Annotated in this window: 110 protein-coding genes, 5 tRNA genes and 2 pseudogenes (2 of these 117 running past the window's edge); 56 read left to right on the forward strand and 61 right to left on the reverse strand. The window is 55.0% G+C overall.

What is annotated here, in order from left to right; genetic code table 11:
• From PDR5_RS09670 to PDR5_RS09705, 8 genes are all read left to right on the forward strand, one after another.
• Positions 1 to 753 carry the 3' portion of an SDR family oxidoreductase gene (locus PDR5_RS09670; protein WP_041475192.1) on the forward strand. 24 nt of this gene lie to the left of the window's left edge, so 753 of the gene's 777 nt are visible here — the last part of the coding sequence; its start codon lies off the left edge, out of view; the stop codon is at positions 751 to 753.
• A 90-nt stretch (positions 754 to 843) separates the two neighbouring features.
• Positions 844 to 919: transfer RNA gene (locus PDR5_RS09675), tRNA-Val, on the forward strand.
• Positions 920 to 974: 55 nt separating this feature from the next.
• A tRNA-Asp gene (locus PDR5_RS09680) sits at positions 975 to 1051 on the forward strand.
• Positions 1052 to 1144: 93 nt separating this feature from the next.
• A tRNA-Asp gene (locus PDR5_RS09685) sits at positions 1145 to 1221 on the forward strand.
• A 421-nt stretch (positions 1222 to 1642) separates the two neighbouring features.
• Complete coding sequence (locus PDR5_RS09690) at positions 1643 to 4474, forward strand: xanthine dehydrogenase family protein molybdopterin-binding subunit (RefSeq protein WP_064594844.1); 2832 nt, start codon at positions 1643 to 1645, stop codon at positions 4472 to 4474.
• A complete protein-coding gene (locus PDR5_RS09695; protein ID WP_007956473.1) occupies positions 4467 to 5006 on the forward strand; it encodes a (2Fe-2S)-binding protein in 540 nt (179 codons plus the stop codon). The genes PDR5_RS09690 and PDR5_RS09695 overlap by 8 nt, the downstream gene beginning before the upstream one ends.
• A gap of 2 nt (positions 5007 to 5008) precedes the next feature.
• Positions 5009 to 6244 (forward strand): cytochrome c, encoded by a 1236-nt coding sequence (locus tag PDR5_RS09700; RefSeq protein WP_064594847.1) that lies wholly within the window; start codon positions 5009 to 5011, stop codon positions 6242 to 6244.
• Positions 6244 to 7215 carry an XdhC family protein gene (locus PDR5_RS09705; protein WP_064594849.1) on the forward strand — a complete coding sequence of 324 codons (972 nt, stop codon included), beginning with the start codon at positions 6244 to 6246 and terminating at the stop codon, positions 7213 to 7215. Before PDR5_RS09700 ends, PDR5_RS09705 begins: the two co-directional genes overlap by 1 nt.
• Before the next feature lie 52 nt (positions 7216 to 7267).
• On the opposite strand, the gene PDR5_RS09710 is transcribed toward PDR5_RS09705, so the two are convergent.
• Positions 7268 to 8551, reverse strand: coding sequence for an NAD(P)/FAD-dependent oxidoreductase (locus tag PDR5_RS09710; RefSeq protein ID WP_064594852.1), 1284 nt, complete (start codon positions 8549 to 8551; stop codon positions 7268 to 7270).
• A gap of 184 nt (positions 8552 to 8735) precedes the next feature.
• Between PDR5_RS09710 and PDR5_RS09715 the strand changes: the two genes are divergently transcribed.
• The 3 genes from PDR5_RS09715 to PDR5_RS09725 all read left to right on the forward strand — a co-directional run bounded on the left by PDR5_RS09715 (position 8736) and on the right by PDR5_RS09725 (position 10268).
• Positions 8736 to 8812, forward strand: a tRNA-Val gene (locus PDR5_RS09715).
• 202 nt (positions 8813 to 9014) lie between these two features.
• Positions 9015 to 9437, forward strand: coding sequence for an RDD family protein (locus tag PDR5_RS09720; protein ID WP_064594854.1), 423 nt, complete (start codon positions 9015 to 9017; stop codon positions 9435 to 9437).
• Between the two features lie 375 nt (positions 9438 to 9812).
• On the forward strand, positions 9813 to 10268 hold the full coding sequence (locus PDR5_RS09725) for a DUF2214 family protein (RefSeq protein WP_064594856.1): 456 nt from the start codon (positions 9813 to 9815) through the stop codon (positions 10266 to 10268).
• 206 nt (positions 10269 to 10474) lie between these two features.
• Here the strand turns inward: PDR5_RS09725 and csrA are convergent, their stop codons facing one another.
• Positions 10475 to 10669: a carbon storage regulator CsrA gene (gene csrA / locus PDR5_RS09730; RefSeq protein WP_003179932.1), complete on the reverse strand. Its 195-nt coding sequence runs from the start codon at positions 10667 to 10669 to the stop codon at positions 10475 to 10477.
• 250 nt (positions 10670 to 10919) lie between these two features.
• On the opposite strand from csrA, the gene PDR5_RS09735 reads away from it, so the two are divergent.
• Together PDR5_RS09735 and PDR5_RS09740 are read left to right on the forward strand one after the other, a co-directional pair.
• On the forward strand, positions 10920 to 11285 hold the full coding sequence (locus PDR5_RS09735) for an SPOR domain-containing protein (RefSeq protein WP_064594858.1): 366 nt from the start codon (positions 10920 to 10922) through the stop codon (positions 11283 to 11285).
• Positions 11286 to 11372: 87 nt separating this feature from the next.
• Entirely contained in the window at positions 11373 to 12275 is a 903-nt protein-coding gene (locus PDR5_RS09740) for a siderophore-interacting protein (protein ID WP_064594861.1), read from the forward strand.
• Between the two features lie 54 nt (positions 12276 to 12329).
• On the opposite strand, the gene PDR5_RS09745 is transcribed toward PDR5_RS09740, so the two are convergent.
• The 3 genes from PDR5_RS09745 to PDR5_RS09755 form a co-directional block, all read right to left on the reverse strand.
• Positions 12330 to 13019, reverse strand: a complete 690-nt coding sequence (locus PDR5_RS09745; RefSeq protein ID WP_064594862.1) for an endonuclease — start codon at positions 13017 to 13019, stop codon at positions 12330 to 12332.
• A gap of 4 nt (positions 13020 to 13023) precedes the next feature.
• Positions 13024 to 13293: a DUF1654 domain-containing protein gene (locus PDR5_RS09750; RefSeq protein ID WP_442963860.1), complete on the reverse strand. Its 270-nt coding sequence runs from the start codon at positions 13291 to 13293 to the stop codon at positions 13024 to 13026.
• A 185-nt stretch (positions 13294 to 13478) separates the two neighbouring features.
• Positions 13479 to 14567, reverse strand: a complete 1089-nt coding sequence (locus tag PDR5_RS09755) for an asparaginase (protein WP_064594866.1) — start codon at positions 14565 to 14567, stop codon at positions 13479 to 13481.
• A gap of 349 nt (positions 14568 to 14916) precedes the next feature.
• Here PDR5_RS09755 and PDR5_RS09760 point away from each other — a divergent pair, with 349 nt between their 5' ends.
• From PDR5_RS09760 to PDR5_RS09795, 8 genes are all read left to right on the forward strand, one after another.
• Entirely contained in the window at positions 14917 to 15366 is a 450-nt protein-coding gene (locus tag PDR5_RS09760; RefSeq protein WP_064594868.1) for a hypothetical protein, read from the forward strand.
• Positions 15367 to 15565: 199 nt separating this feature from the next.
• Positions 15566 to 16522 (forward strand): sugar ABC transporter substrate-binding protein, encoded by a 957-nt coding sequence (locus PDR5_RS09765; protein WP_007956008.1) that lies wholly within the window; start codon positions 15566 to 15568, stop codon positions 16520 to 16522.
• A gap of 55 nt (positions 16523 to 16577) precedes the next feature.
• Complete coding sequence (locus PDR5_RS09770) at positions 16578 to 18131, forward strand: sugar ABC transporter ATP-binding protein (protein WP_064594869.1); 1554 nt, start codon at positions 16578 to 16580, stop codon at positions 18129 to 18131.
• The gene (locus tag PDR5_RS09775; protein ID WP_064594871.1) at positions 18128 to 19105 is read left to right on the forward strand and encodes an ABC transporter permease; all 978 of its coding nucleotides are present in this window, start codon (positions 18128 to 18130) and stop codon (positions 19103 to 19105) included. Before PDR5_RS09770 ends, PDR5_RS09775 begins: the two co-directional genes overlap by 4 nt.
• Before the next feature lie 3 nt (positions 19106 to 19108).
• Positions 19109 to 20128 (forward strand): LacI family DNA-binding transcriptional regulator, encoded by a 1020-nt coding sequence (locus PDR5_RS09780; RefSeq protein ID WP_064594873.1) that lies wholly within the window; start codon positions 19109 to 19111, stop codon positions 20126 to 20128.
• A gap of 23 nt (positions 20129 to 20151) precedes the next feature.
• A complete protein-coding gene (gene rbsK / locus PDR5_RS09785) occupies positions 20152 to 21069 on the forward strand; it encodes a ribokinase (protein ID WP_064594875.1) in 918 nt (305 codons plus the stop codon).
• Positions 21066 to 21470 (forward strand): D-ribose pyranase, encoded by a 405-nt coding sequence (gene rbsD / locus PDR5_RS09790; protein ID WP_064594877.1) that lies wholly within the window; start codon positions 21066 to 21068, stop codon positions 21468 to 21470. Before rbsK ends, rbsD begins: the two co-directional genes overlap by 4 nt.
• A gap of 43 nt (positions 21471 to 21513) precedes the next feature.
• The gene (locus PDR5_RS09795; protein WP_064594879.1) at positions 21514 to 22542 is read left to right on the forward strand and encodes a nucleoside hydrolase; all 1029 of its coding nucleotides are present in this window, start codon (positions 21514 to 21516) and stop codon (positions 22540 to 22542) included.
• Positions 22543 to 22575: 33 nt separating this feature from the next.
• Here PDR5_RS09795 and PDR5_RS09800 read toward each other — a convergent pair whose 3' ends face one another.
• Complete coding sequence (locus tag PDR5_RS09800; protein ID WP_064594881.1) at positions 22576 to 22788, reverse strand: hypothetical protein; 213 nt, start codon at positions 22786 to 22788, stop codon at positions 22576 to 22578.
• Between the two features lie 127 nt (positions 22789 to 22915).
• Here PDR5_RS09800 and PDR5_RS09805 point away from each other — a divergent pair, with 127 nt between their 5' ends.
• Both PDR5_RS09805 and PDR5_RS09810 read left to right on the forward strand, forming a co-directional pair.
• Positions 22916 to 23221 carry a hypothetical protein gene (locus PDR5_RS09805; protein WP_064594883.1) on the forward strand — a complete coding sequence of 102 codons (306 nt, stop codon included), beginning with the start codon at positions 22916 to 22918 and terminating at the stop codon, positions 23219 to 23221.
• A 165-nt stretch (positions 23222 to 23386) separates the two neighbouring features.
• Positions 23387 to 23704, forward strand: a complete 318-nt coding sequence (locus PDR5_RS09810) for an I78 family peptidase inhibitor (RefSeq protein ID WP_064594885.1) — start codon at positions 23387 to 23389, stop codon at positions 23702 to 23704.
• Positions 23705 to 23775: 71 nt separating this feature from the next.
• Here PDR5_RS09810 and PDR5_RS09815 read toward each other — a convergent pair whose 3' ends face one another.
• Together PDR5_RS09815 and PDR5_RS09820 are read right to left on the reverse strand one after the other, a co-directional pair.
• Positions 23776 to 23988, reverse strand: coding sequence for a cold-shock protein (locus PDR5_RS09815; RefSeq protein ID WP_007956027.1), 213 nt, complete (start codon positions 23986 to 23988; stop codon positions 23776 to 23778).
• Positions 23989 to 24278: 290 nt separating this feature from the next.
• Positions 24279 to 24581 (reverse strand): hypothetical protein, encoded by a 303-nt coding sequence (locus PDR5_RS09820; protein WP_064594887.1) that lies wholly within the window; start codon positions 24579 to 24581, stop codon positions 24279 to 24281.
• Between the two features lie 372 nt (positions 24582 to 24953).
• Here PDR5_RS09820 and thrS point away from each other — a divergent pair, with 372 nt between their 5' ends.
• From thrS to PDR5_RS09885, 13 genes are all read left to right on the forward strand, one after another.
• Positions 24954 to 26876, forward strand: coding sequence for a threonine--tRNA ligase (gene thrS / locus PDR5_RS09825; protein ID WP_039771550.1), 1923 nt, complete (start codon positions 24954 to 24956; stop codon positions 26874 to 26876).
• Positions 26876 to 27427, forward strand: a complete 552-nt coding sequence (gene infC / locus PDR5_RS09830; RefSeq protein ID WP_169432615.1) for a translation initiation factor IF-3 — start codon at positions 26876 to 26878, stop codon at positions 27425 to 27427. The genes thrS and infC overlap by 1 nt, the downstream gene beginning before the upstream one ends.
• 60 nt (positions 27428 to 27487) lie before the next feature.
• Positions 27488 to 27682 (forward strand): 50S ribosomal protein L35, encoded by a 195-nt coding sequence (gene rpmI / locus PDR5_RS09835; protein ID WP_002553160.1) that lies wholly within the window; start codon positions 27488 to 27490, stop codon positions 27680 to 27682.
• 30 nt (positions 27683 to 27712) lie between these two features.
• The gene (gene rplT / locus PDR5_RS09840; protein WP_002553161.1) at positions 27713 to 28069 is read left to right on the forward strand and encodes a 50S ribosomal protein L20; all 357 of its coding nucleotides are present in this window, start codon (positions 27713 to 27715) and stop codon (positions 28067 to 28069) included.
• A gap of 109 nt (positions 28070 to 28178) precedes the next feature.
• A complete protein-coding gene (gene pheS / locus PDR5_RS09845) occupies positions 28179 to 29195 on the forward strand; it encodes a phenylalanine--tRNA ligase subunit alpha (protein WP_011333387.1) in 1017 nt (338 codons plus the stop codon).
• Positions 29196 to 29221: 26 nt separating this feature from the next.
• Positions 29222 to 31600, forward strand: a complete 2379-nt coding sequence (gene pheT / locus PDR5_RS09850; RefSeq protein ID WP_064594890.1) for a phenylalanine--tRNA ligase subunit beta — start codon at positions 29222 to 29224, stop codon at positions 31598 to 31600.
• Between the two features lie 3 nt (positions 31601 to 31603).
• Positions 31604 to 31906, forward strand: a complete 303-nt coding sequence (ihfA, locus tag PDR5_RS09855; RefSeq protein WP_002553164.1) for an integration host factor subunit alpha — start codon at positions 31604 to 31606, stop codon at positions 31904 to 31906.
• Complete coding sequence (locus PDR5_RS09860) at positions 31887 to 32243, forward strand: MerR family transcriptional regulator (RefSeq protein ID WP_003179985.1); 357 nt, start codon at positions 31887 to 31889, stop codon at positions 32241 to 32243. The genes ihfA and PDR5_RS09860 overlap by 20 nt, the downstream gene beginning before the upstream one ends.
• Positions 32244 to 32332: 89 nt before the next feature.
• Positions 32333 to 32409, forward strand: a tRNA-Pro gene (locus tag PDR5_RS09865).
• A 790-nt stretch (positions 32410 to 33199) separates the two neighbouring features.
• A complete protein-coding gene (locus PDR5_RS09870; RefSeq protein WP_064594893.1) occupies positions 33200 to 37492 on the forward strand; it encodes a DUF3883 domain-containing protein in 4293 nt (1430 codons plus the stop codon).
• Between the two features lie 577 nt (positions 37493 to 38069).
• Positions 38070 to 38882, forward strand: coding sequence for a putative phage abortive infection protein (locus PDR5_RS09875; RefSeq protein ID WP_064594895.1), 813 nt, complete (start codon positions 38070 to 38072; stop codon positions 38880 to 38882).
• 13 nt (positions 38883 to 38895) lie between these two features.
• On the forward strand, positions 38896 to 40686 hold the full coding sequence (locus tag PDR5_RS09880; protein WP_064594897.1) for a DUF262 domain-containing protein: 1791 nt from the start codon (positions 38896 to 38898) through the stop codon (positions 40684 to 40686).
• 465 nt (positions 40687 to 41151) lie between these two features.
• Positions 41152 to 42960 (forward strand): DUF262 domain-containing protein, encoded by a 1809-nt coding sequence (locus PDR5_RS09885; protein ID WP_082934375.1) that lies wholly within the window; start codon positions 41152 to 41154, stop codon positions 42958 to 42960.
• 207 nt (positions 42961 to 43167) lie between these two features.
• Here PDR5_RS09885 and PDR5_RS09890 read toward each other — a convergent pair whose 3' ends face one another.
• From PDR5_RS09890 to mobH, 5 genes are all read right to left on the reverse strand, one after another.
• On the reverse strand, positions 43168 to 43530 hold the full coding sequence (locus tag PDR5_RS09890) for a DndE family protein (protein ID WP_064594899.1): 363 nt from the start codon (positions 43528 to 43530) through the stop codon (positions 43168 to 43170).
• Positions 43527 to 45539 (reverse strand): DNA sulfur modification protein DndD, encoded by a 2013-nt coding sequence (gene dndD, locus PDR5_RS09895; protein WP_064594901.1) that lies wholly within the window; start codon positions 45537 to 45539, stop codon positions 43527 to 43529. Before dndD ends, PDR5_RS09890 begins: the two co-directional genes overlap by 4 nt.
• Complete coding sequence (gene dndC, locus PDR5_RS09900; protein ID WP_064594903.1) at positions 45536 to 47062, reverse strand: DNA phosphorothioation system sulfurtransferase DndC; 1527 nt, start codon at positions 47060 to 47062, stop codon at positions 45536 to 45538. The genes dndD and dndC overlap by 4 nt, the downstream gene beginning before the upstream one ends.
• Positions 47062 to 48141: a DNA sulfur modification protein DndB gene (gene dndB, locus PDR5_RS09905; protein WP_064594905.1), complete on the reverse strand. Its 1080-nt coding sequence runs from the start codon at positions 48139 to 48141 to the stop codon at positions 47062 to 47064. Before dndB ends, dndC begins: the two co-directional genes overlap by 1 nt.
• A gap of 403 nt (positions 48142 to 48544) precedes the next feature.
• Complete coding sequence (mobH, locus tag PDR5_RS09910; RefSeq protein WP_064594907.1) at positions 48545 to 50269, reverse strand: MobH family relaxase; 1725 nt, start codon at positions 50267 to 50269, stop codon at positions 48545 to 48547.
• 232 nt (positions 50270 to 50501) lie between these two features.
• On the opposite strand from mobH, the gene PDR5_RS09915 reads away from it, so the two are divergent.
• Positions 50502 to 50699, forward strand: coding sequence for a DUF7740 domain-containing protein (locus PDR5_RS09915; protein ID WP_064600738.1), 198 nt, complete (start codon positions 50502 to 50504; stop codon positions 50697 to 50699).
• A gap of 128 nt (positions 50700 to 50827) precedes the next feature.
• Here the strand turns inward: PDR5_RS09915 and PDR5_RS09920 are convergent, their stop codons facing one another.
• Positions 50828 to 51790, reverse strand: coding sequence for an ArdC family protein (locus PDR5_RS09920; RefSeq protein WP_064594909.1), 963 nt, complete (start codon positions 51788 to 51790; stop codon positions 50828 to 50830).
• Between the two features lie 114 nt (positions 51791 to 51904).
• Entirely contained in the window at positions 51905 to 52234 is a 330-nt protein-coding gene (locus PDR5_RS09925) for a hypothetical protein (protein ID WP_064594911.1), read from the reverse strand.
• A gap of 446 nt (positions 52235 to 52680) precedes the next feature.
• Here PDR5_RS09925 and PDR5_RS09930 point away from each other — a divergent pair, with 446 nt between their 5' ends.
• Positions 52681 to 53091, forward strand: a complete 411-nt coding sequence (locus PDR5_RS09930; protein WP_064594914.1) for a DUF3742 family protein — start codon at positions 52681 to 52683, stop codon at positions 53089 to 53091.
• On the opposite strand, the gene PDR5_RS09935 is transcribed toward PDR5_RS09930, so the two are convergent.
• The 5 genes and pseudogenes from PDR5_RS09935 to PDR5_RS30340 all read right to left on the reverse strand — a co-directional run bounded on the left by PDR5_RS09935 (position 53084) and on the right by PDR5_RS30340 (position 57641).
• Complete coding sequence (locus tag PDR5_RS09935) at positions 53084 to 54622, reverse strand: conjugal transfer protein TraG N-terminal domain-containing protein (protein WP_064594916.1); 1539 nt, start codon at positions 54620 to 54622, stop codon at positions 53084 to 53086. The genes PDR5_RS09930 and PDR5_RS09935 overlap by 8 nt on opposite strands.
• A gap of 10 nt (positions 54623 to 54632) precedes the next feature.
• Positions 54633 to 54941, reverse strand: coding sequence for a hypothetical protein (locus tag PDR5_RS09940; protein WP_064594918.1), 309 nt, complete (start codon positions 54939 to 54941; stop codon positions 54633 to 54635).
• Between the two features lie 3 nt (positions 54942 to 54944).
• Positions 54945 to 56327: an integrating conjugative element protein gene (locus PDR5_RS09945; protein WP_064594921.1), complete on the reverse strand. Its 1383-nt coding sequence runs from the start codon at positions 56325 to 56327 to the stop codon at positions 54945 to 54947.
• The gene (locus PDR5_RS09950) at positions 56324 to 57280 is read right to left on the reverse strand and encodes a TIGR03756 family integrating conjugative element protein (protein WP_064594924.1); all 957 of its coding nucleotides are present in this window, start codon (positions 57278 to 57280) and stop codon (positions 56324 to 56326) included. The genes PDR5_RS09945 and PDR5_RS09950 overlap by 4 nt, the downstream gene beginning before the upstream one ends.
• 105 nt (positions 57281 to 57385) lie before the next feature.
• Positions 57386 to 57641 (reverse strand): annotated as a pseudogene (locus PDR5_RS30340) (helix-turn-helix domain-containing protein).
• Positions 57642 to 57810: 169 nt separating this feature from the next.
• Here PDR5_RS30340 and PDR5_RS29835 point away from each other — a divergent pair.
• Positions 57811 to 58068, forward strand: coding sequence for a LasR-specific antiactivator QslA (locus PDR5_RS29835; RefSeq protein ID WP_082934376.1), 258 nt, complete (start codon positions 57811 to 57813; stop codon positions 58066 to 58068).
• A gap of 39 nt (positions 58069 to 58107) precedes the next feature.
• Here the strand turns inward: PDR5_RS29835 and PDR5_RS09960 are convergent, their stop codons facing one another.
• Genes PDR5_RS09960 through PDR5_RS10000 form a run of 9 tightly spaced genes read right to left on the reverse strand, consistent with a single transcriptional unit; the run spans position 58108 to position 65572 of the window.
• Complete coding sequence (locus PDR5_RS09960) at positions 58108 to 60864, reverse strand: conjugative transfer ATPase (RefSeq protein WP_064594926.1); 2757 nt, start codon at positions 60862 to 60864, stop codon at positions 58108 to 58110.
• On the reverse strand, positions 60864 to 61280 hold the full coding sequence (locus PDR5_RS09965; protein WP_064594928.1) for a TIGR03751 family conjugal transfer lipoprotein: 417 nt from the start codon (positions 61278 to 61280) through the stop codon (positions 60864 to 60866). Before PDR5_RS09965 ends, PDR5_RS09960 begins: the two co-directional genes overlap by 1 nt.
• Positions 61243 to 62760 (reverse strand): TIGR03752 family integrating conjugative element protein, encoded by a 1518-nt coding sequence (locus PDR5_RS09970; RefSeq protein ID WP_064594929.1) that lies wholly within the window; start codon positions 62758 to 62760, stop codon positions 61243 to 61245. The genes PDR5_RS09965 and PDR5_RS09970 overlap by 38 nt, the downstream gene beginning before the upstream one ends.
• On the reverse strand, positions 62750 to 63562 hold the full coding sequence (locus PDR5_RS09975; protein ID WP_064594931.1) for a TIGR03749 family integrating conjugative element protein: 813 nt from the start codon (positions 63560 to 63562) through the stop codon (positions 62750 to 62752). The genes PDR5_RS09970 and PDR5_RS09975 overlap by 11 nt, the downstream gene beginning before the upstream one ends.
• Positions 63559 to 64200, reverse strand: coding sequence for a PFL_4703 family integrating conjugative element protein (locus PDR5_RS09980; RefSeq protein ID WP_064594933.1), 642 nt, complete (start codon positions 64198 to 64200; stop codon positions 63559 to 63561). The genes PDR5_RS09975 and PDR5_RS09980 overlap by 4 nt, the downstream gene beginning before the upstream one ends.
• Before the next feature lie 2 nt (positions 64201 to 64202).
• A complete protein-coding gene (locus PDR5_RS09985) occupies positions 64203 to 64610 on the reverse strand; it encodes a TIGR03750 family conjugal transfer protein (protein ID WP_064594935.1) in 408 nt (135 codons plus the stop codon).
• A 7-nt stretch (positions 64611 to 64617) separates the two neighbouring features.
• Positions 64618 to 64989: a TIGR03745 family integrating conjugative element membrane protein gene (locus tag PDR5_RS09990; RefSeq protein WP_064594937.1), complete on the reverse strand. Its 372-nt coding sequence runs from the start codon at positions 64987 to 64989 to the stop codon at positions 64618 to 64620.
• 17 nt (positions 64990 to 65006) lie between these two features.
• On the reverse strand, positions 65007 to 65246 hold the full coding sequence (locus tag PDR5_RS09995) for a TIGR03758 family integrating conjugative element protein (RefSeq protein WP_064594939.1): 240 nt from the start codon (positions 65244 to 65246) through the stop codon (positions 65007 to 65009).
• Positions 65243 to 65572 (reverse strand): integrative conjugative element protein, RAQPRD family, encoded by a 330-nt coding sequence (locus tag PDR5_RS10000; RefSeq protein ID WP_064594941.1) that lies wholly within the window; start codon positions 65570 to 65572, stop codon positions 65243 to 65245. The genes PDR5_RS09995 and PDR5_RS10000 overlap by 4 nt, the downstream gene beginning before the upstream one ends.
• 115 nt (positions 65573 to 65687) lie before the next feature.
• Here PDR5_RS10000 and PDR5_RS10005 point away from each other — a divergent pair, with 115 nt between their 5' ends.
• The gene (locus PDR5_RS10005; RefSeq protein WP_064594943.1) at positions 65688 to 66770 is read left to right on the forward strand and encodes a hypothetical protein; all 1083 of its coding nucleotides are present in this window, start codon (positions 65688 to 65690) and stop codon (positions 66768 to 66770) included.
• Positions 66771 to 66797: 27 nt separating this feature from the next.
• Here PDR5_RS10005 and PDR5_RS10010 read toward each other — a convergent pair whose 3' ends face one another.
• From PDR5_RS10010 to PDR5_RS10065, 12 genes are all read right to left on the reverse strand, one after another.
• Positions 66798 to 67529, reverse strand: a complete 732-nt coding sequence (locus tag PDR5_RS10010; protein ID WP_064594944.1) for a TIGR03747 family integrating conjugative element membrane protein — start codon at positions 67527 to 67529, stop codon at positions 66798 to 66800.
• An 89-nt stretch (positions 67530 to 67618) separates the two neighbouring features.
• The gene (traD, locus tag PDR5_RS10015; RefSeq protein ID WP_064594947.1) at positions 67619 to 69724 is read right to left on the reverse strand and encodes a type IV conjugative transfer system coupling protein TraD; all 2106 of its coding nucleotides are present in this window, start codon (positions 69722 to 69724) and stop codon (positions 67619 to 67621) included.
• A gap of 8 nt (positions 69725 to 69732) precedes the next feature.
• Positions 69733 to 70248: an integrating conjugative element protein gene (locus tag PDR5_RS10020; protein WP_064594949.1), complete on the reverse strand. Its 516-nt coding sequence runs from the start codon at positions 70246 to 70248 to the stop codon at positions 69733 to 69735.
• The gene (locus PDR5_RS10025) at positions 70245 to 70793 is read right to left on the reverse strand and encodes a hypothetical protein (RefSeq protein ID WP_064594951.1); all 549 of its coding nucleotides are present in this window, start codon (positions 70791 to 70793) and stop codon (positions 70245 to 70247) included. The genes PDR5_RS10020 and PDR5_RS10025 overlap by 4 nt, the downstream gene beginning before the upstream one ends.
• Positions 70775 to 71494 (reverse strand): TIGR03759 family integrating conjugative element protein, encoded by a 720-nt coding sequence (locus tag PDR5_RS10030; RefSeq protein WP_064594953.1) that lies wholly within the window; start codon positions 71492 to 71494, stop codon positions 70775 to 70777. Before PDR5_RS10030 ends, PDR5_RS10025 begins: the two co-directional genes overlap by 19 nt.
• 9 nt (positions 71495 to 71503) lie before the next feature.
• Positions 71504 to 72175, reverse strand: coding sequence for a hypothetical protein (locus tag PDR5_RS10035; protein WP_064594955.1), 672 nt, complete (start codon positions 72173 to 72175; stop codon positions 71504 to 71506).
• Complete coding sequence (gene pilL2 / locus PDR5_RS10040; protein ID WP_064594957.1) at positions 72172 to 72714, reverse strand: PFGI-1 class ICE element type IV pilus protein PilL2; 543 nt, start codon at positions 72712 to 72714, stop codon at positions 72172 to 72174. Before pilL2 ends, PDR5_RS10035 begins: the two co-directional genes overlap by 4 nt.
• A gap of 94 nt (positions 72715 to 72808) precedes the next feature.
• Positions 72809 to 73558, reverse strand: coding sequence for a DUF5983 family protein (locus tag PDR5_RS10045; RefSeq protein WP_064594959.1), 750 nt, complete (start codon positions 73556 to 73558; stop codon positions 72809 to 72811).
• 52 nt (positions 73559 to 73610) lie between these two features.
• On the reverse strand, positions 73611 to 74105 hold the full coding sequence (radC, locus tag PDR5_RS10050) for a RadC family protein (protein ID WP_064594961.1): 495 nt from the start codon (positions 74103 to 74105) through the stop codon (positions 73611 to 73613).
• Between the two features lie 101 nt (positions 74106 to 74206).
• A complete protein-coding gene (locus PDR5_RS30060; RefSeq protein ID WP_064594963.1) occupies positions 74207 to 74464 on the reverse strand; it encodes a hypothetical protein in 258 nt (85 codons plus the stop codon).
• A gap of 71 nt (positions 74465 to 74535) precedes the next feature.
• On the reverse strand, positions 74536 to 75117 hold the full coding sequence (locus PDR5_RS10060; RefSeq protein WP_064594965.1) for an STY4534 family ICE replication protein: 582 nt from the start codon (positions 75115 to 75117) through the stop codon (positions 74536 to 74538).
• 906 nt (positions 75118 to 76023) lie between these two features.
• Complete coding sequence (locus PDR5_RS10065) at positions 76024 to 76365, reverse strand: helix-turn-helix domain-containing protein (RefSeq protein WP_058425999.1); 342 nt, start codon at positions 76363 to 76365, stop codon at positions 76024 to 76026.
• A gap of 208 nt (positions 76366 to 76573) precedes the next feature.
• Here PDR5_RS10065 and PDR5_RS10070 point away from each other — a divergent pair, with 208 nt between their 5' ends.
• Positions 76574 to 76831 (forward strand): hypothetical protein, encoded by a 258-nt coding sequence (locus tag PDR5_RS10070; RefSeq protein ID WP_064594967.1) that lies wholly within the window; start codon positions 76574 to 76576, stop codon positions 76829 to 76831.
• Positions 76832 to 76891: 60 nt separating this feature from the next.
• On the opposite strand, the gene PDR5_RS10075 is transcribed toward PDR5_RS10070, so the two are convergent.
• The 11 genes from PDR5_RS10075 to PDR5_RS29195 all read right to left on the reverse strand — a co-directional run bounded on the left by PDR5_RS10075 (position 76892) and on the right by PDR5_RS29195 (position 86580).
• On the reverse strand, positions 76892 to 78841 hold the full coding sequence (locus PDR5_RS10075) for a DNA topoisomerase III (RefSeq protein WP_064594969.1): 1950 nt from the start codon (positions 78839 to 78841) through the stop codon (positions 76892 to 76894).
• Positions 78842 to 79068: 227 nt separating this feature from the next.
• Positions 79069 to 79524, reverse strand: a complete 456-nt coding sequence (locus tag PDR5_RS10080) for a single-stranded DNA-binding protein (protein ID WP_064594971.1) — start codon at positions 79522 to 79524, stop codon at positions 79069 to 79071.
• Positions 79521 to 80039 (reverse strand): DUF3158 family protein, encoded by a 519-nt coding sequence (locus PDR5_RS10085; protein ID WP_064594973.1) that lies wholly within the window; start codon positions 80037 to 80039, stop codon positions 79521 to 79523. Before PDR5_RS10085 ends, PDR5_RS10080 begins: the two co-directional genes overlap by 4 nt.
• On the reverse strand, positions 80036 to 80791 hold the full coding sequence (locus tag PDR5_RS10090; RefSeq protein ID WP_064594976.1) for a PFL_4669 family integrating conjugative element protein: 756 nt from the start codon (positions 80789 to 80791) through the stop codon (positions 80036 to 80038). The genes PDR5_RS10085 and PDR5_RS10090 overlap by 4 nt, the downstream gene beginning before the upstream one ends.
• A 221-nt stretch (positions 80792 to 81012) precedes the next feature.
• On the reverse strand, positions 81013 to 82200 hold the full coding sequence (locus PDR5_RS10095; RefSeq protein WP_064594978.1) for an STY4528 family pathogenicity island replication protein: 1188 nt from the start codon (positions 82198 to 82200) through the stop codon (positions 81013 to 81015).
• Positions 82197 to 82745: a DUF2857 domain-containing protein gene (locus tag PDR5_RS10100; protein WP_064594980.1), complete on the reverse strand. Its 549-nt coding sequence runs from the start codon at positions 82743 to 82745 to the stop codon at positions 82197 to 82199. The genes PDR5_RS10095 and PDR5_RS10100 overlap by 4 nt, the downstream gene beginning before the upstream one ends.
• Positions 82742 to 84331: a ParB family protein gene (locus tag PDR5_RS10105; RefSeq protein WP_064594982.1), complete on the reverse strand. Its 1590-nt coding sequence runs from the start codon at positions 84329 to 84331 to the stop codon at positions 82742 to 82744. The genes PDR5_RS10100 and PDR5_RS10105 overlap by 4 nt, the downstream gene beginning before the upstream one ends.
• Positions 84332 to 84345: 14 nt before the next feature.
• Entirely contained in the window at positions 84346 to 84555 is a 210-nt protein-coding gene (locus PDR5_RS10110; protein WP_064594984.1) for a hypothetical protein, read from the reverse strand.
• 84 nt (positions 84556 to 84639) lie between these two features.
• Complete coding sequence (locus PDR5_RS10115; RefSeq protein ID WP_064594986.1) at positions 84640 to 85485, reverse strand: ParA family protein; 846 nt, start codon at positions 85483 to 85485, stop codon at positions 84640 to 84642.
• On the reverse strand, positions 85485 to 85715 hold the full coding sequence (locus PDR5_RS10120) for an AlpA family transcriptional regulator (protein WP_064594988.1): 231 nt from the start codon (positions 85713 to 85715) through the stop codon (positions 85485 to 85487). The genes PDR5_RS10115 and PDR5_RS10120 overlap by 1 nt, the downstream gene beginning before the upstream one ends.
• A gap of 115 nt (positions 85716 to 85830) precedes the next feature.
• Positions 85831 to 86580 (reverse strand): hypothetical protein, encoded by a 750-nt coding sequence (locus tag PDR5_RS29195; protein WP_082934377.1) that lies wholly within the window; start codon positions 86578 to 86580, stop codon positions 85831 to 85833.
• Positions 86581 to 87232: 652 nt separating this feature from the next.
• Between PDR5_RS29195 and PDR5_RS29200 the strand changes: the two are divergent.
• The 3 genes and pseudogenes from PDR5_RS29200 to PDR5_RS10140 form a co-directional block, all read left to right on the forward strand.
• Positions 87233 to 87605, forward strand: a pseudogene (locus tag PDR5_RS29200) (helix-turn-helix domain-containing protein); the annotation flags it as partial.
• Between the two features lie 173 nt (positions 87606 to 87778).
• A complete protein-coding gene (locus PDR5_RS10135) occupies positions 87779 to 88888 on the forward strand; it encodes an alcohol dehydrogenase catalytic domain-containing protein (protein WP_064594994.1) in 1110 nt (369 codons plus the stop codon).
• A gap of 105 nt (positions 88889 to 88993) precedes the next feature.
• Entirely contained in the window at positions 88994 to 89998 is a 1005-nt protein-coding gene (locus PDR5_RS10140; protein ID WP_064594996.1) for an AraC family transcriptional regulator, read from the forward strand.
• A gap of 319 nt (positions 89999 to 90317) precedes the next feature.
• Here PDR5_RS10140 and PDR5_RS30310 read toward each other — a convergent pair whose 3' ends face one another.
• Both PDR5_RS30310 and PDR5_RS10150 read right to left on the reverse strand, forming a co-directional pair.
• Entirely contained in the window at positions 90318 to 90761 is a 444-nt protein-coding gene (locus PDR5_RS30310) for a TetR family transcriptional regulator (RefSeq protein WP_082934379.1), read from the reverse strand.
• A gap of 9 nt (positions 90762 to 90770) precedes the next feature.
• Positions 90771 to 91550: an IclR family transcriptional regulator gene (locus tag PDR5_RS10150; RefSeq protein ID WP_064594999.1), complete on the reverse strand. Its 780-nt coding sequence runs from the start codon at positions 91548 to 91550 to the stop codon at positions 90771 to 90773.
• 287 nt (positions 91551 to 91837) lie between these two features.
• Between PDR5_RS10150 and PDR5_RS10155 the strand changes: the two genes are divergently transcribed.
• The 6 genes from PDR5_RS10155 to PDR5_RS29645 all read left to right on the forward strand — a co-directional run bounded on the left by PDR5_RS10155 (position 91838) and on the right by PDR5_RS29645 (position 98935).
• Positions 91838 to 92932: an efflux RND transporter periplasmic adaptor subunit gene (locus tag PDR5_RS10155; protein WP_064600742.1), complete on the forward strand. Its 1095-nt coding sequence runs from the start codon at positions 91838 to 91840 to the stop codon at positions 92930 to 92932.
• A gap of 11 nt (positions 92933 to 92943) precedes the next feature.
• A complete protein-coding gene (gene srpB / locus PDR5_RS10160) occupies positions 92944 to 96093 on the forward strand; it encodes a solvent efflux RND transporter permease subunit SrpB (protein ID WP_064595002.1) in 3150 nt (1049 codons plus the stop codon).
• A complete protein-coding gene (locus PDR5_RS10165) occupies positions 96083 to 97495 on the forward strand; it encodes an efflux transporter outer membrane subunit (RefSeq protein ID WP_064595003.1) in 1413 nt (470 codons plus the stop codon). The genes srpB and PDR5_RS10165 overlap by 11 nt, the downstream gene beginning before the upstream one ends.
• 149 nt (positions 97496 to 97644) lie before the next feature.
• Positions 97645 to 97962 carry an antibiotic biosynthesis monooxygenase gene (locus PDR5_RS10170; RefSeq protein ID WP_156669317.1) on the forward strand — a complete coding sequence of 106 codons (318 nt, stop codon included), beginning with the start codon at positions 97645 to 97647 and terminating at the stop codon, positions 97960 to 97962.
• The gene (locus tag PDR5_RS10175) at positions 97952 to 98239 is read left to right on the forward strand and encodes a LysR family transcriptional regulator (protein ID WP_064595008.1); all 288 of its coding nucleotides are present in this window, start codon (positions 97952 to 97954) and stop codon (positions 98237 to 98239) included. Before PDR5_RS10170 ends, PDR5_RS10175 begins: the two co-directional genes overlap by 11 nt.
• A gap of 357 nt (positions 98240 to 98596) precedes the next feature.
• Positions 98597 to 98935, forward strand: coding sequence for a hypothetical protein (locus tag PDR5_RS29645; RefSeq protein WP_156669318.1), 339 nt, complete (start codon positions 98597 to 98599; stop codon positions 98933 to 98935).
• Here the strand turns inward: PDR5_RS29645 and PDR5_RS10180 are convergent.
• From PDR5_RS10180 to PDR5_RS10205, 6 genes are all read right to left on the reverse strand, one after another.
• Entirely contained in the window at positions 98901 to 99755 is an 855-nt protein-coding gene (locus PDR5_RS10180; RefSeq protein WP_064595010.1) for a helix-turn-helix transcriptional regulator, read from the reverse strand. The genes PDR5_RS29645 and PDR5_RS10180 overlap by 35 nt on opposite strands.
• 34 nt (positions 99756 to 99789) lie before the next feature.
• Entirely contained in the window at positions 99790 to 100413 is a 624-nt protein-coding gene (locus tag PDR5_RS29205; RefSeq protein WP_082934380.1) for a YbhB/YbcL family Raf kinase inhibitor-like protein, read from the reverse strand.
• Between the two features lie 475 nt (positions 100414 to 100888).
• Positions 100889 to 101773, reverse strand: a complete 885-nt coding sequence (locus PDR5_RS10190) for a LysR family transcriptional regulator (RefSeq protein ID WP_064595015.1) — start codon at positions 101771 to 101773, stop codon at positions 100889 to 100891.
• Positions 101774 to 101830: 57 nt separating this feature from the next.
• Positions 101831 to 102583 carry a maleate cis-trans isomerase family protein gene (locus tag PDR5_RS10195; protein ID WP_064595017.1) on the reverse strand — a complete coding sequence of 251 codons (753 nt, stop codon included), beginning with the start codon at positions 102581 to 102583 and terminating at the stop codon, positions 101831 to 101833.
• Positions 102584 to 102608: 25 nt separating this feature from the next.
• Entirely contained in the window at positions 102609 to 103928 is a 1320-nt protein-coding gene (locus PDR5_RS10200; RefSeq protein ID WP_064595019.1) for an MFS transporter, read from the reverse strand.
• A 452-nt stretch (positions 103929 to 104380) separates the two neighbouring features.
• Complete coding sequence (locus tag PDR5_RS10205; RefSeq protein ID WP_064595021.1) at positions 104381 to 105286, reverse strand: LysR family transcriptional regulator; 906 nt, start codon at positions 105284 to 105286, stop codon at positions 104381 to 104383.
• A 97-nt stretch (positions 105287 to 105383) separates the two neighbouring features.
• Here PDR5_RS10205 and PDR5_RS10210 point away from each other — a divergent pair, with 97 nt between their 5' ends.
• The 6 genes from PDR5_RS10210 (at position 105384) to PDR5_RS10230 (ending at position 112340) form a co-directional block, all read left to right on the forward strand.
• Entirely contained in the window at positions 105384 to 106172 is a 789-nt protein-coding gene (locus tag PDR5_RS10210; RefSeq protein WP_064595023.1) for an SDR family NAD(P)-dependent oxidoreductase, read from the forward strand.
• A 243-nt stretch (positions 106173 to 106415) separates the two neighbouring features.
• Entirely contained in the window at positions 106416 to 107810 is a 1395-nt protein-coding gene (locus PDR5_RS10215) for an aspartate aminotransferase family protein (RefSeq protein WP_064595025.1), read from the forward strand.
• A gap of 69 nt (positions 107811 to 107879) precedes the next feature.
• Complete coding sequence (locus PDR5_RS10220) at positions 107880 to 109247, forward strand: glutamine synthetase family protein (protein ID WP_064595027.1); 1368 nt, start codon at positions 107880 to 107882, stop codon at positions 109245 to 109247.
• A gap of 428 nt (positions 109248 to 109675) precedes the next feature.
• Complete coding sequence (locus PDR5_RS10225; RefSeq protein ID WP_172829476.1) at positions 109676 to 110788, forward strand: alcohol dehydrogenase catalytic domain-containing protein; 1113 nt, start codon at positions 109676 to 109678, stop codon at positions 110786 to 110788.
• A gap of 50 nt (positions 110789 to 110838) precedes the next feature.
• Positions 110839 to 111375, forward strand: coding sequence for a cupin domain-containing protein (locus PDR5_RS30070; RefSeq protein WP_082934381.1), 537 nt, complete (start codon positions 110839 to 110841; stop codon positions 111373 to 111375).
• Positions 111376 to 111434: 59 nt separating this feature from the next.
• Positions 111435 to 112340 carry a SphA family protein gene (locus tag PDR5_RS10230; RefSeq protein WP_082934382.1) on the forward strand — a complete coding sequence of 302 codons (906 nt, stop codon included), beginning with the start codon at positions 111435 to 111437 and terminating at the stop codon, positions 112338 to 112340.
• Positions 112341 to 112360: 20 nt separating this feature from the next.
• On the opposite strand, the gene PDR5_RS10235 is transcribed toward PDR5_RS10230, so the two are convergent.
• Positions 112361 to 112376 carry the final stretch of a GntR family transcriptional regulator gene (locus tag PDR5_RS10235; RefSeq protein WP_064595028.1) on the reverse strand. 662 nt of this gene lie beyond the right edge of the window, so the window shows 16 of its 678 coding nt (coding positions 663-678); its start codon lies beyond the right edge, outside the window — the gene reads right to left on this strand; the stop codon is at positions 112361 to 112363.

Below are 112376 nucleotides of genomic sequence, written 5' to 3' on the forward strand. Positions count from 1 at the left end.
ATCGGCACCCATGGCCGCGTTGCATTGGTCACGGGTGCTGCGCGCGGGATCGGTCTGGGCATCGCCGCGTGGTTGATCAGCGAAGGCTGGCAGGTGGTATTGACCGACCTTGATCGTGTCCGTGGTTCGAAAGTGGCGAAGGTGCTGGGCGAGAACGCCTGGTTCATCGCCATGGATGTCGCGGACGAAAGTCAGGTGGCGTTGGGTGTCGCTGAGGTGCTGGGGCAGTTTGGTCGTCTGGATGCGCTGGTGTGCAACGCTGCCGTGGCCGATCCGCACAACATCACGCTGGAAAGTCTCGATCTGGCTTACTGGAATCGGGTGTTGGCGGTGAACCTCGGTGGGCCGATGTTGCTGGCCAAGCACTGCGCGCCGTATCTGCGTGCGCACAACGGGGCGATCGTCAATCTGGCCTCGACCCGGGCGGCGCAGTCGGAACCTGATACGGAAGCCTATGCGGCGAGCAAGGGCGGTTTGCTGGCGTTGACTCACGCACTGGCGATCAGCCTCGGGCCGGAGATTCGCGTCAATGCGGTCAGTCCGGGCTGGATCGATGCGCGGGATCCATCCGCCCGGCGCGCGGAACCGCTGACCGATACCGATCATGCCCAGCATCCTGCGGGCAGGGTAGGGACGGTCGAGGATGTGGCAGCGATGGTGGCGTGGTTGCTGTCGAAGAATGCAGGGTTTGTGACGGGGCAGGAATTCGTGGTCGATGGCGGCATGACCAAGAAGATGATTTATACGGAATGAAGCAATTTCGTCTTTTTTAGAAAAACTTCAATCCTGCTATTGACTTAGGTTCGCTACCTGCGTAAATTTCGCGGCCTCGGAGATGCAAACGGGTGATTAGCTCAGCTGGGAGAGCGTCTGCCTTACAAGCAGAATGTCGGCGGTTCGATCCCGTCATCACCCACCACTCCCGAGAGACTTGCGTAAGCAAGAACGTAGGCTGAAAGTGCCTGCACCGACGCGCAGCGGTAGTTCAGTCGGTTAGAATACCGGCCTGTCACGCCGGGGGTCGCGGGTTCGAGTCCCGTCCGCTGCGCCATATTTAACGAGTCAGACACTGTCTGGTTCGCGATTGAAAAGCACCGAAGCTTTCAGTCAAACGAGTTACTTGAGCGTCAGCTCAAAGCGATACGCAGCGGTAGTTCAGTCGGTTAGAATACCGGCCTGTCACGCCGGGGGTCGCGGGTTCGAGTCCCGTCCGCTGCGCCATATCTGTTTCAAGGACCACTGAACGCCTTGAAACACCGAAAGCAACCTCTGGTTGATTCGGAATCGATAGCAAAGACCCTGGTCGAAAGACCGGGGTTTTTTGTGTCTGAAATTTGACCTCTCCCAAATTCCTCCCTTGTAGCCGGCGACGAACCCTGGCCGTGGCTCGTTCGATGCTGCCGGGCAATCTACCTGCGTCTCCGAGTCGCTGCGATGCAATGCCGCATTGATTTTTTGATTCTTTAGTCAAATTTTTGTAACTGGTTGTTTGCTGCGAGCTCAGAAACCTATAAAGTTAACCTTTCGGTCAGCTTTGCACTGTCATCACGCCCTTTGCTTCGTCAAAAAGGGCTTCTGCAAGACTCGAGATTCCCAGTAGATAACCAGAAGGGCGGATCCATAACCGCCCAGAGGATGATCCATGTCCAACCGTGAAATATCCCGGCGCTCGTTCCTCCAGGGCGGGCTGGTGGCGGGTGTGAGCGTTACGCTCACGCCGCTCAGCAGTCAGGCGCTCGGTGCCTTGATGGAAAACAGCGTCACCGTGCCGTCCGAGCAGTGGCTCGGCAACAACGGCAAGGCGCGCCAGCGTAACGATGCCTTGTCCAAGGTCTGCGGCAGCAAAGTGTTTGCCCGCGACATCCGTTCCAAGGACATGCCGGGCTGGCCCCAGCAGCAAGGCCACGCCATGTTGCTGAAAACCATCAAGGCTGACCGTATCTACGAAGGCTACGACCTGTCGTGGCTCGGCGCCGATCTGCAGCCTGATCGTATCGTTACCGCCGCCGACCTGGACAAGGACGGCATTGTATTCCCTGAAGAGCACGCGCCGGATCCGCTGCTGCCGGAAGGCAAGGTGCCGATGTTCATCGGCCACCCGGTTGCGATCCTGATCTGGAACGACTTCGAGCGTTTCCGCCAGGCCAAGAACAAACTCAAATTCAATGACAAAGCGATTCGTTACGGCGCAAAAGTGCCGTTCTACGAAGGCGATCCCTATGGCAGTTTCCGCTATGTGCGCGTCGGTGGCCCGACGTCGGCAGACGAAGACGAATTCGCCAGCCTCAAGGACTCGATCCTGTTCCCGATGCTGAAGAACCGTCGTCCGGTGTGGAATTCCCAACCGAACCTGCACGGCAACCTGACCGAACGCGGCCTGTTCTATGCCGATCGCATGAAGAAAGAGATCGACACCCCGCCGGACAACTGGCTGGTGTTTGACGAACGTTACAAGACCCCGTCGATCGAACCGGCCGCGATGGAACCGGACAACGGCAACGGCTGGTACGACCCGGCGACCAAGACCCTGCATTTCGTCGTCGCCACTCAGTGCCCGCTGGAAACCGCCACCGAGACCGCGAAGATGATCGGGCCGTCGCGTTTTGGCCTGGCGAACCTCAACATGCACCCGGGTTACACCGTCGGCTACGGCTCCAAGGACCACAATATTTTCGTCTACTACGCAGCTTTGGCGGCGTTGTATGGCGCAGGTGTGCCGATTCGCCTGGCCAACGACCGCTACGAGCAGTTCCAGAGCGGCATCAAGCGTCACCCGTTCGACATCCGCTACCAGTTGGCAGTGGACAAGACCGATCATAGCTTCAAGATTTTCCGTGCCGAGATGAGCGTCGACGGTGGCGGCCGGATCAACTACAGCCCGTCGGTAGCGGCCGTTGGCGCTACGGCGGCGCAGTCGATCTACTACATGCCGCAGAACGACCTTCAGGTCACCGCTTACCATTCCCGCGCCGTTGAAGCAGGTTCGATGCGCGGCTACGGCACGCTGCAGAGCATGGCCTCCACCGAGATGATGGTCGACGAAATCGCCGATCGCCTTGGTGTCGATGCCATCGATCTGCGCCGCAAAAATGCGCTGCGCTCGGGGATGAAAAACACCCAGGGCGCGATCCCGGCCGGTGCGTTGCGCCTGCACGAGATTCTCGACAAGGCTTCGCTGCACGAAGTCTGGAAAAACCGCGACGCGATCAAGAAGCAGCGCGAAGCGGCGGATCCGGACAACTGGTATGGCGTGGGTTTCGCCATTTGCCAGAAAGACTTCGGCACCGGTTCCGAAGCACCGATGGCCAGCATCGAGTTCACCGCTGACGGCCGCATTTCCCTGCGTCACATCGGCATCGAGATCGGTACCGGCATGTCCACCTCGCAAGCGTTGGTGGTGGCGGATTTCCTTGGTAGCGCGGCTCACGACGTGAAGACCGGTGAAACCGAGTGGAATGAAATGCAGCTGGTCACCGCCGGCAACCCTTACATCATGAGCCAGGCCGAACAGGACAACTTCCTGCGCAACCCGCGCTGGGTCGGCAAGCTGGCATCGGCCTCGTCCGCGACCAACTCCGCCTACTACTTCAGCCACGCCACCCGTGAAGCGGCGCGCGTGCTGTTCAACCACGGTTTGTGGCCAGCAGCGCTGGAGATCTGGCGTCAGGGCCCGTACGGCGGCCAAGCCAACCCTTACGTTGTGCGTCGCGAAGATGCGCATTGGGTCGACGGCAAACTCACCGCCAACGGCATGCAGCCACTGACCTTCGAAGAGCTGGCCAAGCGTGCTCACGAGCGCGGTCTGGTCACTGGCGCCACGGTTCACGGTTTCAACCGCTGGAGCTGGGCCGAGGCTGAATACAGCATCGATGGTGTGCGCGAGCGTCTGCCGCTCGACGGTCTGGCGGTGAAGTACGGCGACGGCGCCCCGAAAGCGAAAAAGGCGCAAATGACCAGCGCCGGTTTCCATCTGCTGGATCGGCAGAACATCGCCTATCCGGTGGTTCAACTGAACAACGCCGCCGTGACCTACTACAGCCCGGTCGCAACGCTGGTCGAGTTGAAGGTCAACAAAGGTTCGGCAGAAGTCGAAGTGCTCAACCATCACTCGTGGCTGGAATGCGGACGGGTGCTGGTCGAAGAACTGGTTCGTGGCCAGCTCGAAGGTGGGATCGCCATGGGCATCGGTCATGCCTTGATGGAAGAGATGCCGCTGTACGAAGGCGGGCCAGGGGAGGGTGACTGGAACTTCAACCGTTATCGCCTGCCGATGGCGCGCCATGTGGCGGTGTGGAAGCAGACGTCGGAAATCCTGCCGCCGCTGTCCCCAAGCGACCCGTCCAAAGGCATCGCCGAAGTGGTGATGATTCCGGTGGTCGGTGCCATCGGTAACGCCGTGGCCCACGCCATCGGTAAACGTGTTCGCGATCTGCCAATCACTGCTGCGCGCATCAAGGAGGCCCTCAATGGCTAACCGTCCGCTTCAACTGACCCTCAACGGTCAATCCGTCGGTCCGGTGGACATCCCTGATGACCTGCCGATGATCGACTACCTGCACGAATACAAGAACCTCACCGGTTCGCGCCTGGGCTGCGGCCAGGGCATCTGCCACGCCTGCGTGGTGATCGTCGATAACCCGGATGGCACCAGCGAAGAAGTGCGCACCTGCATCACCGGCGCGCATTACTTCGAGGGCAAGAAAGTCCGCACCATCGAAGGCCACGCCAAGCGTGACGAGCAAGGCCAGGTCACCGAGCTGAACCCGATCCAGCAGCGTTTTGTCGACGAATTCGCCTTCCAGTGCAGCTACTGCGCGCCGGGTTTCGTCAACGCCGCGACCGTGCTGGTGGAAAAGCTGCAACGCCAGCCAATCGTCAAAAGCAAACTGGAGCAAGTCATCGAGGACAGCCTCGGCCATCACGTCTGCCGTTGCACCGGGTACGTGCGTTACTACAACGCCACCCGCAACGTGCTGACCGATCTCGGCCTGGTCAAGGAGGGTTAAGCATGAAGCAATTACTGACCCGCCTGACCCTGGCGGTCGGGCTGGCTGCGCCTGTGTTGGCGGTGCACGCGGATGATCAGGTCAAGCGCGGCGAATACCTCGCCCGCGCGGCCGACTGCATGGCGTGCCACACGGCGCCCGGCGGCGCGCCGTTTGCCGGCGGCCTGCCGATCGTGTCGCCGTTCGGCACGATCTACGGCACCAACATCACTCCAAGCAAAGAGCACGGCATCGGTTTGTACAATGATGACGAATTCTTCGCTGCGCTGACTGAAGGCAAGCGTCGCGACGGCGCCAACCTGTACCCGGCGATGCCGTACACCTCGTATCACTTGATGCCGCGTGCGGACTCGGATGCGATTCACGCGTATCTGAAAACCGTCGAGCCGATTGAGCGCGCCGCGCCGGTGACCAGCCTGAGCTTTCCGTTCAACGTGCGTCCGGGCCTGATCGGCTGGAACATGGTGTACGGTAAAGCGTTGAAGCTGGAGCCTGCCGAAGGCAAAAGCGACGCCTGGAAACGCGGCCAGTACATGGTCGAAGTGCTCGGCCATTGCGGCGAATGCCATACGCCACGCGGCCTGCCGGGCGCGATGCAGTTGGATAAGCGCCTGACCGGCGGCATCCTTAACGGCTATCTGGCGCCGAGCCTGCTGGCAACCGACTTGGCGGCACGCGGCTGGAACCATCAGGACCTGAGCACGTTCCTCAAGCACGGCATGAGCGCCCAGGGCACGATGTTCAACGAGATGTTTCCGGTGTTCCACAACAGCACTCAGGGCCTGAATGATCCGGATCTGGCGGCGATGGCGACTTTCCTGCTGGGTGACAAGCCTCCGGCGGTGAAAGAACTGACTGAAGTGCCGGTGGAAAAACTCAGTGTCAGCGCCCAGCGCGGCCGTCAGGAATACTTGAACGTCTGCGCCGGCTGTCACGCGGCCGGTGGCGAGGGCAAACCGCACATCGCGGTGGCCATGCGCGGCAACACCACGTTGCGTCTGGAAGACCCGCGCAATCTGTTGCGCGTGATCGAGGATGGCATCGGCGAACAGAAATTCGCCGGGTTCGAACACATGCAGCCGATGCCGGGTTTTGCCGACAAGCTCAGTGCCGAACAACTGACCGATCTGCTGAACTACCTGCGTCAGGGCTGGGGTGGTCAGTCGGCCGAGCTGGCGGTTGGTGATGTGCAGAAGCTGCAGGCTGATGCGCCTTCCGTTGAGCACAAGGCGCACTGATGCAGCATCTCGATCTGCAAGTGGTTCGACGGGCGTTGGAGTGGTCGACGGCGGGGCAACGCATCTGGCTCTGCACCGTGCTGACCACCTATGGTTCGGCGCCACGCGCGCCGGGTTCGCTGCTGGCGGTGAACGACGGCGGGCAGTGGATCGGGTCGCTGTCCGGTGGTTGCGTCGAGGAAGACTTTCTCGAGCGCGTCGCCGAAGGTGCGTTTCTCGATGCGATCAACGTCGTGCGTTATGGCGAAGGTGACGATCCGCGTTCGCGGGTCAGCCTGCCATGCGGCGGCATTCTCGATGTGCTGGTAGAGAAATTTGACGCCGGCTGCGAGGTGCGGGCGCACCTGCGTGAGCTCGAATCGGCGTTGCTCGGGCAGCGCCGGGTGATTCGCGAAGTCGATCTGACTACTGGTGCGCGTAGCCTGTTTACCGATTACGAGCAGGGCGCGCGAATCGAGCGTGAAATCGACCGGGTACGGATCCGCATCGGGGCTGCTCAGCGCTTGCTGCTGGCGGGGTATTCCAGCGTGGCGCAGGCCTGTGCGGAGTTCGCGGTTGGTCTCGGCTTCGAAGTGATTCTCTGCGATCCGCGCGATGAAGTGCTGGAAGGCGTGGTGCTCAATGGCGTGGAGATCCGCCGGCAATTGCCGTCGGTGTTCATCGCCGATGGCGGTTGTCACCGTGATACGGCGGTGGTGGCGTTGACCCACGATCCGCGCATCGACGATCTGGCGATGATGGAAGCTGTGCGCACCGAGGCGTTTTACATCGGCGTGATGGGTTCGTTGCAGACTTCACAAAAGCGCTTCGACCGTTTGCGCCGGATTGGCGGGCTGGGGGAGAGCGAGCTGGCGCGAATTCATGCGCCGATCGGCCTCAACCTGGGCAGCAAGACGCCGGCGGAAATTGCTCTGGCAGTGCTCGCGGATATCCTGCGGATTCGCAGCGGGATTGCGCGGGATCAGTTGTGATTGGAGCTGGATGTAAAAGGGGCCGCTTTTCAGCGGCCCCTTTTTTTGCGCATCAGAAACCGAGCTTGTCGCGCAGTCCGTAGTACCACGCGCCCAATGCGGCAAACGGTGTGCGCAGCAGTTGCCCGCCGGGGAAAGGGTAGTGCGGCAGATCAGCAAAGGCATCGAAACGCTCGGCTTGTCCGCGCAGTGCCTCGGCCAATACCTTGCCGGCCAGGTGCGTGTAGGTCACGCCGTGGCCACTACAGCCCTGGGAGTAATAGATGTTGTCGCCCAGGCGTCCGACCTGAGGCAGGCGCGACAGGGTCAGCAGGAAATTGCCGGTCCAGGCGTAGTCGATCTTCACGTCCTTGAGCTGCGGGAAGGCCTTGAGCATTTTCGGGCGGATGATCGCTTCGATGTTCGCCGGATCCCGCGCGCCGTACACCACGCCGCCGCCGAAGATCAGGCGCTTGTCGCCGGTAAGGCGGTAGTAGTCGAGCAGGTAATTGCAGTCTTCGACGCAGTAGTCCTGCGGCAGCAGGGATTTCGCCAGATCATCGCCCAGTGGTGCGGTGGTGATGACCTGAGTGCCGCACGGCATCGATTTGGCCGCCAGCTCCGGCACCAGATTGCCGAGGTAGGCGTTGCCGGCGACGATGATGAATTTGGCTCTGACCTTGCCTTGCGGTGTATGTACGACCGGGTTGGCACCGCGTTCGATGCGCACGGCCGGCGACTGTTCGTAAATGGTGCCGCCCAGGGATTCAACGGCGGCTGCTTCACCGAGGGCCAGGTTGAGCGGGTGAATGTGGCCGCCGCTCATGTCGAGCATGCCGCCGACGTATTGATCGCAAGCCACCACTTCGCGGATTCGGCGTTGATCGAGCAGTTCCAGTTGCGTGTGGCCGAAGCGTTCCCATAAGCGTTTCTGCGATTCCAGGTGGCCCATCTGCTTGGCGGTGAGGGCGGCGAATACGCCGCCGTCCTTCAGGTCGCACTGGATGTTGTATTTGCTGACACGCTCACGAATGATCCGGCCGCCTTCGAAGGCCATCTGCCCGAGCAGTTGCGCCTGTTTCGGGCCGACGCTGCGTTCGATCACATCAATGTCACGGCTGTAGCTGTTGACGATTTGCCCGCCATTGCGCCCCGAGGCGCCGAAGCCGACCTTGGCGGCTTCCAGCACGGTCACGCGAAAACCGTTCTCCAGCAGGAATAGCGCCGAGGAAAGTCCCGTATAACCAGCGCCGATCACACAGACATCCGTCTCCACGTCATCCTGCAGGGCAGGACGTGGTGGTGCGGCGTTGGCCGATGCCGCGTAGTAAGACTCTGGGTAAGGGGTGTTCGCCATCCTGCAGCCTCTGTTTAATATATTTTACGAGTGCAGCGATCCTACCCCAGTTGAAAAACCTCCGCCAGCCACCGGGAAATCTTCTTGCGGCGGGTCGAAATTAAATATTTTGCATATTCATAGGGTTAGGTGAAAAAAAGGTGTTGACACCCCTCCGGAATTCCGTAGAATGCCGCCTCACAGCAGGCACGTAGCTCAGTTGGTTAGAGCACCACCTTGACATGGTGGGGGTCGTTGGTTCGAGTCCAATCGCGCCTACCAAACAAAATCCGCTCTGCTGGGCGGTCTGAAAGGGCTCACCGAAAGGTGGGCCCTTTTTTGTTGTCTGCGATTTGCAAAACTTTTGCAAAACTCCTCTCAAACGCCAATTCGCGATGCTCATGAAGTGATGGCGTTATGCCTCTAAATATTGCCGTATGTGTGCCGATACGCCTGTATCTCTGCACTAACGGAATGACACCACATGGAAACCGGCAATACACAAAGCACCTATCACAAGCCCAAGAACCTGGCTGGGCTGGGGCGCCGGTGGGGAGGGCAAATCATTGATTCCTTCATCACCTTCTTTTTGTTCTTCGCCGTAGCAAAGACCGCAGAGCTTGTAGGATTGCCTCGGGACCTGGTGGGGTTGCTGGCAGTGGTCGTGGGTGGAGGGTATTACCTGTTTTCCGATGCCATGCCGAACGGTCAGAGCGTGGGTAAAAAAATCCTGGGGATGTCGGTGATTGATGAGCGCGGCTATCTGAACTGCAATCTCTATCAATCCTTTATCCGCAATATCACGACGCCTTTCCTTAATTTTTTTGACTGGATTTTCATTTTCTTTGGTTCGCGCAAGCGCCTGGGCGACATGCTCGCGTCTACGATTGTGATCAGAAACAAGTGAAAGAATGGCAGGCTGAGCTTTACCTGTTTTCTGATCCGTTCGTCGCCGATTACTGTAGGCGACCTTAAAAATAATGTGGATATTTAATGGGTTACGGTTTTATTGAACCAACCAGTTATCAAAAATACGTTGTTACATACTGGAAAAATCAGTAATATCCGCCCCGCGTTCACCACCACGGTTTATGCATTTTTAAATCCCGAGCTTCCATCAGCTGCTTGGGATTTTTTTTGCCCGCGATTTGCCTTTCCCGCGCCTCTGCCAGTCTCTCGTCTCGCCCGCTTCCGTTTTTCCGGGAGGGGTGACAGGCAAGTCCTCATTTTTTCGACTACTACTGTCAGGCTGATTTCGCCTCTGCCGGACAGGAGTTCATCAATGCTGGTTCACTGGTTTCTTGCAGCGATTCATCTATTGGCATTTGCCATGGGCTTCTGGGCGGTGTTGACGCGTGGGACGGCCTTCAGTCGCCTGGCGTCCGGCTCGGGTGAGGTCGGGCGCGTATTGCTTGCCGACAATGTCTGGGGGCTCTCGGCGCTGGTGCTGCTCATCTCCGGCGGCATGCGCGCCTTTGCCGGTTATGAGAAGGGAACCGACTACTACCTGCATCAGCCGCTGTTCCATCTGAAGATGACGTTGTTTGTGCTGATTCTGCTTCTGGAGCTTTTGCCGATGATCACCCTGATCAGGTGGCGCATGGCCAAGGCACGCGGTGCTGTCCCTGACACAGGACGTGCGAAGGTATTCGCGCGGATCAGTCATGCCGAAGCGCTGTTGTTGATACTGATGGTCGTGGCGGCCACCGGGATGGCGCGTGGCGTTACATTCGGCTAGGTCGGCGCGATTCCCATTCGCTATTCGGAAATATCCGACAGCCAACCCTTTGAATGACAGTTAGTATCGGTCGCGAGAAGGGTGAGGCGGGAAGGGGGCGTGGCACGCGCCGTCACCAGGGAGGTGGGGAATGGCAATACGGCGCTTGAATCTTTAGCCAGTCATTGCGCGCAGGCAAACGAACTGGCTACTGACTGCGGTAGGGCTCAGGGCGTTTGTGGCTTGTCCGGAGCGGTCAGGCCAGCCTGGATGCGCTGGTAGATTTCTTCCCGGTGCACTGCAACGTTCTTCGGAGCATTGATGCCGATTCGAACTTGCTGGCCGCTGACGCCGAGAATGGTGATCGTGATGTCATCACCAATGTTTATGCTTTCACCGACTTTGCGGGTGAGTATCAGCATGGTCTTCTCCTTGATTGCTTTGTAGGGCACCTGATTCAGACAGTGCAGAGGTCGGTGGTACGTATAGATTAGTGCGAAGTCTTAAAGTCTGGGTGCCTCTTTCTGACGCGCAGCAGCGGCATTAATTCCCAGCGCGTAACTATACAGGGGCTGTCAGCATCAATCTCGTCCTTTTGTGCCCATTTTGCGGGGCTCCGAAAGTATTCTCGAATGTTAAGATCGCCGCTTTGAAAAATCAGAGGGAAGCGTTGTGCGCAAATTGGTCTGGGTAGTCGCGGCACTGGCATTGGCAGGATGTGGCGAAGGCAAGAGTGTGGATGCGCAAAAAGCGAAACCGGCGGTGGTAGCGGCGCCTGTTGCGGTGGGGCCGCAGTGGGATCTGGAAGTGCGCGGTGAAACTCCCCAAGCCGTAAGCGACCTCAGCGGCTGGCTGATCGAGCATGCCTTTGTGGCCAGCGTCATCAAGGACGCCAGCGGCAAGACCCGGATCCTGCTTGGCCCTTTCAATTCGAAGGCTGACGCCGAGGCACGGCAGGCGGATGTGAACGACGCGCTGATCAAGGCGAAGAAGCAGAACATCGAAACACTGGTGATCGAGCGCACGGTCGCTCAATAAGCGATCCATTCGGCGGAGCTGACTAAAGGGTGTCCCCCGTGATTCGTTTTTAAAGCAATCACTGAAGATACCCAGAAGGAGCTCCGCATGGCCTCCGCCAATCCTTACAAGTTGTTCGACGTTGTTTTGCGTCACAAGCATCAACTGAGCCCGCATTTGATGCGGATCACCCTCGCAAGCTCGGCGGTCACCGAGATGGCTGCGTGGGCGCCGGATCAGCGAGTGAAGCTGTTTTTCCCTGCAGCAGATGGCTCACCCGCCAGGCTTTCTCAGGGGGAGGGGTGGTACGCCCGTTTCCGCTCGATGCTGGTTGATCGTCGCCCGGCGATGCGCACCTACACCATCCGCCACTTGCGTGCCGAAGCAGGCGAAGTGGATATCGATTTCGTACTGCACGGCGAGACCGGTCCTGCCTCCCGTTGGGCCTTGCGAGCACAGCCTGGCGAGTCGATGCAGATTCTCGCCCCCGACAGCCGATTCACGGCACAAGAGGCGGGGGGATTTGAATGGAAACCTCCGCAAACGCTCAAGCAACTTTTGCTGGTCGCCGATTCCACAGCGTTGCCGGCCGCCATGGGGATTCTGGAAGAACTTGCGACACTGGCTGAACCGCCGCAGACCCAGGCGTTTTTTGAGGTCGACAGTCGTGAAGACATGTTGGCGGTTCCTGAATGGCCCGGGCTTTTGGTGCAATGGCTGATTCGCGATCAGGCAGCTGCCGGTACGTTGATGGTGGAAGCCGTGCGGCAGGCGACGTTGCCTGTTGATGCATCGCCGGTTGGGCAGGCGGTCGAGCTGGCAGATGTCGACATCGAAGAAGAGATTCTTTGGGAGGTCGCCGAAACGGCCAGCGAGGGATTCTATGGCTGGATCGCCGGAGAATCAGCAGCGGTCATGAGTCTGCGCAAATACCTGATCAAGGAGCGTGGCATCCCTCGCGAATCACTCAATCTGATGGGCTACTGGCGCTACAACAAGTCCGGCGGTTGAGCACAAAAAAGGCCTTGAGTTTGTCGCTCAAGGCCTTTTCTTTTGATCAGGATATCAACCGCAGGCTTTCAGGTTCACCGGGCCGACAAATTCATTGCCGCGACCCATCACGCACGCCACGCTCTGATTACGCTGGCGCTCCCAGTCTTGCACCGGGTAAGTCTTGTCCCAGGCTTCGTACAGTTGCCGATCCTGCTTCGACAAGCGCAAGCCGTATTGTTTGCTCATGTAAAAGTAGGTGCGGGCGATCATGCCGCGAATCGAAGGGCGGGGCATGACCTTCTTCGCCTTGAAGTCGACCTGAGTCAGGCATGAGCCGTACTGACCCTTTTCGACCGGCAACCAACCGTAGCTGAAATTGCTGCGGTCGCCATTCACCTCGCCGATGCTCGGCACCAGGTTGTGCAGGTCGGCTTCGGCTTTCTGATAGCTTGGGTCGTAGCGGGTGCAATTCTTGCGACCGCCTTCCTGCCAGCATTGACGTTGATGGCCGAACTGCCACGCGGGAACGATGTGCTCCCATTCGATGCGGGATGCACGTTTGGCGTTCTTGCGTGGGACATAGCCACAGGCGGCCAGATCAACCTTGTTGCCGGTGTATTTGCACCCGCAATAGAACTCGGTGGATTGTGGAGCGTACAGCTTCCAGGCGACCTTCTTGGCTTCGGTGAACGTACGCGGCGCACCGGCTTGCGCGCCAATGGATATGAACAGCAGCAGCACAGCAGCAAAACGCAGAATCATTGAATCAATCTTCCTTCGGCACAACCCAGAAAATCTGTACGCCGCCATCGTCGCGGTAGGCGAGGGTGACGTTGTCGTTCTCGTCGATCTCTTCCAGCAAGCGCTCCCAGTCATCCACCGGCTCGTCCGGAAGGCGGAAGATCAGCGCGGCTTTGGCTTTTTGTGCGGTGGGGGAGTTGATGATTTTTTGAACGCGCATGCCCATGCGTTCGTAAGCGTCAGGAGCATCAGGGGAAGTGGCCACGAGGTTATCCTTATCAAGCTGTACGTGCATACAGTATTTAACTGTAGGCATTTTCGCAACTGCTTAAAATTCAAGAAATCCTCTGACAGCAGTTTTCCGGTTTTGGTGTCGCGCAGGTGTAATTTTTCTTTGGCGGAGGCGGGAGCTTCACCCTCCGTCAGGTTGACGAAGGGTGAAACCAGTGCCCGATCAGGAATGGATCGGTCGAAGGCAGATCAGTATTCCCAGAACATCCGTTGCAGCTCTTTGCTGTCGTTGGTCTTGGTCAAGGCAACCATGGCCAGGATGCGGGCTTTCTGTGGGTTCAGGTCGTGAGCAACCACCCAGTCGTATTTGTCGTCAGGTTGCTCGGCGTTGCGCAGAACGAAACCACCGGCATTGACGTGAGACGAGCGAATGATCTGCACACCGTCCTTGCGCAGTGCTTGCAAGGTCGGAACCACGCGGGAGGAAACCGAGCCGTTGCCGGTACCGGCATGGATGATCGCCTTGGCGCCGGACTGGGCGAGGGCCTTGTAGGCTGTGTCGCTGACATTGCCGTAGGAATAGGCGATTTCTACGTCAGGAAGGCTCTTGATGTTTTTGATATCGAATTCCGAATCCATGGTGTGGCGCTTGGCTGGCAGGCGGAACCAGTAGGATTTGCCTTCAACTACCATGCCGAGCGGACCCCAGGCGCTTTTGAACGCTTCGGTCTTGATGTTAATCATCTTGCTGACATCGCGACCCGACTGGATTTCATCGTTCAGGGTCACCAATACGCCTTTGCCGCGAGCTTCTTTGCTACTGGCGACGGCCACGGCGTTGTACAGGTTCAGCATGCCGTCCGCCGACATGGCGGTGCCCGGGCGCATGGAGCCGACGACGATGATCGGCTTGTCGGTTTTTTCCACCAGGTTCAGGAAGTAAGCGGTCTCTTCCAGGGTGTCGGTGCCGTGGGTGATGACGATGCCATCGACGTCTTTGCTGTCGGCCAGTTCGGAAACGCGACGACCCAGTTGCAGGAGGTTTTCGTTGGTGATGCTTTCCGACGCGATTTGCATGACCTGTTCGCCACGCACATTGGCCAGCTTGCTCAGTTCGGGAATGCCGGCGATCAATTGTTCGACGCCTACCTTCGCGGCTTGATAGGTCGCGCTGTTGGCCGCGCTGGCGCCCGCGCCGGCAATGGTGCCGCCGGTGGCCAGTACCACTACATTGGCCAGCTTGGCCTGAGTTTCGGCTTCTTTTGCCTGGAGGGCGGTTGGCAGGAGCAGGAGGAGGGCCAAAGCGCCCGGAACGAAATTCTTCAAAGCAGATGTCATTATTTTTCTCTCTAGTAGTGAGACGGTGCTGATGCAGGTTCATCTAGATGCGCCCCGGGCCGATCTGAATGCCAGGGGTGCAGGGAGGGAGCAGGATCTGTACCAGTCGTACTGTGCTTGAGAGAAATGTTTAACCTCATGATTTAAATCAAGATTTATTTGATGATTGGTTTTGATCCTCCCTCGCTCATCCGGGTTTCCGAACGCGGGCTGTTTTCTCGTTCGGCTCACCGAAAAGGACTACGAGCTCCGTCCGCAGGGTGATCTGGCCGGTTTTCGGATCTGTGCTAAAGAAAACGGCGCACTGGCCGATGCGCCTTTATAGGGATCCAATTTTTCAGGAGTTCAAATGTCATTGACTATCGGTTTGCCAAACCCCGGCGCGGTTACCATCGGCGGAAAAACAGCCGCTACGATCAATGCCCTGAGCGAGGCCAACGAGCAAGCGGCGGCCGAAGCGCTGGGCAAAGACGCTGGCGATACGAAGCAAGTCAGAACCGGTGGCGGCCCAGTGCAGGAGGAGGCGCCGGCCGAAAGCGGTGGCAATCAAAGCATCACGATCAAGATACTGCTCAAGCGCATGAAGGAGTTGCAGCAGCAATTGCAGGAGCAGCAACAGCAATTGGCCGCGGCGCAGGCGGCCAGCTATCCGACCGAAGAAGCCAAGACGACAGTCGTCATGTCGATCCAGGGGCAGATTGCAGACACCAACGCTGCACTCATGGAAGTGGCCGGCAATCTGGTTCGTGAGATGGCCAAGGGGTCCGGCAGCGGCGGTGTGATCAACACGACCGCCTAGGAGAAGGGGGTGGTGACGGTAATTCGCCCTACAAAAAATGCAGATTTTCAGTCGTTGACAAATGTCGGCAGGATTCGCATAGTTCGGTCTACGCAAACGTTTGCGCGGTCTTCGCGGTGAATTGATTTCGTCGTGGGGTGCAGCGAGCTTACGCCAGCGCAAGCTTTGCTCACAATAATCATAAGATCGGAGTGAACCCATGAAGCTGCCATTCGCTGGACGTCTTCTTGCTGTCGCCATGCTGGCTGCCGCATCCGCCGCACTGCCTGTCTCTTCGGCTTTCGCCGAGTCCCCTGAAAAACCCAAAGTCGCTCTGGTCATGAAATCTCTGGCCAACGAATTCTTCCTGACCATGGAAGACGGCGCCAAGGCCTACCAGAAAGAACATTCCGCCGATTTCGACCTGATCTCCAACGGCATCAAGGACGAAACCGATACGGCGGGGCAGACGCGCATCGTCGAACAGATGATTCTGGCGAAGGTCAACGCGCTGGTTATCGCACCGTCTGATTCCAAGGCGATGGTGCCGGTGATCAAGAAGGCCGTCGATGCCGGTATCACCGTGATCAACATCGATAACCAGCTCGATCCGGCTGTGATCAAAAGCAAGAACATCAGCGTTCCGTTCGTAGGCCCGGACAACCGCAAAGGTGCGCGTCTGGTGGGTGAGTACCTGGCCAAGCAACTGAAGGCCGGTGATGAAGTGGGCATCATTGAAGGCGTCTCCACGACGACCAACGCCCAGCAGCGTACCGCTGGCTTCAAGGATGCGATGGAGGCTGCGCAGATCAAGGTTGTTTCCCTGCAGTCCGGCGACTGGGAAATCGACAAGGGCAACAAGGTGGCCGCTTCGATTCTCAGCGAGTACCCGGACGTCAAGGCGCTGCTGGCCGGCAACGACAGCATGGCCGTGGGCGCCGTTTCCGCCGTGCGCGCTGCCGGCAAGGCCGGTCAGGTGCAGGTTGTCGGTTACGACAATATCAATGCCATCAAGCCCATGCTGAAGGACGGTCGCGTTCTGGCGACGGCCGACCAGTACGCCGCGAAGCAAGCGGTGTTCGGCATCGAGACCGCGCTGAAAATCATCAAGGGCGAGAAAGTCGACAGTGGTGCAAATGGCGTGATCGAAACGCCTGTCGAGCTGGTCACCAAGTAAGTCCTTTGGCGACACAATGGCGCTCGTCCGTCCGGGCGAGCGCATGGAGATTTTTATGTCAGTTTCCGCTCCGATCGCTGTCCTCTCGGTCAGCGGTATCGGCAAGACCTATGCGCAACCGGTACTGACCGGCATCGATCTGACGTTGATGCGCGGTGAAGTGCTGGCACTGACCGGTGAGAACGGTGCAGGTAAAAGCACCCTTTCGAAGATCATCGGTGGCCTGGTCACCCCTACCACCGGCCAGATGCAGTTCCAGGGCAAGGATTATCGCCCTGGCAGTCGCACGCAGGCTGAAGAACTGGGTGTGCGCATGGTCATGCAAGAGCTCAATCTGCTGCCGACGCTTTCGGTGGCGGAGAACCTGTTCCTCGACAACCTGCCGAGCAACGGTGGCTGGATCAGTCGCAAGCAGTTGCGCAAAGCCGCTATCGAAGCCATGGCTCAAGTCGGCCTCGACGCCATCGACCCGGACACACTGGTCGGCGAGCTTGGGATCGGTCACCAGCAAATGGTCGAGATCGCCCGTAACCTGATTGGCGATTGCCATGTGCTGATTCTCGACGAGCCGACCGCGATGCTGACCGCGCGTGAAGTCGAGATGTTGTTCGAGCAAATCACCCGGTTGCAGGCGCGTGGCGTCTCGATCATCTATATCTCCCACCGCCTCGAAGAGCTGGCCCGGGTCGCACAGCGCATTGCCGTGCTGCGTGACGGCAACCTGGTGTGCGTCGAGCCGATGGCCAATTACAACAGTGAGCAACTGGTTACCCTGATGGTTGGTCGCGAGCTGGGCGAGCATATCGATCTTGGGGCTCGCAATATCGGCCCGCCGGCCCTGACGGTCAAAGGCCTGACCCGCTCCGACAAGGTTCGCGACGTTTCCTTTGAGGTTCGCGCCGGCGAGATTTTTGGCATTTCGGGGCTGATCGGGGCTGGGCGCACCGAACTTTTGCGGTTGATCTTCGGCGCCGACGTCCCGGACAGCGGCACGGTGGCGCTCGGTTCGCCGGCAAAAACGGTGAGCATTCGTTCGCCTGTGGATGCGGTGCGCAACGGCATCGCCCTGATCACCGAGGATCGCAAGGGCGAAGGCCTGCTGCTGAGCCAATCGATCAGCGCCAACATTGCCTTGGGCAACATGCCGGAAATTTCCAGCGGCGGGTTCGTCAACAACGGCGATGAAACGAAGCTCGCGCAGCGGCAGATCGACGCCATGCGCATCCGCAGTTCCAGTCCGACGCAGCTGGTGTCCGAGCTGTCCGGCGGCAATCAGCAAAAGGTGGTGATCGGGCGCTGGCTCGAACGCGACTGTTCGGTGCTGCTGTTCGACGAGCCGACTCGCGGTATCGATGTCGGCGCCAAGTTCGATATTTATGCCTTGCTCGGCGAACTGACCCGTCAGGGCAAGGCGCTGGTGGTGGTATCCAGCGACTTGCGTGAGCTGATGCTGATCTGCGACCGCATCGGCGTGTTGTCGGCGGGACGTCTGATCGACACCTTCGAGCGCGACAGCTGGACCCAGGATGACTTGCTTGCCGCCGCATTCGCCGGCTACCAGAAACGTGATGCGTTGCTCAACGAAGCAGCGCCTAGGGATCTCCCATGAAAACTGCATCTTCCGCCGGCAAATCCAGTGGCAATTTCTACGGCCTCGGGACTTATCTGGGGCTCGCCGGCGCGTTGCTGGCAATGATTGCGCTGTTCTCGGTCATGAGCAGCCATTTCCTGTCGTACAACACCTTCAGCACCCTGGCCAACCAGATTCCCGACCTGATGGTTCTGGCGGTGGGCATGACGTTCGTGCTGATCATCGGCGGGATCGACCTGTCGGTAGGCTCGGTGCTGGCACTCGCGGCCTCCACTGTCAGCGTGGCGATTCTTGGCTGGGGCTGGAGCGTGTTGCCGGCTGCCTTGTTGGGTATGGCTGTCGCGGCGTTGGCCGGCACGGTTACCGGCTCGATTACCGTGGCGTGGCGAATTCCGTCATTTATCGTGTCGCTCGGTGTGCTGGAGATGGCCCGTGGCCTGGCCTATCAGATGACCGGTTCGCGCACGGCCTACATCGGTGACTCCTTTGCGTGGCTGTCGAACCCGATCGCCTTTGGCATTTCACCCTCGTTCATCATTGCCTTGCTGGTCATTTTCGTTGCCCAGGCCGTTCTGACCCGTACCGTGTTCGGTCGCTATCTGATCGGCATTGGCACCAACGAGGAAGCGGTGCGTCTGGCGGGGATCAATCCAAAACCCTACAAGATCCTGGTGTTCAGTCTGATGGGCCTGCTCGCCGGTATTGCGGCGCTGTTCCAGATTTCCCGGCTGGAAGCGGCCGATCCGAACGCCGGTTCTGGCCTTGAGCTGCAAGTCATCGCTGCGGTGGTGATCGGCGGTACCAGCCTGATGGGTGGGCGTGGTTCGGTGATCAGTACCTTTTTCGGCGTGTTGATCATCTCCGTGCTGGCGGCCGGCCTGGCGCAGATTGGCGCGACCGAACCGACCAAGCGCATCATCACCGGTGCGGTGATCGTGATCGCCGTGGTGCTTGACACCTATCGCAGTCAACGCGCAAGTCGACGGGGCTGATAAATGGCAACGATCAAGGATGTGGCGGCACTTGCAGGAATTTCCTACACGACCGTGTCCCACGTAGTAAACAAGACCCGACCGGTGAGCGAAGAGGTGCGACTCAAGGTCGAGGCGGCGATCAAGAGTCTCGACTATGTGCCGAGCGCCGTGGCCCGATCACTGAAAGCGAAAACCACCGCCACCATCGGTTTGCTGGTGCCCAATAGCCTCAACCCGTACTTCGCCGAACTGGCGCGAGGGATCGAGGATTACTGCGAGCGTAACGGTTACTGCGTAATTCTCTGCAACTCCGACGACAACCCGGACAAGCAGCGCAGCTACCTGCGAGTGCTGCTCGAAAAGCGCATCGACGGCTTGATCGTCGCGTCTGCGGGTGGCGACAGCGGTCTGGCACAAGGACTGGCTGGCGTGAAGACGCCGATGGTGATCGTCGACCGTGGACTCGAAGGCGTGGACGCCGACCTGGTGCGCATCGATCACGAATATGGCGCGTACCTTGCGACGCGGCATCTGCTTGAGCTCGGTCATCGCGATATCGCCACGATCGGTGGTCCGGCCAGTACCAGTGTTGCGCAAATGCGTCAGGCCGGTTTTTGTCGCGCGCTGAAAGAGGCCGGTGTTGAGGTGTCCCCGTCGCGCATGCTGGAAAGCGACTTCACCAGCACTGGCGGTTACAACGTGGCTTCAGTCCTCCTTGAGCGCAAGCCGCCGAGCGCGATCTTTGCCGGTAACGACATGATCGGCATCGGTGTGCTGCGAGCCGCGGCCGAGCGCAACGTGCGCGTGCCTGCCGAACTGTCGGTGATCGGTTTCGACGATATCCAGATGAGCCGTTACGTGTATCCCGCGCTGACGACTGTGGGCCAGTCGATCCTGCAACTGGGCGAGATGGCCGCGGAAGTTTTGTTGCGAAGAATTGCCACCCCGGGTCTGGCGACGGATCAGCGGATCGTGACCCCGAGTATTGTCCTGCGCGAATCGACTGCACCGCTGTCCGGCGTGTTCACCGAATACCGCTGAAACGAATTGAAGAGTAGTGATGTATGTCCGCAAATGTAGTGGTAATAGGCAGCCTGAACATGGACCTGGTCACCCGGGCGCCGCGCTTGCCCCGGGGCGGTGAGACGCTGATCGGTCATTCCTTCGCTACCGTGTCCGGTGGCAAGGGCGCCAATCAGGCCGTAGCTGCCGCGCGACTGGGTGCACAGGTGTCGATGGTCGGCTGTGTCGGCAACGATGACTATGGTGTGCAATTGCGCGACGCGTTGCTGGCCGAGCAGATCGATTGTCAGGCGGTCAGCGTAGTCGAGGATTCCAGTGGTGTGGCGCTGATCGTGGTCGATGACAACAGTCAAAACGCGATTGTCATCGTGGCCGGTGCCAATGGCTCGATGACCCCGGCGGTTATCGACCGGTTTGACGCCGTGCTGCAGGCTGCCGACGTGATCATTTGCCAGCTGGAAATCCCCGATGCCACGGTAGGCCACGCGCTGAAGCGCGGACGTGAACTGGGCAAGACGGTCATCCTTAACCCGGCGCCGGCCAGTCGCCCGCTGCCAGCGGACTGGTTTGCTGCAATCGATTACCTTATTCCCAACGAGAGCGAGGCCGCCGCGCTCAGCGGTTTGCCGGTGGACTCATTGGAGACCGCTGAAAAAGCAGCAGCGCACCTGATGTCACTGGGCGCCGGCAAGGTCATCATCACGCTTGGTGCTCAAGGCTCATTGTTCGCCAACGGCACGGGTTACCAGTATTTTTCTGCCCCCAAAGTGAAGGCTGTCGATACCACCGCCGCCGGGGACACCTTTGTCGGCGGATTTGCGGCTGCGCTGGCGGCCGGCAAAACCGAGGACGAGGCCATTCGTTTCGGGCAAGTCGCTGCAGCCCTGTCGGTCACCCGGGCAGGTGCCCAGCCCTCCATTCCTACCACCTCCGACGTACAGGCATTCAAACCCGCATGAAAAAGACTCCTCTGCTGAATGTCGCCCTGTCGCGGCTGATTGCTTCCCTTGGGCATGGCGACATGGTGGTGATCGGCGACGCTGGTCTGCCGGTGCCTCCGGGTGTCGAACTGATCGATCTGGCGTTGACGCACGGCGTGCCGGATTTCGTCAGCACCCTGAAAGTCGTGCTCAGCGAGATGCAGGTGGAAAGCCACGCACTGGCCAAGGAGATTTTCGACAAGCAACCGGCTGCGCTGCCCACGCTGGACGAGCTGAATGACGAAGGCTCGCTGGGGCGGCGTGACCTGCTCAGTCACGAGCAGTTCAAGGTACTCAGCCGACAGGCACGAGCGATTGTTCGCACGGGCGAATGCCAGCCGTACTGCAACATCGTGCTGGTAGCCGGGGTTACGTTCTAACAGGGTTCGACCCTATTGATTTCATCTGCACAAGGAATGCGCCATGCACCGCTATGCTCAAAAAATGCACCAATTGATTCGGAGTCTGCTGCTTTTGTCCGTGATAACCGCGACCGGCGCCCAGGCGGCGGAAAAGATCGACCTGATCATTGACACCGACCCCGGCGCCGACGACGTGGTCGCCTTGTTGTTTGCTCTGGCCTCCCCGGAGGAGCTGAACATTCGTGCGTTGACCACCGTGGCCGGAAACGTGCGTCTGGACAAGACTTCGCGCAATGCGCGATTGGCCCGTGAGTGGGCAGGGCGGGAAGAGATTCCGGTGTACGCCGGCGCGCCAAAACCGTTGATGCGCACGCCGATCTACGCCGAAAACATCCATGGCAAGGAAGGCCTGTCGGGTGTCACCGTGCACGAACCGAAAAAAGGCCTGGCCGAGGGCAATGCGGTCAACTACCTGATCGACACCCTGAAAAAAGCCAAGCCGCACAGCATCACTATTGCGATGCTCGGCCCGCAGACCAACCTGGCCCTGGCGCTGATCCAGGAGCCGGAGATTGTTCAGGGAATCAAGGAAGTGGTGATCATGGGGGGCGCCCACTTCAATGGCGGCAATATCACGCCAGTGGCCGAGTTCAATCTGTACGCCGACCCGCAAGCCGCGGAAGTGGTGCTCAAAAGCGGCGTGAAACTGACTTACCTGCCGCTGGACGTGACCCACAAGATCCTGACCAGTGACGCGCGCCTGAAGCAGATCGCGGCGCTGAACAACAATGCGAGCAAGATTGTTGGCGATATCCTCAACGAGTACATCAAAGGGGATATGGAGCACTACGGCATTCCGGGTGGCCCGGTGCATGACGCCACTGTCGTGGCTTATCTGCTCAAGCCTGAGCTGTTCACGGGGCGTTCGGTGAATGTGGTGGTCGACAGCCGTGAAGGCCCGACCTTCGGCCAGACCATTGTCGACTGGTATGACGGCCTGAAGGCGCCGAAGAACGCTTTCTGGGTGGAGAGCGGTGACGCCCAGGGCTTCTTCGACCTGCTGACCGAGCGTCTCAAGCGTCTGAAGTAAGCGATACGCCCGCAGGTGCCAGCTTGCGGGCTTTTACTCCCTCTCGGTGTCCGGTGTCCCTTTGAAGTCATCGGGATACTTCTCGAACAGCTGGGCGATGAAGGCTTGTGCGCCTTGCGTCCCCAGTGTCTTTACCAGCAGGTCGATGCTGATCAATGCCAATTCCTCCGGACTACCCGGGCTGTAGGAACTATGCCCTTGTCGCCAAGTGGCCTTAATGTCGGCGGTAATGCTTACGGTGGTCATGGCAAGGCTCGGTCGCGGGATCGGAGTTCTGAGTTAACCACTAAGCCGAGCGTTTGGCACTGCGACTTAGGCATGAGCGCGGGGCTGTGCGACACTTGGTCGTTCCGCAAAAAACAAGGATTGAGCTGTGCAGATCGATTTGAATAGCCCCGACGGCCTGACCCTTGATGCTGTCCGCCGGTTGCTGGCGTCGGCCAGTGATGACGAACATACCCAACTGCGCGTGACCAAGGGCGGTATTGCCTATATCTCTTCGGGTGTCACTGGCGGTCAAGACATCGATGGCCTGCTGTTTCGCTTGGAGACCTGGGCAAAAGGCTCGGGGTATGTGGGAAATGTCGCGGCCAGCGACGAAGTCTGGGTCATGCAGATTTTCAATGCGCTCAAAGACAATTGGCCGAATCCACCTTACGACTACATTGATGTCTATTGAGCGTTATTAATATTCAGTGACGTTTTACGGGGTGAGATTTCAGGCGTTGCTCAGGCACACTCGGCGTTTTTCCGATCGTGGGGCAGGGGGATGGCTCTCACCGTGAAACCAAACGCCTTATTGGCGGTCGCACGATCTCTGCTCAAATTGAAATAAGGAGGCTTCATGCCTTGGAAGTTCGCGTCACTGGGTGCACTGATGGCCGTTGCTGTGTTGGCGGGTTGCAGCACGACCTCCAGTGAGTCGCAGAAGGATCCCGTGACGACTGAGGCCGGCCTTGGTCGTTGTGAGGCGTCAGCAGCGGAGTTCGCTCTCGGCAAGAAAGCTTCGCCGGAGCTGTTGGAGCAGGCACGCAAAAAAGCCGGTGCGCAGAATGCCCGGTTCCTCAAGCCCAATGACATGATTACTTTGGAGTACCGCTCTGATCGCCTCAACCTGAATACCGATCAGAACCTGGTGGTCACCCGCGTCAACTGCGGCTGAGCCTTCGGGCTTTCGTATCGCCCATAAAAAACCCCGTCACATGGACGGGGTTTTTTTAGTGCGCCGGGAAATTACTCTGGGCGAACTTGTGCAGCTTGCATACCCTTTTGGCCTTTCTCAGCCACGAAGGAGACGGTCTGGCCTTCTTTCAGGCTTTTGAAACCGTCAGTTTCGATAGCTTTGAAGTGTACGAACAGGTCGTCACCGCCACCTTGAGGAGTGATGAAGCCGAAGCCTTTTTCATCGTTGAACCATTTAACGGTGCCGGTTTGGCGATTAGACATGGTGTATCTCCAAGAAACATATATTTTCAGTAGTACTGTGCTGCTCAGGCCAACTGGGCACACCGGAGTATCATAGTCGAAATGTTCGCTTTGGTAGCCCCCCGGACGTGCTGTTTGCCAATCAGTCGTGTTTTCTTTACTGCCTGTTTCGGCTGGAGGCCCCGGTTTAAAAGGCTTTTCGCGAAAAGTAAAGACAATAAAAAAACCTGTAAAACCTGCATAAATCGTACGAAAAGGCCTGAATCAGATGCCTTTCAGCGGGGCTGGGGGCAGTGAAAAGGCCTGTTTCATCATTTTTTCGCCGGGACGTTGGCCTTGCATTTGGCAATTTGCCCCAGAGCTTTTTGTTGCAGCTCAGGCGTGGCCTTGTTGTCCATCAATGCCTGAATGTCGCTGGCCGGATAAGACTTGATGGCATCGGCACCGCACGCGCAGTGGGATTTTGCGGCAGCGGCACCGATTTGCGGAGTGGCCGCCTGGGTGCACTGAGCCATGTATTTCTCACGCTCGCCCTTTGGCCAGTCGGCGTGGGCGCTCAGCGGCAGCAGCAAAACGAGGGGGGCGACTGCAGCAAGCAGGGTATTAAGACGCATGCGAGGATGCTCCTTGTGGGTCAATGTCTTGTTATCTGAGGGCTCAAAGGCCGATCAAGTTCAGCACTCTGGCATAAAACAGACGATTTGCCTCTCGGTAAAAACCAGAGTGCATCGGCGACCGTTCATCTGTGCTAGCATGCCTGGCTCGGGCGTTCGCAGGCTCCGGATGACCTTCAGTCCCGGTTGCGGCCGTGCACGAATTTTCTGATTTGAATCCCAGTCACTCTGGTTCGGTTTTCCGGTTGGCCGCAAGGCTCCTGCCGCTGTAAGGCAGGCGTTCGTCATTGAATGGCCTGGATCGGATCTTGTACTGGCTCATCCCAACCCACGTGACCTTTGGTAGGGGTCACCACTAGGAGAGGAGGCGCCATGCCAACTATTACTCTTCCCGACGGCAGTCAACGTTCATTCGATCACCCGGTTTCCGTAGCCGAGGTCGCCGCATCCATCGGTGCAGGTCTGGCCAAGGCCACCCTGGCCGGCAAGGTGAACGGCAAGCTGGTTGACGCTAGCGACATCATCGACAGCGACGCAACGCTGCAAATCATCACGCCAAAGGATGAAGAGGGGCTGGAGATCATTCGCCACTCTTGCGCCCACCTGGTCGGCCATGCGGTCAAGCAGCTGTACCCGACTGCAAAAATGGTCATCGGGCCGGTCATCGACGAAGGTTTCTATTACGATATCGCCTTCGAGCGTCCTTTTACTCCGGACGACATGGCGGCCATCGAACAGCGCATGCAGCAGTTGATCGATACCGAATATGACGTCATCAAGAAAGTCACTCCGCGTGCCGAAGTGATCGAAGTGTTCAAAGCCCGTGGCGAAGACTACAAGCTGCGCCTGGTCGAAGACATGCCGAACGAGCAGGCAATGGGCCTGTACTATCACGAAGAATACGTCGACATGTGCCGCGGTCCGCACGTGCCGAACACTCGCTTCCTGAAATCCTTCAAGCTGACCAAGCTGTCCGGCGCCTACTGGCGCGGTGATGCCAAGAACGAGCAATTGCAGCGCGTATACGGCACCGCATGGGCTGACAAGAAGCAGTTGGCGGCTTACATCCAGCGTATCGAAGAAGCTGAAAAGCGCGATCACCGCAAGATCGGCAAGCGCCTGGGCCTGTTCCACACTCAGGAAGAAGCGCCGGGCATGGTGTTCTGGCACCCGAATGGCTGGACGTTGTACCAGGTACTCGAGCAGTACATGCGCAAGGTGCAGCGCGACAACGGCTATCTTGAAATCAAGACGCCGCAAGTCGTTGATCGTAGCCTGTGGGAAAAGTCCGGGCACTGGGCCAACTACGCCGACAACATGTTCACTACCGAGTCGGAAAGCCGCGACTACGCCATCAAACCGATGAACTGCCCGTGCCACGTGCAGGTGTTCAATCAGGGCCTGAAGAGCTACCGCGAGTTGCCGATGCGCTTGGCCGAATTCGGTGCCTGCCACCGTAACGAGCCATCGGGTGCGCTGCACGGCATCATGCGTGTGCGTGCGTTCACTCAGGACGACGCCCACATTTTCTGCACCGAAGAGCAGATGCAGGCTGAGTCCGCTGCGTTCATCAAGCTGACCATGGATGTTTACCGCGACTTCGGCTTTACCGACGTCGAGATGAAGCTGTCCACTCGTCCGGAAAAGCGCGTTGGTTCCGACGAGCTGTGGGATCGCGCCGAAGCGGCCCTGGCCGCAGCCCTTGATAGCGCTGGTCTGCCGTACGATCTGCAGCCGGGTGAAGGCGCATTCTATGGTCCGAAAATCGAATTCTCGCTGAAAGATTGCCTCGGCCGCGTGTGGCAGTGTGGTACCTTGCAGCTCGATTTCAACCTGCCTGTGCGTCTGGGAGCCGAATACGTCTCCGAAGACAACAGCCGCAAGCATCCGGTGATGTTGCACCGTGCGATCCTCGGTTCGTTCGAGCGTTTCGTCGGGATTCTGATCGAGCACTACGAAGGTGCATTCCCTGCGTGGCTGGCGCCAACCCAGGCAGTGATCATGAATATCACTGATAAACAGGCAGATTTCGTCGCTCAGGTCGAAAAAACTCTCAACGAAAGCGGGTTTCGTGCCAAGTCCGACTTGAGAAATGAAAAGATCGGCTTTAAAATCCGCGAGCATACTTTGCTCAAGGTTCCATATCTCTTGGTTATTGGGGATAAGGAAGTCGAGATGCAGACTGTCGCTGTGCGTACTCGTGAAGGTGCTGACCTGGGCTCGATGCCCGTCGCCCAGTTCGCTGAGTTTCTCGCGCAAGCGGTTTCCCGGCGTGGTCGCCCAGATTCGGAGTAATTATTATTAAGCGTGAAATGAGACAAGATAAACGAGCTGCACCGAAAGCCCCGATCAACGAGAATATCTCGGCACGCGAGGTTCGGTTAATTGGCGCTGATGGCGAGCAGATTGGCATCGTCTCGATTGATGAAGCGCTTCGTATTGCTGAAGAAGCCAAGCTTGATCTGGTAGAAATCTCTGCCGACGCAGTCCCACCGGTTTGCCGGGTGATGGACTACGGCAAATCGATCTTCGAAAAGAAGAAGCAGATTGCTGCGGCGAAGAAGAACCAGAAGCAGATTCAGGTAAAAGAAATCAAGTTTCGTCCAGGGACGGAGGAAGGGGATTACCAGGTAAAACTGCGCAACCTGGTACGTTTCCTGAGTGACGGGGACAGGGCCAAGGTATCCTTGCGATTCCGCGGCCGTGAGATGGCCCACCAGGAGCTGGGGATGGAACTCCTCAAGCGGGTTGAACAAGACCTGCTCGAGTACGGTTCGGTCGAACAGCATCCTAAGATGGAAGGACGCCAGCTGATCATGGTCATCGCCCCGAAAAAGAAGAAGTAATCAACAGGGCACGGCAGGCCTTCTGATTATGTTTATCAACTGAATGCGGAGTATCCGAACATGCCAAAGATGAAAACCAAAAGTGGTGCTGCTAAGCGGTTTCTGAAAACTGCTAACGGTATCAAGCACAAGCACGCTTTCAAGAGCCACATCCTGACCAAAATGTCGACCAAGCGTAAGCGTCAACTGCGCGGTAGCAGCTTGCTGCATCCGTCTGACGTGGCAAAAGTCGAGCGCATGCTGCGCCTTCGTTAATTTTTGGATCAAGAATAGAGGAAGTAACTCATGGCTCGTGTAAAGCGTGGCGTCATTGCCCGTAAACGTCACAAAAAAATTCTGAAACTTGCTAAAGGCTACTACGGCGCACGCTCCCGCGTATTCCGTGTTGCCAAGCAAGCGGTAATCAAGGCAGGCCAATACGCCTACCGTGACCGTCGTCAGAAAAAACGTCAGTTCCGCGCTCTGTGGATCGCTCGTATCAACGCTGGTGCTCGTGTTAACGGTCTGTCTTACAGCCGTTTCATCGCTGGCCTGAAAAAAGCGTCCATCGAGATCGACCGTAAGGTTCTGGCTGATCTGGCAGTGAACGAAAAAGCGGCGTTTGCTGCGATTGTCGAGAAAGCTAAAGCCACCTTGGCTTAAGTACCCCCGACAGTCACCCGGCCTCACCTCTGTGGGGCCAGGTGTTAAACGTCATAAATAGGGGAAGAGCCTTCAAGCTCTTCCCCTATTTTGTATCTGGAGTCTGTACATGGAAAACCTGGATGCGCTGGTCTCTCAAGCACTAGAGGCTGTGCAAAGCGCTGAAGATATCAATGCCCTGGAGCAAATCCGGGTTCAATACCTTGGCAAAAAAGGTGAATTGACTCAGGTGATGAAGACCCTGGGGAATTTGCCGGCAGAAGAGCGTCCGCAGGTCGGCGCCCTGATCAACGTTGCCAAGGAACGTGTCACAGGCGTTCTCAATGCGCGCATGGCTTTGTTTGAGGAAGCCGAACTGGCTGCCAAACTGTCTGCCGAATCCATTGACGTGACCCTGCCGGGCCGCGGTCAGACCTCCGGTGGTCTGCATCCGGTAACCCGGACTCTGGAACGTATCGAACAGTTCTTCACCCATATCGGCTACGGCATCGCCGAAGGCCCTGAGGTCGAAGACGACTATCACAACTTCGAGGCGCTCAACATCCCAGGCCACCACCCGGCCCGGTCGATGCATGACACCTTCTATTTCAACGCCAACATGTTGCTGCGCACCCATACCTCGCCGGTACAGGTCCGCACCATGGAATCGAAAAAACCGCCGATCCGCATCGTCTGTCCAGGTCGTGTGTACCGCAGCGACTCCGATATCACCCACTCGCCGATGTTCCACCAGGTCGAAGGCCTGCTGGTCGATCGCGATATCAACTTCGCCGATCTCAAAGGCACGATTGAAGAGTTCCTGCGGGTGTTCTTCGAGAAAGAACTGGCCGTGCGTTTCCGTCCTTCGTATTTCCCGTTCACCGAGCCTTCCGCCGAAGTCGACATGGAGTGCGTGATGTGCAGCGGTAAAGGCTGCCGCGTCTGCAAGCAGACTGGCTGGCTGGAGGTGATGGGCTGCGGCATGGTTCACCCGAACGTGTTGCGCATGTCCGGGATCGATCCGGAAGAGTTCTCGGGCTTTGCCTTCGGCATGGGCGTTGAGCGTCTGGCCATGCTGCGTTACGGCGTGAACGACTTGCGTCTGTTCTTCGACAACGACTTGCGGTTCCTCGCGCAATTTCGCTAGTCGTAACGAATTCTTAGGAGAGCAGGATGAAATTCAGTGAACAATGGCTGCGTGGCTGGGTCAGCCCGCAGGTAGATCGCGACGCGCTGGTTGCCCGTCTGTCGATGGCCGGTCTTGAGGTCGATAGCGTTACGCCGGCCGCCGGTGTTTTCAGTGGCGTGGTGGTGGGCGAGGTGCTGAGCACCGAGCAGCATCCCGATGCCGACAAATTGCGCGTATGCCAGGTCAGCAATGGCGCGGAAACTTTCCAGGTCGTGTGCGGTGCGCCAAACGTGCGTCCGGGCCTGAAGATTCCGTTCGCGATGATCGGTGCCGAGCTGCCGGGCGACTTCAAGATCAAGAAGGCCAAGCTGCGCGGCGTCGAGTCCAACGGCATGCTGTGCTCGCAAGCCGAACTTCAGATCGGCGAAGGCAATGACGGTCTGATGGAGCTGCCGGCTGATGCGCCGGTGGGCGAAGATTTCCGTGTTTATCTGGACCTGGAAGACGCCAGCATCGAAGTCGATCTGACTCCGAACCGTGGCGACTGCCTGTCTCTGGCCGGTCTGGCTCGTGAAGTCGGCGCGCTGTACGACGCTCCGGTCACTCGCCCGGTGGTGATGACCGTTCCGGCGGTGCACGACGAAGTGCGCTCGGTAGAGGTCCTGGCACCTGCCGCGTGCCCGCGTTATCTGGGTCGTGTCATTCGCAACGTTGACCTGTCCAAGCCGACGCCGCTGTGGATGGTTGAGCGTCTGCGTCGCGCTGAAGTGCGCAGCATCGATGCCGCAGTCGACATCACCAACTACGTAATGCTCGAGCTGGGTCAGCCGCTGCACGCCTTCGATCTCGCCGAAATCAATCGCGGCATCCGGGTGCGCATGGCGGAAGAGGGTGAGAAGCTCGTGCTGCTCGACGGTCAGGAAGTCAGCCTGCGCAGCGATACGCTGGTGATCGCCGACCACACTCGCGCTCTGGCGATTGCCGGCGTGATGGGTGGCGAGCACAGCGGCGTATCCGCGACCACTCGCGACGTGTTCCTTGAGAGTGCGTTCTTCGACCAGATCGCGGTGGCGGGCAAGGCTCGTTCCTACGGTCTGCACACCGACGCTTCGCACCGCTACGAGCGTGGTGTTGACTGGCAACTGGCCCGTGAAGCCATGGAGCGCGCCACTGGCCTGCTGCTGGACATCACCGGTGGCGAAGCCGGCCCGATCATCGAGACCGTCAGCGAGCAGCACTTGCCGTCGATCGCGCCGATCACCCTGCGTGCTCAGCGCATCACCCAGATGCTGGGCATGGAAATGGATTCGGCCGAAGTCGAGCGCCTGCTTAATGCTTTGGGTCTGAAGGTTTCCGCCGACGGAGCAGGGCAGTGGCGCGTAGAAGTGCCGAGCCATCGCTTCGATATCAGCCTGGAAGTCGATCTGATCGAAGAGCTGGCACGTCTGTACGGTTACAACCGCCTGCCGGTTCGTTACCCGCAAGCTCGTCTGGCGCCACTGGCCAAGGCCGAAGCGCGCAGCGATCTGCCGGAACTGCGTCGTCTGCTGGTCGCTCGTGGTTACCAGGAAGCGATCACTTACAGTTTCATCGATCCGAAGCAGTTCGAGTTGTTCAACCCAGGCGTTGAGCCGCTGCTGTTGGCGAACCCGATCTCCAATGACATGGCTGCCATGCGTTCGTCGCTGTGGCCGGGTCTGGTCAAGGCGCTGCAGCACAACCTCAATCGTCAGCAGGATCGTGTCCGTCTGTTCGAGAGCGGTCTGCGCTTTGTCGGTCAGCTGGAAGGTCTGAAGCAAGAGCCGATGATCGCCGGTGTGGTATGCGGCAGCCGTCTGCCGGAAGGCTGGGCGCAAGGTCGCGATACCGTCGACTTCTTCGACGTCAAGGCTGACGTAGAAGCGCTGCTGGGTTTTGCCGGTGCTCTGGATCAGTTCACTTTTGCACCGGGCAAACACCCTGCGCTGCATCCGGGCCAGACTGCACGCATCGAGCGGGAAGGGCGTGAAGTCGGCTTTATCGGCGCGATTCACCCTGAGTTGTCGAAATCCCTGGGTCTCGACCGTCCGGTCTTCGTCTTCGAGCTGGTTCTGGCTGAAGTCGCTACGGGTAAAATGCCGAAATTCCACGAGTTGTCGCGCTTTCCTGAAGTTCGTCGTGACCTGGCACTGATTGCGCACAAAGACGTTGCAGCCTCGGCTGTACTGGACGTAATCCGTGAAAATGCAGGTGAATGGCTGACAGACCTCAGGCTATTTGACGTGTATCAGGGTAAAGGCATTGATCCTGATAGAAAAAGCCTTGCAGTCGGCTTGACCTGGCAGCATCCATCGCGCACTCTTAATGACGATGAGGTGAATTCGACGACGCAAAATATCCTCACCTCGCTCGAACAAAGGTTGAACGCCACGTTAAGGAAGTGACGTATGGGGGCTTTGACGAAAGCTGAGATGGCGGAACGTCTGTATGAAGAGCTGGGCCTGAACAAGCGGGAAGCCAAGGAATTGGTGGAGCTGTTTTTCGAGGAAATCAGGCACGCTCTCGAAGACAACGAGCAGGTCAAATTGTCGGGTTTCGGCAATTTCGACCTTCGGGACAAACGCCAGCGGCCTGGCCGCAACCCGAAAACGGGGGAAGAAATCCCGATCACGGCTCGCCGTGTGGTCACCTTTCGTCCAGGGCAGAAGTTGAAGGCCCGAGTTGAGGCTTATGCTGGAACCAAGTCATAACGACGAACTACCCGTCATCCCGGGCAAACGCTACTTCACCATTGGTGAAGTCAGCGAGCTGTGTGCGGTAAAGCCACACGTGCTGCGCTATTGGGAGCAGGAGTTTCCTCAGCTCAACCCCGTCAAACGCCGCGGAAACCGCCGGTATTATCAGCGCCAGGACGTGCTGATGATCCGGCAGATCCGCGCGCTCCTTTACGACCAGGGGTTCACCATCGGCGGCGCGCGCCTGCGTCTGTCCGGCGATGAAGCCAAAGACGACACCACCCAATACAAGCAAATGATCCGCCAGATGATCGCCGAGCTCGAAGACGTTCTGGTGGTTCTCAAGAAATAATTTCCTGCTTTTAAATACTTCCAGTTTTCAAAAGCTTGCGATATATTCTTGAGCGTTCTTCGAGATGGAGAACGAGTTTCACGCCTAGTCGGGGCGTAGCGCAGTCCGGTAGCGCACTAGCATGGGGTGCTAGGGGTCGAGTGTTCGAATCACTCCGTCCCGACCATATTTTTCAATGACTTAGCCCAATCTGAAAAGGTTGGGCTTTTTCATGTCTAAAAAATACTCCCACATTTACTCCCACGAATATCTTGGATCTCTGTAGATATGCCACTTGAGAGGCGTTCGACTCTCGTTTCCCCGGGCAACTCGTATCAGTGCAAGAGTCAGAAGGCGCGAGGACGCTTGTTAAAGGGTTGCCGATTTGGAGATCGGTTGCGGTTGATGCTGAGTCGACGGACTCAAGTATGGCAGTGGCTAGTATTCAGTACGCCTCCTTATACGGGCGAGCACCCCGTCTATGGCAAATCTTTGGTCGTTCGGAAGACGATATGGAGATGAGTGAATATCCTAAATGGGGGCGGTGTGAGGCTGGAGCGTGTCGAGCTTACTCAGCGGTGCCTGTGAATTTACCTCACCGATAAAAAAGATCGGTCTAGGGCAGTAAAGAAGACAAACTGGCGCTATCATGATGGCAAAGTGTCATTGTTCTATTTGAGCATAGTCAGGTACGACGATTGACGATCCATAGCCAATACGCGTGCGCAATAGATGGCAGCTTGCGTGTACATATCCCCCGTTCGGCTTTATGTGCTAACGCTTAAGCACCACCTGTTGGATCAGTTAGGAGGTTTTTCCCATTTGCTCCTTGAAGTGTTCGATACGATGCCCTCTAGTAGGATCGAATGGATGCTGGAACTTATAGGGCAACCTAATCTAGGTTCGATAAACCACTACACGCCAGCGAAGAGTTGTGAACTCCAAGACTGCGATCCACCTAACGCGAGGTGCTACGTTTGAAGGATTTATTGGCAGTCGATGAGTCAGAGGCGTCGGAAATTACGACTGATGCCAAGACGGCTAACCGACCTGCACGTAACCAAGGAAAGGCACGTATCCTTCAACCCATAGCAGACGAAGCCGACTACGTACCACCTGATTTCAGCGGGAGCCGGCGAACCAGGATTGGCTCGAGTTTCATTGAGCAGTTTGTTGCAGGACATGATGCAAGTGACGTACTGCGCGAGCTTGTCCAAAACGAATATGACGGCGGCGGAGCTTCACTGACGCTCAACTTCGGAGGCCATTCGCTTGAGGTAGTCGGTACCGGACGAAATATAGAGCGCAATGGGTGGGAGCGGCTCTCTGTGATTGTCGGTACGGGCAATGTGCTGGGCAGCCGGCAAGAAGAGGTTGTGGCGCCGAAAGCAAATGGTATCGGCTCCAAGAATTTCGGATTACGTTCGTTGTTTCGTTTTGGCGATCAAATACACGTACGATCAGGCGGGCAGGTCGCATTGCTTGATCTTCAAACACAAGAAACAGGCCGTGAACGAGACCCAGCGTCGTCCCGGCGGAAGGGTGTTCGCGTTCACGTGCCTTATAGGCTTAAGTCGACAGAGCTGCTGGAGGCGTTTAGCGTCGAAAGAGAGGCGCATGCCCTCGATATGATGGCTGCAGGCATGCCGGACACGCTAGTCAAACTTGCACTTACTGGAAAAAAAAGCGGACTGCGTGAGGTCATTATTCGATCGGTCCGCACTGGTCGTGTGCTTTATTGGAAACAAGACGCCAAACGCGAGCGCTCCTTTGCTGCGCACGTCACTATGACGAAGAGGGCTGGTGCGCTCGTCGATCAAGATGGCAAACGAATCCAGTTCCAGGAGGAGGAGTTTTTGCGGACGGTCGAAATTCCTGAAAGGTTTTCAGGACGATCTTTTCCGGCATATTACAGACAACCTGGCGGAAAGTTACGTATCGCGGTGTCGGTCCCGATCCTTCGCCGGCGAATCGATCTCCGGCAGTTTGGTCACATCTATTATCCATTGAAAGCACCCTCGTCCGTCACTGGCTGTGCCGTCAGTATCAGTGCTCCATTCGAACTCAACACGGATCGAAGCGGGATAAACGACCACGTTTGGAACGACTGGCTTATCGACCAAGCCGTCGAGCTGACAATTGATCTTCTCAAAACTGATTGGTTCGACAGATATGGCGCGGACGCATTCAAGGCACTCGTTAGCAACGGCAACCCCAGCTCGACGCGCTTTTCAAATGAAATAGCTCAGCGCCTTGCGACTGACGCTTGCTGGCCTACAGGGGATGCATCCAATCCTCACTTCGCCCGCGCGACTGAGATCGTGCTTCCTACGGATCCCGAGCTGCACGGTTTTCTCAGTGCTAATCGCTATCTGGTCCCTAAGCTTTCGGGCGACGAGGCGTTGTCCAGCTTGGCGGTAGAATGCGGTGCTAAGCAATTCACACTTTCTTCGTTAGTAAGGCTGCGATGTGCAGGTGATGATTTAAAGGGTCTTGAGACCAAAATTGGCAACGACGCGAATTACTCCTTCACGAACTATCTTGGTGCCATGACCGGCATAGACATGCAGAAACGCCAAGCTTTGGCGTTGTCGGCTTACCCGCGACGATTGAGTAAGCTGAATAAAGCCGACTTGGGTAATACTGCTTCGACTTTGAATGCTGTTGGTGAACTCTTACCCGCTGTTCGACTGATGATCGTAAGCCCAGATCTTTGGATTGATTGCCCGGAACCTTTGGCCAACCGGCTCCATCCAGAACTCATTCAATGCAAATCAATTTCAAGTCACTGCCGTACATTCGACGAAGAGCAATGGCTGATTGACGCCGCTGGCCGCTCCGCCTCCGCTGTAGGCGATGACCGGGAGCGAGAAACGCTCTACCGGAAGTTACTGACCAGCGAGAAGCCGATCAGCCGTCTCGTTCTATCAGCATTACGCAACAATCCTACTGTCAAGAATCAGCGTGGTCAGTGGGTAGCGCCGTCTACCATGGTGCACCTCAAAAAGCCCTTGGCAACGCAGCTCGATGCGGCGATAGATGCCCCATCGAAGGAGATGCTTAAGGCGTCAGGATTGATCGCGCGCTTGCGGATTCGTAGTTCGCTAAATGGCTCGGATCTCGTCCGTTACGCTCGATTGGTTGCCGAGCGTCCTGAGATAGCTGAACGATTTGAAAAGCTGCTTACCGAAAATTTCAATTTGCTCGTTCCTGCGGTCATAGATGAACTGCAGGTGATCCCCTGTCTGATGTCGCGATCAGGGCAGCCTACGGCTCCTTGCATGCTTCACCTCGACACGAGGTCCAATCGGTTATGCATCGATGACGACCACCGAATTGTCGGGGGGAGTCATGATCTGCTGTATCGTAAGCTGAAACTCTCAGTCGCACCTGGTTCGGAGATTTTGGTCGATATTCTCAATCGCCGTATGCAAGAGGGACGGGCTCCTAATCGGCCTGATTTGATATATCCGGCACTTGTGGAGGCCATTAAGCGCGAGCGGCGCAACAAATCTGAATTTCTTAATATGCGGATTTGTTGGGTTCACGACGGCTTCTACCCCCCTTCCGAAATCCTGGTTGGTTCCAGGACGGCAACCCCGCTAGGCGAGGTGTTCCCTCTCTACAAACATTCCGACGCAGTCGGAGATGCATATTTTGCGCTTGGCGCTGCGAGTCAGCCTAATGATACGCATTGGTCGCGCTTCTTCCGAAATGTGGCAGCCGCATGGGCAACTGACACCCACTTAACATCGGATAGACGGGCCATCCTACTAGAGGCTTACCGCCTACGTAGGAGCTTTGGCTTACCCTCAGGGCTTGAGGATGTTCGCTGCTTGATCGACGATCGAGCGCGACTCTTCACTCTTGGTGAGCTGCGTTCTGGAAAACTCCTCGAACCGGATTTTCCAGCACTCGAACAAGCACTTCGAAATGCAGACAGTGCCACCGGAGTCGTTGACAGAACCGAACACGTGCGCTCATTTTTTGCAGGTCTCGGCATTCGTCCACTGTCAGCAATCGCTGGTACAAGTGAGGCTGTACTCGGTTCTTCGTGTCGACCACCACTTTGGTTCAAGCCTAAACAGGCCGAGCGCGTCATCGCCATTCTGCATAGACCGCTTCTTGCGCGCGCACTGTTTGAAGTTGCCTATCGAAATCGGCATGGTCATTCAGGTTTCCAGCCAGCGTCACTTTCCATGATCAAAAGGGACCTCCTCAGTATTCGTGACATTGCTTTTTTTTCGAGTATGGAGCGTCGCTACAGCGTGGCTGGGACGAGCGTTGTCGTTCCTGCTCAGGTAGCGGTCAGTGCTGGGCAGGTCTGTGTCATTCCGCCAAAGACCAAAAGTAGATTTCAACTATTGCTTGCTGAAGCGCTTGCAGAAATCGCTGGCGCTACCAGCGTGGCGACGATGCGCAGCATCGCCAACGCATTTCTTCCGCTTCTTCTTTGTGGAACGCTTGAGGAGTTAAGAGAGTATCTAGAGCAGATGGGGCTTTCCAATAGCTTCCGATCGATCGCGGATGATGAGGAGGCCAACGATCTCGAAGACGATGACGAAAGTGATGAAGATTTTGAGGAGCTTGCATTGCGTCAGGTCTTCGACAATCTCAACACCTCTGGTTCGACTAGCAGCGACGCGGTCCAGCCCGTTGATACAGCTACGCCGCGCATAATTAACGCTCCGCCTGCGCTTCCACCTACGGCACCTACTTTCGCTTTACCGAATCTCGAAGATGTCTTACTAACGGTCGCGCCGACCCAAGGAGTAGAAATCGAACTACGCGGAGGAGGGGGAGGTGGTGGCGGTGGAACCACGAATGTTTGGCTACCACCCACGGCTGCGGAGAATGAGCGGGCTCGTCGTGTGGGGCAACGTGGTGAGGAACTGGTCTATCGCATGGAGCTTCAGAAAGTACGAGATATGGGCTATGCGAAACCTGAGCTGTACGTCGTATGGACATCGCAAGACGATCCGGGCGCCGATCATGACATCCGCTCCATTGACATCAACGGGGAGCCGCGGTGGATTGAAGTGAAATCGACCACAGGTGTGGATGGCAGATTTGACTGGCCCCGCAGAGAGTTTGAAAAGGCACTGCGTGAGCGGGAGCGTTATGAGTTATGGCGCGTTTATCGCGTCGCCGCTAAGGAACCCGTGGCAAAGTGCTTCACCAACCCATCGCGCATGCTTGGGGCGAGACAGATTACGCTTGAGCTCGGCATGTTGCGCGCCAATATCGAGAAGTTGGTAGAGTCGTTCTAGGGCAATTGCATCATAAGTCGCTGAATTCTTGCCCTTACGCCGCTACTGAGCTCCGGTTGTGGTCTCTGATAAGAGTGGCTGGGGAGATTTCGGAGAAATTACATAAATACGAAGGCTACGCCCCAGATATCCCACCTTTACGATCTCTTAGGTTGGTAATTCTGATGTGTAGTGCTGAGGGCTGAGCTTCATTGCAGCTAAAGCTGACATTTCATCCTGGCTGATCTACATTCTAGCCGTCCATCTGACTCAGGCGATCTTCATGCTGACTGGCTCCAATCACCTGTATGCAGCTTGCTATGCAGCATTGCCTATTATGAGGATGCGCAGGGCTTCAACTTGTCTGCGCGCTGGAAGACTGGGGCGTATCTCAGCCTGGGGAACCTCTGGCTCTGACTGTCTAGTGATAGCGTGCGCGCCGAAGACATGCAACGTAATTTCAGGGGGTGACACGATTTGGATCTTTACTAAGCGTAATGTAATATCGCTGATGGAAACTGTTTCGGATGAGTTTTGGAAACGTTAACTTGTAATGGCGAAGTCCTAGCTGCCGCAAATTATTAAAAGGTAAGGATACATGCAGGATAAGGCTCACGATGGCACCGGTTTTTTTGACTCAGCGGTGATAAAAATATCGGCGGTCATATTAGCTGTGGCAGTAATTTGTGCCGGAAGTGTCATTGTAATTTACAAAAAGCATTTTGCTGGCGAATATTTAGTCGATCATGCTGCATGGGGGCAGTTTGGTGATTTCTTTGGAGGGACCTTAAATCCGATACTCGCGATGCTGTCTTTGTTTGCGATATTAGGCGCTTTAATTATCCAGTCCCGAGAACTTTCTCATTCTACCTCTGCTCTGAAGGAGCAAAGTGCTCATTTAAATGTTCAGGCGTTTGAAAATACCTTCTTTTCCATGGTTCTTCTTTATAATGAAAATGTCAAGACTTTAGATCTGGAAGATACTGAGAAAAAAGAGGATTATAATCAGGGTCGGGGAGCGTTTCGTATATTGCTGCGAAGACTCAAGATCAATTATGAGAACGTAAAGAAATATCATTCCACTGGTAGGGATGAGCGCGAAATAATTGCGCAGGCCTATAAGGTTTTTAGTGCTGATAACGATAGGTTTATTGGACACTACGTGGGATCTCTAAAAAGCATTATTGATTTCATAGAGGTGCGAAGCCCTAGCAATCCATTGCAATACTACTCGATTGTTAACGCCCAGTTATCCGCAAATGAAAGGCTTCTTATTTTTTACCATTCGCTGAATTGTAGTGGATCGTTAGCATTAGATAACTTAAATAAATATAATTTTTTTGGAGATATTTCAAAGCAGTTGTATTTTGATGCAGATCTTCATTCTTCTTTGGTAGTTAACCCCATTTAGTGAGTTTTTAATTATGAATCCAAGTCAGCAGTTGGCCACGAAGTCTACAAGCGTCAGTGAACTTATAAAGTCTACCTATTTTGTGGTACCTCCTAATCAGCGCGAATACAGGTGGGGTTTTGAACAGCTCGAGAAGCTATGGGATGACTTGATTACTGCTGTCAAGGAGCAAGGGCCTGGTGGTAATGCAATTGGTCACTTTTTAGGTGCGATTGTGGTGATTGGTCAAGAGCAGTCTCACGATAGCGCGAGATGGGAGATAATTGATGGGCAACAGCGGTTGACTACCATCACAATTCTTTCGGAGTGTTTGCGATCTTATACTTCAGAGATAATGGATCAAAAGATTCGCTTGAAGCTTGAGCATGTTTTGCTTGATTGTGTTGTGGCGCCAAATGCCGGTTTTGTTCCCCGCCTAAAGTTAAATAGGGAAGATGATTTTTACTGCAATAGTTTATTCGAAAACCCTTCGGTCGAATCTAAGCGAGAGTATTGGGATAGAGCGGGCGATAAAAAATCCGAGGTTCAGGCCAATATTATTAGGGCGTTCGATTTTTTCTACAGCTCTATAGAAGAAGAGTTGAAAGGCAAAGATTCAGAGGAGAGGCAATCTCGGATAAGAGATCTGGTAGAGACTTTGACCGAGTTTTTTTATGTTTTGGTTGTTCGTACTGCTAATTTATCATTGGCATATCGCTTGTTTGAGACATTGAACGAGCGGGGGCTAGATTTGTCTCAAGCTGATCTTATTAAGAATGTCTTGTTGGAGCATGCAGTGTCCTCCGGCGGAAATGTAGTGGAAAGCGTTACAAGGTTGTGGGATGTCTTTATAGATAATTCGGAAAGTCAGCCTGATAATAAGAAGCTAGATTTGCCTCAGTTAATTCAATTTTCTTTTACGTATCGCCATGAGCGGGTTAAAAAGGAGATGATATTTGAAGAGGTTTCTAAGGTGCTTTCGTCAACTACAATACGGGCACTCGATTTTGCACAAGAGTTTAGTAAGGATTCCTTGAATTGGCGGCAGTTCCTACTTGGTGATTTAAAAGGATGGGATGTCGAGTTAGAAGATTTGAGGTACGCAATTGTAGATCCATTATGGAAGTCGCACTGTGCTTCTTTTATTATGGCAATAATGGATAAGCACGGCGAAAATGTCGCGGCTCTTAAAAAGTATCTAGTTCTTGCTGAGAACTACTTGTTTAGACAGGGGCTTATTGCAAAAGATTCTGTGGGTTCGTTGCAAGAGTTTTTTGGAGAGGCATCCGCGATGGTAAGAGCGGATTTGTCACTCGCAGAAGTGTCGAATTATTTCTCGAGAAAAAGTTCGGATGAGCGGTTCGTGGAGAATTTCTCAAGAGCTGCTGTGAGTAATATCAGGCAAGCATTTTACATAATTTGGAAAATAGAAAATTATATTAAACCAGTTTTGGATACGAGGCCGCGTAACAATAATGCTTCCCAGAGAGTAGAGTTTATAATGCCAAAGAAGCCAGGGGTGGAGTGGCTCGGAGTGCAAGAAAAAGAAGGTTATAGTGGATACTTAAATAGAATTGGCAATCTTCTTATGCTTCCTCATGATGTCAATCAGGCAGTGAAGAACAAGGCTCTGTCTGTAAAATTTGAGAATGATGATAATTTGGATTATTTGCGAAGTGGTTTAAGTTTGCCAGTCAGTGTGGCGAAAAATACTCACAGTTGGCTGGAGAAAGGGGAGTGGACTTTTGAAAGTATTGCCAAGCGACAATTGTATCTTGCTGAAACCTATGCAACAAATGTTTGGCCTCTAAAATTTGAGGAGTGATATTTTCTTTCAATGATTGTGGTGTAGCCCTATGTTCTCCTGTTATGGTAATGGACATAGGGCATTCGATTAGTATTGGTTAAATACAGCGGAGCAGTGCAATCGCCGCTGTTGATAAAAAATTGGTCCAATCTACTGACTGGGGTGACAGATGCGCGGGCAGCTTGAGTTGAGGCAACCAGGATGCCATCTTCTTCGGTGTGGACCCTGTACGTTACCGTAGTGGGGGTAATCGCCGCAAACTACATCGCAGTGGTTCTACACTGTGCGCTCTCCCACGGCTCTTCAGGCCATTCTTCGATTCTATTTGGCGTTCCAAACTAAGTCGTCACGCATCTTCCGAAATGGCGTATCGTTTCGTTAGCAACGAGTGCGATTGTAACAAGCTCGTTTTAGTGCCTTTTTTTTCTTCGCCTGTTACTCTGATGTTGGAACTTTAGATTTATAAACGAAAGGACGCCAAGGATGAATATTAAGCCCGTTCATGCTGCTGTAGGAGATGTTTTTGGAGATAAGACGGTTTTCTCCGTCCCTAAATATCAGAGAGGCTATGCTTGGGATTCTGATTCCGTTCAAGATTTCATTTCTGATGTGGATGTATGTTATCGCTCGCGTGTAGGTGGAGCGCATCGTGAGCATTTCCTTGGCGGTATTCTTAGCATTAAAAGTGATATTGAGGGGGTTGCTAATGCTGTCCATTATCAGCTAGTTGATGGTCAGCAGCGAATAACGACAATTGTGTTGTTCGGGTATGCTCTGATGGACGTCTTTAGCGAACTAGCGGATTTTCTTGTTGATCTCGAGCTCAGGAAAAGGGTTGAGCACTATGTAAAAAATTTAAAGACATCATTTGTTACTCACGAGCAGGTGGTTAATCGAGTTGTCACAAGTGCCAATGTTCTGACTTTGTCTAAGAAAGATGAGGGTTATTTTCGAAGTTTATTGTCAGGAAATGAACCGGATTGTGAAATTGACTCGCATGAAAAGTTATTGTCCGCGATGGGTAAAGTTGTTGCGTATTTGAAAGAAGTACAAAATCAATTTGACGATTTTGCCGAAAAAGTTGACGCTCTCGAGCAGGTACATGATGTATTGCTTAGCGATTTTTCAATGCTTCATATGGTCGCGGAGAACAAGCCAGATGCCTATAGATTATTTCAGGTAATTAACGATCGGGGCGTTTCGCTGACAGATGGAGATTTGCTAAGGGTTAAGACCTTAGAACTTTTGGAAGATTATGGTGATGAGCAGTTAGCGGCTGAACAAATTTGGGACGATATACTGTCGGACAAGCCAAATAAAACGTATGATTTTTTACAATGGATATATGAGTCTCATGCATATAGACGAGCCAGGTCTGGTGCGCTCGCTGATGTATATATGGAGGCATTTTTCGAAGGGTTGGCACCAGGCGGAGTAAAAAAGAAAGATGCAAAATATATCATCGCGCAGCTAAAAGTTATTCATGCAGATGTGGAGCGCTGCAGAGCTTTTACAAAGGGTGAGTGGATATTTGCAGATCAAAGGCCTGTGACGCCCTGGGATAGAGCCCGGTTGGCAAGCTTGGTCGTTCATTTAGGGCACACTCTCAGTGTTCCTCTATTGCTGGCTGCAAGTGAACTGGGTCATGTCAAGTTTAGAGATATTGTTTTAATGCTTGAGCGAGCATTTTTCAGGTATAAAATTATTTGCAATGAGCATGTGACTCCGCTAAAGGGGCTTTATTATTCAGAATGTGAAGTCATACGTACTCAAGGTGCTGCGTATAGCGTCAATTCACTAAGGCAGAAGCTAGGGGGGTTGCTTGAGCAGCGTGCACCATTACATAACTTTATCAATGGTTTGATGTCATTGCATTATCAAAGTAAAACAGGAGGCAATAAAAACATAAAGCATTTTTTGATGATGCTTGATTCCTATTACGCTTGGTACGAGAGTGGGGCGGTAGGCGTGCCAAAATGCCTTGAAGGACATAGGTTGTTGGATTTTGGGGAGACATCTATTGAGCACGTATATCCAAAAAATGCAAAAGCAGCAGATATCGATATTGAGATGGAGCCTAGAAAAAATTCCATTGGTAATCTAACTATTCTTGATCCGGAGATAAACTCAATGGCCGATAACGACAATTTTACGGCTAAACGAGGTGTCTTCAAATCTTCGTCGATTGCGTTAAATCAAAAAATCGGCAAGAAGCTCAAGTGGAATTTGAAAGCTTCTGTTGAGTATGAAAGGAATGTGCTGGAAATGGCGCGCCATATCTTTGTTGTGTAGTGTGAATCGTGCCGACGGTGCTTGTAAGTTATCAAGTGCGTCCTGTTCCGTCGGCGTCAAAATACTACGGCTAAAGGGAATATGGATCCTATCGTTAGTTTTAAGATAGACTCTAAAAGCATCGGAATAATGGTGAGGCTTGCCTCACCTGTGAGAATGTGACCTTTGCGATGGGTGATAAACCGCATCGCTGGTCAAGATTGTTGATTATTTACTAATCAGTTGCGCTACGTCTTTGAGCGAGCGTATATGCCCCATTTTATGAAGACCTACCTCGATCAGAGACGCTACGTGCCTGACGGGATCCCAGTCCAAATCACTTTGATGTGTGAATTGTCTGAGCAGCGCTTCGTAAATATCCAAGTGCTCACCAAATAGGGTGGGGGCATTGAACTCCTGTCCTTCTAAATCCGATACGCTGGCATTGCCTAAGCCATTTTCATCGGCCAGAGCAAGGGCGATTGCGTACCTGCTTAAGATATTAGGCGTTAGACCAGTCTTAGATTTAAGATATTTTAATTTCGCGGTTGACGAACTTGAAATTTTGAATTTATGCGGAAATGTATTCATGCGTTATTAACCCACCGCCAGAAATATCCTTCCTCGGCTTGAGTAGATCGAGTTTCTGGGTTGTATACCAGGTGATAGGAGTGAGAAATACTTCCCTGAAGTCCCTCATAAAAAGCGTAATCAATTTCTGTATCTGTCGAGAGAATAATTACTTGATGGCTGGTTTTAGGGAAATAATTCTCCACGAGTTTTTTACGATGAACAGAATCGAGGCGACCAAGCGGCGTGTCGATTACTACTGGCAGGCTTCGCCCCGACGTTCGCGCTAACGCCTCTAGAACAGAAATTGCGAATATCTGCTTCTCACCTGCTGACAGCTCATCCTTACGTAACGTCACACCCTCATCGTCAATAAGAACGACCTCGAAGGAGCTAGGATCAATCTGAATACTAAGGTTTCGATCTTCTTTGCGCGCGAGACCGTTGAATGATATGAAAAACTGCGACTCGAGCTCTTTGAGCTTTTCAATTCGAGCACGTGCAGAGAACTCTCTTAAAACTTCTCTGGCATTTTGTGCAAGGCCGGTTAGACGCTCTGCTTCTTGGGTTTCGGAAATTTCTGTATATAGTTCATCTAATTGGCGTGCTGCAGTGGACAATTGATTGAGAAGTGCCTTCGCTTCCTCAACTATCAAAGATCTTTGTTCTTCTAGAACGGACAAGCGCCCTTGTAGCTGCCCTTGTTCGTTAAACAGTGGCATTAGCACTTTTTCTTCTGGGGCTCTAGCAATATTTTCTTTAGCAGATTCGATTCCGGTATCAGTGTCCTGAAGCTTTGCCACTAGACCAGCGGCTCGTTGTTGGAGCGCTCCCATATCATTCATCAGGCGGTGAGTGATGCTAGATCGCTGGGTGTCCGAGAGTTCATGTACTGGCGATAGGCTTCGATCGCTATTACCGAGTTCTGAACCGAATGTCCTAAGGAAAATATCTTGAAGGGCAGGTCTCTGCTCCTTGCTGATTTTTAGCGTCGATTCGAGTTCTGTCAGAAAATTGATTTTCTGACGCTCCAAATATTCAGAAAGAACCTGCACTTTTTCCGCGCGTTGCTCAGAGTCCAGTTGTACGAGGAGTTTTTCGTTCAATTTTCGGGTAATTGCAAACGGAAGTAAGCCGCTCAGCATCTCATGCAAAGTATGCTCTATGGCTTTTTTCTCACTAGCCAGTGAGTCAAGACTAGCTATTTCTTCCTCTCTTGTAGCGCTCCAGGCACCGCCGCGCGCATTAATACTTGCCTCAATGTTGGCCAGGTTTTTGTTTGCCTCGACGGTATTGACACGCATATGGACAAGTTTTTCGCGTGTATCAGCGAGCTGCTTCTTCAGATCCTCGTAAGTTCGTTCTGCTTCAGCTATTTTTTGCTTGCGATCTTCAGATGCTTTTTTTACTGAGCGGCCTCTGATGATCACGGATAGGTCAGAATGCAGCCTGTCGATGAGGTCCAAGCCTAAAAGCTTGTTGATCGACTCTCGCAGAGCGTCCCCGGATGTTTCTTCAGCGAGGCTTGCGATTTTTTCGCCGTCAAAGAAGAACAGCTCGGATACGCCAATCGGGATCAGCTCGTTAAGAAAAGCTTGTGCCTGATCATATGAAAGCTCGGTCAGGTGTTTGCCGTCCCTAGAAATTATAAGGCCTTCTTTGATCTTGCCGCCACGATCAATAAACCAATCCCGTGTCAATTGATAGCTCGAGATGATCCCATATTGCGCATAGCGGAAGGTAAGTTCGACAGCCGCCCGTGTAGGTTTGGCAATGCTGTTGTGTGCTCTATGGATGCAGTCACGAAGATATTGGTGATAGTCGACAACTGTTGCGCCAGAGCCCAGTACGCCTTTGCCATACAAAGCAAGCTTTAGCGCGCTCAGAATGGTTGTCTTACCGCCGCCATTTAAACCGCCGAACAAAACGATAGGCGCGTTTTTGCCTCTTTTGATCTTAGGAACCAGATCAAAGTTGTGGGCTCCGCTAAAAACTCGGAAATCTAGTACTGAAAGGGAATCTATAATCATTGCAGCAAGCCATCTAGTTCGGCTTTCAGAGATTCGAAAGCGGTCTTATACGTGTCGTTAACTGTAGGTACGGCGCGACGTTCCAGCGCTTCATCCAGCCCCCCCCAGTCTTGCTCCAGGATTTTTTGCAGCTCTTCCAGAATTCCTTTCCGACGTGAGAGGCCAGAAAATGATAATTCGGTATCGATCAGCTTCATGATCAGGACCGCCGGCACTCCGTGCTCCTGCTCCAATGCGTTCAGGATGGCCGCATCGGGCTCAGTGAAGGCGCCGGCGTCATTCTTGATCCACTCAACTGTATCTGCGGGGTAGACCTCGGCGTAAATTTTAGGAAGTGAATCAACCCAGTCTGGCTCATTCGGGTCTTTTAGCCATTGCTGGCGGATTACTTGCAGTTCATCACGGCCGATCAGCTCGATTTCACGATCCGTCTCACGAATACCTTTCTCAATTTGCAGAAGCAGCTTCAGCCACTCTTTGCGATATTTCATCCAATACGGGCCAGGCACGTGTTTGGTTGCAGCATTAGTGTCGTCGTCTATAGCCCCTCTCGCGAAGGTCACTTTTCCGGTACGACGTTTGTAGTTACGGTATTCAGTTTTGTTTTCGGGGAGTGAGCTGGCGTGTAGCTGGTTGCGGAACTGCAGCAGCGGCAGCATCCAATCCTCGCCGCTGTTTACGAGGCCCTCGATTGCTTTGTCATGAGTCACCACGGTGCATGTCCAGCAGCCGAAGCGTGAATTGCCACAGGATGGTGTATTGGTGTCGATTACCAGTGGGCACTCGCCAGCGTTGGAGTCTTTGTACAGCTCAAACAACACTCGATTGGAGCCACCCCAAGGCCTGGCAGCACTCATGAGATATTCCCAGACATCGTCAGCGTGCCATAGCTCAATGGGCATATAGGTATAGGCATTTGGCAGGGTGGTATGCCGGCCCAAAGCAGATCCATCGATTTTGTGGCGCGTGATCACCTGCGCACGCGTGTTGCTTTCTTCACGTCTCGAGCCGAGTACCACCACGACTTCGCCGAAACGGGCTACCTTGTCTTTGATAAATTCGCTAACTGGATCGATTTTCATCCGCTCTGTGCACCAGCGAAACGCCTTGGTCGGCGCTGGGTAGCCCTTACCTAGGAGGTTGGCCCAGAACGTTTCTCCAACTTTAGGGGTGACAGAATGGGCTGTCATCGGAATCTGATCTTGAACGGCTTTAGCGTTCACCGAATCAAGTACCTGGCGGATCATGTCGACTACTACAGGGGTTTCTACTCGAGTGTCGGAGGAGACGACGTACACGTGCTTGTGGCGTTCTTCAGGCGGCAACATCTTCAGGGCATAGTAGGTGAGCGACAGGATGACGGTAGAGTCCTTGCCGCCGCTGAAACCCACTACCCAAGGGCGATTATCGGCCTTGTAGATGCTTTGAAGTTCACGGACAGCATCCGCTAGCGGTCTTCCAGAAATGATCGCTTCTTGAACGAAATCATCGTGCGATGGATAGAGGAATTGATCATTACTCATTATTGAGGAAACCTGTTTTCTAACTCGCGTTCAACCGTGGATAGCGGGACGCCAAGTTTTTTCTTGATAAGACTTGCTGTGAGCGCTACGTTCGTTGTGGCTTTAGAGATCCGGCCGTGAACCATGGCGCGACCTTCCCATTCCGGGTTTGCTCGAGACCAATCGATGCTCCGGAGCTGGCTGATGGTATTTTTCCATTCAGACTCCTTACGGATTATCAGTTCAGCTCCGACAAGTCCCATTGCTTGCAGCAGCACGCCGTGGGCGTGAATGTAATTGTCCCGTAATTCGGACGTCGACAGCTCTTTGTTTTTTGCTCTGATCCAATCAGGCATCTGCAAGGACACCTCTTCCCAGAACGATTTTGCGAGCTCCCGCTCATTCTGCGCAATGAGATCGCCTTTCCCTTTTTTCAATAAGACGCGGGAGGCGTTTTTTATAGCGCTGAGGGTGAATAGCTTGGAGCTGCGGGGAGAGAGGCTAGATTTCTCCAGCTCTGTCATCCTGGAGAAAATTTCGACGTTTTTGGCCAGGTATCTGGCCAGATCGGAAATTTGGTCTCGATGATCGTAAAGCGTGCTTATTGAATTACTCGGTCTCACAGCATGCTTGTTGAGATCAGCAAACATTTGTTGACTACGATTCAGCCCCTCATCAATGAAGAAAAGCACGGGGATGTTGTCGTAGCCAAGTTCTGGATTTTCGCGGATGGCTTGCTCAATGGCTGCCCGACGGTGCTGACCGTCGTTGATTAGAATTTGGGCATCCATTGGTATGGTTAGCGTACCGATGCTTTGCTCTAGGCCAGTATCGGAAGCAGGATTGAATTGGACTACCCCATCAACTGAAGCGGTGATTGCAGAGAGGGTGTAGTCGTCGCGATTGTCAAGCAAATATGCGGAAATCTCAGGAACCCTAGCCAAGTTCAACGTTCGCTGTGCGCGCAAATCCGCAGGCACATTTTCCTCGTTGAAAATGAAAATCTTTGGCACAAGGCGCATCGGGCACATCGCTATGTAGCAAGGCCTACCGGCTTGAATGCCTCGGACGCAGGGGAAGGAATGAATATAGGTCGTCATGTGTTCGCATGTCTTTTCTCTGCAGGTACGTTATTTTGCATATTTTTAACATACACGCAAGGCGGGATGTCGCGATGGTACGGTCCAGCAGCTTGCTTGTGAGTTGAGGTCAATAGGGCGACGGGTTAAACAGCGGGGCCTGCGCGTGGTAGACGTCAAGTTTTTGAGTGCGGAACAGAATGACAGGATGGATACCTGTATCTGGGTGGCCGTTATTCTGCATTTCTCACATGCTTGAAGAGATCGCTGATGTGCTGCGTTGGGCACACCGACGCTTCGGGAGGAGCGTGTCATGGATAGATCTGCAGCTAGATTGTAAGTGACAAAAATATAGAATCTGGGAGGCAATCCTTGCATGGGCAGTGCCCAAGAAAAGAGTTGGGCGGCTGCCTATTTGAGGTCGTTAGCCATCATCAAGCGCAAGAAACGGGTTGTTTGGTGGTATCGATTCTAAAAGTGATGTCGGCTCCGCAATCAGATATCCCTTCAAAGTTGTTTTCTTCCTGGGACCTTGCACTTTGCACGCCCAGATGTTCAAACCATCAGCGCGCTTCCTGTGGACCTTCAGCTTCTCAAATTGCTTCTGCACCCAGCGCCATTCTTCGATCTCTTGACAGGTGCCATGAGACACACCAGGAAACTCCTGCGCATAGCGTTGAAAGAGGCCAGGGGTCACGAGAAATACAGTGCCGTCCACGGTGTGAACCTTCGCCTTGCTGTCATTGATGACCAGCTTGTGGCTCAAGATGCTTTCTTTGACCCAACTAAGAAATGCCTGACCTGGGCCATCCAGCGAGGGATTTGAGATTTCGAGAGTGCTTGCTGACGATTCGTCGCTGACCTCAGGCTCTTCCAGCTTGAACATATCCAATAGCGTGCCGAGATAGTCAGCGTCTTCCATCGCCATGGGATCTGTCAGCGAAGAGCTTTGACGCGATCCAGTACTGACGGTCTTAGGCGCTGGAGGTGAAACTGAAGCGTCAGTCGAGTGGTCATCGGCTGCCACGCTCACCGTTCCGCTGAAAGCCTCGGGTCGCTCTTCGTTCCCCCAGATCAACGCCGGTTGAAGACGCAGAAAGGAGAAGCTCTGCTGCCAGTTCCCCTGAACCACTACTGCAGTCCAGATGGCTTTGCCTTCCGGTGTGGACTCAACCAATCCATGTGATTGCAGCTCGTCGAACACCGCGAGGTTGGACGAGGGAATGCCCTCAATCGATTGCGACAGCAGATAAGCTCGTAGCTTGTCCGTGAACGTCTTGCTGACCAGCCAGAGTGCGTCCTGAGTAAGCCATCCCGCGGCACCTGGCTGGTTGAGTTTCAGCTCACGCTGAACCAGATGACGCAATCCGCTGATCAAGTGATGTTGCAGCGAATGAGTCGGCGCTTGCAGCGCCCTGCTCGGGTTTCCGCCGATGTTCTGTGCGGTGGAAACACGGTCTGCCTGCATCACCAACTCACCGAGCACGCCGGCACGCTCATACTGACCTGCTAGGACATACAGCAGGTTGGCCCAGAGCGATGGAAATCCACTGAGCCAATCGAGGATTGAGCGGTCGAGAATCTGGGTGTAGAGCAAGCCCGCGGCCGCGCCGTGCAGGTGGTAGTCGCGACCCTTGAGGTAGCGAAAACGGTAGGGCTGATCCAGGGATCCCTGCCAAGGATGCCAGACACGGCCATCCTGGCGTTCGACCAGCAGGTCCACGGCGATCTTGCCGATGTCATGCAGCAGGGCGCCGTAGGCGATGCCAGCGGACCAAGCGTCGGTCTGGGCGGCTTGGTCTTCGGGTGCGGCGCCGGTGGGAAGCAGATACGACTGACGCAATTTCAAACTACAAGCGACCAGCTCCAACCCATGATCGAGCATGCCGCCAAGATAGGCATGGTGGTGCGTCTCGCTGGCTGGAAGCTGCTGGACCAGCTCGGCGTAGCGATGGATCGGATTTAAATAGAGCTGGCTGAACTGCGGATGGGAGAGGGCGGTGTGCTGCCAGATGCGATCGAGCAACTGACGGCGGTGCTCCGCGGCTAACAAGTTACGGGACGACTCAACGGGCAGGTAACCTTCAGCGACATTTACGGTTGGTGGCGGAGGAGGCTTTTGCCTTTTGTGCCGAAACAGACTGAGCATCAAGGTCCTCCCGGGAACTGGCAGAGTCGGTGGCCTTTTAGCCTTTTCGGATAGGGCTCTTACCCTTAACTCCCCATTCCCTTCCAACCCTTACCGGTCCTTTTGATGCGTTTCCCTTTGTGCGGCAATCGGAATATCGATTTGTCCTGGTGCCGTTTTGTTGGACGCGTGTGCTGGTGCGAAAAAGAAAAGTATCGGTACACTGCGGTGCGAAATTTTATTGGGTCTTGCCATGAACCTCACTGACGCCACGCTCGTGCTGCTACTCGCGGCCCGTATCCATGGAACAGACGAAGCCGTCAGGGTCTCGGCGAAGAGCGTGGTCAAGAAGCTTCCGCGTAGCAAACGCGATCTGATCTACAAGGTGATCGACAGCCGTAGTCCGCTGGATCTGGTTAATTATCTGGCACAGAATCTAGATGCGGAATGACATGCTGCGGGCGTATCTACTTGCCTGCTCTCTGCATCAGAACCCTACGGCATGAGGCTTTTTCTGGACAAAAAACGGGCCCAACTCATGTTGGACCCTTTGAAGGGCTTGCTGCAGCGAGGTAACGATCAAGTTCCGTCGTTCGTGCATTGCGGGCCATCGATGACCGTCTGTTTCCGTTGCAGCCCCAGGTTGAGTACATACTCCGAAGCACATCGGGCTTGACCACTGGCTCGGAAGACCGCGCGATTATCAGCCTTGAGCAGGCCGAGCCAAGAGTCGATGTAGCCGTCGTGGCGCAACTCTCCCTGTATACCCCCGTAGGCACATAAAAAAGCAGCACCCATTTCGGCGATCAATTCCTCAAATGCATAGCCAGGCGAGCCGAATGGGCAAGGAGAGGTCACGCCCTCGCGCTTTAAACGAGAGTGATGCCCGGTCCAGTGCGTCAGCTCGTGCAATGCGGTGGCGTAGTACCCACCTTGATCGTGAAATTGCGCTTTTGTCGGCAGTTGGATGAGGTCCCTGATCGGGTGATAAAAAGCTTCGTCAGCAGCTCGATGAATGATGTTTGCGCCTGAACTTAACAACAGTTCCTCCGCAGCGCTGTTTGGGAAGAACGGATCGCTCAGTTTCGTCTCAAGAGCGTTTTCGTCGAGCATTTCTAGCCCCTCCGTTTGCTCGATGTTGAACAGAAAATGCGTCCTGAGAATGCCAAAGTGGACGACCTTGGGCTGACCGTTTTCATCGAGTGCGGATTGACCTGACTCGGTCTGTTCCTCGCGCTCCATCGGCTTGTAGAGCACTGCCAGGGTGCTGTGCTCACCCTTACGGATGTGCCCTCCGGCTTTTTTGGCTTGGTTGAAGGTCAACCAGCGATCTTGAGCGAACCCCTGCAACCTGGCCTCAGCCCAGAGCAACGGTAAATTGATGCCTGAATAGGGACGCTGTGTGATGGCGTTAATGGGATAGGGTTGGTGATGACCGACATCAGCTGAGTCACTTGAGGACCACGGTTTGATCCAGGGGGCTACGCCTTGGTCTAACGCGGCAACAATTTTGTCAGTCACGTCTTGGTAGATATTACGCATGGGCATTTTCCTCGAGAGAAATCGGAGGAACGCCTTGCCCGTCGGGGAAGGGTTCCCCGGTGGGCGTTGGGTTGGATTGATGCAGGATTACGCGCAGTCTGAGTGTGTATGCGTTCAGCGTTGATGCTCTTCCGCAAGCGCTATCAATAAGGCATCAGGCTGGTCCGGTGCCTGAAGCAGGCTGAGGCTCAGTTGCAGCAACGGTTCATGACTCGTGTCACCCGCTGAGGCAATTTTGGTTACCTCGAACACCACGTAGGGTGCGTTTGGATCGGCCAGGTGAGCTTTTAAGGCTGCGCGTACCACGTTGCTCAGCCTATCGAGTTGCAGTTTTTCAGGATGATTTGAATCGTCGAGCAGTACTGCGCGTTGCCACGCGTCTGGAGTAAACACAACGGGCAAGCGCAGGCTATTCAGTGTTTCGGATGTGAGTGAGTCGGACATGGTGTACCTCCGTTGAGAGCGAAGAAACCTGTCCCATAGGGAAAAGAATTCCCCGCAGTGGGTTGAAGAAAAACAAGAGGGTTTGAAACGAGCAGAACCTGAAAGGCGCTCGGGAGAGAAGTAGGCGTTCATCACTGTGAAACGTGACTGTGCGAGCCACCGAACGCTAATCGCACTTGGGGGAACCATCACCGGAGTGACGTAGCTTTGAAGGCTCTGGCTACCTGGGGAGGTGCTGCCGAAAACAGCGATCCGTATTCTCTATGTAGCTGGATGATTTGGATGAGTCAATGGCCTTAGAGGCGCTGTTGTACGCGGTGCGTCTTCTGCCTTCCAGTGAAGAGTTTTCGATCGAATAAGCTGATAAACGGTTAAGCATGGGCGGTTTTCAGTAGTAGGCTGTAAGCTCGATTTCCACAGGAATACGCTCGGAAGAGGGCGCAATCATGCCAGCTCAGCAGCCACTTCAAATCTCCCGCACGCACCGCTGGGCATATGTCTGCGGTATGTCGGTAAAACGTGTTTATCGCAGGTTAAAAGGATTTGAATCTCGTGTGGCTAAACGTGCAGTGGCGACAGGTATGCCTACTGGTGGGCTATTGGTTCGTGGGAGCTTTCTGGTTACGAAGCTGGCACTCATCCTCGGGTTGCTATTTATCGGTTTCTGGCTGGTCGCTTCTGTGGTGACGATGATTGCTGTAGTTGGGCTTCTGGTGTCCAAGGGTGCCATTGATGCGGATCATGAAGGCAATGATCCAGGTCCAGATTTTTTAGGGGCCAACTCCTATCTAGGCAATTACGACGACAACGGCCATTACATCGGGCATTCCAAATCATCGAGTAATGACGTCAGATGATCCTTTTCGTAGCTCCCATCAACTGATCTGTGCCTTTGCCTGCCGCACCATGCGCGGCCTTGCTCGCACTTCCTAGCATCCCTTCAAAGCTGCTGCCAATTGAATAGCCTGCCCAGCTCATAGCAACCAGAAATAGACCTGGCAGGACCAAGAACATCGCCCCCATCACATACTCAATCACCTGCGCTGTGACGGTCCCATCCATAACTCCGGATGTTGGCAGCGACAACAGTACCTGATTGGACGCCGACACTTGGTTGTACAAGGTATCGAGCATGCTGGAGTCTACCCAGCGGGCCAACTCCCACCAGAAGGTCAGCATATGCAGCGTGAACAGCGCGAACGTCACCGTCATGACGGCCTTTAGCTGGTAGGTACTGACCAGCAGGATCAGCGGCAAGCTGATGATGACGCCCATTGTCAGGAAGGCCTGCACCATGGGCAGGGCTGCGCGTAGTGCATTCATTGCCGGAAAGTTGCTGAACGAGCCAAGGGCCAGCCCAGTGTTGGTCGCCAAGTTATTGAGTCCCTGATTGATCGACCCACCGCGAGCACTGGAGCCATAGTCTTGGTACACCTGTCCGGGCGACATGGACATCGATTGTTGGCGAGGGCTGACCAGTTCGCGAAGGGTGGCATCTTCGATCTCGTTGCTTGAGCGGCCAGTCAACCAACCTTTCAATTGAGTCAGTAGCGAAGGATCGACTTGCTCGATCAAACGCTCTCGCAGCCCGACTCCGCTGTTACTCCACCATTGCTTGCAGGTGGGGTAGCCCGCGCCATTCTCCAGCCGCGGTAAGGAAACATCGCGGCTGTCGTCATACGGCCAGCTGACTCGCGGTGTACGTGAGCGATCGGTGTCGTAGTAGCCCGGAGTGTCGAGAAAATAGCTTGAGCCGATCCAGGACGCATCATTACTTTGCGCTTTGTCCAGTTGCGGACGATTAGTGAACAGCCGAGAGCGGGAATAGCTGTAGCAGTCACGAGTGAAGTCGGCAATTTCCTGCAGCAGGACCTGACTGTCGATGCGCGAACTGTCGATCTCCATGCGCATCTGCCGGATATCCGGTGCGCAGGGGATGGAGGCGGTGGCCGCCGCGGTCACTCCTTTGCTCAAGGCATGAACCAGAAACCACCAGACCGGCACGTTGGCAGAGCGTTCTCCGATGGTGTTGAAAGTAGCGCCCCAGGCGGTTTCCGCTGGCTTGGCCACGCTGACACCGCATCGTTGGCTCGCTGCATCATCGAACGCCATTGAAGCGAGGTTTAGCGGAAAGACCGGCGCGCAACCGAACAATACGATGATGTAGGCCAACCACAGCCGGTTCTCGATTCGAGGTACCGAGAGCAATCCCTTGTTGCCTTCATCCGCGCCTTGCTGACGGGCCGACAACCACTCTTGCAAGATAATCACGCCGAAGGGCGCGGCGAACAGTCCAGTATCGGACAGAACGTTCCAGATACCGTTGTTGATGATCCAGGCCAGTATGGAGAGGTAAAACTCCAGGTAGCTGTTGGCGCTCATGAGCATAGTCGTGACCTCACAATCGAGTGAGCTCGACGCAGGTAAAGAGCAAGAGCCCTAATGTCCCGGCGCGCTTCACGCGCAGTCGGTCCTGTGGTCGATGTCGGTAGCGCCTCAGCAGGTCCCACCAGAGTGCAAAGAGGACGCCGTAGAGCAGGGCACGCCACCACCGCAGATAGGGCCGTACGGATTCGAGTGCCTGCTGCCAGACTTCGAAACTACCCAGTGCAGCACGGCCGATCCATGCGATCAGCGCGGCGCTCAGGATCATCGCCCCGGCAATCCCCAGACAAGAAAGCAAAGTGAATAGCGATGAGTGTTTCATGACTCACCTACGCCTGGCATCAGCGTCGTTGAGTCGGCCAGGTTCGGGGTCGCCTTGCTCGACGGTGCGCGACGCATCGGCACCTCCGACATGCCGATCGAGCACGAGGCTGGCGGTATTGGTAGCCAATATTTGCCGTACCTGCAGCTCGGTCTGCAGCATGCGTATTTCGCGCTCCAACGTGTCGATGTTTTTCGTCAAGGCCGTTTGAGCAGGTTCGGCCGAAGCGATGTTCGGTTCGTGGCTGCCCGCCAGCAGCGTGCGCAAGAGCAGGAGGGCTTTGTCGAGCACGCTGGACAGGGCCGTCTCACTGGCCAGGCGTCGTGCCAATAGATCCTGGTCGGGATCGTCGCGCAGAGCTTCAATCACGCCTCGGGTCACCGGCAGCATCGGGCTCGAGGCTTTAGTCAAGTTGTCTGGGGTAAGCGGCAGTGAACCCGACAGCAGCCGTTGCAGGGCCTGGAGGCGTTCGCTATAGGCTTCCTGGATCAGCGGCGTCAATCCACTGCCGGCCGTAGCACGCAGGGTTTCGCAGTTATCGCAGGTTGCGACTTCGCTTTCGCCCAGCACGCGAACGGCCCAGTCGGATTCTTCTTGGGGCGAAGTCCATGTCTGGCATATGGCCCCACCTAGGCAATCACTGCTACTGATTGAGGAGCTTTCATCCACCGATCGGTTATGCATCAGGTTGTAGCCCGCACGCACCACGTCGGAAGTCACCCGAATGGGCACTTGCCCGCTACCTCCGGCCTTTGAGCCGCCGACCCAGAACACCCCATTGTTGCCGTTATGGGTTTCGGTGTTTTTCACCGCGGCCACCGCATCACCGCCGGTTTGCTCCAGATTACCCTGCATCTCCTGGTTCTTGGCCAGTGCACCCCAACCGGCTTGACCGACCTTATCTGCCATCTTTTCAGCCATGGCCTGGCAGGTCAGTTTGGAGCGGTCGAAATCGATACGCCCCTGTAGCACTCCATTACTAAGTAACTCATAGAGACCGGGGTTGGCGCGCTGAATAATCAGTGCTGGCAGCGACATGACTGCCTGGGTCGCGTTCTGCACTATGCTGCCCATGATCTGCTGGAAACCCTCGGTGACGCCGTTCAATTGGTTTTGCAAGGTATTGGTGAGGCTCATGTTGCCGCACATCATGTTCGCTCGCCATGAAGCGCCGACACCGAGCCCGTTGGGACGATAGAGCGAACTCGGTGAACCCACTGCCGAGCCACCACCGATGGTGTACATCACCCGATCGTCGAGCACTTCGCCTTGGGTGCCTAAGCGGTAATCGTCACCGGCGGCGTGGGTATGTGTGGCCACGGCAAGCAGTCCACAGAGCAACAAACTCATCGGGCCCAACCATGGTCCTGCAAGAAGCTGACTCATGAAGCACCACCTTCGAAGCCGATGCTAAACAGGAAGGTCTGTCCCTCTCGCTTGCAGCAGCTATAGGGACGCCACAGCGACCATGCGTAGCCGCTATCCGCGCTCTGGACCGGATCGCTAGGGAAGATCGCGCACGTAGGCTGAACCTCGGGGTAGAGCAACTGCCATTTATGGGTTGAGGCGTCGTTTTCGACGATCGGGCCAGGCGGCCAGTAGCCGTCGCGTGGTATGGGTGTGAGCGGTACATACACGTGCGGCTGCCAGCTTCGGGTAATCACATCGCCGGCCCGTTGCGCCATGACTGCGGCGGCTTTGAAATCGTCAGGCTGCACCAGAAAGCCCTGACGAGGATAAACGTTGCCCCACATGTTTCCCGAGGCCTGACGACCAATCTCACGGATCCCCGGCACGAGCGACTCGGGGTAGAAACTTTCCGGTATGCCATGGCGCCAAGCCAGTGAGTCCAGGGTACTCAGGTAGTAGGGCATGAACGCAGTTGCACCGCTGGCGCAGGCGTAGCCGGACTGCGAAGCCAGTTGCGTTGCGATCCAGCCACCGGGGTGGCCGATGCCATCGACGTTCTTGAAGCGGGGCAAGTTGTCGCGGTGGGTGTTCGGGGTGATCAGGTTGCCGCCACCTTCCGCACCGCTGATGGGAGAGGAGAGAGTGTCCATCTCGGTCCAAGGGTTATTGCCGGTGGTGGCGTAGCTCGAGACCACCAGCTCAGGAATGAAATGACGAACCTTGGTCGAGGTTTTGATTGTGCAGCCGAATGGCGTGCAGAGCAGCCAGAAGCAAATTCCGACGACCCTGTATTCGAGACAGTCTGGCGAAAGCACGGAGGAGGTGATGCTTCCGGTGTCCAGTGCCACGCTTGGGCCGCATGCAAGCAGAATACTCAGCGCCAAGGGCCGTAACTTTGTGGGGGGGATTGACGAGCAGGCAACAGGCATTATCCAGGCTCTCAGTGTATGGCCTGGGCAGATTCGGTTAGGGACTGAAGACTGTCAGTGGAAATTATGAAGGCGGATCTATCGGGTTTGTGAGACGTGAGACTATTATTTGACGTGAAGGGAGCTTCGCAGGATATTGGGGTCGACAAGTCGCTGATTTACGGTGACTTCGAAAATAGTGGCGAATTTGAACAGGACCAACAGCGATGGGTTGCCGATCCCCTCGTTCGATTTGACTGACATAGGTACGATCCACCTCGGCCATGAGCGCCAATTGCTATTGTGTAAGGTTCTTCACGTGCCGTATCAAGCGGATGTTCTCCGCCAGTTGCATGCGGAACTGTACGTAGTCTTGAGTCATGCGCACAAACCGCGCCTAAAGAGACTCTTAATCCACGGGAGATAGTCTAAGTTTATAACGTTCTAGGCGATTTGATGCTCATGCCTGTTATCGAGCTTTCATTTGTTGCCTTTATGATTCTCGAGTATTGACTCCTCGTCGAACAATAAATCAGAAATCTAGGGTGTGTATGGACGAAAATTACATTTCAATTCCTGCGGCGTATGGTAGTCCAAGCCTTCTCACCCCTTGGGGCAAAGAATTTTCCCCAATGATCGAACGTGGCGTGCAATGCGCTCAGGCTTGGCTAGATGCGCCCGGCGACGTTCCACTGTGGTGGGAGCTAGCGCAAACACGCAAGACCTTTCCTGCAGGTTGCTGCCAAGACGCTTTTGAAGCTGGATTCTTATTGAGGATTCAGCAGCGGCTTGGAGGAACATCACGATAACCTGCCGTTGGCTTTAGGGCGCGCGCGATCAAAATAGACTCACCTATTCGGGTTTATCCCTCGTGCGCTATCGATCCGTTCAGCTACTCGATACGCTGCTTCCAGTTCTGAGCAGCCGAGGTCCTGCATCAGTGTCCAGCGCTCGGCCTTCTCTTCAGGTTCCGTCATCGCCAGGGCAAGATAAAGACTGGGTGGTACGGCCCGAAACAGCGTCTCAATTTTTTTTGATAGCACGACCCCTTCAGTGTATTTCCCCGGCTCCTTACCAGCGGAAAGCAGCAAGGCTTTCTGCGCCGGCGTGAGCTTTTTGAACCGTGCGATTTCCTCAATCTCCGCGGGCGGCATATTCAAGCAAATCCACCATTCGATCATGTTGAGCATGGTCTGCGCAGCCGTGGGAAAGTCCGCAAGGTTTTGCGTGGCGAGCCAGAACCAGGCGCCGAGCTTGCGCCACATCTTCGTGCCCTTGACCACGAAAGGCGCCAGCAGCGGATTCTTGGTGATGATATGTCCCTCGTCGGTGACCATGATGATCGGTCGGCCCAAGTACTGGTCGCGCTCGGCGAGGTTGTTTACGGTATTCATCAGGCTGATGTAGCTAATGGACATCTGAGCCTCATAGCCTTCGCGAGCGTAAGTGGCGAGATCAACGATGGTCACATCGCTCTCCGGCCACGGAGTGCCTTCACGGTCGAAGAGCTCACCCTCGAAGCCCTGGCAAAAGAGATCGATGGACTCGCCCATTTCCTGTGCACGTTCGCGACGCTTTCCCGGTAAGCGCGAGTCCTTGGCGGCGAGCAGTAAAGCGTTGCGCACATCGCGGGTCAGTACCTGACGGTTCGTTGCGACACAGGTTTGCGCCGCATCGAGAATACACTCACGAATCAAGCTACGATCAGCTCGACTCAGTCGCGCCTCTTCCTTGGCCTCGCCGCCGGTGATCATCAGGCGAGCGGTGATTTCCAACTCGCCGAGCACATCGCGCTGGTCCTCTCGACTGGCGACTGCTTCATCGTCCCACTCATCAATGGAAAGACTCGCCACTTGATCCGGTTGGTTGACCAGCCGCCAGGCATCGCCGAATGGGGCGAGACTGACCGGGGCACCAGGTTTCAATTGGACCTTGTTGATCGACAAGCCCTGGGTCGCGAAGTAGTCACCCTGTAGGCCGAACGAGTTGCCAGCCTCTACGATAAATAGGCGAGGGCGGTATATAGCCATGATCTGCATCAACAAGGTGACTAGGGTCGCTGACTTGCCGGCGCCGGTGGGGCCGAATAACAGCAGATGGCCGTTCATTGCCCTGTCTAAACGTGACAACGGATCAAAGCTCAAAGGCGACCCACCACGATTAAACAGCGTGATACCCGGGTGGCCGGTGCCAATGCCGCGTCCCCAGACTGGAACGAGGTTTGCCAGGTGTTGGACGAACATCAGGCGTGTGTACCAGCTACGTGTGTCGCGGGCTGGGTTGTAAGCCATCGGTAACCAACGCAGGTAGCTGTTGCAGGCTGCGACTTCATCGCCTTCGCGTACCGGCTGCAGGCCCGCACCCAGCAGCGCATTGGCTAGGCTGACCGAGCGCTGGTGCAGTTGCTGTTCATCGTAACCGCGCACGTAAAACGCCATCGTGCCGCGGTACAGCTTGTGCTGACGGCCGATGATCGCACGAGCCTCTTCAACATCCCGACGGGCTTGGGTCGAGGCAAGGTTTTCACCGATCGCTTTGCGGGCTAAACGGTTCAACTGATCCTCGAGTACATCCTGCGGTTTGACCACCAAGGTCAGACTCATCACCGTGCCTTCGGGTAGCTGGTCGAACAGGGCATTCACCGCGTCGCCCTTGCGGATTTCGCCAGTGAGTTGACCAATCAATGGCGCCCGGCGCAGCTTGTCCACGACCATTACCCGGTGGGGGTGATCATCAAAAAACCAGAGTCCATGCTGCACGTCCGAACGCGGTTCGTTAAAAAACAACCGTTCGGCAAAGTCATGATCGAAAGGTAGTTCCAGCGACTCGCTCTCGCCAGACTCCGGATAGGCCACGCGGCGGTAAAAATCTTCGGGCGATTCATCTGTGAGCTTGGGGGCTGGATTGAACCAGGGCAACAACCATGCATACAAACCTCGGCTATCGACTCGCGTCGATTGCACCCCGCACGCCTGCAACGAAACAGCGACACGTTCGCAAGTTTGTTGCAGCGATTGCACTGGGATGAGTCCCGCCTCCTCACCGTCAGACTCAAGCCAGCGATAGATCACCAATCGCACCCGACGGTTGTTTCCTCGCCAGGGCAAGCGCGTGATTGCCTTATCCTCGAACAGGCCGTCGGGCTTGGAGATGGCTTTCAGATGTCGGCGAATAAGTTCCAGGTATGCTTCGGTGAAAACTGTGCCTCGGGCGCTGTCCTGAATATAATCTGTTAGCCAGGTCAGATAGGGGGTGAAGTCGTTGTCGTCCTGGCAGAAAAATTGCGCCACCCAAGGCGCTTGATCCAGCTCATCAAAGCTATCCTGCAGGGCATCTTCGAGGGCATCGCGGGCGGCCATTAGCCAATCGGGTTCGCGCCCTTCGGTACCTATGGGCAGTAACTCGAATATCGCACCCACAGAGCGATTGTCATCCAGTAGAAAACACTGCTCGGTGTCGAGGTATTCGACCCACGGCAGATGATCGGTGAAGCTGGGGTTGTGTGCATAGAGCGCAGCTTCATCGGCCAATGTGGCGCGGGGGCGCAATGGGTTGCGCCAGGCTTTCCATGCAGACGTGCAGTTGCCCGTATCGTCGCTACACATTACAGATCTTCCTGACGTTCACCCGGCAGTGCGTACTGCACCCGTTGGTAGAATGGAAAGACGGTCGAGTACCCCGGCACGGGTGCCTGCTCGGTACCACTCAGATGCGGATACACGTACATCACCAAATCAGGATTGGGCAGGCGAGGGAACAGGTTGCGAATTTCATTCGCTGCTGTACGCGTGTACGGTTCTTGGAGCGAAGCGGAGAGATTTGTTTGAGCCAACGGGCGGCGCAACGGTTGCCGAGCATCCAACAGTTGCTGTTGTGTACCCTGTGAGCCGGCGCCGTTCCAGATATCCAGCATGGTTTGCTCGCCATGCGGCAAAAGTGTGTCCTTGTCGGTGGAACACCCCGTCAGGACCCAGCAGAGCAAGCTAATCCAGATCAGATAGGGAGGTAGGATCTTTTTCATGGCGAACGCTCCGGCCCTTAGGCTCGTAGTCGATGGTGATCTCATGGTCGAGGTGGAGTGCCACTTCTGCTGCCGGTGGCACGTACACGGCAGCAAAGGCTTCGCCATATAGTTTGTTGACCCACTCTCGGATGTCGCTGGCTCCACCACTGAGAATTGAGGTCAGTGCGCTATTACCACTGCTGTTAGTGACCCCGAAGGCACTGCCGCCCGAACTGATGACGCTGCTGTTGTTCTGTTCATTCCCGAGCAGGGCGGCGACTCCAGCACCGGCGGCAGTGATCAGAGTCTGACTGCCCAGGTACTGCTGGGCATTCGAGCGACGCTCGCCGGCAATGCAAGGAATGCCATACGGATCGGAGAGGTAACCGAGTCCACCGCGGATCTTGTCGGTGTTTGAGCTCTGGGTGGTGGAGACATTGCGGCTGGATACCGCTTTCGGCTGAGGCACCGTGCGGATGGTGCCATCGGTAAACACAAAAGTGATCGACTCGACCTGTCCGCGTACGCATGACAGGGTCCAGTCACCGGACGCCGTGCCGCTCATCACAGCACCCGCGACGTCTGGCAGGTCGATGCCGTTGGCCGTCAGGTTTTCCGGACCGACCAGCACCTTGAAGGGATAGGGATCATTCACGGTGCCATCCACCGGGACTCGGCCAATCAGCGCGGTCATGGCGACCGAGCCCATCAATGTCGCATTTTCGGGAATGGTGTAGACCGGCTTCGCACCTTCGGTACGATCACCGGATCGCGTCAGGTCACGCTCACCCTTGGTGACCTCGCGTAACTGCTTTTGGCTGCGGTCGATGGCATTGTCCTTCAAGCCCTCGAGCGAGTTGAAGGCATTAGGCAGACTCGGTGCGGAAGAGGTCTTGGTTTTGCCTCGGGCTTCGGTGGAGGGAGCATCCGAGGGTTCAATCCACTGCAGCGCATCGTTGGCAGAATGCCGCCCTTCGAACTGGTCCCCATCGCCCGGTTCAAGCCCCAGTCCGATCGGCATATCCTTGCTTTTGCCGGTCAGCCCCGACAACTGTTCTTGCAATTGCGTCAGCAGACCGCGAGCCTGACGACTGTCTTGTTCCGCTTTGAGGCGTGCTTCATTGGCTTGTCGGCGGCCTTCGTCTACCTGCTCGGTCACACTGCCAAGTGCCGTCTGAATACGCGAGTCGACGCTGTTTTCCCGCTCACGTAGACGGTTGTTTTCCGTTTGCAGTGAATCATTGTGTTTCTTCAAACCGAGCATGTCGCTGCGCATGGCCTTCACTTGGCCTACCAAGGTGGCGACCGTGTCGCGTGGGGTATCGCCCGCAATGCCGAGCGACTTGGCTTGCTCGGCAGATAATTGAATATCGCCCTGATCAACTGGGTGCTCTGGAGAAGGCGTACTGCCTCCCGCGACCCAGCTTTTCATGATGATCAGCACTACGCTCAGCAGCGCAGCTGGTACTAGCCATTTGAGCAAGGCGTTAGCCTTCATCGTCAGCACCTCGCGCAACGGGCGGAAGCATCAGGGCGTGTTCGAGGCCGGCACCGCGCGTGATGAGGTAGGCAATAGTGGTGTCTTCCGCACTGCCGACCGGCCCGAGGAAAGCATGCTGGAAGGTCGCGGCGAACAGCTTTGCCTGAAGCTGACGCGGATCTAGTTGCACCGTCGCTGTACCTCGATTGCGCAACTTCACGGCCGTCACCCAATAGTCACCGAGCCGCCAGGCTGCGATGGGTGTGCTGGAAACGTTTTCGCTCGGCAGCAGGGGCCGCAGTTCGGTGCGCAGCTTGAGCGGGACGCGGCGTACGCCGGGCAGGGACTCCACGGTGCGCAGCGGGCCGTACAGGCTTTGCGCGGCGTAGCGCGTCAAAGCGGCCGGGATGGGCGTACGTTCTGGAACAGGGACGGTGCTCGATTCAGACTCGATAGCTTGCACCGGAGCATTCTTGAGAATACGCACGGGCTCCAGCGGTTGATCGCCAGGCGTGGCTGCGATATCCAAGAGGATGATCTCGCCCGTCTTGACCGATTGCAGTTGCAGTCGTGTCGGTGCAATGGCTTCCGACGGGCGTAGATACAGCGTGCCTCCGGTTGATTGCACGCGCAGTTTATCCTTCAGAGTGGAAGGCACGCCGACACGAATAGCTTCATCGACAAAGACCACTCGTTCCTGATTGATCACCAGTGGGACCGCGAGCGGTAGGCGTTCCCAGTGCATCAGTTCGACGGCCTGCGCTGCTGCGCCCGATAGCATCAGTGTGAGGGTGACTCCCAGGGTAGAAATCCGCTTCATGGCTCACCTCCAGGCAGGGAGATTTTTTGCGGCGTACCCTGATAGCAATCCAGTGCAAGGCCCCACTTATTGCGTTCGGGGTCCAGATCGAACCGCACCACCCGCAACGGATAACGCACGACCACCCGTTTCACCGGTTCGGCGGCGTAATACTCATCAGCGTTGAGGTCGAGTGTGACCAACCAGCTGTCGCGATCAAGTTGCTTCACCCGCAGTTCCGGATCTTCACTGTAGCCTCGGCCTAGAATTTCGTAGACGCCACGCACCCGTTGACGCAGTTCGCCGGCGGCCTTGCGATACTCGTAGTCGCCGTCGAGGAAGGCTTTGCAGGCAGGTGTCAGATAGGACTGCAAGCCATAGATGGCGCGGCGATAATCCTGCTCGCCATCCGAGGGCCAGCGGTTGAGTTGGCCAAAAATGTACAGGGCAAAGGCATACACGTTCTCTGGGGGAACATCCCACCACTTGCGCGTGCTGCCCGAGCGCAGATCAGGGGGGACATGCACGGTCAGATCGGTCGGTACTGAGTGCCAGCCATACCACAGTCCGGCGCTGAGCAGGGCGAGCATCACTATCGCCAGACGCAGGCTGAAGATATGGGCCTGCTGGGCATCGACCTTGTTTCGAAATCGACTCATGGCTACCACCGGGACAGGGCAGTGCGCAGTCGACGCGAACGGCGAACTGTCCAGGCACCGGAGTGGAGAATCAAACTTCCACGCCCCAGGCGCCAATGGCTGGCGAGTATCCATTCGAGCTTGCGGTACAACCAGGTCTCGGGACGAGCACGTTTGGCCCGACGCAGTAACGTGCCCCCGATCAATAAGAACACTGTCATGCCTGCGATCATGGTGGTCGGCGCCATGGCAATCGAGGCGGTGACGATCGCCATAGGAATGCCCACCAGCAGGCCAATGACGGCGCCGGTACCGAGTGCTACCCACATCTCGTCATTGGTTAAACCGCGCAATACTGCTGGATCACGATTGAGTCGCTCTGGCAGAAAGGCCAAAGTGCCGTCGGCAAGACGTTCGATAGTGTCGTTCATACCAACCTCACAGAATCGCGGCAGCCTTGGTGAGGAACCAGATGATGATCACCACCAACAGGGCGCCGATACCGACTACCGCGCCGAGGTCTTTCCAGGTCTTGCGCTGGTTTTGGACGTCGGCAAATACGGTCAGGGAATGCCATGCCACGCCGAGAAACGCGAGCAGGGCAATCAGCAGGCCTAGTAAAATGCCGGCGTCGTAGGCGTAGTTTTTGATCGTCTCGATCAATCCGGAACCTTCGCCTCGGGAAGGCGCCTCCATGGTCGGTAGCTCGGCAAAAGCTAGGCCTGGACCAAGCACAAGCAGCAGACCGATCAAGCGTCGGCTTGCGCGATCACGCAGGTTGTTTTTCAGGGGGACAAGGCACTTGAGCATGATGGCGATCTCCGGTGTTAGGACAGGGTGAAGAACATCAAAATCAGCAAGGTGAGCAGTACACGCGCAGCGCTTCCGCCGAAGGCTCCAAAACGCACATTGCCGGTGGCCCAACCTCGGTAAGCGGTCCTCATCACCCAGGCACACCACAGCAAAGCCAGGACGAGAACCAAGGACAGCCACAGTGTCGAGCTGCTCTGTGCCGAGAAGCCGGAAGCGTTTTGAAAGGCGGCGGTCTGGGCGTCAGTCATGCTCATGGCGAGGACTCTGCGGATAGTGTGTCGAGACGGTATTCTCCGACCAACTCAGTGGAGTCGCGGGGTTGAGCGCGAGAGGGGGAGAGATAGTTCTTCACACCCTGGCGGATGCGCTGGATGTCTTGAGTTAGGCGGGGATAGTCAAAGCGGTAACGTGTATTTGACTCTGGTGCTTCGTCACGTGAGGCCCGTAGTACTAACGTGTCGAGAGTATCTAGCTGTCGGATGAGTAGACTGAATTGCTGCTCATGCTCGCCCGCAGCAAAGCAGTCGCTGTGAAATGCGATCACAGTGAGCATGAGTACACGAATAGGAAAAACGGACATTGTGGTGGTCCCGACGTTGGTCTGGAATTAAGATCTCCGAGGGAAGAGTGAACGTCAGCAAGTTAATCGAGCTGGCTACGATCGGTTTTTATTCAGTTGTCGTTAAGGATGAGTGGTGGAAGGAGTTAAAGAAAAATTGATAGTTGAGGTCACGGAGTGTCTGCATGGCCGCACTGATCACGAAATTCTTCAGTTTTATGTGTCGACTGAGAAGTTTGCAAGAAAATACGCTGTCAGTTACGAGCTAGAAGGGCCAATGCATTTGGTTCTTGATAACAGCATAATTCAGTCTTTTAAGCATAGAGCAACTAAGCCGAATCGTGATTTGCAGGCGTTATCATATACTGCGTTCACCAGATTTGTAACAGGTTGGAGTGACCGAAAAACCTACTTGGCTGTGACTCCTGCAGCCTTATATGAGCATATGGGGCGTCGTGGAAATATTAACTCTGCTGACGCATTAAGTGCCCTCGAAGAGCTTCGGTTGTTTTTCGCTGATACAGGTCTGCGTATGACTTGGATCGGTTTTAAGTCGATTGAGCATTTGGTGAGCGTTCTGGAGGCGGTACATGCTGACGATGTATACCTCACACAATATTTTAAAAGAATAGAAGAATTGAGTTGGAAAAAAGACCTTGAGGCTCCTTTTGGTGTGCTAATTCCTCTAGGTATTGCACATCGGGAAATACCTGATGACTTGCCATTGAAATATTTTGATCCCTGGTATGTTAAGTTTGTGCTCACTAGTCGAGTTGAGCGGGCAATAATTCAGCAGTCACAGCATAACCCTGATGCCCTTCCGATTGGGAGTGGTCCAATGGCGGATGCTCTAGCGGATCTTAATAACTTCAATAAGAAGGGAGCTTTATTAGGCCTAGGGGATATCGATATGTTGCAGGTATGTGACGGTTCCCGGCAATACAAGCAGAAAGCCGGTTATGTTTTGGTAGGGCAAACGCTGGACGATACTCTCTCTGATGTCCTGCGGCATCGACATTCATATGTCGAGAGTGCGGGGGTGGAATTTGGGACAGCTGATACGGAGCATCAAATCAAAAGCATGGTTAATTTCATGTTTTCGAAACCCTTCTCTGAACACCAGAAGCGTGGTGACTGGATCCAGCCTAAGTACCAGGACTTTATGAGTGCAATCGTCACAGCCTGCAAAAAAGCGAGTATGAACTCCAGTCATATCTAATGCTTTGAAAAAAAGGGGCGTCAAATTTTAAAGATATTTCTTGAATGTTGCGGCGATGATCGCCGTTGTTATCCCCAACATTGCGGCGCACGGTAAAAAAATAGCGAGTGGATTGAGCGAAAAGGGGAGAGACAGATAAATGATCCAGGGCACGAGCAGCACTGTTGTCACGGCTCGTTTAGCACGATGGTAGACAAAACTGCTTTCGCGACCTGCCCCAAACTTGCGCAGGTCGCGTCGCATCAACCCATCGACAAAACCAGTAAACGTGGTCATTAGAAACAGTGGGGCGGCCAGGACCAGAATGGTAAGGCGTACCACGAAGGTAAAGGTCACGTAAACTGCGGCCAGTACGAAATCCTCAATGCTCACGTAGAGCTGGTTGATCCAGCTCGAGAAGCCGTTGCTTTGGTTCGACACCCGCGCCTGCCTGGCAAAATCCGCAAAACCGGTCTTAACCAATAACAATTGATTGAGAAAGTCCAGCCACTGGACAATCGTCTGCCCAGGTTGTTGGAGGATGACAGAAGATTTGAAGTGCTCGCTGAGCCATCCCAATTCACTATTCAACATTTCCTGGCTGTGATGCCAACCCTCATCGCCCCAGACCAGTAGCAGGCCGGCGAACTCGATGAGGATCGAGAACAGCAACGAGGCCATCAGCGCACCTATGATGCGTAGGACCAGGCCAATCGCCGAGATGATCAGTCCTGGACGTTGGATCGGTTGTGGCCGCGTGTTCTGGGCGGCAGTCGCCATCGTTTACTCCATTGGGCACCGTTGAGTTGATGCAGCCACGGCTCCTGCCGAATACGTGTTTGCTGAATCGAAACCTGTGGCGGGGCCGGCTAACCCACCTGATCCAGATCGAAGTTTGTTGTTGGACCGCCACCGCTTGCGCTCCACCATTGCCCTGTCTGCGCGTTGTAGCTGGCCCGCATTCGTTGGGTAAGCTCCTGCAGGTCTTTAGGCATGGCATCGTCGTTGGAGGGTTTTGGCAGCGGCATGCGGACTTTCCAGAGCTGCCCCCCTGCCTGGAAGGAGAACATTTGCCCCTTGGGCAAGCTGACGATGTGAGCAGGCTCGATCAGCGGCACGCTGGTGCTGCTGACACGGTCCTGTGAGGACGAGGTGAAGTCCGTGTTGGCCTCCGGATCGGAGGTGTCGGTTGCACCCGAGACCAAGGTTTTGGTGAGCACATTAACCTTGGGCAACTGCTGGGTGAGCAGTTCCGCGGTTGCGGTTTCGCGCACCCGCAGCATCTGTAGGGTGTTGAAGTTGCCGACCACTTGGCCGGCCTTGGCCCGGTTGCCGATTCGTGCTTCGATATCGCTGAGGGTTTGGGTGTAGGCGGTTACCTGGATACCGGCACCGCCCCCCTTGTTGATCAGCGGAATGAACTCATCGCCCATCAACTCGTTGAACTCATCGGCATGCAGGTTGATTGGCAGTTTGTCACCAGCGTTGCCAGATTGCGGTAGTCCATGGTCAATGCCATGTTTGTAGATATGTCCCGCGACCGAGACCAAGTCGGCGAACATTGAATTGCCCACGGCGGCGGCCACTTCGGCATCAGTCAGCGCATCGAGGCCAACGTAGACGATGCCGCGTTTTCGGATGATCTGCATCCAATCGAAGATTGGCCGCGGGTCATCTAAATCGGTGTAGTTGGGCGCCAGTAGCTGGGCGGTCTTGCCGGTGGTAAGTTTCTCCAGCAGCGGCAGTAGCGAGGCAACGATTTTGTCGAAGTAAGTACGGTCATATCGCACCGCCGATCGCAGTCCGTCCATGACTGGATCAAATACCCGTTTGGCCGCCAGGTACTGCTCGATGGCCACCACACGCTTTTCGCGTCCCACCATATGCCGGGGAATGTTTTTCTCGTTGAGCTTGCCTTCAAGTTGGACAATCACCTCCCAGGCCTTCGGGTCGGTCTTGGCGAAAAACTGCTGAGCGTATTCGATGAACAGCGCATCGATATTGACCACATGTCGTTGGATCTGCAGGTAGTCCGGACGTCGACCCAACTCGATCAAAGCCCGGGCAATGATGTTGACGAAGCGCCAGGCGAACTCACGGAAGGCCGCCGAGTTACCTTCACCGCTGAGCTGCCCGGCGATACGCGACGCCACTTCCGAAATGCGCCCGAAACGTCCTACGGCGTTGTAACGCGCAGAGATCTCTGGCCAGCCTAGATGGAAAACATAGAATTCCTTTTCCCTACCGGCGCGTTTGGCTTCGACGTACATGCGCTTGAGCAGGTCGGCATCACCCTTCGGATCGAAGACAATCACTACCTCGTGTTCGACGCGGTGAATGTCCTGGGTGATGTACACCTCGGCGAGTCGCGTCTTGCCGACGCGTGTAGTGCCTAGCACCAGGGTGTGTCCGACCCGTTCGCCTAGTGGCAGACTGACCTCCTTTTCATTGGGCTCGACCCCATGCAACAGTGGCGAGCCACCTACCGGGGGCAAAGGGCGCAACGGATTGAAGGCACTGTCCCAGGCGGTGACACGGGCCAATGTCGAGAGCGGGAACGGTGCATGCTCCAGGCGCCATTCGAGTCCACGGGCCAGACGGTAACAGGTAGGTTGGTCGACATAGTGGGCGACCGCCGGATCCTGGGCCTCCACCAGGCGCTGGGTGTGCAGGCGGGTCCAGCGAAATCCGCGGCCCATGAACAGACGCTTGCGGCTGATCGGAATCTGTCGACTGGTCAGCTCGTAACGGGGCAGCCGACGGATATTGCGCCGATAGCGCAGCACCTCCCAGGCTTGTCGAAGCCTGATAAGGCCGAACAGGGCATAGGCCAGCGCCGCAACCAGCCCAATCTCGGGTGACAGGGCCACAGCCCAGGGCGAGTACACGCACAACACTGCGGCGGCGATGCAGATCGCTACGGTGTACAGCTCCACCGCTGGCCGGAGCTTGGACTCCATCGCATGCTCGGCCATGACCTGACTCACTGTTCCAATGAGCTGGCAGTGATCAAGACGGGGTAGTGCTCAATCTGCAGGCGGGCGGCGATGTCGTTGCCGTTGACCGGCAGGATGGTGATGTTCGGAGCGGCTGCTCGAATTCGGGCCAAAGCTTCGGTATCGGCCACCTCAACGGCCAGGCCTGCCGCACCCATTTCCTGCAGTTCAGTCGCGCGTTGACGCAACCAAGCCAGGGAGTGGGGATCCTCACCGACCAGGAAAAATGGCCGTAAGCCCGGCATGTTCAAGGCGCGAGGCGTGATTTGGCCGGGGCTCAAGTGAGAGCTGCGGACGGGTAGTATCCAGGTTTCATCGGCAAAAATGGACAAGTCCGCATGCATGGCCCGATCAGGCTGGATCTTGTTGTTTAAGGGCGGTCTGGCAACTTGAAAATGGGGGTGGGAGAAGTCGCTAGGCTGACCCCCGGCTACGGTCAGTCCCGGTTGTGCAAAAGGTGCGAAAAGTAGGATTAAATAACAGGCGATGGGGGTTCGCTTCATGGTGGTGTGCCCTGTTTGAAGGAAACCAGCAAGCGTTCAAGTTGCCGGGAAAAACCTTCGCGGTAACGTGCGGCCGGCGTTCCTCCTGCCGGGCGGTGATAACGTCCAGCAGCCAACACCCAATCGCCGGTGGCGGTATGATGCTCTTGTAGCAGCGCGGCGGTGACGGCGAGATTTCGGTAGGGGTCGAGGGCTCCACAGGGACTGGAAAAACGTTGTCCGTGGTAGCCCAGGTTGGTTTGCCCAAGTCCGGCGTCTACCCGCTTGGCGTCATACTGAGTGAGCGCCTGGAGCAAAGCGTGGCAGGCGGCATGGCGGGTGGCGAAGCGGTAGGGTATTCCGGCGATGTTCAGGGTCCAGGGCCAGGGCAGCAGTCGACCACGGACATGGATACCACTCTCCAGCAAGGTAATTGCGAACAGCACCGTAGACGGGATGTCGGCGTCATGCGCCGCCAGTTGGTAGGCAGGCGGCGGAAGTTCGTCAGCCTGGGCTGCGAGCATCATCAGTATGAGTGCAATACCACTTAGTCGAGGCGTTGCCATTGTCCATTCACCTGTTGAAATGTGGCGGGCAATGGCCCCGGCGCCCCCAGGCTGAACCAGCGACCACGGTCATGGTTCAGGGTGATCTGCCGGCGTTGTACCTTGGACGGATCGATGTCTGCTTGCCGAGCCCAGCGACGGACGCGTGCATCCTCGCCTTGGCTGTCCACCAGGTAGATATCGAACGCCGTGTCGCTGCTTTGCAGGCGTTGCGCTTCGGCGGTACACGCTGTGCAGTGGTCCTCCACAAACAAAGCAGGGCGCGGCACGACCGATGAGCTGGCAGGGGACGGGGATGCCATGCCCTGGATCGGCAGCAGCCCGGGAAACAGCTTGACCCAGGCCGCGGTGTAAGCATTTTGGTAGGCCAACTCGCGCTCGGCGCGTTTGGCTTCCAGCGCTACCTGTAATTCGGCATAGCGCTGGCGCTCTTGGTCGGTCTGGGCCTCAACCCCGAGGGCGGTCAACGGATCGAGGTTCGGGCTCCAGAATCCGCGTGGGCCGGCTTGGATCTGTTCGAAGTGTGTCCACTCCTGCTCCGTGAGCCCCCAGCTTGCGGCCTGTTCAGAGTGCGAGCGTCCCAGCGGAGTGGATTGTGTGTCCTGGATCCGTGACCGTGTCGTGGCAGGGGTGCCCATCGCAGCGCCTATGGCCAGTAGCGACGCGAGACAAACGACGGGGAGTAGTGGCACTCTGTTCATGATCGCTTCTCACGGGAGTTGCACGGTCTGGTCTGGCTGAGCGGCCACCGAGAAGATGGCTGAGTGCGGCTCAAGCACTTTCAGGTGCCAGGCTCCGAACTGCTCGCCGGCATGCAGCAGCCGAACATCTATGAGAGAGCTACTGTCATGAGGTGCGACTGCCAAAAAGCGCTCACCCCCGCGGGACTCGACACCCAACACTGAGAACGGTGGCGATAGCGGGACGGGTTTTGGGCGAGCCGTCTTTTTCGGCTTGTTGGCGGAAGAGGTTGGCGGTGGGAGGGTTAGCTGAGTCTTGAGCTCCAGTAGCTGCTGTTCGACGTGCTCAAAGCGTCCGCTTAGAGTTGTCAGGTCTTTCACGGTGGCGCGGTCTGCCAGACCGTCGCGCATCTCCTGTATCTCTTGCGCCCACTGATCTAGCATCGGATCGAGGGTGTTGGCCTGTTGCTCACCGGTATCGACCATCTGCTTCAAGTCTTTCAGCGCGTACTGCAGTTTCTCCTGTGCGTCCTTGAGCGCGCTTAAATCACGTTGCAAGGTGTCCAAAGTTTTTAGGCGCTGGGTGTTCGTACTCTGTAGCTCTGCCATGCGCTGATACTGGTTAAACAAGCCGCCGCTCAGCCCGGCGACTGCCAGGCAAAGTAAGCCAACAACGATGGTTTGAAACGTCGAGGCTTTCATGGACGTGCCTCCGCCTGATGGGACGAGTCTGGTGTAGCCCGCACGATGCCGACATCAGCTTTCTGCTGTTCGAAGCAGACCGAACGGCTGACCTCATCGGTCGTGAGTTGCCAGGCGGAGCCCGCCAGTACCTGTAGTGCGCTGCGTAACGCAATCGGGCCGAGCCGGTAATGGGCAGCAGGCAGAGGCCGAGTGAAAAGTGTCTTTACTGATTCGGTGGTAGGGCAGAGCGAATAACCCGAGCGCTGCAACACGTAGTGCATCGCCTCCTGTACCGAGGGATTAAGGTTGGACGGTATGCTCAGATCAATTATTTGAGCGAGAAGATCACGTTGCTTCGTAGTGGGCTCTGTACTCACCAGGGTATAGCGCCCATAACGGATCTCCGCCGGATGGTTTGCTTCGGCCGGGCTCCTTGATAATTGGGTCCAATTGGAGCCACTGTCGATCTTTGGATTAGTCGGCAATGGGGTGGGAATTTGCGCGCTGCAGGCACTCAAAAAAACCAGCAGGCAGACAGGCGTAAAAAAACGCTCCATGAAAAAAACCTCATGTCAGATTCAGTACAGAACCTGACATGAGGTGAAGGAGCGATTCAGTGAGAAATCCGATTTATGGCAGGTCGTGTTAACGCTAAATACTTTGCTCTGCATCATAGATAGCTAGTCCATCCAAGACAGCAGCGTCGGGGTCGAAGATCAACAATCGCACATCCGCCAATGCCGCCATATACAGTACGTTGACCAAGGCTGCCGGCGTACCAGCATCGAGTTGCTCTTGCCTCAGCGATGAGTAAGAACAGTCCTCGATTTTTACCAGGTTATCGTCTGTCCAGGGCGTGCCGATCAGCTTACACCCGATGCCATTGCAGTCCTTCAGGACAAAGGGTTCGAACAGCAGCCCGGTTGGGCTAGAGTCGAAATAGCCCGCCCGGTGTTTCAAGTAGCGCAATGCTTCTTCAGTGACGTGTGCGGTGCTGATCTCCCAGGTTCGACTGTAGTGTCCCGTCTCGAAGCTTACGCGACGGATCACGGCTTGGGCATCTTCCAGGGAGTACAGATCGCCGACATGATGCCGCTCGTTGAGCATTTCGCCCATCACGGCATAGATCACTTGGCGCACCAGTCCGGTGGACTGACAGCATTCATTCAACTCATCCGGAACGGATTGACCTTCGTTGATCAAGGCGAAATCGTCATTGAAGATGCAGGGGAACAGCTGCAGTTCATCGTCGGGCAGATGGACCTGTGAGTCGTGCAGGGGGCGAAAGCAGGGAGGGTAGTTGTTTTCGTAGGTGATCAGTAGCAGCCGTTCGATATGCAAGTTGTCATAACCGCGAGCAAATGGGTTTGAAGCTGGGAGCAGGGCTAGGGTTTGGTTCATAAGGGTTCTCCAGAATTGAAATAAACAAGGCGCCCGTAGGCGCCTGTGAGGGTTAAAGCCAGCCGTATTCGGCAAGGGAGAGCGGGCGACCTTCACCCACGATGAAGTGATCCAGTACGCACACGTCGATCAAGGCCAAGGCCTCTTTCAACCGAGCGGTCAAGACGCGATCCGCCTGGCTGGGTTCCGTACACCCTGAGGGGTGGTTGTGAACAAAAATGGCGGCCGCAGCGTTATGCGCGAGGGAACGCTTAACGACTTGGCGAGGGTAAACGCTGGCGCCATCAATGCTGCCGTGAAAGAGGATTTCGAACGCCAGCACCCGGTGCTGGGCGTCAAAAAAAATCACACCAAAGACTTCATGGTCTTGGTGCGCAAGACGCAGTTTTAGGTAAGCCGCTACGGTGTCCGGCGACGTCAGGATAGGCCCGCGGGCGAAAAGCCGACGATCCAGAATATGCAGTGCTTCGTCGATCAGCTGGTTTTCTTGGACAATGTGATCAGCCTCGAAATCCGAGGTCTCAATCAGTGTGAGTGGGGTGCTCATGGCGCTACCTCCGAAGGGAATAATCAGGGGGTACACGCCCGAGGGGAGTAGTATCCCCAGGGTGGATGTGGAGTTGCAGGCGTTTGCAGGTGATGTAGGGTTTACAGCCGAGTGTATCGGTGGCGTTGACCGTGCATAGGTGAACCACAACTGTCGCAAGGCAACGGAGAAAAGGCTCTTATGCCCCAGCCGGTTTCGGGATCGAAGTCGGCACTGATGGGCATTAGGCGAACCAGCCCACGATGTATCGCGGCGATGCGTTGTTCCATCTCATCCGGCGAGTGATACAGCGATAACGTGCTGTAGTCCTTGTAAGCCGCACCGAACAGGCAGTCGTCGCAAAGCCAGAAGCATTCCATATTGGTTCTCCTGTGCTAGTTGAAGAAAAGGCGCTCTATTGAGCGCCTTGATGTAAAACATCATGGATTGTTCAGGCGGACTGAACAGCACGTGTGGCGACACGGCGGGCCGTGCGGGGAGTGGTTGGAGATTCAGGTTCAATCCTGGCCTCTGTAGGGTTGTCGGTATCCTCCGCTTCGGCATCAGCCGACGTTGGAGAGGGTTCATTGATCGGCGCTGGCTCAGCAGGTGCTGTTGCTTCCTGCCTGGCGGGCGCTTTGTATTCGAACTTGCCATTGACCTTGATCCAGTCGATGAACAGCAAACGACCTTTCAGACTGGCGCCCGGTTGGCCTTGTTTATCGCCTTTCTCATAGAGAAATGGGTCGATCCACAGGTCACCAATACGGAACGACAGCAAGACCTTTTTCTCGGCTCTGACGGCGTCCATATAGAGACGAATCAAGCGGTCAGCTTCGCCACCAGCGACTTTGCAATCAAAGCGGGTGTACTCCACTGCATCAGTGGCACCATGCAAGGCTGCGATATCGCAGGCCATGAATGGCTGACCGCGGCGGACCTGTACTTCACGAACACGGTTGAGGTAGCCGATACCGACGGTGTGCAGGTTGAAGTAAGAGGTCGCTTCTTGGGATTGGTTGGCGTAGGCCATGGTGGTTCTCCTGTTTCAAGGGAAAACGGCGACGCACAGCCCCTGACGGGAAAGTGAGCCCCCGTCAGGGTGGGTAAGGTGAAGTCGAGCGATGAACGACTCGCCACCGGCAAGTCGATGACCATCAGAATGAAGCTTCTGGGTGAGTAGCTGTGCAGTAGAGGAGCGTCTGCAGTGGTAACCCGCAGGCACGGAGTAGTCGGCATCCATCACCGCTGAAGCGGCAACCGCGCGAGCTTCCGAACGCTGATCGCACTTGGGTAAACCACCACGAACGTGGCGTGCCTTGAAGGTTTTGGCTACCTGGGCTGTCAACGACAGCGAACCACGCCCTTTGTATAAGCCTGTCACAGGGGAGCGTCAAGACGCTACAACCCGATTTTTTAAGGCCGGAATACGGTGGTAGTCACTGGAATTAAGAAAATGAAAAAAAGAAGAGTGGGCCTGGCGATGTGCCAGGCGAGGTAGAGAAAAACCACCTTTGACGGTCTTACGCAGTCGACAAGCTCCTCGCAAAACTTGGTTTGACTGCGCCATGATTCGCCAACCGACCCTTGTCGTGGCCTGGGTCGGAATATGCTGGCACGCATCCGCGCACAAAGGGTGCCCTTTGTTTCCCCGGTGGGCTCCGGGACTGAATACGATCGCAGAAGCGGATGACCGCTATTGCCGGATAGAGGCAACAGTGGTCATCCGCCACCACAATCAGGTCGAGCAAAAAACGGGAATTAAATTCCGCAGAAGAGGAGGCTCCGAACTCGAAGAGTTCGACCGAACTGCCCGGAGCTAATCGGTCTTGGGTCGCCGTTGGCGGTTATCCAAAGCTACTACAGCAAAGAGGTCAACACGACGTCAAGCCTGCAGGCCCCCCTTCATAAGGCGCTACGTTGAGCACGATGAAAGAGGTTACTTGCTGCCGAGATGTGCGGCCAACTGTTCGACGGTTGCCAAGATAAAGGCACGGTCGCTTTCTTTCAGTCCACTCAGCAGGCCCGCGATCATCTGACCCTGGTCATTGGGGCGATTACTCGAGGCCGTCAGGAGTTCGTCCATCCGGCAATCGAAAATGTCCGCCAGTTGCATCAGCTTGATCACTGAAAGCTCCACTACACCCCGTTCCAGGCGCGAGATAGCTTCGCTACCGATCCCTAAACGTTCAGCCACCTCTTCCTGAGTCAAATTACGCTCGCTGCGGTGCTTCGCGATCATGCGCCCGATTTGGGCTTGGGTTGGATGTTTATGTGCCAAGTGATGAGTTCTCCAGTTCAACCCGAATGGTTGAGCAAAGACCCGTTGACATGAACATCCTTAAAGGTTGAGTATCGACTCATTGGGTTGATATAGCGACTGAAATAGCTGAGTATCGCGACGTGGTTTCTGTCCCTTCAGGGATCAGAGTCCAGATTGGTTGGTAAGAGCGACGGTCTGAAAGGACCATGTTGAGGGATGGTTGAACATGGAAGATGAGAGAAAGGACGTCATGGATCTGATTTGGGATCGAACACTGGAGTTGTTTATCAAGATTCATGATTGCCCGGATAACCCCGAACACTTCGAAAACCTTGTTCTTTGGCTCAACGAAGATCCTGCCCACCTAAAAGCCTTCAACGAACTGGGGCAGATATGGATTTCGACAGGCATCGCTTTGGCCCGTGAAGTCGGACAACCTTTGATCGATTTGGAGCGGGATCAGGCGCCACTGATGATGCACTGAGCTGTGTACCAACCCAACGTGCTGTTGATTTCAACCGAACTGTCATGGGCGTCACGTCTCTTATCTAATTGGCGTAGTACCCTTGCAGTTCGGATACTGTGAGCATGACCAGAACGGCCCAGATTTGCCCTTTCGCTTGATCATTGAGGCATTGCAAATGGGGCAGGCCGGTCCGGCTTTGACCGCTATCGACAAGGTGAGCGCACCACAATGTTCGACCAATTGCGCGATCCATTTCGCCTGCTTTGTGACAAACGCATCCAAGGTCAGGCGTCCCGCTTCTATTTCGTCAAGCGCCTGCTCCCAAATCGCAGTCATGCCAGGATCCGCGACTGCAGAGGGTACCGCCTCGATCAGGGTATGGGCCGCCGCCGTGGCCGTTAAGGCGCGTTTTTTCTTCATCAAATAACCGCGATCAATGAGCCCTTTGATAATGCCGGCTCGTGTGGCTTCGGTTCCGATACCGGTGGTGTCCCGAAGTTTCTGTTTCAGGCGTGGGTCGTTGACAAGCTTGGCGACGTTTTTCATCGCCTTGATCAGATCACCCTCGGTGAGAGGTTTAGGAGCGGCAGTTCGCATGGATTTGAGTTCGACATTGTCCACTGCGCACTGCGTGCCCTGTTGCAAGATGGGTAAGACTTGGGATTTGTGACTGGGCTCATCCTCCCCGGTGTTTTCGGAGAGCGAGCTTTTCCAGCCCTGGACCAAGATCAGTTTGCCCACAGCGGTCAATCGTTCTTCGCCACACGCCAGTTCGACCTGGGTCCGATCAAACTCATGATGCGGAAGAAACTGCGCTAGGTAGTGGCTACGGATCAGTTCGTAGACATGGCGTTCTTGCTCGGACATCCGCACCAGGTTTGCCGGTTCGATGGTGGGGATGATGCCGTGGTGCGCAGTGACCTTGGCATTGTTCCATGCGTGGGAGCGCAATGACTGATCGAGGTCCTCGAATGCAGGTCTGAGTGCAGGATCCGTTTTGAGCAGGGCGTCTAGTACCGCGGGAGCCTCGTTGAACATATTCTCTGGCAAATAGCGGCAATCGCTGCGCGGGTAGGTGGTGGCTTTGTGGGTTTCATACAGGGCTTGGGCGATGTTCAGGGTTTCCTGGACGCCGAGCCCCAGCTTACGCGAGCAGACTTCCTGCAATGTGCTCAGGTCGAAGGGCAGGGGCGGCGGTTCTCGGAAATGCTCAGTATGTAACGAGATTACCGTGGCGGACTTCTCGTCGGTGATTGTTTGGACCGCGTGATGGGCAAGCACTTGTTGTAGGCAACGCCCCGACTCGTCCCGTCCTGAGCATGGCGGTAACCACGACGCGATGAATCGCTGGCCCATCGACGATAGGTGTACCTCAATGTTCCAGTAAGGTACCGGGACGAAGCCGACAATCGCACGATCCCTATCGACCACCAGACGTAAGGTGGGTGTCTGGACGCGCCCCACTGACAAAACGCCGTCGTAGCCTGCCCGCCGACCAAGAAGGGTAAACAAACGACTGAGGTTCATGCCGATCAGCCAGTCGGCACGGCTGCGGGCGAGGGCCGAGTGATAGAGCGGGAAGGTCTCCTGACCAGACTTCAGCGAGGTCAGTGCCCTGCGAATCGATGCTTCGTTGAGTGCGGACAGCCAGAGGCGCTGAACAGTGCCTTGGTACTGGCAGAGCTCCAATAATTCGCGGGCAATCATCTCACCTTCGCGGTCGGCGTCGGTTGCGATGACAACGGTGGTGGCTTCGCTGAGCAGGCGTTTGATGATTTTGAACTGCGCGGCAGTCTTGGGTTTGACCTCCACTTGCCACTGCGCCGGAATGATCGGTAGATGATCCAACGACCAGTTCTTGTACTGAGTGCCGTAGGCTTCAGGCGGGGCCGTCTCCAGTAGGTGGCCGATACACCATGTGACAGTTGTCTCGGGGCCGATCAGGCAACCATCGCCACGCCGAGTGGCTCCGAGAACCTTGGCGATGTCACGACCCTGGGAAGGTTTTTCGCAGAGGAACAGGCGCATAAAACTACTCCGGATTGAGTTCGGAGCAGCGTTGTTCGAAGTAGCAGGGGCGAGATATGAGAAACCTGAATGGCAGGTTCCTCATATTAGTCGGTGAGGGCGGCCTTGAATGGGCTGAAGCTGCTACCTCATTGGAGCGTTCGTAACTGGGTGGGGGCTTCATGAGCAGCGAGCAATGACAGGCCAGGCACTTCGCGCAAAGGCGCAATTTTTATGCCTGAAGTCGTTCAGGCCTTAGGCGATTGCCCTCTGTGTTTCTTGGGTTTCGACGTCGGCGAGCTGACCTGTTCAGTATTTTGAGCGGCCGTCGGTTCACTGGAGCGTTCCCGCATGACCACGCTGTGCACCCTGTGAGGCAGGATGCCGACTCGACGGGCCTCGATCTTGAAGGTCACCCGTGCATTGTCTTCGCTGTCCTCCCACTCATCGCGCACCGTACGACCTTCGACCAGCACGCGCATGCCTTTCTGGTACAGCGTGCTCCAGTGTTCAGCCTCACGGTGCCAGAGCTCAACCGGCGCCCAATAGCCGCCCCGATCTTCATAGCTGCCCTCGCGTGGGATGTGGTTGTCGAAGTACACATTCAGCCGTAGCAAACGCCGTGGCTCGTCATTGCCTGAGGCGAACTCCTGGAACTCTGGCGCACTGCCGATATTGCCTTCGCCGACGAAAAAAGTACTCATCGTGTTGTCTCCACTGCGGGTGTGAACTGGCGCAGCAACTGTTCGGCACTGGCCATTTTGATCGCGCAGGTCGTAGCCTGGCGGTAGAGCGAATGCACCACACTCATCTGAAGGTTTAGTGCGATACGCGTGCATTCGAAACGGTGCAATTCCTCTCGTACGATCTGCGGCAATGCTTTGTTGGAGATCTGACGTTCCCAAACCGCCACACCCATGCGAGAAAAATCACGGGTGCGCCAACGCAAAAAGGTGCTGCCCGCACTGGTCTTCTGCAGCACCAATCGTATCTTCAATAGCGAGTACGGCGGATCCCCGGCTTGCTGCACGACAGCCTCCATCAGGCGACATAACTGCGCCTCGATTTCCCTCGCCACCTGCGCCAGGTGCTCCAACTCCCCCTTACCCTTAAAAGGTTTTAAAAGGCCTTTTAGAGAGGCAGCGTGTTCGAGCTGCCGATAGGCATCCGGTGTCAACGCTTCGAAGGGCATTGGTTGAATCGGGGTCATGGGATTCATGCATCAGCCTCCGGCTCATCTACGCTCGCAGACGGCCCGTCCACTACCTCTGCCAAAGCGTCAGCGTCATCCACTACTACAGCACCACGGCGAATGATCGGCGGCGCAAACTGAGAACGGCGATGACCCTCAAGGATGTCCATCGGGGGCAATCCATACTTCTCCACAGCCGCCAGGGCGCGGGCATTATTTGTGGCCATATCATCGCGTGTAACGCCGGCATGTCGATAACGTTGCGCCTGACCGAATAGGCTGCGTAACAGGTGGGCGCCGTCGTCGATCCAGGCTTCCATGACTCTTCGGCCGATCAAAGCCGTGTGATGGGCCAAGAGGGTATGGCGGACCAGCGTGTCGTAGTCGGTCAGCAGGTAAACCGCCAGAAAACCCAGCTGACTGCCGATGTACAATGGCAAGGTGACGGGGTGGATGTTGAGGTTGTCCCCCATATCGATCTGTGTCGGCAGATCCTGTCTTATTCGGTCTAACTGTTGAGTCAGTTCCAGCATCCCGGCCTTTGCTTGCATCAGTTTTTCTTCGAGCTGCACGATGGCCCAATCTGCATAGGGATCGTCCTGGGCCGCAGTTTGTTTGATCAGGTTGGTGACACTGATGTAACCGGCCATACCCATGATCGAGTGGACGCCTTCGCGTGCGGCTCGACCTTGCCAGATACGGGCTGCATGGTGGGTATGCAGGGTCAGGGTGATGCTGCTGCGCAATGAGCCCAGATTGAGTTGATAGTGATCGGCCATGGTGTTGTCCTCGCATAGGCTTGGACGGGACGTTGCGACAGATGAGGGGCAAGGACAGCCAAAAAGCTGAATGCGGTCTGTTCGGTTTGGTGAGAGAGGGCAAATGCCTGACGTCTACGTTTATTGGAAATACGCCCAGGCGTTTCCCTAAACGCTCCATGGTTCGGTCCGATATTTTCGTAGATTGGAACTCTATGGATTTGATGCCACTGGCATCAAATCTACTGACTTCCACTGCCTCCACGCAGTTGGCGCAGCTCATTTAGGCACGCTTGGGCGAGGGCTGATGCAGGTTCGCCCTTTTTTCGAGAAGGCCGCGAGGGGACGGTTGGGTGCGGCTCTGCGACGGGGGACGGTTCGACCTGACTTGCCCAAGGACGAAAGTCGCCTTTCAGCGCACGCTGGATCAGGCCCATCAGATATGCCGCCGGCTTGCGTATACCACCGGCCGCACAGCGTGCCCCCGCTTCGTTAAGCACCGCCTGCTGATCCGCTGGGTTGAGCTTGTTCAGCTCCACGGCGACGGCCTGACGTTCGCTTGGGGTCAGGCGCAGCGAAGTGGGCCAATGCAGGTTATCCACATTAGAGGTCGCGCGCGGTACTGTACATTTACTTTCTTTTACTACAGTACAGGCAGCGTTCGGATTCCGAACGGTGCTGGAAATGTTAGGGTTCGAGCCTGATTCGGAATCCGAACGAGGGCCTGCACGATTCCGAACGCGGTGATCTTCCCCATGTTCGGAATCGTTGAATGCATCACCGGGTGGCTGATCCAAGCCTTGCTGCGCCCACTGTTCGCCCCAACTGTCCAGCCGCGTTGGTAACCGACCCTGATCGATATTCGTGTCCTGTCGGACCTCCTCCACAATGTGCTGAGCGACAATACGCAAGGCCTTTGTCGCATGTCCGAGGGCATGTCCGACCAGTTCTAGGTAATCCTGATCGAGCTCCATGGCTTCGGCGGGGGTTAACGGTTCATCGTGCAGAACATACAAAGAACCTTGTAGCCGCCCGCTGATTTGATCGCGACCGCGGCTAACCAAGCTGAGCCAACGAGTGAGCCTGAGCATCGTCAACACGCGGGCAATGGTTTCACGCGAGGCTGACGCACCGTAGGGCACGCTCGAGAGGTAAGGCTGCAAATCCTCATAGCGCGGCGTGACCACGCCCTGGCCTTGCAGCATGAGTCGAAATACCTGCCAGGCATTTCGCTCCAATGGCGTCAGCCGATTGTCCAACAGCAGCCGACGTGGCACGATTTCGTGTGATTGGCCACTAAACAGAAAGCCAGCCTGTAGAGCCTGGTTGGAGGGCTGTTCAGTGGTAGGGCGTGCTGGCCAGCGCTCATGCAGCTGCTGTGTGCATTGCTGCAGGACACGTTGCCAGCGACTGGAAGGAACAGCGTTCATGTTTTGTTGCTGTAATGGTCGATTTGCTGCCAAACGATGGTCAAGCTGATCTGCTGTTCTTCGGCAAGCATCATCATGGCATCGAGTTTATCCTCGGTGCCGTCTTCTGTTCGTATTTGGCACCAACGTTGCCACAACGCATGTTCCTGCGCTTCGCTCAAATGTTGGGGGCGGCCTTTACGGGTTTCTATCTTGAGTAGACGCCGGCGCATGGCTGTTTCCGAATGCGCCAAGCCAAAGCATTGGTACATGATGGTGCTGCTGGCGCCGAGCTTGAGTGCTCGGTTGATCAACCGTTCGTTCTGTTCATCACGTTCAGCTTGTTCTATCAAACGATGCAGCACCGGCGAGTCAATCTTGACCTCAAGCCAAGGGACAGTGGCGTGGGCCAGGCGCGATAGCGTGGTCGGTGGTAAGGATTGCAGCACGAAGATGTCATCCTCACTCAGTCCAAGTGCCTTGCAGCGTTGCAGGTTGCCCAGGCGCAGTTCGTGCAGTACCTGGGTTAGCATGGCTTGATTGAGCATATTGAAGGACAAGTTCATCTCAGCTCCTCCGCTGAGTTTTTGTCTTCAGAGATGAGTGTTAAGTCGATTAAACGCCGGGCCAGGCGGATCAGACGAAACAGCTTGATTAGCAGACTGTCAGGCAGTCGCTCCAGCCCCACGTCCGTGACTGGTCTATCTGGTAGAGGGAGTTGATAGACCCCCAGCAACAACTGCCCGAACAGTGCGGAGGGGATTTGCTTGCGGTCCTCCCAGTTCACCTCGTCTTGAGCCCGCAACAGGGCCAGGAGCATTAGGTGAATGCCGGTCGAGCGAGGCGCTGAAAGATCAAGTCCCTTAATGTCTAGGGTGAAGCCCAAGCCAAGCTTTTGATCAATGATGCTCTTGGCATCTCCGGCATAGGCCGCCATTTCCCGAGCCAGTCCAGCAATGGCTAAACGCAGTTGTTCTGGGGTATCCAGCGGTGGTGTGATGATCCAGAGGTCGTCGATTGGGCAGGTTTCGAATGAAGACTCCGCTTCGGTAATGATCTCGCGATCGATTTGCTCACGAATCTGTTGAACGCGTGATAGGTGACTGACCGCAGGTAAAGTATTTGTTTCGGGTGCGTTGAGCCGTTCTTCTGAAACTGGCTCTATCTTGCTCTTGGCATCAGTTGATTCGGGTTTAGTGTTGGAGGAGGGCAACTCTGCCGCAGTTTCATGCACGCTTGGCCGATGGCTGCTTTCTGAGGGCGTGGTGGTGACAGCCCCAGGCGTGGAGACGACCCGTTGGGTATCGCTCAGCTCTAGGGCCAGCATACGGTAGGACTGTCCGAGCAAGTGGCTCATGCGTTCGAGCAATTCGTCCTGGATCTGCTCAAGATCAAAGGATTCAGGATCGCCATCGAAGTAGCCCATAGTCTCCAGCCAGAACTCTGCAAACGCGACTGTGGCAGTTGGATAGCGGTTCCAGGTTCGCTCAGCCTGACTACGTAGACCGATCAGTCGTTCTATCTGAGGCTTACCCAAGCCGGCATACAAAGTTTGTGGAATGGCGGGTAATAAGTGTTCGAGGGTGTCCAGCATCCGGCTGATATGCGACTGCGAAACCGGATAGCCTCCAGCGGCAAGACGTCGAGCCAGCTCCCGTTGTGAGAGCTCTGGGCCATCCGACTCAAGCATGGTTTTGAGTTTGGCTACTGCCAGGGCCCTTTCGATGAACGTGAGTTGGCCGTGCAGGTCGCTTTCCGCCAGATGGCCGAGTAGGGCGTTGGTTTCATTGCTCCAAGGTCGGAACAGGCAGTGAATCCGAAAGAAACGCTCGTCGCGAGTTTCCTGCCACAGCTCGCCGAGAATCGCCAAGCGCGTATTACCGCCGTTGCGGATGATGAAAGAGGTTTCACCCGGGCGGCGGGTAATTGGTGGCGGTTGATCTAGCCCGCGTTCACGGATCGACGCCTTAATATCGTCATAAAGCGGATTACGGATGAAGCGTGGGTTGTGCTCGTAGGGGCGTAACTGTTCCAGAGTGACTAGCATGGGAGTGTCGATGACTGGATCGGACAGTCGCTCCAGTCCAGGACCTTGAGTGAAGTGGTCCTGGTGCAGCTTGTCGGTGATTTCCTCCTGACTGAGCTTCTTCATCGCAACCGCCTCGGTTAACGTCGGCTACGTAAATGGTCACCGACCTCGAATTTCACGATTTCGGCAGTCCCTGAACCTTCGAAATGTTGGGAGAGTTCTGCGAGGAACCACACCATGGCCGAGCGCCCCCCTTGCAGACGAAAAACCACGGTGCAGTACTCCTCGCAAGCCGCGTCGCGTGCTCGAATGGAAGGCTGAACGACGATAGGAAACTGATCCAACATTAGAAAACTCCTTACCAAGCCCTGCTGGGCTCAAGGCTGATCAAACAAAAATAAATTGGTGAAATGCTGATTGGGCGATTTGTTTTATCGAGGCTCCGCACACCTCATTACCGATGAGATCGCTTCGCGCCATTCAGGAAATAATTCGATAGCCAGCGCTTGCATGATTTCTAACGCACACGGCGAGCGTCGGCGTTTACTCGACGGGCACTTATCTATTCGGTGGACCGGTAAGCCGAGGGAGGCGGCATTGAGATATGCCACGCGGTCCGGGATTACGGTGTCTAGCACCGAGATATTGGTAGCCTCTGCGAAAGTCTCGCGCAGGCTCCGGATGATCATCCGGGTGTCCACTCGATTGACGTTCACTTGGTTCAGTAAGAGCCGTAAGGGCGGCGGGTCAATGCCTAGGTGGCGAAACGGTTCGAGCTCACTCAGTAGCTTCAAGGTGCCACGGCGCATTTCGCGGGCAGCGAGCATTTCTGGTGTGATGGGAGATAGGGCGAGATCGGAGGCCAGGATGGCCATCTCCAGCAGTACACTGCGTGCTCCCTGAGTATCAATCAAAAGCAGGTCATAATTGAGATGCAAATCGTTGAGTAAATTGTGCAGGCGTAGTCGCCCATCAGGTGCATGCAGCAACAAGGTGCTCAGTCGATCTTGATCGTCGTTGGAGAAAATCAGGTCGAGACCGACGACTGCAGTCCTGGAAATTATTCGCTCAGATATTGTTAGATTGAGTGCAATGAGCTCGTACGCACCTGCCTGCGCTTTCTGGCTCAATGAATAATAACTGGAGAGGGTGGGCTGGCTATCCAGATCCAACAGCAGAACACGCAGGCCAGCATCTGCCAGCAGGCCGCCGAGGTTCGCTGCTACTGTGGTTTTGCCTACCCCACCCTTGGTGGAAACCACCGAGACCACGTGCATCACCCTCCCTCCTGTCGCGAAAGGCGTTCTGCAATCCAGTGCTCGATTTCCAGTGAGTCCCAGCCAACTGCGCGCAGTCCGATGCGCTTGGCCTGTGGAAACTTACCTTCCTTCATCAGGTTGTAAATGTGCGCACGCTTGAAACCGGTTTTTTGCTCAACCTCATCACGTCGCATGATGTGGCGTTGGAGTTGAGTGGCTTCAACTGAGGGGATAGATTGGCTGGACATGCTAGTCACTCCTGGCGCCAGTTGGCGCGTGCTGGTAAGTGACATGGATTGAATCGCACTAAGTCGGATGAGTCATTGCATTGCAATCAACCCTACTGCAACGCAATTGGCTCGATCAGGTATTTTTTTTGAGGCTACGATTGGCCACGGCAAACTTTTCATCCAGCGTGCGCTTGCTGAGGCCGGGAACATCCTTATGGCGGGCGACAATGGCATCAACGATGGCTGCTTGATTCGTGAATACGGAAAGAGGTTTTCCGGCGGGTGAATGGTCCAAGAGAAGGCTGACCAATGCGCCAATGATGTTGTGATAGGTGAGCTCGCTACGCTCGCTGAGCTGACCATTCGTTTTGGCCAAGGCTTTGAGGTCATCTCTTTCAAGTCCAATCGACTGGAGCTCTGCAAGTACTTCTTGAAAGCGCTGCTGTTGCGCTTTTAACTCCCTCGATAACTCATCTCGATCTGCTTTCACAGAGAGAAACGTTCCGAGACTGACTTTTGCAGGTGCATCCTCACCGGCCTCGAATAAAAAGCTAGGCTTATGGTCAGGGTAATGAGTTTCCATCCAACGGCGTAAGTCCGAATGGCGAACTGTTAACTGGTATGGCTCTACATAGCTTCCTAAAGGAACAGGAATGCCGAGGCAACCATACGGCAGCTCTCCGTTGCGCACCGCGTCTAAAATTCTTTCAGTAGCGACGTGAAGGGCGGGCCATTGGGGAAATAGGGTTTCAAGATTTCCGGGACGAGACCAGTCTGCCTGGACTATTTGGGCTTCATAGCGAATGAGATTACACCAGCGCAATGCTGCATCTATAGGACGATAGAAAGTTTTGGCATGCGGATTGAAAGCATGAGCGGGCATAATGTGGCGGACCTCCAGTCCCAATGGATAGGCCTCTCATCGACTATCCATAAATCAAAACTCGCTAATCACCCTAGCTGTTTCTTTGGTTCACCTACTAGTTACGCTAATTTCGTTTTCAGCTAAGCAAATAACTTTTTCGATGCATGAGCTATCTCGGGGAGTGTGAGCCAGGTTAAGAGTCTGATGATGACCGATCTTTCAACGCCATGCGCTTCACTACATCCAACTCAAAACAGACCTCTGATTGCCTGCACCAAAGTACGTGGGCCTACTACTTCGCAATGGCGCGGCGTTCGATTTTCTCTGTCATCGAATTTTGTTCGATACACGGTTTAGAGCAACGTACTACACAACGTCCTCTTATCGATGACTACATCGAAACTGCCAATCACGCCATTGAAAGACCGGATATTCCACTCAAGGTTTCGTGACGGAGCTGCACATCGGATTCTTCATGCTTGTTAAGCGGGGGCATTTGCGGCACGGAAGCGTATTCTTTTCACGATATGTTGCCCCTTGAATGATGGATCGATGGACACGTTATAAATCCTTGTGATGGAGCGGGCCCTCCTTCAAAGCGGTGCACTACTACCGCACCAAGAACACGCTCGCTTCTTAGAAACTCACTCATCGAAAGCAGTGTGTCGACATGGGCCGACCAGCAACTGTCATTACCCTATCTGAAAACGGATAGAGTGGAACTGCTTAGACGGATCAAGCTCCGGAAAGGCGTCCAGGATGCACGCCTGCGCGCCGAAATAATCCTCGCTTGTCCAGCCGGCGAGTCAGGCAAAGCCATCGCTTTGCGCTTGAAAACCAGCAAAGATGTGGTGTCTCGATGGTGCCAGCGTTTTTCTGTATTGGGATTGCTGGGCTTGAACGATGAGCCGCGCTCTGGTCGGCCCCGCACCTTTTCGGATGAGCAAGTTCAGCAAGTGGTCAATCATGTATTGCAAGGAAAACCTGACGATTCCAGTCATTGGAGTACGCGGCGCATGGCTCAAGATCTGGCTGCACCACCTCAACCCTCAGCGAACGACGTCAATTAATTTCGTTATCTGGATAGCGGCTACTGGACCTGGATAGCCATGTTTGAAGTCGAGCGGATAATTAGAGCTGTGGCCGATGCGCCGGTCACACCTCAACGGCTCCCAAGAGCCCCCAGCCCGGACAACAAAAAAAGAGGGTTTGCTTCATGCCTGGTACGATGTTGGCCGCTCGCCTCCACGAAGTTGGTGGCAAATTTACCGTGGACGAAATTCCGCTTCCTGATGTTGGAGAGCATGACGTCCTGATCAAAACTGCCACCTGTGCTGTTATCCCCAATTTGCGTAACGTCGTCACAAATTTCCCTGAGTGGTACCCGTTTCTACCACTGCCTGAGCTGCCTGCTGTGTTCGGCTTAGACGCCGCTGGCACCGTGATATCGGTAGGTCGCTCCGTGAAAGATTTCAAGGAAGGCGACCGGGTCTATGTCAATCCTGGACTGAGCTGCGGTACATGCAAACAGTGCCTGGCCGGCCTTCCGACGCGGTGCGCTAGCTACACCTTCATGGGCTATTTCGGATTCAGCCCGTCTTCGAAAGAGGTATTCCGCGAGTATCGCCATGCAGGGTACGCCCAATACCTCCGAGCTCCTGCGCGTAACCTGATCACTTTGGCTGACGACTTGTCATTCGAGCTAGCCACACGCCTTGGATACCTGGGCACTGCTTACTCTGCGTTGAAAAAGCTCGAACTCACGCCAGGTAAGAGCTTGCTGGTTCTGGGGGCTTCTGGAACCTTGGGTATCGGCGCGACGCTTGTCGCAGTAGCGATGGGCGTGACGGATATCATCGTGGCAGCACGAGATGGGATTGCACTCGAAAGGCTCCGCCAACTGGCCCCAAAGCGCATTCGTGCGCTGCAGATCACGAGTACCGACTTGCATTCAAGCATTCGTGAAATGGCTATGTGCGGAGTTGATGCAGTCGTTGATACGCTTGGCGCGAAGGCTCCGGCGGAGCTTTCTGTTTCGGCCATGAACGCCGTCACGTCAGGAGGAAAGATCGTACAGATCGGCGGTGTCAGCGGACCTATTCCGATCGATCCCCACCCGTTCATGTGTACCCAGCTTCAGTACATCGGCTCCCTGTGGTTCACCACCGCAGAAGCGCAGGAGCTGATGGCGTTGATCAGCGCGGGATTGCTCGACACCAATCAGTGGGCACCTCGGCCGTACACGTTGGACCAGCTCAACCAAGCCCTTGAAGACATCCAAACCGATGCCAGCGGCTTCTTGAACTACCATATCATGCACGACTAACGGCGAAGCATGGCGACGATACAGATCGTCGCCATGACGTTGTTCTCAACTCCCATTTGTTGCTAGGTTGCTCGTATAACTTATTGCCGTTCTTGAGGGCTTTCCATGACCTGGCCCAATGTCTTCCCATTTATACCATCTGATCAGGTCCTCGCGGATTTCAGTGTCTGCGAGTCGTCCAATCTTGAGGAGGCAGTACTGTGCGGTGAGCGGATGTTTTGCAAGAACCAGATTGAGAAAAAGGGAGCTGACTTCAAGGCTCAATTTTTTCATCGATCGGCTGGCGAGGCTGGGGTTGCCAGAATGTCCTTTGGGGGAGAGGTCGCTATCCACTCAGGGAAGCTGGATAATATCGTGCTGGTCCAGTCGGTCCTCACTGGACATGAGCACGTGATCAGTGATCAGTTACGCCTCAGCTGCAACCCGGGGCATGTCACAGTTTTCAACTACCATCGACACTCCTTCTTCAATCATTTCCCTGGCACTGACAAGCTGCTCGTCCGTATTGATCGAACGGCGCTGGAAACCATGCTTCAACGTCAGTTGGGGAGGAGTATCAAGCAAGACATTTTCTTTCAGCCTCAGTTGCCAGTGGATACCTTCGCTGGCCAGAATTGGCTGCAGACACTGGGGTGGGCTTACAGCCAGCTATCGTCCAAGTCATTACATTCATCGAATCTACAAAGCCTAATTGGTGAGGTGCTGGCCTCTTCTTTGCTCGAGTTTCATGAAAGTAATTACAGTCAGGCTCTGCGAGATTCGGCCGAAAAGAAGGTAGTCCCCGCGGTTGTACGGATGATTGAGGAGTTCATTGAAGAGCATGCTCAAGAGCCCCTCACGATCTCGCAGATTGCAAGGCACGCTGGCGTGACTGCTCGAACAGTTCAGCTGAGTTTTCAACGCTTCCGCGGACTGTCACCGATGCAATTCTTGAAAGAGATTCGCCTGCAGCGCGTTCGTGTAGATCTCGAAACCCAGCAGCATACTCACGTTCAGGTGTCGTCCACGGCGTTGAAGTGGGGCTTTACCCATATCGGTCGATTTTCCTCTGATTACAAGCAGCGATTCGGAGAATCACCTTCCATGACGATCAAGCGAAGAGGGGGATAAATGAGCTTGGCTCAACATCTGTTGATGGCAAACCCTTAACCTTCATTCGCATTGGCGCGCGTCAACTGGCGGCCTTGGAGCGGTTGTTGGATCAGATGGATGCATGTCCTGTTGCGCTTTCTTCTTCCGATATCAGGTCTGCTCAGCCAATGGATTTGACTGGAGTAGGTGAGGCGGGGGATGTTTGAGCAGATATAGTAAAGATTGGAGCGTGGAATGAATGATGTGGGTGTCTTGCTCAGGGCATTTCAGGCATTCATACAACAGGCCGGTTACAGACCCCTTCAAAATATCGGTCACGGTTCGAACATTGAGTTTGTCAGACAGCTCTCCACGTGCGATTGCGGTTCTCAAGAACCGAGCACAGGTGACGGATAAATTGCGCACGTGCTTTAACCAAGCGCAACTGGATCTCGCCGGTATCATCTAGGCCGTGATAAATCAGGATCTCTGAAAGCTGCTTTGACTGTTGCCTACTGACTGCATCGATCAGAGCAGTCTGTACCCGTGTCCAAGCGGTTTCTAGGCAGGCATCTGTGGATATCTCCAATTCAAGTGGGTGTGCTTGCTCTGTCAAAACGGAGTGGAGTAGATCCTGTTTATCTTTGAAGTGCCAATAGACCGCTCCCCGAGTCATACCCGCTCTTCGTGCAATTTGATCGAGTGTCGTGTCCGGGAATCCTTGGGTGGCAAAAATTTCTGCAGCTGCATCAAGGATGCGCTGGCGTGTCTTCGCGGTTTCTGCTGCGGTCTTTCTAGCCATTTATTCGCTTCAAGACGATTTCTTAGACGCACGTCCGATGGCGCGCTCAATTTTTTGCTTGCTGTCCCGCAATGCTGATTGAAGAACCTTTGTTCTTGAGGTCGCCCGGGAGCTTGGCAGTACGATCGCAATGGAAAAATACCCAAGGTAGGTATCCAATGGCACGGCGAACGAGCAAACCCCCTCGATATGTTCGTCGCGGTCTGTTGCTACAGCTCCCGCTTGCACCTGAGATAGCTGTTTGTCCAGTGCCTGTCGGTCCAGTGTGTTAGCGGTAAAAACTGGAAGGGGATCAAGCAGCAGCGCCCGCAACGCTTCTACTGGAAGTGTTGCCAACAATGCCTTGCCGGCGGCGGTGGATGTAGCAGGAACGTTGATGCCGATCGGAAACACAACGCGCAGTTCGCGCTCTGCCACGATTCGATCCAACACATAAATTTTATCGCCTGCCAACGACGCTAGGCATACCGACTCTTGCAGCTCATCCGCCAAGGACTGCAGGTAGGGCTTAATCAGCGAAATGATGTCCGTTTGCGCTTGGTTGATGAGTTGACCAAGTGCAGGACCTAGCTTGAATCCACCACTCGGACCTAACGCTTCAACCAAAAACTCCTCCTCCAGAGCGTTAATAATGCGCTGTACGGTTGATCGGGGCAGGCTAACGAGTTGTGCGATCGCGGCCAGACTCAACCCCTGAGGATGCTCGCCCAATGCCCGCATGATGGAGGCTGCCCGAGCAATAACCTGGATCCCCCCAGCTTTTTCAACACTCTCGTCTGCTTGATTCATATCTCTCCTCGGCGCAGCAAAACTGCCGCGTAATCATTGATTTAGCTGCCACTCTAGTGCTGTGCACCTTACTACGCCAGCACCCAATCACACGCAGTCCTTGCTCAAAGCACTTAGCCACAAGTCATGGATGCTTGCTTGCGCCATGAGTACCACTAGATGATACACTATCCCGCATAGTGATTCAGCGATCAAACGCCTCGATCCTGAGGCAGCGAGATGGAGCCCTGACGGTGAAACACCAAATTCCTTTACGTGCGATACACATAATTCCTTTAACAGCGATCATGCTGCTATCTGGCTGTGGGAAGAAGGAGGAGGGCATAACCACCTCCGCACCTCCTGAGGTAGGGGTGTATACAGTGCATGCACAAGCATTAACGCTTACGACTGATTTACCTGGACGGACCTCGGCTAATCGAGTTGCCGAGGTCCGTCCTCAGGTTTCGGGAATTATTCAAAAGCGATTGTTCAGGGAGGGAGCTGAGGTTAAACAAGGTCAGCAGCTCTACCAGATCGATCCCCGCACTTATCAAGCTCAGTTGCAACGTGCGGAGGCGAATCGCACTACCGCCGCAAATTTGGCTCGGCGTTACGAAACTCTTTTGAAAAGCAAAGCAGTTAGCCAACAGCAATTCGACGATGCGTTTGCTGCCTCTAAACAGGCCGAGGCCGACTATCAGGTCGCTTTGGTCAATGTGCAGTACACAAAAGTGCTGTCACCAATTTCGGGCCGTATCGGCCGTTCTATCGTGACAGAAGGGGCTCTCGCCACTAACGGGCAAGATCAGGCTCTGGCTACTGTCACTCAGCTTGATCCCATTTTTGTGGACGTTAGTCAGCCGATCACCAAGCTGCTGGGGCTTCAAAAAGCACTGGATTCGGGACGCCTCCAGAAGTCTGGGGATAATCAGGCGCAGGTTAGCCTGACGCTTGATGACGGTAGTGCTTACCCCATTCCAGGCGTACTCAGATTCTCCGAAGTCAGTGTCGATCCGACTACCGGATCCGTAACGCTGCGCGCTGAATTTCCTAACCCGGACCGCAAGCTATTGCCTGGCATGTTTGTGCATGCGCTGCTGAAAGAGGGAGTTCAAAAGTCTGCCATCTTAGTGCCGCAACAAGCCCTTACTCGTGATACCCGCGGAGTTGCAACCGTCTGGGTCGTGAAGACTGACAACAGCGTGCAGCTGCGCGAAGTAGAAACCCTACGTTCGGTTGGCAATGCCTGGCTGATCGGCGAAGGCCTGGAGGATGGTGAAAAAGTTATCACCGAGGGCGTCCAACGGGTCCGCAACGGAATCACCGTCAGCGCTGTTGAAGCCAGGAACGTCAATTTGGCTGCTGAATTCGCCATCAAATCCAATGCCTCGGCTAAATAAGGGGCCCGCTCATGTCTCGCTTTTTTATCGATAGGCCAATTTTTGCCTGGGTACTTGCGATAGTCGCGATGCTTGCCGGTACCCTGTCATTGGTGAAAATGCCAATCAGCCAATACCCCAACATTGCTGCTCCCGCGGTTTCTATTCAAGTCAGCTATCCTGGTGCCTCTGCTCAAACCGTGCAGGACACGGTGGTTCAGGTAATCGAGCAACAGCTCAGTGGCATGGATGGGTTTCGCTACATGTCTGCTGAAAGCGCTTCCGATGGCAGCATGACCATCATTGTCACTTTCGAACAGGGTACCGACCCGGATATCGCACAAGTTCAAGTGCAGAACAAGCTGCAGTTGGCGACGCCTCGTCTTCCTGAGGAGGTACAGCGTCAAGGGCTGCGCGTGGTTAAGTACCAGATGAACTTCTTCTTGGTGCTCAGCCTGGTGGATCGTTCGGGCAAGCTGGACAACTTTGACTTAGGCAACCTGATTGCCTCGCAACTGCAGGACCCCATCTCTCGGGTCCCTGGGGTTGGTGACTTCCAACTGTTCGGTTCCCCATATGCGATGCGTATCTGGCTCGATCCTGGAAAGCTCAATAGCTACCAGTTGACCCCGAGCGACGTAGCAGCCGCCATCCGTGAGCAGAACGTTCAGGTTTCGTCTGGTCAATTGGGGGGGCTACCCACGCGTTCTGGAGTCCAGCTAAACGCTACTGTTCTCGGTAAAACGCGCATGACAACACCAGCGCAATTTGAGGACGTGCTAGTCAAAGTGAATCCAGACGGTTCACAGGTCCGCTTGAAGGACGTTGGACGAGCCGAGTTGGGTGCGGACAGCTTTGCGATATCTGCCAAATACAAAGAACTGCCGACGGCGAGTCTGGCGTTGCGTTTGTCCACTGGCGGTAATTTGTTGGAGACTGTGGATGCTGTCAAAGCATTGATGGAAAAGCAGAAGGCCTATCTGCCAGACGGAGTTGAGGTTGTCTATCCGTATGATACGACGCCTGTTGTAAACGCCTCGATTGATTCAGTAGTACACACCATCATCGAAGCCGTCGTACTGGTCTTCCTAGTGATGTACCTGTTCTTGCAAAGTTTCCGAGCTACGTTGATTCCAACCCTGGCTGTTCCCGTTGTGCTGCTGGCGACGTTTGCATTGCTTCCGTATTTTGGGATCAGCATCAACGTGTTGACCATGTACGCGATGGTCCTTGCGATCGGCCTGCTCGTTGACGATGCCATCGTCGTTGTAGAGAACGTCGAGCGTCTTATGCACGAGGAAGGGTTATCTCCGCTGGAGGCTACTCGTAAATCCATGGACCAGATTTCTGGTGCTTTGGTCGGTATCGGGATGGTTCTGTCGGCTGTCTTCATTCCAATGGCGTTCTTTGGCGGCTCTGCGGGGATCATCTATAAGCAGTTCGCCGTCACCATCGTGGTGTGCATGGGCTTGTCGATTCTCGTTGCGATGATCTTCACACCAGCTTTGTGCGTCACCATTTTGAAAGCGCCTCACGGTGATGCCCATCATGAAAAAACAGGATTTTTTGGTTGGTTCAACCGAACGTTTGATCGCGGCACACGGCGCTTTGAACGCGGCATTGGCGCGATGCTCAAGCACCGTGGTCGATATCTCCTCGTTTTCGCATTGATTACTGCGGGTACAGGCTATTTGTTCACCCAGATCCCCAAGGCATTTCTGCCGAATGAGGACCAGGGGTTGATGATGGTCGAAGTTCGCATGCCTCCCAACTCCTCTGCAGAGCGAACAGAGGCCGTGCTTGACGAAGTGCGCAATTACCTGCTGAACGAGGAAGGCGCATCGGTCGAGCATGTACTCACCGTAAACGGCTTCAACTTTGCCGGTCGTGGTCAAAACTCCGGGTTGGCTTTGATCACTTTGAAAGATTGGTCCGTCCGTCACGACACAGGCCATGATGTGTTCAGCATCGCTCAAAGGGCCAACCAGCATTTTGCGGGCATCAAGGATGCGAGTGTCATGTCCTTTGTTCCTCCGGCCATTTTGGAGATGGGCAATGCGATGGGGTTTAACCTTTACCTTCAAGACAATTTAGGACTGGGCCATGAGGCGCTGATGGCTGCACGCGATCAATTCTTGCAGTTGGCCGGCCAACATCCGACGCTTCAGGCTGTTCGCCCAAACGGAAAGGATGATGAACCACAGTTTCAGGTGAAGATTGATGACGAGAAAGCTCGTGCCTTACAGGTGAGCATCGCAGCCATCAACGAGACGATGACCGCTGCGTGGGGGTCGATGTACGTCAACGATTTCATTGATCGTGGTCGCGTGAAACGCGTTTACATCCAAGGCGAGGATACTTCACGCATTTCTCCTGAAGATTTTGAAAAGTGGTACGTACGTAATAGCCGAAACCAGATGGTGCCGTTCTCGGCATTTGCCACGAGCGAGTGGGTTCAGGGATCACCAAAACTGGAGCGCTATGGTGGTATTTCTTCGGTGAACATTTTGGGTGAGCCTGCCCCTGGTTACAGCACCGGCGACGCAATGGTTGCCATCGCTGAGATCATGCAGCAACTGCCCAATGGCATTGGTGTGAACTACACAGGCCTGTCCTATGAAGAAATTCAAACTGGTGACCAGGCTCCGATGTTGTACGCGCTCACGGTGATGATTGTTTTCCTCTGCTTGGCCGCTCTGTATGAGAGCTGGTCAGTGCCAGTGTCCGTAATGCTGGTCGTTCCACTAGGCATCTTGGGCGCAGTGGTTGCAACGCTATTGCGAGATCTGACCGCAGATGTGTATTTCCAGATCGGCTTGATGACGACTGTAGGCTTGTCTGCCAAGAACGCGATTCTGATCGTCGAGTTTGCAAAAGAACTGTACGAGAAGCAGGGGTATCCATTGGTAAAAGCAGCTATCGAGGCATCGAAACTGCGACTGCGGCCGATTCTTATGACATCCATGGCGTTTACCTTTGGTGTACTTCCAATGGCGATTTCTTCAGGTGCAGGTTCGGGTAGTCAGCACTCCATCGCTACCGGTGTAGTCGGTGGCATGATTACCGCTACGGTCCTCGCTGTGTTCTTCGTGCCACTATTTTTCGTGGTGATCATCAAGTTGTTCGAGGGGTTCATAAAGCGCGATCCGCAAGCTGTTGAAGGAGAAAAGCATGAAGCTTAAAACGCTGCCGATAGCCGCCGTCCTTATGCTCAGTGGGTGCAGCTTGATCCCTGACTACCAACGGCCTGCACCTCCAATTGAAGCAAGTTGGCCGCAAGGACTAGCCTATGGCGAAAACAAGAACGCCCAGAGCCAGCCGTTCAACCTCCCGGCGGTGGATCAGTTCTTTAAAGACCCAGCACTGGTTCGCCTGCTCGGGACAGCACTGAAAAACAACCGCGACCTACGGATCGCGGCGAAGAATGTTGAAGCCTATCGCGCGTTGTATCGCGTTCAGCGAGCAGAACGATTCCCGACGCTAGATGGGTCGGCGTCTGGAGATCGTCGACGACTACCGGATGACCTTTCGTCTACCGGTGAGTCGGGTATACAGAGCCAGTATCAAGTCGGGTTCGTCACTTCATACGAGCTCGATCTTTTCGGCCGTATTCAAAGCCTGTCTAAGCAAGCGCTTGAACAGTACCTTGCAACTGAGGAGGCCCAACGCAGTGTTCATATTGCTTTGATCGGCGATGTGGCGACTACTTATTTCCTCTGGCGCACTGATTTGGCCTTATTGGAGTTAACTGAGGCGACCCTTGCAAGTCATGTTGAAAGTTTGGACATGATTGAAGCGACCGCCGGGGCAGGAACCGCCTCCGAACTGGATGTTCGGCAGGCGCGGACTTTGGTCAACCAAGCGACGGCCCAAAAGGCGTTATACACCCGTCGCATTGCTGAAGATGCCAACGCGCTGCAATTGCTTCTGGGTAGTCCGGTACCAGTGGAGCTTTCCCAGGGCACACCCTTGACCATCAATGCGTTAGCCGAGGTTCCAGGCGGGCTTCCCGCGGATCTTTTGCTCAATCGTCCTGATATCCGGGCGGCCGAACACCAGTTGTTAGCAGCAAATGCCAACATCGGTGCCGCACGCGCAGCCTTTTTTCCGCGAATTAGCCTGACGGCGTCGGCGGGGACTTCCAGCAATGACTTGGACGGTCTATTTAATAGTGGTTCCGAGAGCTGGAACTTTGTCCCCCTGATCAGTGTGCCTATCTTTAACGCTGGCCGGCTACGGGCAAACCTCGACTACTCCGAAATTCAAAAGGAAGTCAGTGTCGCAACTTACGAGAAAAGCATTCAAGTCGCTTTTCGTGAAGTTGCTGATGGCTTGGCCGCGCGGGGAACCTATGGTGAACAACTTTCCGCTCAGGCGCTACTGGTGGACAACTATAAGGCGTACTTCAAATTGGCGAAGCAGCGTTATGATCAAGGTGTTGACAGCTACTTAACCGTTCTCGACGCGCAAAGAGAATTGTTCGTTTCCCAGCAAAAACTACTCAATGATCAATTGGAACAGATTAGTAGTGAGGTGCAGCTGTATAAAGCACTCGGAGGAGGATGGAGTGCAGATCGTATTTAAAAGTACGACGGTTTTAAGTTAGAAGTGACTGAAGCTTGAAGCCGCGTTGGCTGAACAGCTCAAAGCCCATCCAGTGAAGAGGGTTTCCCGCGACTTGTCTACGGACTGAGTAGTAGGGACCCTATACCCTTATTTAGCGCGTGATTATCATGGAACTTGGCAATATCAACACCTTGGAAGTGTGTTTTTCTGCGCCCATTGAAGATGTATTCATTGATGGAGTGGAGATGATTCTTGATGTCTTAAAGACACATGAGGGGTGTTTAGGGTACGAAATGTCTTCAGTTCAGTATCTACCAGGCGCGATTCTTTTTACCGGATATTGGGAGGATGAGGCAAGTATGCTTGAGCACTGTTCCAGTGCGAGCTTTACCGCACTTTTTGACCACCTCATGCCGCGATGCTTCAGCCTGCGTTTCAAAACTTTTTTCATGCGAAGTGAGTCTGAGGGTGAATATGCCCTTTGATGAAAAAAAATTACTCGATGCCGATCTGCACAGTTTGATTACTTTTCTGGTGGTACACAGAGAGGGTGGAGTTACCCGTGCAGCTGCTTGCCTTGGCGTCAAGCAGCCTGCAGTCAGTAACACCCTTGCCAGGCTACGGGTTAGGTTCAAGGATGAGCTCTTTTATCGCAGGGGAGTTTGGCGCTCCACCGAAAAAGCCGATCAACTGGTAGTACTATTGACCCCTGGATTTAAGCAGTTGCAGGATGCGTTACAAAAAATGGACGATTCTGACTAGCTCCTGCCTTAGGTGCTTTTACCTCATAGTGACACGATCATTATCCCTACGGAATATGTGAGTGTTTGATAACATTAACGCCATATTTTTGAAAAGGCCGCGAACTCAGGCGGAAAACCAAAGGAGAATAACGTGTTACCACACATTCGGGAGTAGCGACTATGGGTGATTGTGCCACAGCTTGTAATTATAAAATAGTTGTTGGAGTTTAGATAATTAACTGTATCGGTTCTTAGTGTTGCAGGCGAGTGCTGTAGGCGGGCATGGCGACGCTAATCGAGAGGCCTTTTGCTTGGGGCTAGTAAAGCCTAAGTCCACACGTATGCCTGCTAAAATTCAGAGCGGTTGTGCGGGGTTATGCAGCGCTATCCGGCGATTGAAAGTGTGGTGTGCGGACGCATTCACCGCTCGTTGCAATTACGTTTTAGCGGAACATTATTGTGCGCCGCCTCCGGCACGACGTTGGCACTGGATGCAGAAGCTGAAGAGGCTTCGTACATGGAGTCACGCGCGTTACTCCTGCATCACTGGAAACCGGATACGGGTCTGATTACCTACTGGATTCACATCAGCACATTTATGTGGTGGAAACTTGGCCGACTGTGTTCAACAGAGCTAACCAAAAGCGGGCATATAACGGATGGAGCCATCCGTTTCTTTGTTATCGTCCAGGAGAGAAACCAAAGCGACTTTTAAAGCGCATTGAAAACCTCGAAACGGCACGGTAGCCACAAGCGTCGGCAATTTGCGAAATACTAAAGTGCGTCGTTTGTAAGAGCATCATCGCATGGTGCATCCTAATCTCGGTCAACATTGTGCTGAAGCTGATGCCTTCTTCTGCAAGGCGACGCCTGAAGGTGGCCTCGCTGACCGCCAATTCACGAGCTACTTCAGCCGCGGTCCAGTTTTTTTCCGGAGCCTTGACCAGCAACTGAGTTAGCCGCTCAACGATGCCAGGAGCTGAAGGGCGAGGAAATGCAATGCCCCGTTCCTGCAATGACAGCAGAAGTCCCAGCAAGCGGTTGGTCTGTTGCGCCCGTGAAATGGTTCGCGAGTTGATTCCGCGAATACAAAACTGCAATGCATCATTCAGATCTTCATCCAGTTCAGTCGTCTTGCATTCATTGATCGTGGATGCGTGCGTGAGGTGTTGGCCATAGCGTTGGTGAAACTCAGTGATGAGACCGGGTGCAAACGTCAAAAAAAGAGAGGTAAACACCGAACTATTTTTGTCGGGTTTTTTTTGAATATTAGTGATTGAGTTTTTGGCCACGACCATGAGGGTGTGAGAGTCAGCCAACTCCCAGATCCTTTCATCTTTTTCCAATGTTAAATGACCCGATGTCACGACCAGCACCGTAGCCTCAAAAAAGCGGAAGTTGGTCGCATGTTGAGCCTGTATCAGGCGTGGGCAGGCCAGCATGCACATCGTGTTTGCTTTCAGGCGCGCACCCGATGGCAGCAGCCATCGGGCGTCGTCGAGTTGCGGGCCAGTCACTAGGTTGGCTCGGTCCATGGAGAGAGTGGGGTTCCTGAAGTTGCCTGGAAAATCACAGGTTCATATTTAGGGTATAGGTACCTGTAAGGCTGGCCTTGGCCAGTACATGCCCTTGCAGCGCATCAAGGATATTGGCGCCTTGAAGCGGGCCTTGTACCTCAAGGCAGGGTACATCCAGAGCGTAGAAGGTGAATACGTAGCGATGCAGCCGCTCATCATTCCACGGCGGGCATGGACCATCGTAACCAAAATAGTCGCCGGACATTTGTGGGTCCGATGCAAACCAGGCCGTGTAATCATTGAGGCCATGGCGTTGGCCATCCGCGGCCTGCGGACCATTTTTGCCTTGGGGAGTGATTCCGCTGCTATGGCTCCCTTCGTTAATTTCCCTCTGGCTCGCAGGTATGTCGATCAATAACCAGTGGTAAAAATCTACACGCGGCAATGACGCGGCAATAGATTTACCCTCCTGATTGACATCATCGCCCACACTCGGGACATCTGGGTCGTGGCATATCAGAACGAACGATTGAGTGTGCTCCGGGACTTCCGTCCAGGCCAGATGTGGATTGCGGTTGGTCGAGAGGGTATAGCGGCTCTGCGCGTTGGGAACGGCAAAGGCGTATTTCCCCGGGATAGCTGCGTTGTCATCGAATGAGTTACTGCTCAGTTTCATGGTTGGGCCTGAATAAACGGTGAGGTACCGGACGCCTGACTCATTGAGAAATGGACTCTCTGAGCTCGGACATTTGCCAGCCTTCGAGAAGCAGCTGTGGGAGTGATTTTACAGTTGAGGGGAGTTCAGCCTTTGACTCAGCCAATCATAAACGGCACCCATCCAGTCAACTTGTTCAGGTCCCTGCATCGACCGCTATCGCCATCGGTGAGCGCATGCACGACAACGCCATATTTTCCTTCACTACTTTCGGCGGCTCACCAATCGTCACCTCGCCTCGCCGTTCGTGAGTGTCCAATAATAAGAGGCAAGAACCTATGTACCCTGCAAAAACTGCATTACATGTTATTAACGCCGCGTTCGCCAAGCTGCTTTCCACCCACAGCTAATCCAGGTGATTGTGATACCGGTCGATACCTTAAATGGCATCGGTCGGGCTGTTCGTGTGAATTACTCGCTGTGGTGCTGACGTATGTCATTGGCCTTCGAGCAAGTGATCCAGAAACAATTCTGCTGCGACGGATAGGGATTCCCGTGACCTCACGCACACACTGAGCTGGCGGGAGGTCCACGCTTCATCCAGTCTGACCATTTTCGCCCGGTCGATTTTATAGATGCTCATACTACCTTCGGGCAGGATCCCAATTCCTACACCCGCTTGAACCATCCCGCACAATGCATCGTAGCTAGACACTTCCATGCGGATTTTCAGTGAACGCCCCAAGTCGTTAGCCGCCTTGATCAGTTGAAAGTTGAGGTGGGTGCCACTACTCAACGCGACATAACCGTGATCGAGGGTTTCTTTGAAGCTAACGGAATCGTGCGCAGCCAACGGATGATCATTGGGTACCAGAAGCACCAGTTGATCGTGATGAAACGGGAATACATCGATGTCTGCACCGTGAGGCATGCTGGTGAATATACCGACGTCGGCACGGTTTTCCGCGACAGCCTTGGTAATGGCCAAACTTTGTCGTTCCTCCATACTCACGCTGATCAGCGGGTACAGATCCATGAATGACTTGATCTTGGCGGGCATGAATTGGGTGACGGCCGAGATGTTGGCCATCACCCTCACTGAGCCACGGCGACCGTGGGAGTAGTCGCGCATCTGTACGACGATTTCGTTCAGATTGTTCAGCGCGCTACGGGCCATGAACAACAACGAAAGGCCCGCATCGGTTGGGGTGATCCCTTTGTTTGACCGAACCAGCAACTTTGAATCGAGCAGTTCCTCGAGCTCGCTGAGACGCTTGCTCACCGCTGCCGCCGCGATATTTTCGCGTTTGGCAGCGGCAGCGATGGTGCCCTCTTCAACGACGCTGACGAACAGTCGCAATGAGACGGGATCAAGTTTCATGTGAGTACCGGGGGCATCCTGGCCTAAGGTGGTTATCCTACCTCACTCGAACTCGACTCAGAACGCTCCGGACAACAGGTGGCCTGCGTTCGGTACGTGAGCCGTCAGGCCGAGGGTCTTGAGCATCTGGTAAACGGTTGCGATCGACGCCGATAGCACGGGCTTGTCGAGACGGTTCTGTACCGCCTGGATTGCCGGCAGCGAAGGCATCTGCACGCAGCAAGACAGTACCACGCCGTCGGCCTGGCCAATGTTGAGCTTCTCGGCGTGGGCCACCAAGTTCATGGGGTCCAGGCGGCCGACCTCCAGGTTATCGGAGACCTCCAGGCTAATGGAATCGACCACTTCAATGCCTGCGGCCTCAATGTAGTCAATGACTTGTTGGGTCAGTGGCTTCATGTATGGGGTGATGATCGAGACTTTTTTGTACTCGAGCATAGTCAGGCTGTCGATCAATGCACCGGCAGAACTGAGTACAGGGGCATTCGATTGGTTGGACGCCACTGTCTTACCCAGACGCGCTTGCGATACTCTGTGATAACCGGCCCCTTGGCACATGATTGCCACCAGGCAGGCGTACGCCATCACATCGACCCGTGCGTCGCTGAGTTCCAGTGCGCAGCGATCGCTGTCGATGTCCATCTTTTTAAGTTCTTCGGGGCTGACATGCATCATTCGCATACGCGCCGAGTGAAAGGTGAAGCGCTCCTCTGGAAAGAGCCCGTAACGCGAGGTCAGCATCGCCGGGATTTCGGTTTCCATTGTGGTATTGGAACTCGGAACAATCTGCCCGATTCGAAAGTTTTTCATGTCTGTATTCTCTATGTAGTACAGGTCAATTACCGCTGGTGAGCTGGACGCCTTTGGTCTCTTGCAACGTGAACACCATGATGGCGGCGGTTACGTAAGCAACGGAGGCAAGGGAGATGGTTGCCGTAAAGCCGACCATCGGGATCAGGATCGGCACCAGCTTGATCCCGGCGATGGCGCCTATCCTTCCGAAGTTGAAGCAAAAGCCCGAGGCAGTGGCGCGGATACTGGTTGGGAACAATTCGGCATACCAGGCGCCGAAGCCGCTGAAATAACCGGTGAAAAAGCCTAGCAACGCCGCCAGTGAGCCCAGTGTTACGACGTTCTGCGTGGTGAAAATCAACTTTCCGTCCGTCAATGGCATCAACGTCGCCGAGTAGGCAAACACTGGGACCATGATCGCCATGCCGGTGAAGAACGTGGCGAACGCCAGGCGTCGTCCAATGCTCTCCGCCAGGTAGCCGTAAGCCAGGTAACCGATGGTGGCGCCGATGCCGATCCAGATAATGAATACCGGTGCTTGGTCGATGCGCACGTTCAATATGTTCTGCAGGTAGGCAGGCATGAAGGTTGTGATGATCCAGTAGCCGTACATGCCGAGTACCGAAATGCTGAGGCCCAGCAGGGTCGTTTTCAGGTACGTTGGGCTGAAAATTTCCGTGAGTCGGCCTTTGCCAGTGTTGTTGCGCATGAACTCGCGATTGGCCAGCCAGACGGGTGATTCTTTGACGAACAGCCAAATGAACAACAGGGTCAGAAACGAGGGGATAGACGCATAGATGAACAGCATCCGCCAGGATTCTGGATTACTACTGTCCAGAAAGCTCCAAGCGAAAATTGCAGCGAGAAGCCCTCCACCTGACCATCCGGTTTGCATCACCGCGAAGGCCTTGGCCCGGCCTGCTGGCGGCCAGATTTCGGAAACCAGTGCTGCTGCTGCGGACCACAATCCGCCGACGCCGATACCTACGCCAAAGCGAAAAAGATCGAGTTGCCACAGGGTCTCGGCAAAGCCGCACAAAAAGGTTCCGATGCCGTAGACAAACACCGACAGCATCATGGTTTTCTTGCGCCCGATCTTGTCGGAGAGATTACCCAGGAAAAAACCGCCAATTGCTGTGGCGAGCAGGAACCAAGCGACTGTAGAGACAATATCGCTCAACCCAACAGCGAAAGTCGTGGCAATAGCCAACAGCACGAAGCCAAAGATGGTTGCGTCCAGCGCATCAAACAGCCACGCCGCCCAAGAACCTCCCAAAGTGATATAGCGTTGGTTTGTAGTAAGAGGGTGGCTACCCTTGACGGTTGACGCACTGGTCAGAGACCCGGAAGCGGGGTTGTTCATGAAGAAACCTCACAGAGATGATTTTATTATTTTTGGGGCATGCCCCATGGCAGTTGAGGCTGCCGTGCGAATGCTCATGAAGGCCTGATGTTATGGGCAGGGGAGACGAGGCGCATAGAAGGCATTGATGAGGGTGCCGTCGCGCTTGGCGATGGCTGCTTGAGGGGCGGCGAACAGTTGTTCTTGTGAATCAACCGTCGGGCCGAATTTTGACGCCACCGGAAGCTTAAATATGCCATTCCCTTATCGAACGGGAAATCTTCCGGTAGCTGGTCAACGACGCATGTAAAAAATAGGGCGCGTTCAGCAGGGCGCACATGCGGGCATTAAACAGCTCTTCGGTTGTTTCCTTGATCAGTGTCGCCGAAGTAAAAATCTGCGTAATCGGTAAGGCAATCAAACGACTCGACAACCCATTTGCTATCGAACAAGTGGGGCAGTGATTTTACTCATCAAACACGACGAGGTTCGCCCTCGGCCATTTCGCGTATCAGACTCAGGTAGCGAAGCGCGCCCAGTCCCAGGGGCCTGTTTTTTACCCAGATGATATCGACCCATAACCGCATCTGACTCGGCATGTAGTCAAACACCACCTCCGTCAATGCGCCCGACGTGATGAGAGGGTGGACCAGGGGTTGTGGAAGATAAGCCCAACCCAATCCTTGCTGCACCAGGTCCAGTGTGGCCAGATAATTGTCGCTGTGCCAAATCCGCCGTGACAGCACAACACGTGGGTCAGAGTCTGCAGGCCCCCCAGTCGCAACGATGATCTGCCGAATGTTGACCAGTTGCTCCTCAGTTAAGGGGGTTTTCTTGCCGGCGGCCGCAGGATGATTTGGAGCGGTAACCGCTACTAACAACTGGCTCCCCGCTTCAAGAAACGTCTCGCGCTCGTCAAGCCCTGGTCGTTCGAATCCCAGTGCCAATTGCACACGCCCCTCATGAAGCATGCGCATCGCCTCTGGATGGGACGCGGAGCGGATCTCGATTTCCAGCGTAGGAAACTCCCTGGCGATAATGGACAGCGGACGATTCCATATGCCTGTTTGCAACTCTGGCGCCATCGCAAGGACCAGACGTTCCTCCAATCCCTGATGAAGCTGGAGCGCATGGGCGTCCAGCAGATTCAACTGGCTGGCGACCTGTCGTGCCTGGGGCTCCAGTGCTTTGGCGACTGCCGTAGGAATAGCCTTGCGGGTCGATCGGTCAAAAAGCAACAAATCCAGCTCTGCTTCAAGCTGTGACACCGCCATGTTGACCGCCGAGGGTACCCGGCCTAATTTTCGAGCGGCCGCCGAAAAGGATCCGCTGTCGATGACCGAGAGGAAAATTTTAAGTGAGTCACTGGTAAACGCCATAAGGGTCGTCAGTTTTTCTGATAATGGTCGTCTTTATGTATCAGGTTTGTTGGACTAGCTTCTACTCTCTTTTCAAATTAAATACGTGGGGAACGCCATGTTGGGTATGGACTTAAGGGGGCATGTGGCACTTGTCAGTGGTGCCGGGAGTGAGTCTGGGATTGGTATGGCTATCGCTCGCAGGCTCGGGGCATCCGGGGCGAAGTTAATCGTCACCGCCAGCAGCAACCGCATCGCAGATAGAGTTAACGAGCTGCGCGCCGAAGGATTTGAAGTTGAAGGCCGGCCAACTGACCTAACAGATGAAAAGAAAGTGCATGAATTCAGCCTATGGGCAGAGTCACTCTGGGGGCGGGTTGATATTCTGGTGAACAATGCCGGTATGGCCATGCAAGGGAGTCCGGAGGTTTTCTCGGAATTGGCAACGATGACACTGCATGACTGGAATCTTTCACTGGCAAGAAATATTACGACCGCTTTTCTTCTGACTCGGGCTGTTTTGCCCGGCATGAGGGCGCGAAATTACGGGCGCATTGTCAATATCAGTTCCACTACGGGCACTCGGGGGAGCAATCCGGGCGAAGCCGCTTATAGCGCGGCCAAGGCCGCGATGGTGGGCATGAACATGGGACTTGCACTTGAAGTCGCCAGTCAGGGGATTACCGTCAACAGCGTGGCTCCCGGTTGGATCACCACGGGCTCAACCACGCCCGTTGAAGCAGAGGCGGGGCGCTTTACCCCCATTGGGCGGGCAGGCAGTCCCCAGGAAGTGGCGGCGGCGGTTGCATTTTTGGCGTCTCCGGAATCCAGTTACATCACCGGTGAGGTTATCGTTGTAGATGGCGGCAACTGTCTGCTCGAGAACAAAGCCCCTCAACCCGGTTAATGACACTTCAGTTGGAACAATCCGCGTAGAGCAGTCTTCAACTGCGATCATCTGCGCGACATATCAAGGCTATATGTTGGCTGGCAATGTAAATAGTTAAAGCCAACACCCAGCTTGTAAGTTCATGGAACCATATTCACCCAGAATTCGGGAGCTGATGCCGCACCTGGAAAGTGATGGAGTGGGCTTGCATATACGGCAACGATTTATAACTAACGTGATACTTAACAAAAGGTTTTAATCATGTCGAAAAGTGGGGTTTGTGAATCAGCGATTGCTGCATTTACCGCAATCGAGCGCGCCCGTTTTATAGAAAACAACCCAACGTCAATGGCGCTGGCGAAGCGTGCCACGGCGGCTCTGTTCAATGGTGTTCCCATGCACTGGATGAGCGATTGGTCTATGCCTTCGCCGCTCTTCATCCTGCGTGCCAACGGGGCACGCTTCACCGATGTTGACGGTCATGAATACATAGACTTTTGCCTCGGCGACACCGGCACGATGTTTGGCCATTCACCTGATCCTATTGCCCGTGCTATCGCAGAGCAGGCGAATAACGGTTTAACGACGATGCTGCCTGGCGAAGATGCTGTGGTCTGCGGCGAGTTGCTGGCTCAGCGCTTTGGGTTGCCATATTGGCAGGTAACTGCCACGGCTACTGACGCCAATCGTTATGTGTTGCGCTGGGCGCGTGCTATCACCCAGCGCAAGGTTCTGCTGGTGTTCGACGGTTGTTATCACGGCACCGTGGATGACGTGATGGTCCGGTACCGAGAGGGCAAGACGGTGCACCGTTCGGGTCTGGTGGGTCAAGCCTACGACTTGACCCAATACAGTCGATCTATCCCCTTCAACGATGTCTCTGCACTGGAGGCTGCCTTAGTTTCGGGTGACGTGTGCGCGCTGATGTGCGAGCCGGCGATGACGAATATAGGTATGGTCTTGCCCGATCCGGGGTTCATGCAAAAGTGCCGCGAGCTGACGCGAAAATACGGCAGCCTGTTGGTCATTGATGAGACCCACACTATTTCTACCGGCATCGGCGGATGCACGCGTCAATGGGATTTGAAACCCGACTTTTTCGTGGTGGGCAAACCCATCGCCGGTGGCGTGCCTTGCGCAGTCTTTGGCATGACCGAGCAGGTTGCCCAGGCTATGCGCGACGTGCAGATGAGCGCAGAAGGGGGCAGTCATGGACACAGCGGTATGGGAACAACGCTGTCCGCCAATGCCCTGGCGATGCGTTGCATGCGCGCCAGTCTTGAAGAGGTCATGACCGAGGCTGCATACCAGCACATGCTGTCTATCGCCTCAAGACTGGCGCAGGGGTTTCGAGCGTTGTTCAAGCGCCACCAACTGAACTGGTCTGTCACCGAGTTGGGCGCCCGTTGTGAGTTTCAATTTTGTGCCACCTCGCCCAGAACCGGTGCGCAAGCCGAGGCGGCTTTTCATGACAGCCTTCAAATGGCGCTACACCTTTACTTGATCAATCGCGGCATCCTGATCACGCCTTTTCACAACATGACCCTGTGCTGTCCGCAAACAAGTGAGGCGGATATCGACAGGTTGATCGGTGAGTTGGATAGCGCGCTGACCACACTGCTTGCCCTGCCTGGCGCTCGGGTCATCCCTTCATGACTGGACGTTTGAAGCCCCACTTATCTCAACTACCGCCAGTTCGCTTGAATGAGCTCGAAGAGGTTTGACATGCAATTTGCTGATAAAAAAGAGGCTTTAGATTATCTGGTCGCCCACCCTGAAGTGCTGAGCATCGAGTTGTTCCTTATCGACGCCAATGGTGTTCCACGGGGCAAACTGTTGCATCGCGACGAACTGCTGGCGATCTACGACAATGGGCGGCCACTGCCAAGTTCCATTCTCGCCTTGACCGTGCAGGGTGAGGACGTAGACGACACAGGCCTGGTTTGGGATGTCGCTGACGCTGATTGCTGGACCTATCCCTTACCGGGAAGTCTGACCCTGCAACCCTGGCGCACTAACCCTACAGGCCAAGTGCAGGTCAGCATGCACCCGACCCAAGGTATTCCCGCTGCACCGGCCGACCCACGCCACGTACTGGTGCATACCATCGAGCGGCTTAAAGCCGATGGATTCCATCCGGTCATGGCCGTTGAGTTGGAGTTTTACCTGCTGGACCAGCAACGCGACGTCAACGGTCGGCCGCAGCCAGCGCAGCAAACCAATGGCGTACGTCCGGTGGCTCCGCAGGTGTATGGCGTATACGAACTTGAACAGGTTCAACCGTTTATTGATGACCTTTACGCGGCGTGTGCGCTACAGGGGTTACCGGTGCGTACGGCGATCTCCGAGTATGCGCCGGGCCAGCTCGAGTTGACGCTGGAACATCGTTTCGACGCACTCCAGGCCATTGACGAAGGCGTACGTTACAAACGCCTGGTCAAGGGGGTGGCCAACAAACACGGGCTGCAAGCGTGCTTCATGGCCAAGCCATTCAGCGACCAGGCCGGCAGCGGTCTGCACCTGCACGTCAGCTTGGCCGACGAGCAGGGCAACAACCTGTATGCGAGCGAAGATCCGCAGGGCACGGCGCTTTTGCGTCACTCCATCGGAGGGATGATGGCAACCTTGTTTGACTCGCTGGCGATATTTTGCCCCCATGCCAACTCATATCGCCGATTCCAGACCGGCAGTTACGCGCCGCTGGCCAAAAGTTGGGGCGTCAACAATCGTACGGTGTCATTCCGCGTGCCCGGCGGCCCCGCGATCAGTCGGCACATTGAACACCGCATTTGCGGTGCCGATGCCAACCCCTATCTCGCCGCTGCCGCAGTACTTGCGGGCATTCACCACGGCATCACGCATCAAAGCGATCCTGGCGCGGCTATTGTGGGCAATGGTTATGAACAGGCGACCGATTTTCTACCCACCGACTGGCTGACAGCGTTGCAGGCATTGCAACATTCAACTTGGGCACGTGAGGCGCTGGGTGCTGAATTCCTGAAGGTGTTCCTGGCGATCAAGTGGCGCGAGTTCCGTCAATTCAATGCTGAAGTCGGAGAGCAGGACTGGCGCTGGTACCTCACTCACGCATGAGTTTTGGCCTGTGGGCATGTCTTACAATGGACCGCTGGAGAGTAGCTGACGACTAAATGCGTACAGCGCATTTTGCGCCCTTGATAGCGGCTCATCCTTATGGGCCGCAGGTCGTATGCCCGTGGCTCAGGTCTGACCACGCGTACGATCGGCTGCAGAAATGGTTGAAATTGAACTTGCATGCTAGCATTCAAAGGTGCAGTATTTGGTCATAACAACAAATTGAAGATGCCTCTAATGAAAACGTATATCGACGTTCCATTGGCTTGCGCAGTAAACATCCCCAAGGCGCGAATGCGCCCCCCAGATCAACGGCCCTAGCGCTCTGGGCTTGTCTCCGACGATTTCTACCAGTCCCGTACCAACGAACGGCTCCTTCTGTGGCTAGCAGGAGTACATGTGTGTGCTCACCTAATAAGGATAAAATCATGGGCAAAATGCAAGCAGCTCGACTTCACAATGTCGGCCCGACCTTTGTGATCGACGAAATCGATATTCCTGCCATTGGGCCAACGGACGTGTTAGTGCACGTTAAGGCCTGCAACGTTGTCCCTAACCTGCGTAACGTTATCGAGCGTTATCCTGAGTGGTTCCCCTACCTACCCCTGCCTAAATTACCAGCCATCTATGGATTAGATGCCTCCGGGGTAGTCAAGGCAGTAGGTAGTCAAGTGCACTCGGTTAAGCCCGGCGATCGTGTATACGTAAACCCAGGTCGAAGCTGTGGGTCTTGCCACGCGTGCCTGCGAGGTCAGCACCTCAACTGCACCGCATTTACCTTCCAAGGATATTTTGGTTTCGGTGCTGGCTCGCAACGAGTGTTCGAAGATTACCCTTATGGCGGCTTCTGCGAGTTCATGACTGCGCCTGTCAGCGGGCTTGTTAAGCTCCCGGAATCCATCAGTTTTGAACAAGGCTGTCGTTTCGGTTATCTCGGCACTGCTTACTCTGCATTGCGCAAGGCTAATGTAGGTTCTGGGCAGACAGTCTTGATCAATGGCGCCTCAGGAACGTTGGGGGTTGGAGCAGTGATGCTCGCGTTGGCCATGGGAGCAACTAAAGTGCTCGGCATGGCCCGTAACCGCGAACTGCTTGAAAGAGTCCGTCAGCTGGATCCGTCTCGTGTGCACGTACTGTCTCTCGGTGAGCAGTCTGTTGATGAATGGGTTCGCGAGCATACCCAAGGCCTGGGCGCAGACGTCTTCATCGATGCAGTCGGTCCCGGAGCTCCCCATCAAATCACCATCGACGGGATCAAATCGCTCCGTAGGGGAGGGCGTATGGTCGACATTGGGGGCATGTCTGAGGACTTGCCAGTGCCAATGTTCCAACTGATGTGCTACCAGATCAGCATCATCGGTTCGCTATGGTTCACGGTTGCAGAAGGTCAGGACATGGCGGAGATGGCAGCTGCCGGCACGCTCGATTTGACAAAATTTGATCAGGAGATTTTTCCGCTATCTGAAGTCAATGACGCTCTGGACGCCTTGGAAAACCGTAAAGGTGGCTTCACGAACGTTGTTGTAACGCCAGGCCGTTAATCGAACTGGCGCAGCATTGAGCTGCGCCAGTCTTATTTCTGAGGTGATCTATGACAATCAGGCGTTTAGTGGTGGGAACGGTCGGTGGCCGTTCGGTTGTTCTGAACGATGGGCCGGTACCACGCTCTCATAACTACGAACATGTACCTGGATTTTCTACCTCCTTGGTTTGGGGGACGACAGCATCAGAGCAGCTCTCTACTGGTAAAGATGAAACAATCTCGCTGAGCAGTTCGTTTGTTCCCGGGCCTGGGGAAACGAGGCTTGAAATTGTCACCTTTCCTCCTGACTCGATTTTTGCTCATCCGGATTTCAGTCATCAGGCAGCTTTTGCTGAGCAACAAGAGCATCTGACGGGGATGGTGGATTATTTTGATCCCGATCGACCAGGTATGCACTCAACCCCATCAGTTGATTATGGCATCGTGCTTGAAGGTACCATTTGGCTGGAACTTGACGATGGCGTAACAGTGAAACTAGAAAAGCATAACGTCATCATTCAACAAGGGAACATTCACGCTTGGAGAAACCAAGGTGATGTCCCTGCGACGTTAGCGTTTGTGTTGGTAGGTACCAATAAGCAATAAACGCTCCTGTCTCGGAGCCCGAACAATCCACATCCAATAACAAAAAAGTGAGATTGCTAATGAAAGCGTATGCATGTCTGTGCGTATCTGTGGCTGCTATTTGCGCAGCGAATTTGGCCATGGCAACGGAGCGGGGTGATACAACCTGGCCGTTAGGTGTGCAAACAGTTGTACCAGCTTTGATGCCAGGCCCAGGCGAAACCGAGCTCTATAGTTATACTGTTTATTATCATGCTGGAGATTATAAAGATAACTCCGGGCGCTCCAGCGTTCCAGGGTTTAATTTGGAGAATTATATTCAGGCGATACGTCTCGTTCATACTTGGGATTATCAAACTGAATCAGGTGTTCGATTCACAAGCGGAATTATTGGGACTGGGGGGCACGTAAATATAAAGGCCGGAGGAGCGTCTGACTCTAAGACGGGAATGCGGCAGACCTACATCAGTCCTTTAAACGTGCTTTACTCTCCGGCCCCTAATCTACATCTGCTCGCAGGCGTCAGTGTCTTCAAACCCTTGGGAGGCTATGACAAGAATGATTTGGCCAACACTACGCCGAATTATACAACTTATATTTCAGAGTTTGCGCTGACCTGGTTCCCACATCCGGACTGGGAGGTTTCTCTGGCGCCCACTTACTCATTCAATGAGCGAAACAAGGATACCGACTACCGCTCCGGTAACGTGTTCAATGTCGACTATTTATTGGGGTATCGCTTTCCCTCTATGCCAAAACTTCAGTTTGGTCTGGCTGGGTACTACACCAAGCAGATGTCGGATGACAATGTCGGCGGCGACAACTTACCTGGGGGCAATCGGCTGAGAAAGGTGGGTGTGGGCCCTCAGCTGTTTTACTCATTCAACCAGAACACCGGCGTGGTGCTCAAATGGCTGCATGAAACAAATGTGAAAAATGGTCCTCAGGGGGACTCAGTCTGGCTGGAAGCTGCGTTTCCACTATAAGCACGCGTGGCTGCTACGGCTCAAACCGTGGCAGCC

Source organism: Pseudomonas sp. DR 5-09, from assembly GCF_001655595.1.
Lineage (GTDB): Bacteria > Pseudomonadota > Gammaproteobacteria > Pseudomonadales > Pseudomonadaceae > Aquipseudomonas > Aquipseudomonas pharyngis.

Excerpts from the sequence above, each read along its gene's own strand:
- PDR5_RS09740 (WP_064594861.1), top strand. The coding sequence starts at position 11,373 with ATGGCCTCCGCCAATCCTTACAAGTTGTTCGACGTTGTTTTGCGTCAC.
- PDR5_RS09890 (WP_064594899.1), bottom strand. The coding sequence starts at position 43,530 with ATGAATACATTTCCGCATAAATTCAAAATTTCAAGTTCGTCAACCGCG.
- pheS (WP_011333387.1), top strand. The coding sequence starts at position 28,179 with ATGGAAAACCTGGATGCGCTGGTCTCTCAAGCACTAGAGGCTGTGCAA.
- PDR5_RS09860 (WP_003179985.1), top strand. The coding sequence starts at position 31,887 with ATGCTGGAACCAAGTCATAACGACGAACTACCCGTCATCCCGGGCAAA.
- csrA (WP_003179932.1), bottom strand. The coding sequence starts at position 10,669 with ATGCTGATACTCACCCGCAAAGTCGGTGAAAGCATAAACATTGGTGAT.
- PDR5_RS30060 (WP_064594963.1), bottom strand. The coding sequence starts at position 74,464 with ATGGAATGCTTCTGGCTTTGCGACGACTGCCTGTTCGGTGCGGCTTAC.
- PDR5_RS10085 (WP_064594973.1), bottom strand. The coding sequence starts at position 80,039 with ATGAATCCCATGACCCCGATTCAACCAATGCCCTTCGAAGCGTTGACA.
- dndC (WP_064594903.1), bottom strand. The coding sequence starts at position 47,062 with ATGAGTAATGATCAATTCCTCTATCCATCGCACGATGATTTCGTTCAA.
- PDR5_RS09990 (WP_064594937.1), bottom strand. The coding sequence starts at position 64,989 with ATGCTCAAGTGCCTTGTCCCCCTGAAAAACAACCTGCGTGATCGCGCA.
- PDR5_RS10210 (WP_064595023.1), top strand. The coding sequence starts at position 105,384 with ATGTTGGGTATGGACTTAAGGGGGCATGTGGCACTTGTCAGTGGTGCC.
- radC (WP_064594961.1), bottom strand. The coding sequence starts at position 74,105 with ATGAGCACCCCACTCACACTGATTGAGACCTCGGATTTCGAGGCTGAT.
- PDR5_RS09935 (WP_064594916.1), bottom strand. The coding sequence starts at position 54,622 with ATGCTCATGAGCGCCAACAGCTACCTGGAGTTTTACCTCTCCATACTG.
- pheT (WP_064594890.1), top strand. The coding sequence starts at position 29,222 with ATGAAATTCAGTGAACAATGGCTGCGTGGCTGGGTCAGCCCGCAGGTA.
- PDR5_RS29205 (WP_082934380.1), bottom strand. The coding sequence starts at position 100,413 with ATGAAACTGAGCAGTAACTCATTCGATGACAACGCAGCTATCCCGGGG.
- rpmI (WP_002553160.1), top strand. The coding sequence starts at position 27,488 with ATGCCAAAGATGAAAACCAAAAGTGGTGCTGCTAAGCGGTTTCTGAAA.
- PDR5_RS10120 (WP_064594988.1), bottom strand. The coding sequence starts at position 85,715 with ATGTCCAGCCAATCTATCCCCTCAGTTGAAGCCACTCAACTCCAACGC.
- PDR5_RS10150 (WP_064594999.1), bottom strand. The coding sequence starts at position 91,550 with ATGAATCAAGCAGACGAGAGTGTTGAAAAAGCTGGGGGGATCCAGGTT.
- PDR5_RS09705 (WP_064594849.1), top strand. The coding sequence starts at position 6,244 with ATGCAGCATCTCGATCTGCAAGTGGTTCGACGGGCGTTGGAGTGGTCG.
- PDR5_RS10060 (WP_064594965.1), bottom strand. The coding sequence starts at position 75,117 with ATGGCCTACGCCAACCAATCCCAAGAAGCGACCTCTTACTTCAACCTG.
- PDR5_RS30070 (WP_082934381.1), top strand. The coding sequence starts at position 110,839 with ATGACAATCAGGCGTTTAGTGGTGGGAACGGTCGGTGGCCGTTCGGTT.
- PDR5_RS10155 (WP_064600742.1), top strand. The coding sequence starts at position 91,838 with ATGCTGCTATCTGGCTGTGGGAAGAAGGAGGAGGGCATAACCACCTCC.
- PDR5_RS10220 (WP_064595027.1), top strand. The coding sequence starts at position 107,880 with ATGCAATTTGCTGATAAAAAAGAGGCTTTAGATTATCTGGTCGCCCAC.
- PDR5_RS09965 (WP_064594928.1), bottom strand. The coding sequence starts at position 61,280 with ATGAAAAAGATCCTACCTCCCTATCTGATCTGGATTAGCTTGCTCTGC.
- PDR5_RS10180 (WP_064595010.1), bottom strand. The coding sequence starts at position 99,755 with ATGGACCGAGCCAACCTAGTGACTGGCCCGCAACTCGACGACGCCCGA.
- PDR5_RS10195 (WP_064595017.1), bottom strand. The coding sequence starts at position 102,583 with ATGAAAAACTTTCGAATCGGGCAGATTGTTCCGAGTTCCAATACCACA.
- PDR5_RS09795 (WP_064594879.1), top strand. The coding sequence starts at position 21,514 with ATGCACCGCTATGCTCAAAAAATGCACCAATTGATTCGGAGTCTGCTG.
- traD (WP_064594947.1), bottom strand. The coding sequence starts at position 69,724 with ATGGCCGAGCATGCGATGGAGTCCAAGCTCCGGCCAGCGGTGGAGCTG.
- PDR5_RS10020 (WP_064594949.1), bottom strand. The coding sequence starts at position 70,248 with ATGAAGCGAACCCCCATCGCCTGTTATTTAATCCTACTTTTCGCACCT.
- dndB (WP_064594905.1), bottom strand. The coding sequence starts at position 48,141 with ATGACGACCTATATTCATTCCTTCCCCTGCGTCCGAGGCATTCAAGCC.
- PDR5_RS09725 (WP_064594856.1), top strand. The coding sequence starts at position 9,813 with ATGCTGGTTCACTGGTTTCTTGCAGCGATTCATCTATTGGCATTTGCC.
- PDR5_RS10225 (WP_172829476.1), top strand. The coding sequence starts at position 109,676 with ATGGGCAAAATGCAAGCAGCTCGACTTCACAATGTCGGCCCGACCTTT.
- PDR5_RS09960 (WP_064594926.1), bottom strand. The coding sequence starts at position 60,864 with ATGTGTAGCGACGATACGGGCAACTGCACGTCTGCATGGAAAGCCTGG.
- PDR5_RS09760 (WP_064594868.1), top strand. The coding sequence starts at position 14,917 with ATGTCATTGACTATCGGTTTGCCAAACCCCGGCGCGGTTACCATCGGC.
- PDR5_RS09920 (WP_064594909.1), bottom strand. The coding sequence starts at position 51,790 with ATGCGTAATATCTACCAAGACGTGACTGACAAAATTGTTGCCGCGTTA.
- thrS (WP_039771550.1), top strand. The coding sequence starts at position 24,954 with ATGCCAACTATTACTCTTCCCGACGGCAGTCAACGTTCATTCGATCAC.
- PDR5_RS10135 (WP_064594994.1), top strand. The coding sequence starts at position 87,779 with ATGCCTGGTACGATGTTGGCCGCTCGCCTCCACGAAGTTGGTGGCAAA.
- PDR5_RS29195 (WP_082934377.1), bottom strand. The coding sequence starts at position 86,580 with ATGCCCGCTCATGCTTTCAATCCGCATGCCAAAACTTTCTATCGTCCT.
- PDR5_RS09880 (WP_064594897.1), top strand. The coding sequence starts at position 38,896 with ATGAATCCAAGTCAGCAGTTGGCCACGAAGTCTACAAGCGTCAGTGAA.
- PDR5_RS09975 (WP_064594931.1), bottom strand. The coding sequence starts at position 63,562 with ATGAAGCGGATTTCTACCCTGGGAGTCACCCTCACACTGATGCTATCG.
- PDR5_RS09755 (WP_064594866.1), bottom strand. The coding sequence starts at position 14,567 with ATGACATCTGCTTTGAAGAATTTCGTTCCGGGCGCTTTGGCCCTCCTC.
- PDR5_RS09885 (WP_082934375.1), top strand. The coding sequence starts at position 41,152 with ATGAATATTAAGCCCGTTCATGCTGCTGTAGGAGATGTTTTTGGAGAT.
- PDR5_RS09690 (WP_064594844.1), top strand. The coding sequence starts at position 1,643 with ATGTCCAACCGTGAAATATCCCGGCGCTCGTTCCTCCAGGGCGGGCTG.
- PDR5_RS09980 (WP_064594933.1), bottom strand. The coding sequence starts at position 64,200 with ATGAGTCGATTTCGAAACAAGGTCGATGCCCAGCAGGCCCATATCTTC.
- PDR5_RS10010 (WP_064594944.1), bottom strand. The coding sequence starts at position 67,529 with ATGGCGACTGCCGCCCAGAACACGCGGCCACAACCGATCCAACGTCCA.
- PDR5_RS09945 (WP_064594921.1), bottom strand. The coding sequence starts at position 56,327 with ATGAGTCAGCTTCTTGCAGGACCATGGTTGGGCCCGATGAGTTTGTTG.
- pilL2 (WP_064594957.1), bottom strand. The coding sequence starts at position 72,714 with ATGGAGCGTTTTTTTACGCCTGTCTGCCTGCTGGTTTTTTTGAGTGCC.
- PDR5_RS09815 (WP_007956027.1), bottom strand. The coding sequence starts at position 23,988 with ATGTCTAATCGCCAAACCGGCACCGTTAAATGGTTCAACGATGAAAAA.
- PDR5_RS09970 (WP_064594929.1), bottom strand. The coding sequence starts at position 62,760 with ATGAAGGCTAACGCCTTGCTCAAATGGCTAGTACCAGCTGCGCTGCTG.
- PDR5_RS10035 (WP_064594955.1), bottom strand. The coding sequence starts at position 72,175 with ATGAAAGCCTCGACGTTTCAAACCATCGTTGTTGGCTTACTTTGCCTG.
- PDR5_RS10140 (WP_064594996.1), top strand. The coding sequence starts at position 88,994 with ATGACCTGGCCCAATGTCTTCCCATTTATACCATCTGATCAGGTCCTC.
- PDR5_RS10090 (WP_064594976.1), bottom strand. The coding sequence starts at position 80,791 with ATGGCCGATCACTATCAACTCAATCTGGGCTCATTGCGCAGCAGCATC.
- PDR5_RS09765 (WP_007956008.1), top strand. The coding sequence starts at position 15,566 with ATGAAGCTGCCATTCGCTGGACGTCTTCTTGCTGTCGCCATGCTGGCT.
- PDR5_RS09995 (WP_064594939.1), bottom strand. The coding sequence starts at position 65,246 with ATGAGCATGACTGACGCCCAGACCGCCGCCTTTCAAAACGCTTCCGGC.
- PDR5_RS09720 (WP_064594854.1), top strand. The coding sequence starts at position 9,015 with ATGGAAACCGGCAATACACAAAGCACCTATCACAAGCCCAAGAACCTG.
- PDR5_RS10215 (WP_064595025.1), top strand. The coding sequence starts at position 106,416 with ATGTCGAAAAGTGGGGTTTGTGAATCAGCGATTGCTGCATTTACCGCA.
- PDR5_RS10075 (WP_064594969.1), bottom strand. The coding sequence starts at position 78,841 with ATGCGCCTGTTCCTCTGCGAAAAACCTTCCCAGGGTCGTGACATCGCC.
- PDR5_RS09800 (WP_064594881.1), bottom strand. The coding sequence starts at position 22,788 with ATGACCACCGTAAGCATTACCGCCGACATTAAGGCCACTTGGCGACAA.
- PDR5_RS09930 (WP_064594914.1), top strand. The coding sequence starts at position 52,681 with ATGCCAGCTCAGCAGCCACTTCAAATCTCCCGCACGCACCGCTGGGCA.
- PDR5_RS10190 (WP_064595015.1), bottom strand. The coding sequence starts at position 101,773 with ATGAAACTTGATCCCGTCTCATTGCGACTGTTCGTCAGCGTCGTTGAA.
- PDR5_RS10045 (WP_064594959.1), bottom strand. The coding sequence starts at position 73,558 with ATGAACCAAACCCTAGCCCTGCTCCCAGCTTCAAACCCATTTGCTCGC.
- rplT (WP_002553161.1), top strand. The coding sequence starts at position 27,713 with ATGGCTCGTGTAAAGCGTGGCGTCATTGCCCGTAAACGTCACAAAAAA.
- PDR5_RS10000 (WP_064594941.1), bottom strand. The coding sequence starts at position 65,572 with ATGTCCGTTTTTCCTATTCGTGTACTCATGCTCACTGTGATCGCATTT.
- PDR5_RS30310 (WP_082934379.1), bottom strand. The coding sequence starts at position 90,761 with ATGGCTAGAAAGACCGCAGCAGAAACCGCGAAGACACGCCAGCGCATC.
- PDR5_RS09950 (WP_064594924.1), bottom strand. The coding sequence starts at position 57,280 with ATGCCTGTTGCCTGCTCGTCAATCCCCCCCACAAAGTTACGGCCCTTG.
- PDR5_RS10025 (WP_064594951.1), bottom strand. The coding sequence starts at position 70,793 with ATGGCAACGCCTCGACTAAGTGGTATTGCACTCATACTGATGATGCTC.
- PDR5_RS10095 (WP_064594978.1), bottom strand. The coding sequence starts at position 82,200 with ATGAACGCTGTTCCTTCCAGTCGCTGGCAACGTGTCCTGCAGCAATGC.
- PDR5_RS09710 (WP_064594852.1), bottom strand. The coding sequence starts at position 8,551 with ATGGCGAACACCCCTTACCCAGAGTCTTACTACGCGGCATCGGCCAAC.
- PDR5_RS09940 (WP_064594918.1), bottom strand. The coding sequence starts at position 54,941 with ATGAAACACTCATCGCTATTCACTTTGCTTTCTTGTCTGGGGATTGCC.
- PDR5_RS10105 (WP_064594982.1), bottom strand. The coding sequence starts at position 84,331 with ATGAAGAAGCTCAGTCAGGAGGAAATCACCGACAAGCTGCACCAGGAC.
- PDR5_RS10170 (WP_156669317.1), top strand. The coding sequence starts at position 97,645 with ATGGAACTTGGCAATATCAACACCTTGGAAGTGTGTTTTTCTGCGCCC.
- PDR5_RS09780 (WP_064594873.1), top strand. The coding sequence starts at position 19,109 with ATGGCAACGATCAAGGATGTGGCGGCACTTGCAGGAATTTCCTACACG.
- PDR5_RS09745 (WP_064594862.1), bottom strand. The coding sequence starts at position 13,019 with ATGATTCTGCGTTTTGCTGCTGTGCTGCTGCTGTTCATATCCATTGGC.
- srpB (WP_064595002.1), top strand. The coding sequence starts at position 92,944 with ATGTCTCGCTTTTTTATCGATAGGCCAATTTTTGCCTGGGTACTTGCG.
- PDR5_RS10175 (WP_064595008.1), top strand. The coding sequence starts at position 97,952 with ATGCCCTTTGATGAAAAAAAATTACTCGATGCCGATCTGCACAGTTTG.
- PDR5_RS10115 (WP_064594986.1), bottom strand. The coding sequence starts at position 85,485 with ATGCACGTGGTCTCGGTGGTTTCCACCAAGGGTGGGGTAGGCAAAACC.
- ihfA (WP_002553164.1), top strand. The coding sequence starts at position 31,604 with ATGGGGGCTTTGACGAAAGCTGAGATGGCGGAACGTCTGTATGAAGAG.
- PDR5_RS29835 (WP_082934376.1), top strand. The coding sequence starts at position 57,811 with ATGGACGAAAATTACATTTCAATTCCTGCGGCGTATGGTAGTCCAAGC.
- PDR5_RS09700 (WP_064594847.1), top strand. The coding sequence starts at position 5,009 with ATGAAGCAATTACTGACCCGCCTGACCCTGGCGGTCGGGCTGGCTGCG.
- PDR5_RS10030 (WP_064594953.1), bottom strand. The coding sequence starts at position 71,494 with ATGAACAGAGTGCCACTACTCCCCGTCGTTTGTCTCGCGTCGCTACTG.
- PDR5_RS09695 (WP_007956473.1), top strand. The coding sequence starts at position 4,467 with ATGGCTAACCGTCCGCTTCAACTGACCCTCAACGGTCAATCCGTCGGT.
- PDR5_RS10165 (WP_064595003.1), top strand. The coding sequence starts at position 96,083 with ATGAAGCTTAAAACGCTGCCGATAGCCGCCGTCCTTATGCTCAGTGGG.
- mobH (WP_064594907.1), bottom strand. The coding sequence starts at position 50,269 with ATGCTCAGTCTGTTTCGGCACAAAAGGCAAAAGCCTCCTCCGCCACCA.
- PDR5_RS09775 (WP_064594871.1), top strand. The coding sequence starts at position 18,128 with ATGAAAACTGCATCTTCCGCCGGCAAATCCAGTGGCAATTTCTACGGC.
- rbsD (WP_064594877.1), top strand. The coding sequence starts at position 21,066 with ATGAAAAAGACTCCTCTGCTGAATGTCGCCCTGTCGCGGCTGATTGCT.
- PDR5_RS09770 (WP_064594869.1), top strand. The coding sequence starts at position 16,578 with ATGTCAGTTTCCGCTCCGATCGCTGTCCTCTCGGTCAGCGGTATCGGC.
- PDR5_RS09985 (WP_064594935.1), bottom strand. The coding sequence starts at position 64,610 with ATGAACGACACTATCGAACGTCTTGCCGACGGCACTTTGGCCTTTCTG.
- PDR5_RS09750 (WP_442963860.1), bottom strand. The coding sequence starts at position 13,293 with ATGCACGTACAGCTTGATAAGGATAACCTCGTGGCCACTTCCCCTGAT.
- PDR5_RS10080 (WP_064594971.1), bottom strand. The coding sequence starts at position 79,524 with ATGAGTACTTTTTTCGTCGGCGAAGGCAATATCGGCAGTGCGCCAGAG.
- PDR5_RS29645 (WP_156669318.1), top strand. The coding sequence starts at position 98,597 with ATGCAGCGCTATCCGGCGATTGAAAGTGTGGTGTGCGGACGCATTCAC.
- PDR5_RS09810 (WP_064594885.1), top strand. The coding sequence starts at position 23,387 with ATGCCTTGGAAGTTCGCGTCACTGGGTGCACTGATGGCCGTTGCTGTG.
- PDR5_RS09915 (WP_064600738.1), top strand. The coding sequence starts at position 50,502 with ATGAACCTCACTGACGCCACGCTCGTGCTGCTACTCGCGGCCCGTATC.
- PDR5_RS09820 (WP_064594887.1), bottom strand. The coding sequence starts at position 24,581 with ATGCGTCTTAATACCCTGCTTGCTGCAGTCGCCCCCCTCGTTTTGCTG.
- PDR5_RS09875 (WP_064594895.1), top strand. The coding sequence starts at position 38,070 with ATGCAGGATAAGGCTCACGATGGCACCGGTTTTTTTGACTCAGCGGTG.
- dndD (WP_064594901.1), bottom strand. The coding sequence starts at position 45,539 with ATGATTATAGATTCCCTTTCAGTACTAGATTTCCGAGTTTTTAGCGGA.
- PDR5_RS10100 (WP_064594980.1), bottom strand. The coding sequence starts at position 82,745 with ATGAACTTGTCCTTCAATATGCTCAATCAAGCCATGCTAACCCAGGTA.
- rbsK (WP_064594875.1), top strand. The coding sequence starts at position 20,152 with ATGTCCGCAAATGTAGTGGTAATAGGCAGCCTGAACATGGACCTGGTC.
- PDR5_RS10230 (WP_082934382.1), top strand. The coding sequence starts at position 111,435 with ATGAAAGCGTATGCATGTCTGTGCGTATCTGTGGCTGCTATTTGCGCA.
- PDR5_RS10200 (WP_064595019.1), bottom strand. The coding sequence starts at position 103,928 with ATGAACAACCCCGCTTCCGGGTCTCTGACCAGTGCGTCAACCGTCAAG.
- PDR5_RS09925 (WP_064594911.1), bottom strand. The coding sequence starts at position 52,234 with ATGTCCGACTCACTCACATCCGAAACACTGAATAGCCTGCGCTTGCCC.
- PDR5_RS10205 (WP_064595021.1), bottom strand. The coding sequence starts at position 105,286 with ATGGCGTTTACCAGTGACTCACTTAAAATTTTCCTCTCGGTCATCGAC.
- PDR5_RS10070 (WP_064594967.1), top strand. The coding sequence starts at position 76,574 with ATGGAAGATGAGAGAAAGGACGTCATGGATCTGATTTGGGATCGAACA.
- PDR5_RS10110 (WP_064594984.1), bottom strand. The coding sequence starts at position 84,555 with ATGTTGGATCAGTTTCCTATCGTCGTTCAGCCTTCCATTCGAGCACGC.